The 115343-nt window shown below is 60.3% G+C and carries 108 protein-coding genes and 1 pseudogene (2 of these 109 only partly in view); 78 read left to right on the forward strand and 31 right to left on the reverse strand.

What is annotated here, in order from left to right; translation table 11 throughout:
- A protein-coding gene (locus tag HPY65_08150; GenBank protein ID NPU84448.1) for a PAS domain S-box protein crosses the window boundary here: on the forward strand, positions 1 to 2841 show its 3' portion. The gene continues 354 nt to the left of window position 1, outside the view; 2841 of the gene's 3195 nt are visible here — the last part of the coding sequence; its start codon lies off the left edge, out of view; its stop codon occupies positions 2839 to 2841.
- Between the two features lie 75 nt (positions 2842 to 2916).
- Here HPY65_08150 and HPY65_08155 read toward each other — a convergent pair whose 3' ends face one another.
- Positions 2917 to 3084 carry a hypothetical protein gene (locus tag HPY65_08155; GenBank protein NPU84449.1) on the reverse strand — a complete coding sequence of 56 codons (168 nt, stop codon included), beginning with the start codon at positions 3082 to 3084 and terminating at the stop codon, positions 2917 to 2919.
- Positions 3085 to 3615: 531 nt separating this feature from the next.
- On the opposite strand from HPY65_08155, the gene HPY65_08160 reads away from it, so the two are divergent.
- The 5 genes from HPY65_08160 to fdhF all read left to right on the forward strand — a co-directional run bounded on the left by HPY65_08160 (position 3616) and on the right by fdhF (position 9120).
- Positions 3616 to 4002, forward strand: a complete 387-nt coding sequence (locus HPY65_08160) for a DUF302 domain-containing protein (GenBank protein ID NPU84450.1) — start codon at positions 3616 to 3618, stop codon at positions 4000 to 4002.
- A gap of 11 nt (positions 4003 to 4013) precedes the next feature.
- Positions 4014 to 4325: an SHOCT domain-containing protein gene (locus HPY65_08165; GenBank protein ID NPU84451.1), complete on the forward strand. Its 312-nt coding sequence runs from the start codon at positions 4014 to 4016 to the stop codon at positions 4323 to 4325.
- Between the two features lie 42 nt (positions 4326 to 4367).
- A complete protein-coding gene (locus HPY65_08170; GenBank protein ID NPU84452.1) occupies positions 4368 to 5042 on the forward strand; it encodes a hypothetical protein in 675 nt (224 codons plus the stop codon).
- Between the two features lie 280 nt (positions 5043 to 5322).
- Entirely contained in the window at positions 5323 to 6237 is a 915-nt protein-coding gene (locus HPY65_08175; protein ID NPU84453.1) for an SAM-dependent methyltransferase, read from the forward strand.
- A gap of 195 nt (positions 6238 to 6432) precedes the next feature.
- Positions 6433 to 9120 (forward strand): formate dehydrogenase subunit alpha, encoded by a 2688-nt coding sequence (gene fdhF, locus HPY65_08180; GenBank protein ID NPU84454.1) that lies wholly within the window; start codon positions 6433 to 6435, stop codon positions 9118 to 9120.
- A 94-nt stretch (positions 9121 to 9214) separates the two neighbouring features.
- Here fdhF and HPY65_08185 read toward each other — a convergent pair whose 3' ends face one another.
- Positions 9215 to 9706 (reverse strand): hypothetical protein, encoded by a 492-nt coding sequence (locus HPY65_08185; protein NPU84455.1) that lies wholly within the window; start codon positions 9704 to 9706, stop codon positions 9215 to 9217.
- 207 nt (positions 9707 to 9913) lie between these two features.
- Positions 9914 to 10540 carry a glycine zipper family protein gene (locus HPY65_08190; GenBank protein ID NPU84456.1) on the reverse strand — a complete coding sequence of 209 codons (627 nt, stop codon included), beginning with the start codon at positions 10538 to 10540 and terminating at the stop codon, positions 9914 to 9916.
- A gap of 445 nt (positions 10541 to 10985) precedes the next feature.
- On the opposite strand from HPY65_08190, the gene HPY65_08195 reads away from it, so the two are divergent.
- From HPY65_08195 to HPY65_08230, 8 genes are all read left to right on the forward strand, one after another.
- Positions 10986 to 11792 carry a crotonase/enoyl-CoA hydratase family protein gene (locus HPY65_08195; protein ID NPU84457.1) on the forward strand — a complete coding sequence of 269 codons (807 nt, stop codon included), beginning with the start codon at positions 10986 to 10988 and terminating at the stop codon, positions 11790 to 11792.
- A gap of 136 nt (positions 11793 to 11928) precedes the next feature.
- Positions 11929 to 12639 (forward strand): MBL fold metallo-hydrolase, encoded by a 711-nt coding sequence (locus HPY65_08200; protein ID NPU84458.1) that lies wholly within the window; start codon positions 11929 to 11931, stop codon positions 12637 to 12639.
- Positions 12640 to 12730: 91 nt separating this feature from the next.
- Entirely contained in the window at positions 12731 to 13270 is a 540-nt protein-coding gene (locus tag HPY65_08205; GenBank protein ID NPU84459.1) for a DUF3124 domain-containing protein, read from the forward strand.
- A 95-nt stretch (positions 13271 to 13365) separates the two neighbouring features.
- Entirely contained in the window at positions 13366 to 14145 is a 780-nt protein-coding gene (locus HPY65_08210) for a YIP1 family protein (protein NPU84460.1), read from the forward strand.
- 126 nt (positions 14146 to 14271) lie between these two features.
- Entirely contained in the window at positions 14272 to 14853 is a 582-nt protein-coding gene (locus HPY65_08215) for a TetR/AcrR family transcriptional regulator (protein NPU84461.1), read from the forward strand.
- Positions 14850 to 15362, forward strand: a complete 513-nt coding sequence (locus tag HPY65_08220) for an SRPBCC family protein (protein ID NPU84462.1) — start codon at positions 14850 to 14852, stop codon at positions 15360 to 15362. The genes HPY65_08215 and HPY65_08220 overlap by 4 nt, the downstream gene beginning before the upstream one ends.
- A gap of 79 nt (positions 15363 to 15441) precedes the next feature.
- Positions 15442 to 15681, forward strand: a complete 240-nt coding sequence (locus HPY65_08225; GenBank protein NPU84463.1) for a hypothetical protein — start codon at positions 15442 to 15444, stop codon at positions 15679 to 15681.
- 128 nt (positions 15682 to 15809) lie between these two features.
- Positions 15810 to 17378, forward strand: coding sequence for a hypothetical protein (locus HPY65_08230; GenBank protein ID NPU84464.1), 1569 nt, complete (start codon positions 15810 to 15812; stop codon positions 17376 to 17378).
- Between the two features lie 77 nt (positions 17379 to 17455).
- Here the strand turns inward: HPY65_08230 and HPY65_08235 are convergent, their stop codons facing one another.
- Positions 17456 to 18298 carry an HDOD domain-containing protein gene (locus HPY65_08235; GenBank protein NPU84465.1) on the reverse strand — a complete coding sequence of 281 codons (843 nt, stop codon included), beginning with the start codon at positions 18296 to 18298 and terminating at the stop codon, positions 17456 to 17458.
- A 268-nt stretch (positions 18299 to 18566) separates the two neighbouring features.
- Here HPY65_08235 and HPY65_08240 point away from each other — a divergent pair, with 268 nt between their 5' ends.
- Positions 18567 to 19715, forward strand: a complete 1149-nt coding sequence (locus HPY65_08240) for a hypothetical protein (protein ID NPU84466.1) — start codon at positions 18567 to 18569, stop codon at positions 19713 to 19715.
- 22 nt (positions 19716 to 19737) lie between these two features.
- Here HPY65_08240 and HPY65_08245 read toward each other — a convergent pair whose 3' ends face one another.
- Genes HPY65_08245 through HPY65_08255 form a run of 3 tightly spaced genes read right to left on the reverse strand, consistent with a single transcriptional unit; the run spans position 19738 to position 23113 of the window.
- Positions 19738 to 20457, reverse strand: coding sequence for an AAA family ATPase (locus tag HPY65_08245; GenBank protein NPU84467.1), 720 nt, complete (start codon positions 20455 to 20457; stop codon positions 19738 to 19740).
- Positions 20448 to 21146, reverse strand: coding sequence for a class I SAM-dependent methyltransferase (locus HPY65_08250; GenBank protein ID NPU84468.1), 699 nt, complete (start codon positions 21144 to 21146; stop codon positions 20448 to 20450). The genes HPY65_08245 and HPY65_08250 overlap by 10 nt, the downstream gene beginning before the upstream one ends.
- 35 nt (positions 21147 to 21181) lie before the next feature.
- Complete coding sequence (locus tag HPY65_08255) at positions 21182 to 23113, reverse strand: FAD-dependent oxidoreductase (protein ID NPU84469.1); 1932 nt, start codon at positions 23111 to 23113, stop codon at positions 21182 to 21184.
- A gap of 480 nt (positions 23114 to 23593) precedes the next feature.
- Here HPY65_08255 and HPY65_08260 point away from each other — a divergent pair, with 480 nt between their 5' ends.
- From HPY65_08260 to HPY65_08340, 17 genes are all read left to right on the forward strand, one after another.
- Positions 23594 to 23791, forward strand: coding sequence for a hypothetical protein (locus HPY65_08260; GenBank protein ID NPU84470.1), 198 nt, complete (start codon positions 23594 to 23596; stop codon positions 23789 to 23791).
- A gap of 123 nt (positions 23792 to 23914) precedes the next feature.
- A complete protein-coding gene (locus HPY65_08265; GenBank protein ID NPU84471.1) occupies positions 23915 to 24658 on the forward strand; it encodes a DUF4388 domain-containing protein in 744 nt (247 codons plus the stop codon).
- Positions 24659 to 24787: 129 nt separating this feature from the next.
- The gene (locus HPY65_08270; GenBank protein ID NPU84472.1) at positions 24788 to 25159 is read left to right on the forward strand and encodes a hypothetical protein; all 372 of its coding nucleotides are present in this window, start codon (positions 24788 to 24790) and stop codon (positions 25157 to 25159) included.
- Between the two features lie 20 nt (positions 25160 to 25179).
- Entirely contained in the window at positions 25180 to 25380 is a 201-nt protein-coding gene (locus HPY65_08275; GenBank protein NPU84473.1) for a hypothetical protein, read from the forward strand.
- A gap of 205 nt (positions 25381 to 25585) precedes the next feature.
- The gene (locus HPY65_08280; GenBank protein NPU84474.1) at positions 25586 to 26017 is read left to right on the forward strand and encodes a roadblock/LC7 domain-containing protein; all 432 of its coding nucleotides are present in this window, start codon (positions 25586 to 25588) and stop codon (positions 26015 to 26017) included.
- Positions 26018 to 26093: 76 nt separating this feature from the next.
- Entirely contained in the window at positions 26094 to 26714 is a 621-nt protein-coding gene (locus HPY65_08285) for a GTPase domain-containing protein (GenBank protein ID NPU84475.1), read from the forward strand.
- Positions 26711 to 27769: a hypothetical protein gene (locus HPY65_08290; GenBank protein NPU84476.1), complete on the forward strand. Its 1059-nt coding sequence runs from the start codon at positions 26711 to 26713 to the stop codon at positions 27767 to 27769. The genes HPY65_08285 and HPY65_08290 overlap by 4 nt, the downstream gene beginning before the upstream one ends.
- Positions 27770 to 27849: 80 nt before the next feature.
- A complete protein-coding gene (locus HPY65_08295; GenBank protein NPU84477.1) occupies positions 27850 to 28008 on the forward strand; it encodes a hypothetical protein in 159 nt (52 codons plus the stop codon).
- An 81-nt stretch (positions 28009 to 28089) separates the two neighbouring features.
- Positions 28090 to 29421 carry a DUF3426 domain-containing protein gene (locus HPY65_08300; protein ID NPU84478.1) on the forward strand — a complete coding sequence of 444 codons (1332 nt, stop codon included), beginning with the start codon at positions 28090 to 28092 and terminating at the stop codon, positions 29419 to 29421.
- A gap of 219 nt (positions 29422 to 29640) precedes the next feature.
- Complete coding sequence (locus HPY65_08305; protein NPU84479.1) at positions 29641 to 31953, forward strand: GspE/PulE family protein; 2313 nt, start codon at positions 29641 to 29643, stop codon at positions 31951 to 31953.
- 259 nt (positions 31954 to 32212) lie between these two features.
- On the forward strand, positions 32213 to 32995 hold the full coding sequence (locus tag HPY65_08310; protein NPU84480.1) for a J domain-containing protein: 783 nt from the start codon (positions 32213 to 32215) through the stop codon (positions 32993 to 32995).
- Between the two features lie 21 nt (positions 32996 to 33016).
- Positions 33017 to 33718, forward strand: a complete 702-nt coding sequence (locus tag HPY65_08315; protein ID NPU84481.1) for a Crp/Fnr family transcriptional regulator — start codon at positions 33017 to 33019, stop codon at positions 33716 to 33718.
- A 115-nt stretch (positions 33719 to 33833) separates the two neighbouring features.
- Positions 33834 to 34103, forward strand: a complete 270-nt coding sequence (locus HPY65_08320; GenBank protein NPU84482.1) for a hypothetical protein — start codon at positions 33834 to 33836, stop codon at positions 34101 to 34103.
- Positions 34104 to 34278: 175 nt separating this feature from the next.
- On the forward strand, positions 34279 to 35334 hold the full coding sequence (locus HPY65_08325; GenBank protein NPU84483.1) for a dihydrodipicolinate reductase: 1056 nt from the start codon (positions 34279 to 34281) through the stop codon (positions 35332 to 35334).
- Between the two features lie 74 nt (positions 35335 to 35408).
- A complete protein-coding gene (locus HPY65_08330) occupies positions 35409 to 36494 on the forward strand; it encodes a 4Fe-4S binding protein (protein ID NPU84484.1) in 1086 nt (361 codons plus the stop codon).
- A 138-nt stretch (positions 36495 to 36632) separates the two neighbouring features.
- The gene (locus tag HPY65_08335) at positions 36633 to 37283 is read left to right on the forward strand and encodes a lysoplasmalogenase (protein ID NPU84485.1); all 651 of its coding nucleotides are present in this window, start codon (positions 36633 to 36635) and stop codon (positions 37281 to 37283) included.
- Between the two features lie 280 nt (positions 37284 to 37563).
- Positions 37564 to 38646 (forward strand): adenylate/guanylate cyclase domain-containing protein, encoded by a 1083-nt coding sequence (locus HPY65_08340; GenBank protein NPU84486.1) that lies wholly within the window; start codon positions 37564 to 37566, stop codon positions 38644 to 38646.
- A gap of 163 nt (positions 38647 to 38809) precedes the next feature.
- Here HPY65_08340 and HPY65_08345 read toward each other — a convergent pair whose 3' ends face one another.
- Positions 38810 to 39433, reverse strand: a complete 624-nt coding sequence (locus tag HPY65_08345; protein ID NPU84487.1) for a site-2 protease family protein — start codon at positions 39431 to 39433, stop codon at positions 38810 to 38812.
- 179 nt (positions 39434 to 39612) lie between these two features.
- Between HPY65_08345 and HPY65_08350 the strand changes: the two genes are divergently transcribed.
- From HPY65_08350 to HPY65_08460, 23 genes and pseudogenes are all read left to right on the forward strand, one after another.
- Positions 39613 to 41580, forward strand: coding sequence for a PAS domain S-box protein (locus tag HPY65_08350; protein NPU84488.1), 1968 nt, complete (start codon positions 39613 to 39615; stop codon positions 41578 to 41580).
- A gap of 100 nt (positions 41581 to 41680) precedes the next feature.
- Positions 41681 to 43024, forward strand: coding sequence for a hypothetical protein (locus tag HPY65_08355; GenBank protein NPU84489.1), 1344 nt, complete (start codon positions 41681 to 41683; stop codon positions 43022 to 43024).
- A gap of 70 nt (positions 43025 to 43094) precedes the next feature.
- On the forward strand, positions 43095 to 44345 hold the full coding sequence (locus HPY65_08360) for a DEAD/DEAH box helicase (GenBank protein NPU84490.1): 1251 nt from the start codon (positions 43095 to 43097) through the stop codon (positions 44343 to 44345).
- Positions 44346 to 44383: 38 nt separating this feature from the next.
- Positions 44384 to 45397: a hypothetical protein gene (locus HPY65_08365; protein NPU84491.1), complete on the forward strand. Its 1014-nt coding sequence runs from the start codon at positions 44384 to 44386 to the stop codon at positions 45395 to 45397.
- A 156-nt stretch (positions 45398 to 45553) separates the two neighbouring features.
- Positions 45554 to 46498 carry a M48 family metalloprotease gene (locus HPY65_08370; GenBank protein NPU84492.1) on the forward strand — a complete coding sequence of 315 codons (945 nt, stop codon included), beginning with the start codon at positions 45554 to 45556 and terminating at the stop codon, positions 46496 to 46498.
- A gap of 163 nt (positions 46499 to 46661) precedes the next feature.
- A complete protein-coding gene (locus tag HPY65_08375) occupies positions 46662 to 47255 on the forward strand; it encodes a hypothetical protein (protein ID NPU84493.1) in 594 nt (197 codons plus the stop codon).
- Positions 47252 to 47530: pseudogene (locus HPY65_08380) on the forward strand (two pore domain potassium channel family protein). The gene HPY65_08375 and the pseudogene HPY65_08380 overlap by 4 nt, the downstream one beginning before the upstream one ends.
- A 900-nt stretch (positions 47531 to 48430) precedes the next feature.
- Entirely contained in the window at positions 48431 to 49171 is a 741-nt protein-coding gene (locus HPY65_08385) for a PEGA domain-containing protein (GenBank protein ID NPU84494.1), read from the forward strand.
- A gap of 56 nt (positions 49172 to 49227) precedes the next feature.
- A complete protein-coding gene (locus HPY65_08390; protein ID NPU84495.1) occupies positions 49228 to 49701 on the forward strand; it encodes a hypothetical protein in 474 nt (157 codons plus the stop codon).
- Between the two features lie 140 nt (positions 49702 to 49841).
- Positions 49842 to 50351, forward strand: a complete 510-nt coding sequence (locus tag HPY65_08395) for a GNAT family N-acetyltransferase (protein ID NPU84496.1) — start codon at positions 49842 to 49844, stop codon at positions 50349 to 50351.
- A gap of 127 nt (positions 50352 to 50478) precedes the next feature.
- Positions 50479 to 50859, forward strand: a complete 381-nt coding sequence (locus tag HPY65_08400) for a C_GCAxxG_C_C family protein (protein ID NPU84497.1) — start codon at positions 50479 to 50481, stop codon at positions 50857 to 50859.
- A 60-nt stretch (positions 50860 to 50919) separates the two neighbouring features.
- Positions 50920 to 51456 (forward strand): hypothetical protein, encoded by a 537-nt coding sequence (locus tag HPY65_08405; protein ID NPU84498.1) that lies wholly within the window; start codon positions 50920 to 50922, stop codon positions 51454 to 51456.
- A 209-nt stretch (positions 51457 to 51665) separates the two neighbouring features.
- Positions 51666 to 52583: an alpha/beta hydrolase gene (locus HPY65_08410; protein NPU84499.1), complete on the forward strand. Its 918-nt coding sequence runs from the start codon at positions 51666 to 51668 to the stop codon at positions 52581 to 52583.
- Between the two features lie 665 nt (positions 52584 to 53248).
- A complete protein-coding gene (locus HPY65_08415) occupies positions 53249 to 54097 on the forward strand; it encodes an ABC transporter substrate-binding protein (GenBank protein NPU84500.1) in 849 nt (282 codons plus the stop codon).
- A complete protein-coding gene (locus tag HPY65_08420) occupies positions 54094 to 55734 on the forward strand; it encodes a PAS domain-containing protein (protein ID NPU84501.1) in 1641 nt (546 codons plus the stop codon). The genes HPY65_08415 and HPY65_08420 overlap by 4 nt, the downstream gene beginning before the upstream one ends.
- 53 nt (positions 55735 to 55787) lie before the next feature.
- Positions 55788 to 57029, forward strand: a complete 1242-nt coding sequence (locus tag HPY65_08425; protein NPU84502.1) for a transporter substrate-binding domain-containing protein — start codon at positions 55788 to 55790, stop codon at positions 57027 to 57029.
- Between the two features lie 173 nt (positions 57030 to 57202).
- A complete protein-coding gene (locus HPY65_08430) occupies positions 57203 to 57910 on the forward strand; it encodes a transporter substrate-binding domain-containing protein (protein ID NPU84503.1) in 708 nt (235 codons plus the stop codon).
- A 355-nt stretch (positions 57911 to 58265) separates the two neighbouring features.
- Positions 58266 to 60881: a PAS domain S-box protein gene (locus HPY65_08435; GenBank protein ID NPU84504.1), complete on the forward strand. Its 2616-nt coding sequence runs from the start codon at positions 58266 to 58268 to the stop codon at positions 60879 to 60881.
- A gap of 147 nt (positions 60882 to 61028) precedes the next feature.
- On the forward strand, positions 61029 to 61448 hold the full coding sequence (locus tag HPY65_08440) for a YjbQ family protein (GenBank protein NPU84505.1): 420 nt from the start codon (positions 61029 to 61031) through the stop codon (positions 61446 to 61448).
- 37 nt (positions 61449 to 61485) lie between these two features.
- Complete coding sequence (locus HPY65_08445) at positions 61486 to 62043, forward strand: LemA family protein (protein NPU84506.1); 558 nt, start codon at positions 61486 to 61488, stop codon at positions 62041 to 62043.
- Positions 62040 to 63335: an MFS transporter gene (locus HPY65_08450; protein ID NPU84507.1), complete on the forward strand. Its 1296-nt coding sequence runs from the start codon at positions 62040 to 62042 to the stop codon at positions 63333 to 63335. The genes HPY65_08445 and HPY65_08450 overlap by 4 nt, the downstream gene beginning before the upstream one ends.
- Positions 63332 to 64645, forward strand: coding sequence for a 4Fe-4S dicluster domain-containing protein (locus HPY65_08455; protein ID NPU84508.1), 1314 nt, complete (start codon positions 63332 to 63334; stop codon positions 64643 to 64645). The genes HPY65_08450 and HPY65_08455 overlap by 4 nt, the downstream gene beginning before the upstream one ends.
- Positions 64646 to 64810: 165 nt before the next feature.
- Positions 64811 to 66334: a DUF1846 domain-containing protein gene (locus HPY65_08460; GenBank protein NPU84509.1), complete on the forward strand. Its 1524-nt coding sequence runs from the start codon at positions 64811 to 64813 to the stop codon at positions 66332 to 66334.
- A 14-nt stretch (positions 66335 to 66348) separates the two neighbouring features.
- On the opposite strand, the gene HPY65_08465 is transcribed toward HPY65_08460, so the two are convergent.
- Together HPY65_08465 and HPY65_08470 are read right to left on the reverse strand one after the other, a co-directional pair.
- A complete protein-coding gene (locus HPY65_08465; protein NPU84510.1) occupies positions 66349 to 67467 on the reverse strand; it encodes a DUF2275 domain-containing protein in 1119 nt (372 codons plus the stop codon).
- Complete coding sequence (locus HPY65_08470) at positions 67464 to 68090, reverse strand: sigma-70 family RNA polymerase sigma factor (GenBank protein ID NPU84511.1); 627 nt, start codon at positions 68088 to 68090, stop codon at positions 67464 to 67466. The genes HPY65_08465 and HPY65_08470 overlap by 4 nt, the downstream gene beginning before the upstream one ends.
- A 192-nt stretch (positions 68091 to 68282) precedes the next feature.
- Here HPY65_08470 and HPY65_08475 point away from each other — a divergent pair, with 192 nt between their 5' ends.
- Both HPY65_08475 and HPY65_08480 read left to right on the forward strand, forming a co-directional pair.
- Complete coding sequence (locus tag HPY65_08475) at positions 68283 to 68714, forward strand: hotdog fold thioesterase (GenBank protein NPU84512.1); 432 nt, start codon at positions 68283 to 68285, stop codon at positions 68712 to 68714.
- On the forward strand, positions 68711 to 70030 hold the full coding sequence (locus HPY65_08480; GenBank protein NPU84513.1) for a DUF401 family protein: 1320 nt from the start codon (positions 68711 to 68713) through the stop codon (positions 70028 to 70030). Before HPY65_08475 ends, HPY65_08480 begins: the two co-directional genes overlap by 4 nt.
- Before the next feature lie 141 nt (positions 70031 to 70171).
- Here HPY65_08480 and HPY65_08485 read toward each other — a convergent pair whose 3' ends face one another.
- The 8 genes from HPY65_08485 to HPY65_08520 form a co-directional block, all read right to left on the reverse strand.
- A complete protein-coding gene (locus HPY65_08485; protein ID NPU84514.1) occupies positions 70172 to 71296 on the reverse strand; it encodes a glycosyltransferase family 4 protein in 1125 nt (374 codons plus the stop codon).
- Between the two features lie 8 nt (positions 71297 to 71304).
- A complete protein-coding gene (locus HPY65_08490) occupies positions 71305 to 72531 on the reverse strand; it encodes a glycosyltransferase family 4 protein (protein ID NPU84515.1) in 1227 nt (408 codons plus the stop codon).
- A 34-nt stretch (positions 72532 to 72565) separates the two neighbouring features.
- Complete coding sequence (locus HPY65_08495; GenBank protein ID NPU84516.1) at positions 72566 to 73567, reverse strand: O-antigen ligase family protein; 1002 nt, start codon at positions 73565 to 73567, stop codon at positions 72566 to 72568.
- A gap of 339 nt (positions 73568 to 73906) precedes the next feature.
- A complete protein-coding gene (locus HPY65_08500) occupies positions 73907 to 75040 on the reverse strand; it encodes a hypothetical protein (protein NPU84517.1) in 1134 nt (377 codons plus the stop codon).
- A gap of 98 nt (positions 75041 to 75138) precedes the next feature.
- Positions 75139 to 76071, reverse strand: a complete 933-nt coding sequence (locus HPY65_08505; GenBank protein ID NPU84518.1) for a glycosyltransferase family 2 protein — start codon at positions 76069 to 76071, stop codon at positions 75139 to 75141.
- A 107-nt stretch (positions 76072 to 76178) separates the two neighbouring features.
- Positions 76179 to 77333: a polysaccharide pyruvyl transferase family protein gene (locus HPY65_08510; protein NPU84519.1), complete on the reverse strand. Its 1155-nt coding sequence runs from the start codon at positions 77331 to 77333 to the stop codon at positions 76179 to 76181.
- Complete coding sequence (locus HPY65_08515) at positions 77330 to 78649, reverse strand: oligosaccharide flippase family protein (protein ID NPU84520.1); 1320 nt, start codon at positions 78647 to 78649, stop codon at positions 77330 to 77332. The genes HPY65_08510 and HPY65_08515 overlap by 4 nt, the downstream gene beginning before the upstream one ends.
- A gap of 130 nt (positions 78650 to 78779) precedes the next feature.
- Positions 78780 to 79817: a radical SAM protein gene (locus tag HPY65_08520; protein NPU84521.1), complete on the reverse strand. Its 1038-nt coding sequence runs from the start codon at positions 79815 to 79817 to the stop codon at positions 78780 to 78782.
- Between the two features lie 781 nt (positions 79818 to 80598).
- On the opposite strand from HPY65_08520, the gene HPY65_08525 reads away from it, so the two are divergent.
- Positions 80599 to 81729 carry a diguanylate cyclase gene (locus tag HPY65_08525; GenBank protein NPU84522.1) on the forward strand — a complete coding sequence of 377 codons (1131 nt, stop codon included), beginning with the start codon at positions 80599 to 80601 and terminating at the stop codon, positions 81727 to 81729.
- 81 nt (positions 81730 to 81810) lie between these two features.
- On the opposite strand, the gene HPY65_08530 is transcribed toward HPY65_08525, so the two are convergent.
- From HPY65_08530 to HPY65_08545, 4 genes are read right to left on the reverse strand one after another with little or no spacing between them, the layout of a single operon-like run.
- A complete protein-coding gene (locus tag HPY65_08530; GenBank protein ID NPU84523.1) occupies positions 81811 to 83253 on the reverse strand; it encodes an FAD-dependent oxidoreductase in 1443 nt (480 codons plus the stop codon).
- Entirely contained in the window at positions 83240 to 83917 is a 678-nt protein-coding gene (locus HPY65_08535) for a glycosyltransferase (protein ID NPU84524.1), read from the reverse strand. Before HPY65_08535 ends, HPY65_08530 begins: the two co-directional genes overlap by 14 nt.
- Positions 83907 to 84647, reverse strand: coding sequence for a DUF3047 domain-containing protein (locus tag HPY65_08540; GenBank protein NPU84525.1), 741 nt, complete (start codon positions 84645 to 84647; stop codon positions 83907 to 83909). The genes HPY65_08535 and HPY65_08540 overlap by 11 nt, the downstream gene beginning before the upstream one ends.
- Before the next feature lie 4 nt (positions 84648 to 84651).
- Positions 84652 to 85344: a glycosyltransferase family 2 protein gene (locus tag HPY65_08545; GenBank protein ID NPU84526.1), complete on the reverse strand. Its 693-nt coding sequence runs from the start codon at positions 85342 to 85344 to the stop codon at positions 84652 to 84654.
- A 156-nt stretch (positions 85345 to 85500) separates the two neighbouring features.
- Between HPY65_08545 and HPY65_08550 the strand changes: the two genes are divergently transcribed.
- A complete protein-coding gene (locus HPY65_08550; protein NPU84527.1) occupies positions 85501 to 86466 on the forward strand; it encodes an ExsB family transcriptional regulator in 966 nt (321 codons plus the stop codon).
- A gap of 43 nt (positions 86467 to 86509) precedes the next feature.
- On the opposite strand, the gene HPY65_08555 is transcribed toward HPY65_08550, so the two are convergent.
- The 7 genes from HPY65_08555 to HPY65_08585 all read right to left on the reverse strand — a co-directional run bounded on the left by HPY65_08555 (position 86510) and on the right by HPY65_08585 (position 93170).
- On the reverse strand, positions 86510 to 88261 hold the full coding sequence (locus HPY65_08555) for a HAMP domain-containing protein (protein NPU84528.1): 1752 nt from the start codon (positions 88259 to 88261) through the stop codon (positions 86510 to 86512).
- On the reverse strand, positions 88261 to 88956 hold the full coding sequence (gene phoU, locus HPY65_08560) for a phosphate signaling complex protein PhoU (protein NPU84529.1): 696 nt from the start codon (positions 88954 to 88956) through the stop codon (positions 88261 to 88263). Before phoU ends, HPY65_08555 begins: the two co-directional genes overlap by 1 nt.
- Before the next feature lie 16 nt (positions 88957 to 88972).
- Complete coding sequence (locus HPY65_08565; protein ID NPU84530.1) at positions 88973 to 89743, reverse strand: phosphate ABC transporter ATP-binding protein; 771 nt, start codon at positions 89741 to 89743, stop codon at positions 88973 to 88975.
- 16 nt (positions 89744 to 89759) lie between these two features.
- Positions 89760 to 90629: a phosphate ABC transporter permease PstA gene (gene pstA / locus HPY65_08570; protein NPU84531.1), complete on the reverse strand. Its 870-nt coding sequence runs from the start codon at positions 90627 to 90629 to the stop codon at positions 89760 to 89762.
- Entirely contained in the window at positions 90626 to 91513 is an 888-nt protein-coding gene (gene pstC / locus HPY65_08575; protein NPU84532.1) for a phosphate ABC transporter permease subunit PstC, read from the reverse strand. The genes pstA and pstC overlap by 4 nt, the downstream gene beginning before the upstream one ends.
- Before the next feature lie 15 nt (positions 91514 to 91528).
- Complete coding sequence (locus tag HPY65_08580; GenBank protein NPU84533.1) at positions 91529 to 92374, reverse strand: phosphate ABC transporter substrate-binding protein; 846 nt, start codon at positions 92372 to 92374, stop codon at positions 91529 to 91531.
- 91 nt (positions 92375 to 92465) lie between these two features.
- Complete coding sequence (locus tag HPY65_08585) at positions 92466 to 93170, reverse strand: response regulator (GenBank protein NPU84534.1); 705 nt, start codon at positions 93168 to 93170, stop codon at positions 92466 to 92468.
- A 372-nt stretch (positions 93171 to 93542) separates the two neighbouring features.
- On the opposite strand from HPY65_08585, the gene phnC reads away from it, so the two are divergent.
- From phnC to HPY65_08645, 12 genes are all read left to right on the forward strand, one after another.
- Positions 93543 to 94352, forward strand: coding sequence for a phosphonate ABC transporter ATP-binding protein (gene phnC, locus HPY65_08590; protein NPU84535.1), 810 nt, complete (start codon positions 93543 to 93545; stop codon positions 94350 to 94352).
- 40 nt (positions 94353 to 94392) lie between these two features.
- On the forward strand, positions 94393 to 95262 hold the full coding sequence (gene phnD, locus HPY65_08595; GenBank protein NPU84536.1) for a phosphonate ABC transporter substrate-binding protein: 870 nt from the start codon (positions 94393 to 94395) through the stop codon (positions 95260 to 95262).
- 66 nt (positions 95263 to 95328) lie between these two features.
- Positions 95329 to 96186, forward strand: a complete 858-nt coding sequence (gene phnE / locus HPY65_08600; GenBank protein ID NPU84537.1) for a phosphonate ABC transporter, permease protein PhnE — start codon at positions 95329 to 95331, stop codon at positions 96184 to 96186.
- Between the two features lie 29 nt (positions 96187 to 96215).
- A complete protein-coding gene (locus HPY65_08605; protein NPU84538.1) occupies positions 96216 to 96653 on the forward strand; it encodes a GNAT family N-acetyltransferase in 438 nt (145 codons plus the stop codon).
- Positions 96650 to 97090, forward strand: a complete 441-nt coding sequence (locus tag HPY65_08610; GenBank protein ID NPU84539.1) for a hypothetical protein — start codon at positions 96650 to 96652, stop codon at positions 97088 to 97090. Before HPY65_08605 ends, HPY65_08610 begins: the two co-directional genes overlap by 4 nt.
- Before the next feature lie 22 nt (positions 97091 to 97112).
- Positions 97113 to 97688, forward strand: a complete 576-nt coding sequence (phnH, locus tag HPY65_08615) for a phosphonate C-P lyase system protein PhnH (GenBank protein ID NPU84540.1) — start codon at positions 97113 to 97115, stop codon at positions 97686 to 97688.
- Position 97689: 1 nt separating this feature from the next.
- The gene (locus HPY65_08620; GenBank protein ID NPU84541.1) at positions 97690 to 98796 is read left to right on the forward strand and encodes a carbon-phosphorus lyase complex subunit PhnI; all 1107 of its coding nucleotides are present in this window, start codon (positions 97690 to 97692) and stop codon (positions 98794 to 98796) included.
- Positions 98762 to 99643 (forward strand): alpha-D-ribose 1-methylphosphonate 5-phosphate C-P-lyase PhnJ, encoded by an 882-nt coding sequence (locus HPY65_08625; protein ID NPU84542.1) that lies wholly within the window; start codon positions 98762 to 98764, stop codon positions 99641 to 99643. Before HPY65_08620 ends, HPY65_08625 begins: the two co-directional genes overlap by 35 nt.
- Positions 99640 to 100479 (forward strand): ATP-binding cassette domain-containing protein, encoded by an 840-nt coding sequence (locus tag HPY65_08630; GenBank protein NPU84543.1) that lies wholly within the window; start codon positions 99640 to 99642, stop codon positions 100477 to 100479. Before HPY65_08625 ends, HPY65_08630 begins: the two co-directional genes overlap by 4 nt.
- 11 nt (positions 100480 to 100490) lie before the next feature.
- Positions 100491 to 101183 (forward strand): phosphonate C-P lyase system protein PhnL, encoded by a 693-nt coding sequence (gene phnL, locus HPY65_08635; protein NPU84544.1) that lies wholly within the window; start codon positions 100491 to 100493, stop codon positions 101181 to 101183.
- Positions 101180 to 102343, forward strand: a complete 1164-nt coding sequence (locus HPY65_08640) for an alpha-D-ribose 1-methylphosphonate 5-triphosphate diphosphatase (protein NPU84545.1) — start codon at positions 101180 to 101182, stop codon at positions 102341 to 102343. Before phnL ends, HPY65_08640 begins: the two co-directional genes overlap by 4 nt.
- Entirely contained in the window at positions 102331 to 103254 is a 924-nt protein-coding gene (locus tag HPY65_08645; GenBank protein ID NPU84546.1) for a sugar phosphate isomerase/epimerase, read from the forward strand. The genes HPY65_08640 and HPY65_08645 overlap by 13 nt, the downstream gene beginning before the upstream one ends.
- A gap of 147 nt (positions 103255 to 103401) precedes the next feature.
- Here HPY65_08645 and HPY65_08650 read toward each other — a convergent pair whose 3' ends face one another.
- Positions 103402 to 104706, reverse strand: coding sequence for a PhoH family protein (locus HPY65_08650; protein NPU84547.1), 1305 nt, complete (start codon positions 104704 to 104706; stop codon positions 103402 to 103404).
- A 182-nt stretch (positions 104707 to 104888) separates the two neighbouring features.
- Positions 104889 to 106376 (reverse strand): hypothetical protein, encoded by a 1488-nt coding sequence (locus HPY65_08655; protein ID NPU84548.1) that lies wholly within the window; start codon positions 106374 to 106376, stop codon positions 104889 to 104891.
- Between the two features lie 346 nt (positions 106377 to 106722).
- Here HPY65_08655 and HPY65_08660 point away from each other — a divergent pair, with 346 nt between their 5' ends.
- The 7 genes in view from HPY65_08660 to HPY65_08690 are tightly spaced (at most 38 nt apart) and all read left to right on the forward strand, a layout consistent with a single transcriptional unit that may run on beyond the window.
- Positions 106723 to 109182 carry a hypothetical protein gene (locus tag HPY65_08660; protein NPU84549.1) on the forward strand — a complete coding sequence of 820 codons (2460 nt, stop codon included), beginning with the start codon at positions 106723 to 106725 and terminating at the stop codon, positions 109180 to 109182.
- Positions 109121 to 110164 carry a phosphatidylserine decarboxylase gene (locus HPY65_08665; protein NPU84550.1) on the forward strand — a complete coding sequence of 348 codons (1044 nt, stop codon included), beginning with the start codon at positions 109121 to 109123 and terminating at the stop codon, positions 110162 to 110164. The genes HPY65_08660 and HPY65_08665 overlap by 62 nt, the downstream gene beginning before the upstream one ends.
- Before the next feature lie 21 nt (positions 110165 to 110185).
- Positions 110186 to 110689 carry an RNA polymerase-binding protein DksA gene (locus tag HPY65_08670; protein ID NPU84551.1) on the forward strand — a complete coding sequence of 168 codons (504 nt, stop codon included), beginning with the start codon at positions 110186 to 110188 and terminating at the stop codon, positions 110687 to 110689.
- An 8-nt stretch (positions 110690 to 110697) separates the two neighbouring features.
- Positions 110698 to 111744, forward strand: a complete 1047-nt coding sequence (locus tag HPY65_08675; protein NPU84552.1) for a prolipoprotein diacylglyceryl transferase — start codon at positions 110698 to 110700, stop codon at positions 111742 to 111744.
- A 3-nt stretch (positions 111745 to 111747) separates the two neighbouring features.
- A complete protein-coding gene (locus tag HPY65_08680) occupies positions 111748 to 113625 on the forward strand; it encodes an EAL and GGDEF domain-containing protein (GenBank protein ID NPU84553.1) in 1878 nt (625 codons plus the stop codon).
- Positions 113626 to 113663: 38 nt separating this feature from the next.
- Complete coding sequence (locus HPY65_08685) at positions 113664 to 114395, forward strand: DUF3047 domain-containing protein (GenBank protein ID NPU84554.1); 732 nt, start codon at positions 113664 to 113666, stop codon at positions 114393 to 114395.
- A gap of 12 nt (positions 114396 to 114407) precedes the next feature.
- Positions 114408 to 115343 carry the 5' portion of an alpha/beta fold hydrolase gene (locus HPY65_08690; GenBank protein NPU84555.1) on the forward strand. The gene runs 36 nt beyond the window's last position, so only the first 936 of its 972 coding nucleotides appear in the window; its start codon is at positions 114408 to 114410; its stop codon lies off the right edge, out of view.

A 115343-nucleotide genomic window follows, 5' to 3' on the forward strand; every position in this document is an offset into this window, starting at 1 on the left:
GGCATTCCCGTCGTCACCCCGGCAACCAGGAAGACCTTCCAGTCGGGAAGCATGGTTCCCCTGATCCATGACGGCCGATACGACGGCATGATCTGCACGATCCACGACGTCACCGACCGCCGGAGCGCCGAGGAGGCCCTCCGGGAGAGCGAGTACAAGTACAGGCTCATCACCGAAAAAATGACGGACATCGTCTGGATTGCAGACATGAACCTGCAGACCGTCTACGTGACTCCCTCGGTACAGACGGTGCTGGGATATACCCGGGAAGAGCGGATGTGCCAGAGCATTACGGAGCAATTCACGCCGGATTCCCTGGCCTTCGGACTGGAGGCCATGGCCGGGGAACTTGCCATGGAGGAACAGGGGAAGGGGGACCCCGCCAGGACCGCAACGCTGGTTCTGGAATATCTCCACAAGGACGGCTCGACCCGCTGGATGGAAACCCTCATGAGCGGGATCCGCGACGAGCGGGGCATGCTGATCGGGCTTCACGGCGTTTCCCGGGACGTCACCGGCCACAGGCGGGCCGAGGAGGCGCTGCGCAGGAGCGAGGAGTATTTCCGCGCCATCACCGAGAATGCCTCCGACATCCTGTTCATAACGGATGAATGGGGAGTCATCCGCTATGTGACGCCGTCCGTCGAGCGCATCGCCGGCTATCGGCCGGATGAGCTGCTCGGGACAAGCACGTTCGACCTGTTTGTGCCGGAAGATCTTCCCAGGGCCGTCGCGGATTTTGAAAAGGCCCTCCGGACGAAGGACGTCGCCATACCAAACCGTTTCCGAATCCGGCACAAAGACGGGTCCGAGCGCATCATGGAGGGGGTCGGCAAGAATCTCCTGCACAATCCTGCCATTGCGGGATTTGTGGTGAACGTCCGCGACGTCACCGAGCAGAGACGCGTCGAGGAAGCCCTGCGGGCGACGGAGGAGCGATTCCGGCTGATCACGGAAAACGTGCAGGACACCGTCTGGCTCATGGACAAGAACCTGAAACTCACCTGGATATCCCCGTCGGTGGAACGGATGCAGGGCTATACCGCGGAGGAGCTGCTCGGACTCCCCCTGGAGCGGCAGGTAACCCCGGAATCCCTCCAGGCAGCTTTCGGATTGATCGAAAAAAATCTCGTCCCGGAAAGGATTGCCAATCCCCGGGACGAGATCACGGCATCGATGGACCTGGAGGTCTACCGGAAGGACGGATCCACGTTCTGGGCCGAAGCGGTCATCACGATGCTCCGGGACGGACAGGGTGCCCCGGTCGGTTTCCTCGGCATTTCCCGGGACACGACCGAGCGCCGGGCGATGGAATTGGCGCTGCGGGAAAGCGAGGAAAAGCATCGCCTGCTGTTCGCGAGCGCCGGGGAGGGGATCATGATCATCCAGGATGAAGTGACCCGTCTGGCCAACCCGGCCCTTTCCCAGATCCTGGGCTACCCGATCGAGACAATCACGTCGCGGCGATTCGGGGCCTTCATCCATCCGGATGACCGCGACATGGTCATCGACCGCCACCGGCGACGGATGCGCGGGGAGGCGGTGGAAACGGGCTATCCGTTCCGGATCGTGACGGCGGACGGCAGGGAGAAGTGGGTGGAGATCCATTCCCGCCGGATCGTCTGGGATGATGCTCCGGCTTCCCTGAGCTTTGTCATGGACATTACGGAGCGCAGGCAGATGGAGGAGCGCCTGGCCCGTGTCGAGAAGATGGAGGCCCTGGGCACCCTGGCAGGCGGCGTGGCCCACGACCTGAACAACGTCCTGGGAGTTCTGGTCGGCTACTCGGAGCTGCTGGCGGAAAAGCTGCCGGAGGGCAGCCAGATGAGGCGGCATGCAGAAAACATCCTGCAGTCGGGCATCAAGGGAGCGGCCATCATCCAAGACCTGCTGACCTTGGCCAGGAGGGGGGTCGCCGTCTCGGAAGTCGTCGATCTGAACGGGATCGTCGAGGATTATCTCCGATCGCCGGAATATGAAAAACTGACTTCCTATCACGGGGAAGTCGTCGTCCGCCCGGAGCTTGCCGAAGGGTTGCTGAATATCAAGGGGTCGCCGGTTCACCTGGGAAAGACGGTGATGAACCTGGTGTCGAATGCCATGGAAGCCATATCCGGAAAGGGGATCGTCACGATCCGGACGGAAAACCGCTACCTGGACCACCCTGTCCAAGGCTACGATGAGATGCAGGAGGGGGATTACGTCGTGCTTACCGTCTCCGACTCGGGCCGGGGCATCGCCCCCCGGGACATCGGCAAGATCTTCGAGCCCTTCTACACGAAGAAGGTCATGGGGAGAAGCGGCACGGGCCTGGGGCTGGCCGTCGTCTGGGGAACCGTGAAGGATCACAGCGGCTATATCGACGTCCAGAGCGAAGAGGGCGCCGGGACCACCTTCACCCTTTATTTCCCGGTGACCCGGGACGTCCCGGCGACGGCCGTGGAGCCCCATTCGCAACCTTCCTTCCTGGGCAGGGGGGAATCCATCCTTGTGGTCGACGACGTTCAGGAGCAGCGGGAACTGGCCGCCAGCATGCTGGGGAGGCTCGGGTACCGGGTGGATACGGTTTCCTCCGGGGAGGAGGCGGTTGCCTGGTTGAGCAGGAACAGGGCCGATCTGATCGTGCTGGACATGATCATGGAACCGGGCATGGACGGACTGGAGACCTACCGGCGGATCGTCGAGATCAGCCCGGGCCAGAGGGCAGTCATTGTCAGCGGTTTTTCGGAGACGGAGCGGGTGCGCAAGGCCCTGGACATCGGCGCCGGCGAGTTTGTCAAAAAGCCGTACATCATGGAAATCATAGGGCTTGCCATCAGAAGGGAACTGGACCGGAAATAAAAGCGAAACAGATCAGATCTTTTTTGCCCAGCAGAATCAATCCGACCTGTTTCTTGCCGACCTGTTTTTCTCCTTTTACCACCATGCCTCACCCTGGAGGCCTGCCGTAAAGCCGGAGGTCTCTCCGATGTAGGTAGTTCCTCCCACGCGATCCTGGAGTCCGCTGCCCCAGGCGGCATAGGTCGCAAAGACGCGAAGAACGGGACGGGCAAAGAAGTCCGCGTCCATGCGAAGTTCCGGCATCACGATCCTCCTTCGAACATGCGAGAAGTTCATCCCCGGCAGGTGTCCGTAGCGCGGATCATTCAGAGGTTTGCTTGTCGGTGAAACGGGGACAGCGGGTGGAAAGCGGGAGAGACATAGGGCAGAAACGCAATGAAATCAGTGCATAAAGTGCTTGTATGGAGTGTGTGTCCCCTTTAGGCCTGTCCCAGGCCGGCCCGGGTGCATTGCGATTTGATAAAAATAGCTATATATATCAATAACAAACAGGCATGTTGCAGACAGGAAGGGGACTGAAACCGGATTCCGGTTACGGATAAGGCGTGTTCCTCTTGACCCGGAGAGCCTGAAAAATACGACTTTGCGCAGCCGACCGTATACCACGGAACGGAAAAGACGCCGGCACAAGGGGAAGGATCCGGAAAGCCTGTTCCGGCATCGCGAGGAAACTCGGAGGATCAGCCGTAGCGGCGGACGTCGCAGGCATCGACATCTCCGGAAGGATGATTATCATAGACGGAAGCAACGCTGTGAGGGAGGAGGCGAGCCATGATCAGCTACGGCTTTACGAAGGAGCTGGACCTTTCATTCGACCGGGTCCGGGAATTGGTGACGGAGGAACTGAAGAAAGAAGGCTTCGGGATTCTCACGGAGATCGACATCCGGGAGAAGTTCAGGGAGAAACTGGGAATCGATTTCAGGAAATATGTGATTCTGGGAGCCTGCAATCCGCCGAATGCGCACAAATCCATTCTGGCTGAAGAAAATATCGGGCTGATGCTTCCCTGCAACGTCATTGTTTACGAGAGGGGCGATAAAATGGTTCTCTCGATCGTCAAGCCGACGGTTGCCATGCAGATGATCGACAATGAGGAACTGCGACCGGTTGCCGTGTTCATCGAGGAAAAATTGAAACGGGTTTTTGACGCCGTTCAATAGGGGAGGAGACCATGAAAACGATCCGCTTGCCGGTTCTTTTGCTGTCTCTGGTTTCCCTGGCTGCCTGCGCCCGCGATTATCCCTACGGTCCGGGAGGCGGCTGGGGACACATGATGTATTACGGATATGGAGGAGGGTTTATGTGGATTCTGTTCATCGTCGTCATCGGCGTGCTGATCTATCTGCTGATTCGGAACGCCAAGGCAAAGGGAGGCACAGGGGGCGCCGGAGAACCCCCCCTGGATATCCTGAAAAAACGTTATGCCAGGGGTGAAGTGACCAAGGACGAGTTTGACCGGATGAAAAAGGAGTTGTCCGAGTAAACGACTGAAAACCTTTAAAATGAGATGAACAGGGAGGCCGATATGAAGAGAAATCTGATGCTGATAGGGGTGGTTCTGGTTGTCTTGTTTCTGGCATTGCCGGCGCTGTCCCAGCCCCGTTACGGCTATGGGCCGGGATATGGAGATGAGTACGACTCCGGCGGACCCTGGATGGGACGCGGTATGGGGCCGGGTTACGGAATGGGGCCCGGCGGGATGATGGGGTATGGAACGTGGGGTTATGTGCCCCAGAAACTGCCGGCTCCGAAAAATCCGGAATGGGTGAAAAAACTTCGTGAGATCCTGGTACTGGAAAGACTTTCGTTCGAACAGTACCAGGCGGATGCAGACAAGTACAACACCTACATGCCGTATAGAATGGTCATCCCGCAGGAGCAGGACCACGTCATGACGATCGAGCGGCTCTTTGCCGCCTACGGCCTCCCGGCGGATGGCAAGCCGGCGGCCTTGACGGACACGAAGACACTCACGGAAGCTTATGAGCTGTGCGTGAAAATGGAACGCGACCTGATCCCGCGCTACGAATGGCTGGTCAAGAACGCAGAAGATCGTGATACAGCGGGCGTTCTCAACAATCTCCTCATTCAGACGCGGTATCACCTCGCCATGTTCGAGCACGCCCTGCAGGTCGGCGGCGGCGGAATGGGGAGGTGGGGCTGGCGAGGCCATGGGCCCGGCATGATGCGTGGCTGGTAAATGACTTCTCACGGGGTGCGATCCGCGGAGATTTTCCGGGAGAGCGCTCCGAGGTGTATATGACAGGGCGGTGAAGGCAGGGCCGGACGCGGTCCTGCCTTTTTTGTCGGGGATATCCATGCGGGATCATGTGCCGAGGTCTGCCTCACGGGGAATGGGAGGAGGAATAGGTATTTATTGTGCATCACAATGGTTGTCTGTCTTCCTGTTTCCTTGTAAAGTGCTCTTTATAAATCCCTCTCTGCCGAAATCGTATCATAAGGAGATAGATAAGCGCATCATGTCCAGGCATGCCGAACCCAATCAAATCGTGAAGACCGTGGATCATGAGCCTTCGGAGACCGCGATGGGGGCTGCTTTCCTGCGGGCCATGTCGGCGGTGGACAGGCGGATCGGGATCCGGGGCCCCGATTCCCTCGCGAAACTGTTCCTGCCTGAGAGCCGCAGGATCATCCTCGACGATCCCGCGTTGCGGGGATGGGTGATCCGGAACGCCGTTTCGCCCGGCATGTACGAGTTCATGATCGCGCGGACGGCTTTCTTCGACGATATGTTCAAGCAGGCGCTGGCCGCGGGCGTTCCCCAGATCGTATTCCTGGGAGCCGGATACGACAGCCGGTCCTGCCGCTTCCGGGACTTCCTGGGCGATGTCCGGATCTTCGAACTGGATATGCCGGAGACCCAGCGACACAAGCAGGAATTGCTCAACACGGCGGGCGTTCCCATCCCGGAACAGCTCACCTTTGTTCCCATCGACTTCCGGACCGGAGGCATCGGCAGCAAGCTGCGCAAGGCGGGATTCGATGCAGGCCGGGAAACGCTCTTCGTCTGGGAAGGGGTTACGTATTATCTCCCCCCCAGGGTGGTCGGCGATACGCTCAAGGTCATCAAAACATCCTCATCAGCGGGAAGCTCCGTCTGTTTCGACTATGCCTCCCATTCCATTGAAAAGCTGGAGCAGGACCGGGTGATGCGGTTGAGGGAGACGATGAAGATGAATTACCCCGGCGAGCCGACCTGCTTTTCCCTGCGGGACGGGGAAATCGAAGCCTTTCTTTCGAAGCGGGGTTTCCGGATCCTGGAGCATCTTACGTCGGAGGAGATGGAAGCGAGATACCTGAACCTGCCCGACCGTTCCCTGGCGGGGGTGATTCCCGGCGTATTCTGTTTCGTCCATGCCGCCTTTCCCGGCTAGCCTTGCCATACAGGAGGTCCGTTCTTGAAACCGTGCCTGCTCCATATGCGCCGTTTGGGGATCTCCGCGCCTGCCCCCCGATAACCCCCGACTTTCTTGACTTTACAGCCGACAACCTGTAGAAAACGTCGCGTATTCTGTCGCACATGGCATCGTTTTCGATGGCAGGCGATTTTCCAAGGGGGGAAACTCTGCATGAATTCCTTTGTTCTGAACGGGAAAGAAGCGGCATTCACACCGGGCCAGTCAATCCTGGATGCGGCCCGGGACAACGGGGTCGAGATCCCGACCCTCTGCTTCCTCAAACAGAATGTTCCCACGGGGGCCTGCCGGGTCTGTCTTGTCGAGGTGGCCGGAGCCCGCACCCTCATGGCATCCTGCTCGACGCCGGTGACAAGGGGTATGGAGGTCCGGACGGACAGCGAGCGTGTTCACGGCGCCAGAAAGCTGGTCGTGGAGCTCCTGCTGGCCAGCGGTCGCCATGACTGCCTGGTCTGCGAAGCCAACGGAAACTGCCGCCTTCAGGATCTCGCCTATCGTTACGGGATTGGGGAGCTGAAATTCCCCCGCTCCGAGGAGCAGTATCCCGTGGAGGATGAGAATCCCTTCATCGTGCGGGATTTCAGCAAGTGCATCCTCTGCGGACGCTGCGTCCAGGCCTGCAACGAGGTCGTCGTCAACAGGGCGATCAGCCTCGGCTATCGCGGCGCCAGGAGCAAGATCGTCACCGGCGGCGACCTGCCTTATCACGAGAGCGAGTGCGTGATGTGCGGCCAGTGCGTGCAGGTCTGCCCGGTCGGGGCGCTGACGGAGAAAAAGGCCGCGGGGCTGGGCCGCTCCTGGGAAACGGAGAAGATCCGCACCACCTGCCCCTACTGCGGTGTCGGCTGCCAGATTCATCTGCACGTCCGGGACGGCCGGATCGTCAAGGCTACCGGCGTGGAGGAGGCGGAGCCGAATCACGGGCGCCTCTGCGTCAAGGGTCGCTTCGGTTACGACTTCATCTATTCCAGGGAGCGGCTCACGACGCCCCTGATCCGCGAGGGCGACGGCTTCCGCAAGGCCTCCTGGGACGAGGCACTCGATCTCGTCGCCGCCCGCCTGAAGGAGATCATCGCCAAGCATGGCCCCGACAGCGTTGCCGGCGTCAGTTGCGCCCGCAGCATCAACGAAGACTCCTACCAGATGCAGAAACTCTTCCGGGCGGTCTTCAGGACGAACAATATCGATCACTGCGCCCGAACCTGACACGCCCCCACCGTCGCCGGTCTGGCGACAGCATTCGGTTCCGGGGCCATGACGAACTCCTTCGCCCACTTTGCGAAGGCGAAGATGATCTTCGTCATCGGCTCCAACATGACGGAGGCCCATCCCGTCGCGGCGACCTTCGTCAAGGAGGCCGTCACGGGCGGCGCCCAACTCATCGTCGTCGATCCGAGGAGAACGGGACTCTGCGATTTCGCGCGAATCCACGCACAGATACGGGTCGGCTCGGACGTCGCCTTCCTCAACGGCCTGATGAACGTCCTGATCGGCGAGGACCTGTACGACAAGGACTATGTCGCTTCCTGCACGACCGGCTTCGACGAGCTGAAGGACAAGGTGATGGAGTATCCGCCGGAGCGCGCCGCCGAGATCAGCGGGATCCCCGCCGACCGGATCCGCGAGATCGCCCGCACCCTGGCCTCCGTCAAGCCGGCCATGCTCATGTATACGCTGGGCATCACGGAGCACACCTGCGGGGTGAACAACGTCCTTTCCTGCGCGAACCTGCAGATGCTCCTCGGCAACGTCGGCTTCGAGTGCGGCGGCGTGAATCCGCTGCGGGGCCAGAACAACGTCCAGGGGGCCTGCGACATGGGCGCCCTGCCCAACGTCTTCCCCGGGTACCAGAGGGTCGACAATCCCGAAGCGCGGGCGAAATTTGAGCAGGCCTGGGGCGTGGACGATCTGCCCGCCAAGCCCGGCCTGATGATTCCCCGGATGCTCGACGGACTGACGGACGGAACGGTGAAGGCCTTTTACGTCTTCGGGGAGAACCTCGCCAACACGGAGCCGGACATCCGGCACGTGGAGCACTGCCTGGAATCGGCGGAGTTCCTGGTCTGCCAGGACATCTTTCCCACCGAGACGACCCGGTTCGCCCACGTGATCCTGCCGGCGGCGGCCTGGAGCGAGAACGACGGAACATTCACGAGCAGCGAGCGCCGGGTGAACCGCGTCCGCACCGTGTGCGCCGCCCCCGGGGAGGCCCGGCCCAACTGGTGGATCTTCCGGGAACTGGCCCGGCGGTTCGGCCATTCCTGGGAATCGGACAGCGCCCGGGAGATCTGGGACGCCGAGGTGTCCCGGCTGGCCCCGTCCATGGCCGGCATCCGGTATGCCCGCCTGGAGGGAGACGGCCTCCAGTGGCCGGTCCCGAGCGAAGAAAGCTGCGGGACATCATTCCTGCATCATGACGGATGTTTTACCTGCGGACTCGGTGTTTTCTCGCCCGTCGACTGGACGCCCCCGGCGGAGACGCCGGATCGCGAATACCCCTTCGTACTCAGCACCGGCCGGCGCCTCTACCATTACCATACGCGCACCCAGACGGGACGCTGCGCGGGCCTGAACGACCTTCTCGGGGAAGAGACGGCGGACATCAGTCCGCAGGATGCAGAGAGACTGAACATCGGCCACGGGGAGATGATCCGGGTGCGGTCCAGGCGGGGGGAGGTGACCGTCCGGGCCAATGTGACGGGGCAGGTGCCGTCCGGCATGGTCTGGATGGCCTTTCATTTCCGGGAGGCCTGCGCCAACTGGCTTACGAACCCGGCCTTCGATCCGCTCACGCAGACCGCCGAATACAAGGCCTGTGCGGTGGGAATCGAAAAGATATGAAAAACGGGGGGAAGATTTCAAATCTGCCCCCCGCTCTGTTTGCCTGTTTCCTTATTCGGTGACGGGTGAAAACCTGTCCTCGAATGAGGTTTTTTTATTTTACGGTGTACCCCCGCCCGTCGAGGCAGGCGCTCATCGCCCGCTGATAATCGGCGCGGTCCTTCTGTTTCTGATTCCGGGACACCGCACCCGGGGGCTGCGTCGGATCGAAGCCCGTCTGGCTCACGGCCCAGCGATGGCAGGCATATCGGTCGTCCGCCTGCTGCTTCTCGCTCTGTCCCTGGCGGGGATAGACGAACATCTCCTCCGCGGGCGGCGGGGCCTGGCTGGCTTCTTCCTTCGGCGGCGCCACGACCATGTAGCCGTCGCCCCGGTGCGTGTAATACACCTCGTTGGCATAGTAGTAGGGAACACGGCCCACCCAGACCGTCGTGTAGTACGGGGGCAGGAAGGGAACGACCAGACCGACCGGCGGCGCGACGATCATGAAGCGCGGTCCCGACGGGAGATACCAGGCGCCGTCATAGAAGTAGTAACTCAAGCCGCCATAAACCACGATGCGGTGACGCGGAGGCAGGACCCTGATGTACTGGCCGCGGGCCGGGTACATCCGGTTGTGATGGTAGCGCGAATCCCTGAATTCCCGGTGGCGGGACCAGTCGGGAGGCGGCGGTTGTGCCGCAGCCGTCTGCATGGTCACAGACAACAGGATTCCGGACAGGACGGCCGCCAGAAACCAGAATGCAAATCCACGATATTTAAAGCGAATATTTGACATGGCCATTTCCTCCCCTCATTTCACGGTGTAGCCGCGCCCTTCCAGGCAGGCGGACATGGCGCGCCGGAAGCGAAGCTCCTGCTCCTGCAGCTGTGCATTCCGCGCCTGATCCTGCCGGGCGTATGCCTCCTCCATCTGCCGGGCCGACTCCTGCCTGGCCGCGTCGGACATCGCTCCGGCAATGGCACCGCCGGCCGCGCCGATCAGGGCTCCGCCCCCGGCATGTCGGTGCCCGCCGATCAGGGCGCCCAGAACCGCCCCGGCAATGGCCATCCTGACGGTTTCGAACCCCGGCGGGGGTAACGGGACCACCTGGATGCGCTGCTCCAGGGGGATGGCCGACCGGCCCGGATCGAACCCGGTCTGTTTCACCGCCCAGTTGTAGCACTCGTAGTGGTCGCGGGACTGCTGCTCATCCGTCTGGCCCGCCTTCGGGTAAAAGTAGATCTGGGTAAGAGGAGTCCTTTGGCTCACGGCCGGTTTTTCGGGCGTGGCCGGCGAGACCTCGCGATAAGGCGCCCGGTGGTAGCAGGCGGACAACGCAAAGACGGATAGAAGAGCAAGCACCCCGAGACCGGTCCCGGTGAACCGCCGCCTGGATCCCTGCCCGATAGACGATGCCGCATGGTCTGAAGTCTTCATTTCATCACTCCTTCGTTGTTTCGCGCCGCGGAAGCGTCGATACGGTCCGGCGGCGGATCCACGGCTCCCGGTTCGTTATCCTCTCGGGAAAGCTTGGACCTCTTCCATGGGAAAAGCAATCCCTATGCCAGATCCGTGCTACCATACGGTATTGCATGGATATCATGAAGAATATGGTTAGGTCGATCCGGAGCGGACGATCCGGGATGAAATGAAAAACGGGTAAAAAGTACACAATCTGCATGTCCCGCCCGTGTACAAAGTATACACCCGCAGCCAGGGTCGCGACTGACCTCCGGTCGAAAAAAGATGATTGAGCGCCCCTCCATATTGGCATATGATGCGCGCCACGGAATGGAGGCGCCCGCAATCGGCGGCGTTCTCGATGGATTAACGGCGGCAGGTCTTGGAGGCAAGTCTGCCGGGTTTTCGGGAAGGAGGATGTATGTCGTTTGACGATATTTTCAAAGTGGAGATGGACGGCCATATCGCGTGGCTGGTGCTGAATCGTCCGGAGAAACGGAACGCCATGGGGTTCGCTTTTTATCAGGGGTTGAAAGAGCTTTTCACCCGTTTCGATCAGGATCCGGATGTGCGGGTTGTCGTGATCCGCGCCGAGGGCAAGAGCTTCACCGCCGGGACCGATCTGGCCGAGCTGGGGGGCGCCTGTGCGGATCCCAGTACCGCCACGCGGGAGAAGTTCCGCATGATGATTCTCGAGGCGCAGGACGGCATCAACGCCGTCGAGCTGTGCAAAAAGCCCGTCATCGCCGCCATCCATGGCCATTGCATCGGCGGCGGCGTCGATTTCGTCTGTGCCGCCGATGTCCGGTTCGGGACCCGGGACGCCCTGTTCAGCATCCGGGAGACCCGCGTCGCCTTCATCGCCGACGTGGGCACCCTGCAGCGCATGCCCCACATCATCGGGCACGGCTGGTTCCGGGAACTGGCCCTTTCGGGGCGGGACTTCGGCGCCGAGGAGGCCCTGAAGATGGGATTCCTGACGAGGGTCTGCGAAGACAAGGACGCCCTGTACCGGGAGGCGGGAAAGCTCGCCGCCGAGATCGCAGGCTGCGCTCCCCTGGCCGTGCAGGGAACCAAGGACGTGATCCTCTACAGCCGGGATCACGGGATTTATCCTGGACTCCGGTACGTGGCGCAGAAAAACGCCGCCGTCGTGCCGTCGGACGACCTGTTCGAGGCCGTCACCGCCTTTTTCGAGAAGCGGCCCCCGAATTTCAAGGGGCGTTGAACATATAGAGACTTTTCCCCTGTTTCCGGTCTTTCCATCACGGATTACGCAAACAGCGGGTCGCCGGCCGGCATTCATGGCGGTCCGCCGGGACAAGGAGGTCGTTATGGGAAAAATCTCCATCTTGTGTGCGGGCATGCTGATTTCCATGGCCATGGTCGCCGGTGCGGCGGAAAAAACCTTTGAGACAGACGTGTTTCCAACCTCGGACGGCGATCTGACCATCACGTTCCTGGGCCATGGAACCCTGATGATGGCCGTCGGCGGCAAGGTGATCCACGTGGATCCGGTCGGCCAGTATGCCGATTATGCCAGGCTGCCGAAGGCGGACCTGATCCTGGTCACCCATGAGCACTCCGATCACCTGGACCTCAAGGCCATCGGCCGGATCCGGAAGGCAGGGACGGTCGTTGTAGCCAACGGAACCGCGGGCAGGCAGGTGGAGGGGAGCATCGTCATGAAAAACGGCGATGTCCGGAACGCCGCGGGCTTCGGGATCGAGGCCGTCCCGGCGTACAACCTCGTTCACATGCGCAGCCCCGGTGTGCCGTATCACCCGAAGGGCAACGGGAACGGGTATGTTGTCACCTGCGGCGGCAAGCGGATCTACATCGCCGGCGACACGGAAAACACGCCCGAGATGAAGGCACTCAAGGGAATCGACATCGCCTTCCTGCCCATGAATCTTCCCTACACGATGACGCCGGAAATGGTGACGGACGCCGCAAAGGCGTTCCGGCCGCGCATTCTCTACCCCTACCATTTTGGAGGCACGAAAACGGACAGGCTGAAGGATCTACTCAAAAACGAAAAGGATATCGAGGTGCGAATCCGGAAGATGAGTTGAAACGGAGCGGTGGGAAGGAGAAAGCATCCTGCACCGGTTGCCCGGTTCGGATGATGATCGAGGCACCTGTTGTTGCGGAAAGGGATATGACATGAGAAAGTTCGTTTCGGCAGTCCTGGCGGGTGTGCTGGTGCTTGCCTTCCTGTGCGCCTGCAACCGGGAAGAGACCAGGGGTGCACCTCCCGCGGCCCGGGAGAGTTCATTCGATCCCGACGTGCTGACCGTGAAGGAGGCTGACTTGAGGAAGGTGCGGGGGCAGGTCCTGTACGTCCCGATCTATTCGAATCTTCCCCGCGACGAGAAGCGGATGTTCGATGTCAGCGCCTTCATCGCCATCCACAACACGGACCTGGATCACAAGATCCGGATTCTGAAGGTGCTGTATTTCGACAACGACGGCCGGCTCGTCAAGGATTTCACGCTATCGAACCTTTCCCTCCCTCCCCTCGGGGCGACCAATTTCTTCATCCCCCAGAGCGACCAGAGCGGAACAGGGGCGAACTTCCTCGTGGAGTGGGTCTCGGAAAAGCCGGTGCGCGAGCCCCTGATTGAGTCCGTGATGATCAACCTGGAGACACACCGCTCCTTCGCATTCCAGAGCCGGGGTCACGTCGTCCGGGAGCGGCAATAGAGGCCGTCTCCCCCTGTTCCAGGAGCGCAGGCTCCGGGAGCAGGGGCGGACAGCCCGTAAACGGCAGTCTTGAAATCATTGAAAAGGAGGTTGGAATGGCAGACCAGAACATCAACATAGCGGAGTTTCCCCAGACGGCCATGAGGGTCATCATGTCTCCGGCGGCATTTTTCCGGGACATGCCCAAAAGCGGGGGTTACGTGGAACCCCTGGCATTCATGGTTGCCATGGGGGTCATCAGCGGACTCCTGCAGGCCGTTTTCAGTTTCCTGGGACTGCAGTTCAAAGCAAGCATCGGCATGGCGCTCAGCTCCATCGTAATTTTCCCCATCATGATCGCCATAATGGGTTTCATCGTCGCCGCCATCATGTTTGCCATCTGGAAGCTTATGGGATCCGAGGAATCCTATGAGACCTCCTACCGCTGCGTGGCCTACGTCTCCGCCCTGTCCCCCATCATGACCGTCCTGAACCTGATTCCCTATCTCGGGTCCGTTGTTTCACTCGTTTTCGCCTGCTATTTCTACGTCATTGCCAGCGTGGAGACGCACGGAATCCCCGCGCGCAAGGCATGGATGGTGTTCGGCATCATCGCCGCCGTCCTGGCCGTGATGAGCCTCTCCGGCCAGTTCGCCGCCAAGAAGGCGCTCCGCGAGGCGGAGCGGATGCAGAAGGAAGCGGAGGTCATGCAGCAGAAGTACCTGGAACAGGCGGAAGCCCTGCGGAAACAGGCTGAAGAAGCGGCCAGGGCGGCACAGCAGCAGCAGGGAAGCCAGCCGGGAGAACAGCCGACGATGACTCCGGAGCAGGCCAAAGAAGTTCAGAAGGCCATGGAGGAAATGCGCAAGGCCATGGAAAAGCAGAAGCGGGACTAGCGCTGACGCATTGGGTCAGCTGAAATGCAAAAAGGGGACAGGCTGCAATCTGTCCCCTTTTTGCATTATTATAACCATTTGATTTTATGCTTGACATATTAGAATTTGCATTCTAATAAAGCCTCCATGGGACGCAAACCTCACTTTACGAACGACCAGTTTGCCGACGCCGCCCTGGAACTGATTTCGGAAGGTGGGCCGAAGGCCGTGACCATTTCCGCCATTGCCGCCCGGATTGGAGCGCCCGTAGGGTCCGTGTACCATCGTTTTCAGTCCCGGGAGCGCATCCTGGCCGAGGCATGGCTTCACCTGGCCGAGTCTTTCCAGGAGGGCTTCATCAGCCTGCTGGAGAAAGATGACGCCGTGGAAGCGGCCCTTTACACCCCCCGCTGGGTCCGGCGTTATCCGAAGGAGGCAAGAGTGCTGCTCCTGCACCGGCGGGAAGAGCTGGTTGCGGGACCGTGGCCCCAGGAAATCCGGCGCCGGGCCGAGAAGCTGGAAGGCGATCTCCGGGCGGCCCTGGCCGCCTTCTCCCTTCGCTTCTTCGGTTCGCCGGAGAAGGCCTTGATCCGGCGAACCGTTTTTGCGCTCATCGACGTGCCCCTGGCGGCGGTGCGCCGCCCCCTGGAAGAGGGACGCCTGCCGCCGTCGGCCGTTCATTCCCTGATCCGGGAAAGCTGCAAGTCCATCATGAGGAGGAAGCCATGAAGGTCCTGAACATCCATGAGCGAAGCATGAAGGTGAAGCCCGCGGAGGCCGGAGGAGCCATTGACGGCCTGGCCGGACGGGACGATTTTCTCTGGCCTCGACACCGCTGGCCGGCAATGGAGTTCGACGGCCCCCTGGCCGTGGGCTCCTCGGGCGGGCACGGTCCGGTCCGCTATTCCGTTACGGAGTATGTTCCGGGGCGGCGCGTCGAATTCCGGTTCAGCGGGGCGGGATTGACCGCAGGGCTGGACGGACGCCACTTTTTCGAGGTCATTCCCCGGAACGGCCACGTCGTGCTCCGCCATGTCGTGGACGCCGAGTGCGACTTCAAAAGCTGGCTGAAATGGCAGCTTCTGGTCGGTCCGCTCCATGACGCCCTTTTGGAAGACGCCCTTGCCGGTGCGGATCGAACGCTGGCGGACGGCAATGCGAAGCTCCCGAAGTGGAGCCCCTGGGTCCGCTTTCTCCGCTGGCTGATCGAGAAAAAAAGGCGGGGGGTGCCGGGTTGACGAACCCGAAGGGGCACGGTATGATGGTTCCGTGATTCGGGGATTGCTTCCCGAAGACTCCTTTCCTTCAGGGCCGCCCATGCAGAATGTCGAGGAGCTGACTGCAATCCGCGAAGCCGCCGAGTTCGTCTGCAACGGCCTCCTGTGCGGCTGCATCCAGATGTCCACCGAGGCGAACCGGGCCCACCGGGAGCTGGTCGACCGTTTCTTCATCGAGAATGAGGGTTGCATGGACGGGGACCAGTACGAGGAAGCGCGGCTGAACATCTTTCACTTCATGGAACTGATCGACCGGGCGATCGCCGACCGTAAAAAATAAATTTCACAGTGACGGAAAGTTGGAAAGATTGCCGGCGGCCTGTAGGATGCCAGTCCCCGTTTCTGCGGGATCGGCGTTCCCGGGCGTTCTCTTTCCCGTATTCCCGCTATCCTCCCGCGGATGAAACGATGAAGAAAAGCCCCTCCGAACGGACGGCCTTCCCGGCCTACATGCCGGCATCCAGGACGGTGCCCGTGCCGGAGGGGACGTTCGTCGTCGTTTTCAACCCGCAGGTGGAGAAATGGGTCTCCCGGCGCCTGACGAAGGATGCGGTCCGCGAGATCCGTTCCGAGCTGGAGCCATCCCTGCAAATCCCCCTGACGAAGGAGGGCTTTGCCCGGGCCGCTGACCGGAGAACGGACGGAATGCGCGACGAGCTGCATTACGACACCGTCTGGATCCGCGATGCCATGTGGGTTTTCTTCGATCTCCGGGAGCGTCCCGAACGGCGTCCGGACGCCCGGCGGCTCCTCCTGGCCGTCTGGGATTACTATGCCACACCCGCCCAGCTCCGGCGGTTCGACGAGGTCATCGCCCGTCCCCGCCTCGCCTCCGATATGATGCGGGTTCCCCACATCCGCTTCGACGTTCATCCCCATGGGCCCGACGACGTCCTGGCCGCGGACGGACGGCCCCAGACCTGGAACCACCGGCAGAACGACGCCCACGGCCTGTTTCTGATCGCCCTGGCGGAAGCGGTCCGGGAAGGAATGGTCGATCCCGGGGATCTGGGCGAAGGGCGATGGGAGGTCCTGCTCCGTTTCCCCGCCTTTTTCAGGCGGATCCGCTTCTCGACCTTCGAGGACGCCGGCGCCTGGGAGGAACTGGAGAGACGGAACACGTCGAGCATCGGACTGGTTGCCCGGGCGATGGAGGCATGGCGAGGCCTTCTTTTCTCCGGCGAAGGGGAGCGCGCCCCGGAGCCTTTCCGCAAACGCTTCCGGCAGCTTCTCGATGCCTCCTCCCCTCCATGGAATGGGGAGTGGCGTGTGGAGGCCCTGAACCGTCTGATTGCGCGGGGGGTGAGAACGATCCGCCGCCAGCTCGCACTGGGGGGGGAGTCGCCGGATTACGATCCCCATGACGTCCGGTTCCGGACGGCCGATGCCGCACTTCTCATGCTTCTTGTCCCGTCGCCGCTGGAAGGCCTCCGGGAGAGCGAACTCCGGCAGGCTGTCGCCATCGTGGAAACCCTCCGGGGCCCTGCCGGAATCCTGCGCTACCGGAACGACAGCTACCAGTCGGGGAACTACTGGATCCGGTCGCCTGCGAAGAAAAAGGAGCTCCGGCGGCAGGGCGGGACGGAGGAGTCCTCTTCCCGGGATGCCTTCCTGAGACGGGGGGAGAACCTGATTCCGGGCACCGAGGCCCAGTGGTTCTTCGACAGCCTCCTGTCGCTGGCCAGGCTGCAACTGGCCGCGATGAGCAGGGACGGAAAGAGAAGAGAACGGGACCGCTTCCTGGCGGTCGTACACCTGAAGCGCGCCCTGGGCCAGCTGACGGGGTCCTTCGGCGGGAATCCCGTCCTGGCGGCCAACGGCGAGATCCTGGAGCCGCTGCTCCCCCCGGAGAGCATCAACACCCTGATGATCGGGGGACGGGTACACTGGCTTCCCTCCCCGATCACGCCGCTCAACTGGGCCCGGGCGGCCCTGAGCATGGCCCTGCGCCGCTGCGAGCAGGAGGCGTTTCCGTAAGGAGAAGCGGGAATGAAGGGGGGGCAGGCATCCGATTCCCGGGCGGAAAGGATTGCAGGTCCCTCCTCTTTTCCCGTTCAAAGGTTGGGACTGTCGGGGATCCGGATGATGTGGAGACGGCTCTCCAGGCCGATCGCCCTGAATTTGTCGGTGATGATCGCCTCGAGGGTGCGGCTCGTGTCCGTGGCGGGCCGGGGGATCTTGCACATCAGGACGAGGCGGCCCCCATACCGGTAGAAGCTGGTCCCTACCGTGTCGTGGGCCAGGCGGACAACGGCGGACAGCGACAGATCCCGGTCATCGAGAACCAGGGCGCGGGTGCGGATCATCGACCGGACGTACGGCGGCAGACCGAAAAACGCGGCCAGCCGCTCCCCCAGGTAGGGATGATAGGCATCGATGAATTCTTCGTCCAGGACGCCCTCTTCGTCCCCAACCGTTTTCCGGTATACGATCATTCCTTTTCTGCCCATCTCCAGAAGCATCCCCCCCAGTTCCGCCTTCCTCACCGCCTCATCCCGGAAGCCCATCTGGATGGCCAGGACCTGTGCCATCACCGAAGTGGCATAGGATCGCGCAAACAGCAGCTCCAGTTCCTCGTCGCCGCGACCGTGGTGAAGGATGGCCAGGGTCAGAATCAGGGCCTTCACCTGGTGGAGGCCGAGACGGTTCACGACCTCGAAGAACGTCTTGGCGTCTCCCCGGCGCAGCGTGCCGAGATAGACCGAGTTGGCGATGCTGAAGAGGGAGAGGGAAATGTCGTCGCCGATCTTGCCTCGCAGGGCTTCGATCTCTTCCCGGGCGGCGTCCGGGTTGTCGAGGATCTGAAATATTTCCGGCTTGAGGAAACGATCATGAATCGTTCCCGTCAGCGCCGTCTCGATCTTGTCAATGAGAGCGATCGCGTTGTCGGATACCATGGAACGTTCCTTTCGCGGGAGGCTTTCGAGGCCGAAAGGATCGGGAACGGTCTCTATTTCATTATTTCGGCACGTTTAGCACGAAACTTGACCCGCGGCCACACCCTTTCGACCGGAAGGCCGGCGTCCGGCGGGGGACCGTGTGGCCCGATCCGCCGATCCGAGATTCCTGCGGGCCTTCGCCGGTGCGTGCAAACGCATTTGACAGATCCAATTCACTGACCTATCTTCATCTCTCCAATTCACGATTCGGATCGGAATGCAGAACATGAACAGAAAGCGTGTATTGTTCGTCGCCCTTGTCGTCCTGGCGGGGATCATCCTACTTTATGCAGGCCGGGTGGAACCGGACGCATCGGCGACGGTGGCCGGTCGGACGTCGAATCATTTCAACGGCGAGGTCTTTTTCAATCCCGTCGTCCAGGGACAATCGTTACCGCAGGGCACGGAGCAGAGACGCGGTTTCTCCCGGTGGGTCTGGCGCTGGATTTTCAGCGACGACTGGCCCCGATGGCCTGAGGCCGCGTCCTTCCCTGCCGGTCCGCCCCCGGCGGCCCGCGTTTCCCGGGGTGATCTTCGCGTGACCCCCGTCGGTCATGCGACTTTCCTCATCCAGATGGACGGGATCAACATCCTCACCGATCCGATCTGGTCGGAGCGGTGCAGCCCCGTTTCGTGGGCGGGGCCGCGGCGATACCGGGCACCGGGCATCCGGTTTGACGACCTGCCTTCCATCGACGTTGTCCTGGTATCCCACAATCACTATGACCATCTCGATCTTCCCACCCTGAAGCGCCTGGCCGGAAAAGGCGTGCCGCGGACCGTCACGGCCCTCGGCAACGGGGATCTTATCCGGGAATCGGGCCTGACCACCGTGGAGGTGCTCGACTGGTGGCAGACGGTCCGACTCTCCGCCGACATCACGGTCACGCTGGTGCCCGCTCAGCACTTCTCGTCCCGGACCCTCTGGGACCGCAACCGGACGCTCTGGGGAGGATTTGTCGTTACCGGACCGTCGGGCAGCGTCTACTTCGCCGGGGACACGGGGTACGGACCCCATTTCCGCGAGATCGCCCGCCGTTTCGGTCCCATCCGGATGGCGCTCCTGCCGATCGCACCGTTCAATCCGCAGCGGGCGAAAGAGCCGTCCCGCACCCGTTTCCCGAATGTCCACATGGGCCCCGACGAGGCCGTCCAGGCGCACCTGGACCTGGGTGCCCGGGTGAGTATCGCCGCTCATTTCCAGGTGTTTCAGCTGGGCTGGGATGCCTTTGACGAGGCCCCGAACGGGATCGTCTCGACACTGAAAGAACGGAATCTGGATCCCGCCTCGTTTATCTTGCCCGCCTTCGGACGGGCCGTTTCCGCTCCCCGGGAAACGGAACGCGCGAGCGTGACCTACCGGGAGGCTTCCTGATTCGGGCCGGCGTCCATGGAACTCAGGTCCCGCCGAGGTACTTCTCCCTGTTTTCCAGGAAGTTCCGGTAGAGCCGATAGTTCTCCGTGTCCTCGTACTTTACCGGTGTGATGGGAATGTGGTCGAAGCTGTAGATGACGGCTTCGGGGCAGGCCAGCAGGATCGGGGAATGGGTCGCCATGACGAACTGGGCTTTTCCGGTGCGGCTCATCGTGGAAAGAACCTCCAGCAGCTCGATCTGGGAACGGGGCGAAAGGGCCGTTTCGGGTTCATCCATCAGATACAGGCCGCGGATGGCGTAGCGGGCCCGGAAAAAGGACATCACCGATTGGCCGTGGGACTGGGTCAGGAGAGACCGGCCGCCCAGGAAATCGAGCTGGCCCGGATCCGCCGCCGCCCATTCCTCGATGATCCGTGCAAAGTCCCGGAACACGGAGGAGCCGAAAAACGAACCCGGCACGCGGCCGTCGGTCCATTCCACGGAGATGTACTCGCAGAACCGCTTTTCATGCGGATTGCGCTTGATCCGCCTTCCCTCGACATTCTGCCAGATATGGATGCCGCAGCGCCGGGCGATAGCCTCCAGCAGGGTGGACTTGCCCGTCCCGTTTTCCCCGGTGAAGAGCGTGACGGGGGCATCGATGCGGAGGCTCTGCGTCTGCTGGAAGGCGGGAAGGTGGAAGGGGTACATGTCCCGCACCGGATATCGTTCCGAATGAAAGGTGATGCATTTCAGGTGCATGCGGCCTCCATTTCCTTCCTGGCCGCCAGGACGGCATAGGGACAGGCTGCGGAAGTGGCGGCGGCGATGTCCACGAATCCGACCCCTGCTGCAAAGGCGGCGAGATCCTTTCGGGAGAAGCTCTCACCGAAGATGATGTTCCGGAGACCCCAGAAAAGCAGGGGGTCGAGGGGACGATAGGGGCTCAACCGCTTCATGAAGCTCCGGAGTTCCCCGTCCGATACCTCCCGGTCGGTTTCCGACAGGATGATCCACCCGCCGGGCCGGAGGACACGATGGATTTCCGCAAGTCCCTGGTGCCGGTCCCTCCAGTGTTTGAAGGATCCGACGGTTACAACTCCGGCGAAAGAGGCATCCGCGAAGGGGAGGTTGAGAGCGTCGGCCTGTTGGAAGCGGCAGTTGGCAATGCCGCTCCTCCGGCGCAGGCGCTCGGCGGAGCGAACCTGCGTGGCGGAGTAGTCGATGCCGGTGACGTCCGCGTCCGGGTGGGATGCCGCAAGTTGAAGGGCCATGTACCCCCTGCCGGTGCCGACATCCAGGTAGGAAACCGGCCCCTCGGGGGGGACGCTTCTCGCGAGGTCCTCATAGAGACCGAAGACCGCCCCATAGATGTGGTGGTTGTAGACGGGACCAAGAAGGTTCCACATCCACCGGGCGTCCCGAGCCATCGTGACGAGTTTTTTCAGCATGGCATCTGCAGTGCCGGAGAGGAAGGCACGGGTCTTCAGATCTTCAGGCCGACGGTCAGGCCCTCCTCGACGGCCTCCCGGATCATGCGGGGCCGGACGCAGTCACCGACGGTGTAAACTTCCGGGGCCTTTCCCCGGAAGGCCTCGACAACCGCCGGGTCCAGGCGGAGACCTGCGGCCAGAACCACCGCGTCACCCTCGATGAATTCGGGGGTTCCCTTCCGGTTCACCTTCACGCCCTGCCCGGTGATCTCCTCGACGGTCGTCTGGGTCTCGAGGCGAATACCGAGCATTTTCAGCATCCCCAGGAAAAACGGCCGGTAGCTTGTGGAGATGGTCGGCGCCAGCCGGTCCAGCATCTCCAGGACGGCGACGCTCGTGATGCCCTTGGTCTTCGAAACCAGGAACTCCGCCGTTTCGCACCCTACCAGGCCGCCCCCGAGGATGATGACCCGGCCCTGGACGACTTTTTCCCCCGTCAGGACTTTTTCCGCGGGTACGACGTGGGCCGCCTCGACGCCGGGGATGTTCGGGACGATGGGGGTGGCCCCTATGGCCAGGATCAGGGCGTCCGGCTGCTCCGCCTCCACGGTCCGGGGATCCAGCACGCTTCCCAGGCGGATCTCGACGCCTGCCTTGCGGGCCTGCGTGACCAGGCTCCGGGTGAGGTTCGCGATTTCCTCCTTGTGGGGTGGCAGGCAGCCGATCCGCATCCAGCCGCCCGGTTCCGCCTCCTTCTCGAAGAGCGTGACCCGGTGTCCCCGTTCGGCAGCCGTTATGGCTGCCTGCAGGCCCGCGGGTCCGCAGCCGGCCACGAAGACCCTTTTCACCTTGCCCGCAGGTGCAGAAACATAGAGCAATTCCTTTCCCGTGCGCGGATTGACGGTGCACCCGGCGGACGCGCCGCAGTGGGGATCCTTGTAGACGACCATGATGTCGGAGAGGCAATTCCCGCAGGCGAGGCAGGGCACGATCTCCTCGGCACGCCCCTCCTTCGCCTTGTTCGGGAGGTATGGATCGGCGATGAGGGCCCGCCCCATCCCGACGAAATCCGCCTGCCCCTCCGCGATGATCCGCTCCGCCGTTACCGGATCGTTGATCCGGTTGGAGGCGATGACGGGGATGCCGACGACGGCCCGGATCTGGGCGGACAGGGGGGCGAAGGCCCCTTTCGGAACGAAGGACGCCACGGTGGGAACGCGCGATTCGTGCCACCCCGTGTAGGTGTTGATGAAGTTCACCCCTGCCCGCTCGAGGGCCCGGGCCACGAGTTTCGATTCTTCGACGGTGTGTCCCCCCGGCATCTGCTCCTCGATGTTCAGACGGACCCCCAGCGGGAAGTCGTCTCCCACTTCCCGGCGGATGCTCGCGATGATCTCCAGAACGATGCGCATCCGGTTCTCCAGGCTTCCTCCGTACTCGTCTTCGCGATGGTTCGTGATGGGGGACAGGAAGCGGTTCAGCAGATAACCCGCGCCGACGATGAACTCCAGGGCGTCGAAGCCCCCCTTGCGGGCCCGCCCGGCGGCCCTTCCGTAGTCTTCGACCAACCGGTGGATCTCATCGACCGTGAGGGCCCGGGGGACGCCCCGCATCATCTGGTTCATCACCGGCGAGGGACCGACAAGCTCGGGCACGTCGTCTTTGAAAACCATGTGGTAGGAGGTGATGAGCTGGCAGGCGACCTTCGCCCCGTGAGCCTGGATGGCCTTTGTGAACCGTTGAATTCCCGGCAGGTAGCGGTCGTCGAAGATGCCCGGCGCCATGTGCGAGCCGGCGTACATGGGCGTGAAGGGAATGATGATCATGCCCGCGCCGCCCTTTGCCCGTTCGGCGAAGTAGGCGATGAAGCGGTCTCCGACGGAACCGTCGGGTTCCGAATACCCCATGGTCATGGGCAGCATGACGATTCGATTCCTGATTTCCAGGATTCCGATGCGTCCGGGGGTGAACAGGTGCTGGAACATTTCCTTCTCCTTTCGGGATGATCCCTGGCGGGACGGGCATCCGGCCCGTGAAGCGGCTGCGTCGGCGGAGACGGTTCCCGGGCCGTTGCTGTATCGGTATGAAGTTCATACCTGAATCCGTGCCGGGCTTCAATGCCTGATGACGTTCCCGGGTGTGATTTCCCGGCGGGACGGACAGTCCCTGCCGCACATGTGTTTTTCATATCCAGCGAATGAAAAACGGAGACATCGAATGAAAACTCAAGTTCCGGATGAAACTGTCGATTAAACATAGAGTAAAGATCTTCGTCATCAACACGCGGGATAAGGAAAAACAGTTACCGAAAAACCAACCGCATGTGATCTTTATCACAGAAAAAAGATCATTTTTCCGTAAAGTCCTTCAGCAGCAATGAACAGTGTAATGGAATTCCCGATGCGGAATTCCTTCTTCAATGTCGCCGGCAGTGTGTTTTTTATTTGTCGAATTCGGAGGAGGCCGTGGGAGAAAAACTGGTGTGCATCTATGAACTCGTGACCGAGAAAATCGGGCTGCATGGAAGGCTCGAACTGGCCGTGAAGACTGGAATCTCCATGAGCCAGGCGGCTGAGGTGGATGACACGGAAGAACTCGTCAACAAGTTCAAGGATGCGGCAAGCGACGTCTATGAAGAATTTTGCGGCAAAACGACAGCCTGATGTCTTCGGCAGGAGATGAAGCCTGTGGAAAGTGCTACCAGAAGAGATCTGAAACTGATTGTGGACAATGAAAACTTGACAGAATCTCTGCCGCACGCAGAAAGGCCGGCTTCAAAAGAGGAATTGAATCGCTGGCCCATCTGCGGCCTTCCGGTGGGGAGTTTTCTGCAGGTCATCTCCATGGACCAGCAGACGTGCGTCCTGGAAGTCTATCAAAACGCCGATCGTCAGGGCCGTTTCTGCTTCGTTCAGGGAGCTCTTTTCGACGCTGTCTGCAACGGCCTGGAAGGGGAAGATGCGGCGCTGGAGATGGTCTCCTGGGAGAACGTCAGGCTCAACATCAGGCAGATCATCGATGCCGGTGGTTTTGTAAGGAAGATCGACAAGAGCCTCATGTCGATCCTGATGGAGTATTCGAGGCGACGCGACGAGGCGGAAGAGAAGCGGGCAGGCGAGGAAGCAGAGGAAGCGGAGGCGGAGGATGAAGGCGGCGAGGGACACACATTCAAGAAATGCCTGCGCATTCTTCGGGAGAACATGGGGGATGCACTCGTCTCGGCAAGCATTTCAGACCTTCGTGACGGTAAGGTGCTGGCCTCGCATCACGATCGAAAAACCCTGGAAACGGCACAACTGTTCATAAACCTGACGGGTTCCCTCCGGAAGGCCTTCGAACGGGATCCCGACCGGAAACAGCTCGGCGGCCACTACATCCTGAACCTGAGAGACGAGCGGACCCTGATGGTGCTTCTTTTTGGAGACCATCAGCTGGGTATCCTCTTCAATCATGCCAGATGCTCTCTGGGACTTGTCTGGAAGGCCGTCATTCCCAAGGTATCCGGAATTTTTGAAACAGGAGATTTGTAAGCGGGCTTCGACCGTATCCGCGATCCATCGGACCGACCAATGAAGGGGGGAATGTCGATGATTTCCCGATAGGCAGTCAGTTGATAGGTTACCCGGTATAAATATCATGATTCAGAAAGAGGAGGCGTGATGAACATACAGAAACTGAACGGTTGTCTGGACGGCTTGAGGAAAGATCTGGGGGATGGTCTCCTTGCATCGAGCATCGTTTCCACGGAGGACGGACAGGTACTGGTCGCAACGGAGGGATCCAATACGGCCGGAGCAACCCTGCTGAACGAAATCACGGCGTCCATTCGCGAGGGCCTGAAGACCTATCCCGTGGAGCTGGGGCAGTATTACTACATCGACGTTGCCGGCAAAATGGGCATTCTGGCCATTCCTTTCGGCGATTACCAGTGGGCGATCGTCGTCAACAAAAAGCAGGTCAAGCTTGGGCTGCTTTTGAATATTGTTCTGCCCAAGATCATCAACGCATTCGAGGATGCGGTCGTATCCTAGAAAGGCAGAGAGGAAGGACGATGGGAGAGAAAATGGTCCGGATCTTTGAGATTGTCATGGAGCAGGCAGGTCTCAAAGGGAGAATGGAACTGGCGACCAGGACGGGCATTTCCCAGGCCATGGCTGCTCAGATGAAGGATACGGAGGAGTTGGTGAAGAAGCTAAAGGAAAACGCCAACCTGATCCTTGATCGGAGCAATCTGAATTCAATCGGCCATTGATGTGCGCTTTCCCGCGGCAGGTCATCGTCAGGGAAACGCCCGGCATGGGCCGCCGCGGGGTCTGTTCTTATCGCGATGATCCGGGGTCGGGCAGAGGCGTCCGGCAACCGGCCCCGGCGGGATAAAGCAGCTGAAAAAAACCGGTCGCCTGAAGGGTGTCACACGACGGCCGGGGGCCGAAAGGAAAGAAAATGAATATCGGGCGATGCGTTCGCGATGCGTTCTACCCTTTACGAGAGAAATCACAGTGAGTCTGATCTTAGGCAGGCAACATCTTGACAGGATACAGGACACCCTGAAGAAAAACCTGATCGGGTCGGGTGTGCAAAACACCATGCTGATCGATATGGCCGGCAACGTCATTGTAACGGTCGACAACGGAGGGGAAACCCGCGACATGTATTCCCTGGCGGCCCTCGCGGCCGCCAATTTCGGGGCCATGTGCAGCATGGCAAAGATCGTCGGGGAGGACGAATTTTCCCTTCTGTTCCACAAGGGCCAGAAAGAAAACATCTATTTCAGCAGGGTCAATGACGAACTGCTCCTGATCAACATCTTCAACAACCAGGTGACGTTGGGATTTCTCAGGCTGAAGATGGCCCAGGTCATTGAAGAATTGTGCAAAGTACTGGACTAGGCGGAATCTTCGTTCGGCTGGCGTCCGGGCCGAGCGGGCAAAGCGCGTCAGGCATCCCGGCGAGGAGGAAACGGATTTGGCATTCATCAACCTGAAAGACAGGGTCATTCAAGCCAAGATTGTCTATTACGGCCCTGGAAGGTGCGGCAAAACGACGAACCTGGAATTCATCTACAGCAAGTGCCGCGAGCAGATCAATTCCGAGATGGTAACGGTCAAGACACAGGGCGACCGCACCCTGTTCTTTGATTTCTTTCCTTTCGATATCGGAAAGATTGCCGGATATGACGTGAAAATCCAGCTGTATACCGTTCCCGGCCAGGTGAAATACAACTCGACGAGGCGGCTGGTCCTCAAAGGAGTGGACGGGGTTGTGTTTGTCGCGGATTCGGAAGCGGAGCGTCGAAGCAAAAACGTATCCTCCCTGGCGAATCTTCAGGAAAACCTTGCTCTTTACAACAAGAACATTTTCGAGATTCCGCTGGTCATCCAATACAACAAACGGGATCTCAAAAATCAGGGCATCGAGGTGCTGGATGTCGAGACGATGGAGAGGGATCTCAACGAGACCTTGAAGGCGCCTTCGTTTGAAGCGAGCGCGCTGGATGGAGACAACGTCGTTGCGACCCTGAAGAAAATCATATCGCTGACCATGTCCTCCCTGGAAAAGGAACTGGAGAACGGGGATTGGCAATGAAAGAGTCGTCATTCGTTCGGGAAGTGGAAGATCGCCTGGATGCCCTGTTCGGAATCGATGAAGATTCCACGGGCCGCAGCGGGAAGGTCGGACCGGATCATTCGAACGCCAGGGACATGCTGGAAAGCATCGCCGCCGAACCCGCGGAGCCGGCCGGGCGGGATGCGGACGCCACGGTGGATCCGGATGTCGGCGATCCGCTGAATGGAAAGGATGAATCCGAGTCGCCCGTCCGCGACGGGCGCTATCATATCCTCCTCGAGGAGAACGAACAGGAATCCGCAACGGAATCACCCGTCGCCGATCACCCCAGCCTCGACGAGATTGCATCCGTCGCCGAACCGGACGCGGGAGACAGGGAAGGAGCGGAGCGCTTCGAGCGCATCTTCGGCGACATCGCGTCGTACACGCCGGCCCTGTTTTCTCCGATCAAGAATCTGAAAAGCATCCTCCTGTCCCTCGAATGGGAAATCAACGACACCATTCTGAACAGGCTGGACGCGGAACTGAGCGGATTGCAGGATCTCTATCGCCACGAGCGGACCGTTCTCGGCTTTCTCAGGATTCTTCGATTCCTGGAACGTTACATCCGGGTGAAGCAGGGGGATTCTCACACCGAGTCCATCCGTCTGCTTTTTTCCGTTTACGACGACCTGGAGCGGATCATCCTCTCGAAAACCGTGTCGGAAGATATGAAGCGGGCCATCCTGGTGGCCGATATTGGGAAATACAGGGATTGGGTGGAGAATATCGACCTCTCCGCCCCGCCGGAAGCGGACGCCGGAGAAAACGTCACGCCCGTCGCCGCGGAGCCCGGGAGCCCCGCTCCCGAGTTTCTGCCTGAGGTTCCGGCAGTTGAAGCCCCTGTGGAGCAACCTGTGGAGGCATTCGAACATCCCGCGCCGGATCCCTGCGCGGCCATGCAGAACATGGAGCCGCACGAGGCATTTGCCTATGCACTGGAAGAGATCAAAAAGACGATCCACAGGGAGTTCGAGGAGCTGAGAGCGGAAATTCGAACGCATGGCGCCGGAGGGACGAATCCGCAGGCATGAACGTCGCCGGTGGGGCATGAGACAAGGCGCCCGCTGCTTGTGGCGTTTCAGGAGGGACTGCTGATGAGGACTGTCGAACCATGATCGTTTTCTGCGAAGAGTGCGGGGAAAGAATCATCATCGAACCCGAGGAGATAAAGGGGTCTGTCATTGTCATGGTTTGTACGGCCTGCAGCGACGTCATCAAAATAACGGTTCCGGATGTCGTGATGCAGGGGCTTCGGCTTCTGAAAGCCTGAGTTGCGAATCATGCGGAGAATTCATTCCGACACACATCGGCGTGACGACAGCGCGCCGGGATTCCATGGAATCAAAGGGAAATGATGAACATCCAGAACGAAGCCTTCGATCTGATCCGCGAAAAACAGGAACTCGATCTTTTCCTGTCCACGTTTACGAACATGCATCCGTCCCCGGCTGCGGAAAAAGAGAAGGGGACGGCTACCCTCGCAATTCCCGAGCCGCCACCGCCGGCGGAGGGAGAAAGCAATGGCTCCCGCGCCGAAACGAGCAGGGATATCCATGACTCGACATCGGAGACGGCCCTTTCGGCACAATCCGCCCTCCCCGATGCGGAGGTTCCGAAGGATCGGGCTGAGGAAGAGGTCGCTGCGGCCGCACCGGAAACAGAGCGGGAAAGGCCGCTGTTCCTGGAAATGGAGCCGGACCGGCAGCCGGAACCCCCGGTGGAGGCACCGGAAACGGCGGTTCCTGCGCAAAACTCCCTCTCCCCGGAGGAGGCCGTGAAAGACCCGGAACCGCCCCCCGCAGAGACCGAAGCCGTTGCCCTGGAAACGGAACAGGAAGATTCGTTGTCCCCCGAAGGGGAGTCGGACAGGCAACCGGCGCCGCCCGTAAATCAAGCGCCCCCCGCCTTTTCGGAGTTTCTGCAGATCGGCCGGCCGTCCATTGCAGTGGAAAGCCGCAGCGATGTGCCGGAGATGGACCGGACCCAGAGGATTGAGCGAAAAAAGATCGAGGAAGCCGCCGCCGAGAACAGGGAAGCCCTCGAGTCGGCTGGGGACGGCGGGGCCGGAAGCGTAGAGGCAGGGTATGATTCCGCTCTCCCGGGCATCGGAAGAAAATCCCGGCGCGTCGTCATCCTCTCCGTGCTGCTCTTCTGCCTCGTTCTCGCCTTGGCCGCGCTCGGTTATTCATGGCTCAACCCGGCAAGCGGACACGGGGCCGTTCATTGGCTGTCCATGCATATGCCTTTTGCCAGTCAATATCTGGAAGCAGGGCGGCCGGACCGGAATCCCGCGGGCGAGCAGGTTGGAATCGTCAATCTCAGGCAGCGGCTCGTCAGGAACGCGGCCTCGGGGCGGGACATCCGGATCATCGAGGGAACCGCGTTCAACCGGGGGCAGGAAAACATATCCAAAATCGGGATCAGGGGAGAGCTTTACGATGCCCGGGGCAGGCTCCTGGCCGCGCGGATCTCTTTCTGCGGAAGCGTGATTCCCGTCGATCAGCTGGAGATCCTGGGCGAGGAAGAACTCCGTCCGGTCCTCTCGAATATCCAGGCAAACAATCAGACGAACAGTGTGGTTCCACCCGGAGGTCAGACACCGTTCATGATCGTGTTCCTCCAGGAGCCTGCCGGGGTCGTCCAGGCGATGGTCGAACCCGTCAGCATGGAAAAAGCCCGGTAATCCCGATGTCCGTCGACATGGAACCCTGAAACCTGCGGATGGCTGATGGATCACGAACCGCTGCCGCGCCGCTCGAAAACGATGCCGGCTTTGCATCGCCGGATCAAAGACCGTGCTTTCCCAAAGACGTTCCGCATGGAGATCCGGCTGATGTTTCGATGAATCCCCATCCCTTTCGAACCCATTGTCTTACAGACTCTTCCACTTCCGGTCCCGGTCATGCAAGCAGCAAATCCATCCGCTAGAAACAGCAATTATAGTGAAATCAACGAACTGGAGGAGATACTCCGCCTCCAGAACGAACTTCAGGATATCACCAACGAAATTTACGCCTCACAGGGCATGGCCCAGATATTCACCGATTGCAGCGGGCGGATCATGAATCTCTTCAACGTCGAGGCCGTGAACATCTATGCCGTCGACGCGCAGAGGAAGGAAGTCTACACCATCATCAAAGCGAGGCACCTGTTCAGGGAACAGAGAATGGCCATCAACAGCCGGACGATTCCCGGTTATATCGTCGGAACGGGTGCCGCAATCAACATTGCCGATGTCGAAGACCCGGACGAGATGAAAAGCGGCTGCCCGGGACTGATGCTGGCCAGTGATCGGGACGGCCGGTCGAATGTCCGCCTGAAGCAGGTCATGGCCATGCCCGTGATTCATCAGGGCGAGACCATCGGCGTGATCGAGGTGATCAATAAAAAGGGGCGGGGCGGCAGATTTGTCGATGAAGAGCCCGTTCTGCTCCAGGAAATATCGGAAGTCCTCGCCATTGCGTTCTCCAATCATGCGCGGTTTGCCCGCCGCCGGAAAACGCGCTTCGACTCCCTCATCCTGAAAGGTTTCCTGAAGGAAGAGGAGCTCGACCAGGCCTGGGACGAATCACGGGAGCAGAAAGAAACGATGGAAAGCTTCCTGATGAGAAAATACAGCGTCCCGAAAGAAGAGCTCGGCAGGTCGCTGGAAGAGCATTACCGGTGCAAATTCTTCCAGTTCAGCGATCAACTCCCCATTCCCACAGAACTACTGACCCGTCTGAACAAAGAATATCTTCAACGGGAGTTGTGGGTGCCGATCGAGAAAACAGACGGACAGATCCATATCCTCGTGAGCGACCCCGACAATATCATCAAGCGGGACATGATTGAAAATCTTCTGAAAACGAAGGCCATCCGGTATGATGTCGCCCTTCCGGAGGACATAACCCGGTTCATCGGCCATTTCTATAAGTCTTACGGCGATGAAACGTCGATTTCGGACATCATCGGCAAGCTGGACAACACGGAGGAGGGGGAAGAGGAGGACGAGGGAGAGTCCGTCACGGAATCGGACAGCGCGATCATGCTGCTCGTCAACAAGATCATCAACGATGCCATCATTCGAAGGGCGTCCGACATCCACATAGAACCCAATATCACGCGCAAGAACGTGGAGGTCCGCTTCCGCGTCGACGGCGACTGCGCCGTTTATCAGACCGTTCCCTTCAGCTACCGGGCCGCTTTGGTGTCGCGGATCAAGATCATGTCCAATCTGGACATCACGGTCAAAAGGATCCCCCAGGACGGCAAAATCAAGTTTCGCCGGAGCGGAAGCGACGAGATCGAGCTTCGCGTGGCGACGCTCCCGACCCAGGGGGGAGTGGAAGACGTCGTGATGCGCCTTCTCGCCAAAGGGGAAACGCTGCCCCTGGAGGCCATGGGGATGCTGGAGAGGAATTACAGGGAACTCCTGAATATCTGCGAAAAACCCTATGGCATGGTCCTCGTGGTCGGGCCGACGGGGTCGGGAAAAACAACGACCCTCCATGCGGCCCTCCGCCATATCAACACGCCGGAGAAAAAGATCTGGACGGCTGAGGATCCCGTGGAAATCACCCAGTACGGCCTCCGGCAGGTCCAGGTGCAGCCCAAGATAGGCTTCGATTTTGCCACCGCCATGCGGGCCTTTCTCCGCGCAGACCCGGATGTGATCATGGTGGGGGAGATGCGCGACTTCGAGACGGCCAAAACCGGCGTGGAGGCTTCCCTGACGGGGCATCTCGTTTTCAGCACCCTGCATACGAACAGCGCCCCGGAAACCATCATCCGGCTGCTCGACATGGGCATCGATCCCCTGAACTTCGCCGACGCCCTCCTCGGCATTCTTGCCCAGAGGCTGGTCCGGACATTGTGCAAGAAGTGCCGGGAGCCGTACCATCCAACCGAGAGAGAATACGACGAGATGGCGGCCAGTTACGGGCGGGAAGCGTTTGAAAAACTGGCTGTACCCTACACGGGCGACCTGACCCTATACCGGCCCCGGGGGTGCGATGTCTGCGACCGCTCGGGATACAAGGGACGCGTCGGCATTCACGAACTGCTCATCGCCAGCGACAGTGTGAAACGCCTGATCCAGAGGCACGAGACCGTCGAAGTGCTGCGGGAGAAGGCCACGTCCGAAGGGATGTCCACGCTCCTCCAGGACGGCATTCAGAAGGCCCTGCAGGGCATCACGGACTTCCGGCAGGTCAGGAGGGTCTGCATCAAGTAGGGCTTCCGGGACATATGCCCGCCTCCGTCCCTACCTGCCGGTGTTCACCCCGTATCCCACGGAAATCCGCAATTTCCCCCCGTAACAATCCCTCTCCTCCCCCGTCCCGCAACGATCCGTATCCATGAGTGAAACTGCATTTTGCGTTGACAAGCCCCCCCGGTTCTTCTAATGGCATGGAAAACAGGCCCTCCGCGAACGCCGTCGAAGGAAGCTGACCGAATTCAACATCTGCGCTGAGACAAGAAGAGGGACCGACTTGCAGAAAAGCGAAATCCATGCCTCCGACCTGTTTGAGGCCTGTCACGTCCTATTTGGCAAACAGACCGACGTCTCCGTTCAATTTTTGAACAATTACCTGCAATTATCCGGTTTGAAGGCAGCCTACCGAAAAAGGGCCCGGGAGACCCACCCGGATCTTGCCCTGTCACTCGCCGTCGAATCCCACGTCCTCGAGGAGCAGTTCAAACAGGTCCAATCCGCTTTTGAGCGGCTTCGACTCTATCTGGAGAATCCATCCCGTTTCCGTCTGGTTGAAGGAATTCCGCGCAAGGCGCCGGTTTCCGCCTCCAAGGGAGACGCCCCGATCAAGAGAAGAGCGGCGAGGAAGCGGGATCCCGTGCACGATCATGTCCATACGGGGCCGGTTCCCGGAGGCAAGCTCCTCTTCGGACGATATCTTTATTATTCGGGCGTGATTTCCCACCGGATTCTGGTCGATGCGGTGGTGTGGCAGAAGAAACAGAGGCCCCTCCTCGGTATGATCGCCTGCAAGTGGGGCTGGCTGACCCGGGAAGACGTCATCGTTATTCTGAAACGCTGCCGTCCGGGGGAGCGTTTCGGCGAATGCGCCGTCCGTCTCGGGTATCTGGACGGTAAGCAGCTGCGCCGCCTGACGGTTTGGCAGAATCTGCTGCAGCCCCGGTTCGGCGACTTTTTCGTCTCGAAAGGGATCCTGACGGCCGGGCAGATCGACCGTCTCGCGAAGGATCACCGGCTGCACAACTGGACCTTCCGAAGAACCGCAAGGAAGCGTCCCTGACCCTTTATCAAGTTGAGGACCATGAAACAGCCCGCCATATCGATTCGCACCGATTCTCTCCTCCAGGAGCTGCCCATTTTCCGGGGCCTTCCCGGCGGGGACGTGGCCGAATTGCGGACGGTCATGGGCGAACGGAATTTTCGCCGGAACGAGGTGATCCTCTTCGAAGAGGATACGCCGCGCTGCCTCTATGTCATCTATGAGGGACGGGTGAAGGTTGCGCAGATCGATGAGGAGGGACGGGAGCAGATCCTGGCCGTCCACAAGCGGGGCGATTTCTTCGGCGAGATGGCCCTCCTGGACGGAAAGACTTCCCCGGCGAGGGTCGTGGCCCTGGAAGAGACACGGGTCGGGTTCCTCGGCCGGGCGGATTTCGAGACCCGTTTTCTGAGCAATCCCATCGCCGCAAGACAGATCATGTCCCTGCTGTGCGAGCGGCTCCGGGATGCCTGGTTCATGCTCAAGGTCCTGAACCTGCAGCGGGCGGAAGACCGGGTCCGGGCGGTTCTGAGCCACATGGCGGCCCGCTTCGGGACGAGGGACGCTCGGGGCACCGCGATCCGCCTCCGGATGACCCATAGCGAACTGGCCGATTACGCCTCCCTCTCCCGGGAAACGGTCAGCCGGATTCTCAAGCGCCTGGAGCAGGCCGGGGAGATCTCCGTTCTGGAAAAAAGGCGGATCCTGATCACACCGGGTTTCCAAAAAATCGATTTTGTGTGACGCCCGTCACATTCATTCCTCTCCGTTTCAGGCAATCTCCTCACCGAACTCTCTCGCCGGCCCGCCGGTCCTCTTCCAGGCGCCGGCTCCCTTTTTCGACATTCGGAGGTGGAGCATGGAATCGATCTGGTCGATGGATGTCGTCATCCCCTTTTCCAACATCTTCGCCGTTTTGCTGATCAGCACGGTCGGTCTGATCTTCGGCCGTCTGAAACTGGCCCTGTTCGTCCTGTACGGTTTTCTCCTGTACCGGGGGAGGGTGTGGGATGTCACCATCTTCACGGATTCACCCTCGTGGCTGAGCGGACCGGCATTGCTGACCACCGGCCTGCTTGTCCTCCTGCTGCTCTTTGCCGTGCTGGGCCTCACCCTTCATCGGGAATAGCGCTGCCGCCGGCCGCCGTTCCGGAAGCCGGCCGGCCGGCGATCATCCTGCCCATTGCATCTGCCGGCTCATCCTGCCCGCGTCGCGCGGGACCGGACAACCGGCGGAAGAGCAACTTTGTCTTGCCCGAACCCCCCTCGACAGGCTATCAGAGAAAAACTTTTCGGGGGGACTCATGAAATATCGCGTCATCCAGTGGGCGACCGGTTCGATGGGCAAGACCTGCCTGCGGGCTGTCATCGATCATCCCGACCTGGAGCTGGTGGGCCTGTATGTCTACAGCGACAAAAAGGCCGGCCGGGACGCCGGTGAGATCGCGAGGCGAAATCCGACGGGGGTGATCGCCACCCGGAGCGCCGAGGAGATCATGGCGCTCGATGCCGACGTGGTCATCCACGCACCACGGATCCAGTTCCCATACAGCCACCACAACCGGGACATCTGCCGGATCCTGGCCTCGGGGAAAAACCTGATCACCATCAACGGCCACAGCTTCCCGGCCTGGCACGGTGCCGCCTATGCCGCGGAGTTCACCGAGGCCTGCCGGCAGGGGAATTCGACGTTCTTCAGTACGGGCCTGAATCCGGGCTTCGTGGTGGAGAAGATCGCCGCGGCGGCGACGGGAATCTGCGTGGAGGTGGAATCCGTCCGCGTCGAGGAGGTCTTCGACGTCAGCGGTGCCCCGGATCACGACTATGTGTTCAACGTCTGCGGGATGGGTTCCGATCCGAAGCGGTTCGATGTCGGCACCAGTCCTGTCGTGGAGCTGATCACGGGGATGTACGCCGAGGTGATCGCCCTCCTGGCCCATCGCCTGGGGGTGACGCTGGAGCGGGTGGAGCCGGACCACCGGGTCACGACGGCCCCGGAAGACATCGAGGCCCGGGCCGGGACCGTCCGGGTCGGGACGGTGGCGGCGACGAACTACTGCTGGCACGGGATCGTCGGAGGGCGAAGGTTCATCACGCTGGCGGTGAACTGGGTGATGGGAAACTCGGTTCCGGGATTCGAGAACTTCGACCACTGGAAGATCTCCGTCCGCGGGAAGCCGGGGATCGACATTGTGATGAACCTGGTGGAGCCGGAGGATACGACGGCCAGAACCAGGTCGGAGCAGTACGGCGTGGCGGGATCGGTCATCAACGCCATTCCCGAAGTCTGCGCCGCCCCGGCGGGGATCTTTCATTTCCCGCTCTTTGCACCGTATCGAAGACGATTTTCCGGGGGATGACAAAATCCCCCGGCTGTGCAAAGAAGCGGCCGGAACATGGCAGAACGGATCAAAGACAATCAGGGAGGTTACCTTTGACAAACGATGTGTATGACCAGTTGGCGAAAGTTCTCGACACACTGCCCAATGGTTTTCCCAGGACCGACAGCGGCGTGGAGATCAAGCTCCTCAAGAGGATCTTCACCCCTGCCCAGGCGGAGCTGTTCGGCCGGCTGCGCCTGACCTTCGAGACGGTGGAGGAGATCGCGGCCCGAACGGGAATGCCTGTCGAAGGCCTGAAGGGGGCCCTCATGGATATGGCAAGGCGGGGTCAGCTCTTCACGATCAAGCCGGGCGGGGTCCGGTACTTCCGGATGCTGCCCTGGGTCTTCGGGATCTACGAGTTTCAGCTCGACAGCATGGACAGGGAGTTTGCAGAGTTGAATGAGGCGTATTGGCCCCACTTGGCAAAACAGTTCTTTTCCGAGACGCCCCAGCTGATGCAGACCCTCGCCGTGGAGGAGACCGTTCCTTCGCACCAGGAGGCGCTGCCCTATGAGAAGGTATCGGCGATCATCGAAAAAGGGCACTCGTTCATGGTCAACGAATGCATCTGCAAGAAGGAACAGGGGCTCCTGGGGAAACCCTGCGACCGGCCCGTGCATGTCTGCCTGGGCATCGCCCTGGAGCCCGGGGTGTTCGACAAGACCCCTTCGGCCCGCATCCTGACGAAGGAGGAGGCTTACGAGCTTCTGAAAATGACGGAGGACGCAGGCCTGGTACATCTGACCGGCAATGTGCAGACGGGGCACTACTATATCTGCAACTGTTGCAAATGCTGCTGCGGCGTGCTCCGGGCCGTCAACGAGTTCGGGGTGCCCGCCTCCCGGGCGGTCAATTCCCATCATTATGCCGAAATCGACGGCGATCTCTGCTCGGGCTGCGGGATCTGCGCGGACAGCCGCTGCCAGGTCGGCGCCGTCGTGGAGGAGGGGGACGCCTACCGGGTCGTCAGGGAGCGGTGTATCGGCTGCGGGCTCTGCGTCACGGCGTGCCCGATGGAGGCCGTCCGGCTGGTCCACAGGGATCCGGCGGAGATCGAGACCCCTCCCCTTGCCGAAGACACATGGTTCGAGGAGCGGGGGCGCCGCAGGGGGGTGGATTTCAGTACGTACAGGTAACCAATCTGCCTGAACAGGGTCTGCCGGCCGGTCCCGGCGGCGGGTGAGAGGCAACCGGTCAGGCGGGCCGCGCGTCCCGGAGCGCGGCGGCCCGTCCTATGCTCCTTCCTCTGGAACCGATCCAACGGAGGTGCAGGGATGTTGACCGCCGCCATCCTCCTGTCGGCCGTTCCTCTCCTGGCGGGCCTTCTCTATTTCAGGAAGCGGGATTCGCTGCCGGGGATTGCTCTGACCAAGCCCACCCTGTCGGCGCTCTTTGTCCTGGCCGCCCTGACCGGTCCCCACGGTCACCCGGAATATTTCGCCTTCATCCTTGCCGGTTTGCTGTTCTGCCTGGCCGGCGACGTGTTCCTCATATCCGCCGCGAGAAAGTTTTTCCTGGCGGGCCTGATCGCATTCCTGGCCGGGCATGTTCTCTACAGCATCGCTTTCTTCACCGCGGCGTCGCCGGGCATGCCGACCGTGTTCACCGCGGCGGCGTGCGTCCTGATAAGCGGCGCCTTCTTTCTACGGATCAGGCCGTACCTGGGAACTATGATGCTCCCGGTCTTGGCCTATGTCGCAATCATTACGATCATGGTCATCGGCGCCGCGACCCTCATGGGGGAAAGCGAGCTGCCGGTCGGCGGACGGGCTTTGGCCCTGACCGGCGCCGTTCTGTTTTACCTTTCGGATCTCTTCGTCGCCCGCGAGCGGTTCGTGAAGCATGAATTCCTGAACCGCCTGATCGGCCTGCCCCTGTATTACGCGGGCCAGTTCATGATCGCCTTCTCCATCCGGCTGCTGTGAGCAGTCCGGAGCCGCAGCGATGGCCTGCCTGGCGCTGCCCCGGCTGCTCCCGGCAAATCCGCCTCGTGCGTCGGAGTCCTTCCGCTGTGTCGACCCGGAAAACCGGAAACCTGCCGGGATGGACGGGAGAGCAGTCTCTGCGTTTCGTGACCGGCGGCGATTGACTTTCATTTCGATTGACAGAGGAAGAATCGTTTCCTATCCTGCACGCTGGGCGAAGGGATGGATCGAGCCCGCTGTCCGCAGACAGCTGAACGGTGCTCCATGCAGGGGGCCGCGGATGAAAAGAGTCGTGCTCCCGACTCCCGTCGGTGTTTCGTTCAAATTGCAGACAAGAGAGGACCTTCCCGTGGGAGTGAAGTATTTCCCCGTTGCCATCCTGCATTACGGACTTTCCCTCACCGCCCAGGTCATCAGCCTGGGAATGGCCGTCATCCTGATCTCCACCGCGTATTCGGTGGCGGTTCCCCGCCTTGCTCCGTACGGCCTGTCGATGGGCAAAGACCACCGATACGCCAGGGCCGCCATTGCGCTTGAACAGACGGTGACCAAGCCCGTCCGCGCGGTGTTTCCCATCCGGATCGGCGGCCACGACATGACGCCATGGATTGTCCTGGTCCTGTCGTTTGTCCTCACCTTCTGGTTCAACACCCTGAGCTATCGATATTTTTACGAGGGACAATACTATCGGCACCGGAAGAGGATCGATGACCTGCAGCGCCGGCTTCATATCTCCGATCAAGCGATGAGCGCATCGGCGCTTGGCCGGCAAATGGATCTGCTGAAAACGGCAAAGGGGAAAGACCGCCATCAGATCCTCCGGAATATTGCCGAGACGGAGAAAAAGCTCGACGAGGAGGGGCGCGACCTTGCCTTTCTGTCCATCGACGTCGTGGGCTCCACGGGCATGAAGCAGGACGAGGACAAGGCCGTCGTTCAGAACGATTTCACCCGTTACCGTCAGTTCGTCAGCGGGATCTTCGACGAACACGGGTGCCTGAAGTCGACCTGGACGCCCGACGGGGTCATGGCCTGCTTCCCGACCGTGGACGATGCCGTGCGCGCCGCCCGCGCCGTCATCACCGATCTGGATACGTTCAACCGGGAGGTCAGGCAACTGCGGCGCGAGTTTGCCGTCCGTTGCGGCGTGAACTCGGGATTCGTCATCTACGACGAGAACTTGCCCCTCGAGGAGATCAGCGATCCCGCCATCGACATCGCGGGCCACATGCAGAAGCATGCCGCCCGGAACGCAATCAGCATCCCGAAACCCGTCGTCGAACCGCTCCCCGGGAACGGCGGCTTCACGCCGTCAGGCCAGGTCATCGACGGGTACGAAATTTACGAGTGGAAGAAGGGCTGAAACGGACGTCCCGATTTCTTTCTGAACCGGTTTTCCGATTTCCTTCAGACAATCGTTCGGTCGGTTTCAGGGAATCCTCTGTCCCGGGGGGAGCCCGTGAGACCGGCTGTCTGCATTTGCGATCCGACTCGTCCGTCCCGGATCGGCTTCTCCCTCAGGACTTTCATGGCAGCAGGAATCCTATGATCGCCAGAATCACCGCCTGGAAGAAGCGGATGACCGGGTCCAGGACGCCGAGATACAAAAGGCCGATGATGATGAAAAAGCCGAAGGGCTCGATCCGGGCCAGGGTGTTCTGGAATTTCACGGAGGTGAAGCCCATGAGGATCTTGGACCCGTCCAGCGGCGGAATGGGAATCAGGTTGAAGGCGGCCAGGATGATGTTGATTTTCGCCAGGTAATAGAGAAACGTGGCGATCGTTCCGGCCGGCTGCGGCTCCAGGATCCGGTAGAGGAGAAAGGCGAGGAAGGCCAGGATCATGTTGGCGACGATCCCCGCCGAGGAGACCAGGATGAGTCCCTTGCGGGCGTTCCGGATATAGGCGAGATTGAAGGGCACCGGCCTCGCCCAGCCGAAGCCGAAGAGGAAAAGCATCAGCGTCCCGATCGGGTCGAGGTGGCTGACGGGATTCAGGGTCAGCCTGCCCATCGCTTTCGCGGTGGGATCCCCCATCCTCCATGCGACCCAGCCGTGGGCCAGCTCGTGGATGATGATGGAATAAAGGAGCGGAACGGCCAGAAGGATGAACGTGATCGGATCCTTGACCAGCAGGTTCAGGAGGCCCATGTCTTCTCTTTCCCCATGATTGAATCGTGCACAACGGCTGCATCGTACACGAAACAGCGGCAGCAATACCAGATTGATTTTCAGACGCCGCTGTCGTATTTCACACACGGACGGATTTATCTCCCTTCAGGCAGCCCCGACATTCCGAATCTTCAAAATGCGCACCGACAGGCAGAGATATGAGCATACGCGAGCTGGATCTCAGGACCATCCTGGAAAACATGATCGATGTCGTCGTGATCCTCGATCTGAACGGTGTCTTCCGATCCGTCAGCCCGTCCGTGCGGTGCATGCTCGGTTATGCTCCCGCCGACATGATCGGAACGGTCAGTTTCGACTATCTTTTCCCCGACGATCGGGAGAGGGTTGCCTGGACCTTCCTGAGAACGCTCGAGTCCGAACGGCAGATGGAGTGGTTCCGTTTCCGCCATGCCGACGGCCGCTTCATCTGGCTGGAAACGGTTGCCCGGGCGGTCCGGGACGGAAACCGTCTCCGGGGGATTGTCGTTTCCGCCCGCGATGTCTCGGATCGCATGCGGATGGAGGAGGCCCTGCACGAGCGGGAGAGAAGATACCGGATGATCGTCGAGAATGCGAACGATGCCATCTATCTCCATGATTTTGAAGGAAATATCATTGATGTGAACGATAACGCCTGCCGGATGCTCGATTACAGGCGGGAGGAACTGGTCGGGGCCAATCTCGGAAAGATCGACCCGAAGTGGAGACTTCCGGAGAATCCCGAGCTCGCAAATCTTCTGACACATGAGAGGCATACGTTTGAACGCGAGAATGTCCGCAGGGACGGGTCCGTGGTCCCCGTGGAAGTCAGCGTGAAAATCGTTGGCTGGGAGGGAAGCGGGCTTGTGATGGGATTCGTGAGGGACATCACGGAACGCAAGACGGCCGAGGCCCAGCTGCGCCGAAGCGAGAAGCAGTATCGGCTGCTGGTTGAAAACACGATGGATTACGTCGTGCGTTTTCATCTGGACGGGACCGTGCTGTTTGTGTCGGAGGCCATCGAGACGAATCTCGGTTATCTCCCACAGGAGGTTGTCGGAAGATCCTATCTCGATTTTGTCCATCCGGACGATCGGCCTTCCGCCGGGAGAGTCTTCCGGCTGGCGAGCAAAGAGGGGCAACAGGGAAGCATGGAGTGCCGCCTGCGCAGAAAAGACGGCCGGTATCGGTGGATGGAGATCCGGGGCAAGAGCTTTCGGAATGACGTTACGAACCGGCTGGAAATCATTTCCGTGGCCCGCGACGTCACGAGGCGGGTGGAGATGGAGCAGGCGCTGCGCCGTGCGGAAAAAGGGTACCGGGACATCTTCGACAACGCCCTGGTCGCGATCTACCGGAGCACGCCCGAGGGGCGCGTGGTCATGGCCAATGAGGCGTCCGCCCGGATTCTGGGATATGAATCTGCCGATGACATGGTGCATTCCGACACGGACGTTGCGGAACAGATTTACGTGGACGGAACGGACCGGCAGTGGATCATCGACCGGCTGGAGACAAAGGACAGCTGCGTCGTGGAGATTCCCTACCGGCGCAAGAACGGGGAAATCACCTGGTCGATGCATTATATCCGGGCCATCCGGGATGAAGCCGGCGGACTCCTCTGTTTCGAGGGGGTCGCCCAGGACATCACCGAACAGAAGAAAGCGGAGGAGAACCTCCGGACGACGCTCAACAACCTGGAGGGACTCGTCCAGGAGCGCACGGAAGAACTCGAGGATGTCAACACGGCCCTCCGGGTCCTTCTGAATCGGAGCAAGGAGGACCGGAGGATTCTCGAAGAGAGGCTCCAGCGAAACGTCAACGAACTGCTCATGCCCACAATGAACGAACTCAGGACCTGCGGGCTGAACGAAAAGGGTCTTCTTTTCCTGGATCTGCTGCAGTCGAACCTGCGGGAAATCACATCTCCGTTTCTGTCGAATCTGAGTTCGTTCTACAAGAACCTGACCCCCAGGGAAATCCAAGTGGCCGGCATGATCCGGGAGGGCAAGAGGACGAAGGAAATAGCGGAATTGCTTGGAGTCAGTACGGTTACGGTGGATACGCACCGGATCAATATCCGGACCAAGCTGGGGTTGATCGGAGAAAAAGTGAACCTCCGCTCGCACCTGCTCTCCATGGCCTGACGGCCGGCGGACGGAAAGCAGGTTCAAACCCCGCGGATGGTTCCTCTGATCCTGTCCGCGCTGCGGGACAGGCGGCCGATCCCTGAAGAACGGCGGATTCATGAGCATCTCCCAGTCGAATAAACGGGACCGTGTCCTTTCGCGTCTGGTCCGTCTCTTTTCCGTTTCCGTCTCGCATTCGCGGAGCATCATCGGCGGATTCCACGAAGAGATGGCGCGCGGCCTCGCCGGGGAGCGGAGCTCCCTGCGGATGATTCCCTCCTTTGTGGGCCGCCCGACGGGCAGGGAAAAAGGTCGGTTTCTCGCCCTCGACCTGGGCGGAACGAACTGCCGGGTCCTGGAGGTGGAGCTTGACGGAAGGGGAGGGGCCTCGATTGCGGCGGCGAGCCGTTTTGTCATTCCGCAGGACCGCATGCACGGCGCCGGCGAGCTGCTCTTCGATTTCCTCGCCGGGTGCGTCGACTCCTTTATCCGGGAGCATCCCCGCCGGGACGGGGGGCGGGAAAGGATCCTGGCTTTCACGTTTTCCTTCCCCGTAGAGCAGCACTCCATCGCATCCGGTACGCTCATCGGCTGGACGAAGGCCTTCACCGTCTCCGGCGTGGAAGGCGAGGACGTTGCGGTGCTGCTCTACGAGGCCATGAAGCGAAAAGGACTCGGATCCGTCCGTGTCACGGCCCTGACGAACGACACCGTGGGGACGCTGGTGGCCGGATGTTACGCCGACCGCTGCTGCGACATGGGCGTGATCCTCGGGACGGGAACAAACGCCTGCTACCTCGAGCGGGCGGCCCGGATCGGGAAGTTTCCCGGGCCCTTCCGCTCCGGCGAGATGATCGTCAACATGGAGTGGGGGAATTTCGACCGGCTGAAGGCCAACCGGTATGATGCGATGCTCGATGCGGACTCTCCCAACCCTGGCCGGCAGCGGCTGGAGAAAATGGTTTCCGGCATGTACCTGGGAGAGATCGCCCGGCTCGTGATCCGGGAGATGATGGAGCGGGGCATGCTCTTCGAAGGGAAGCACCATCCTGCCTTTCTGGCGTCCTATGCATTCACGACGGAGCATCTGTCGACCATGGCGGGAGGCGGTGACGAGGCATTCGCCGATCTCGGTCTTGCGGACCTCCCGGGCGAGAGCAGGGCGGCCATCCTTGAGATCGGCCGTCTGGTCGCCCTCCGGTCCGCGCGCATCGCCGGCGCGGCGATCACCGCCGTCATAACCTGGATGGATCCCGGTCTGGAGGCGGATCATGCCGTGGCGATCGACGGGGCTCTGTTTGAAAAATACCCGGGATACCGGGATGGAATTCAGGATGTCCTGATCGAGCTTCTCGGAGGCCGCGCGGAACGGGTCGCGCTCGTACCGGCCAGGGACGGTTCGGGAATCGGTGCCGCCGTTGTCGGTGCCGTGGCGGCTTCGGCCGGCCGCCGGACTGTATGAGGGGGACGCTCCCCGTGTCGAGACGCCCGGTCGTCCATATCCGCCGGAAACGGCTTGCTCAAGGAGGATCATGAAGTTTTCCAGTTACCGCATATCCGGGGAAATCAAGAAAAACCTGGACCATCTCGGCTTCAAGAGGCCTACGGACATCCAGTTCAAGGCCATTCCTTCCATCATGAACGGAGAAGACGTCCTGGCCGTCGCGCAGACGGGAACGGGGAAAACCGCGGCCTTCGCCATTCCCGTCGTCGACCGGATCCACCGGGCCAAAAGCAGCAGGCGCTCCACCGGCATCCGCTGCCTCGTCATGGTTCCGACCCGCGAGCTGGCCTTGCAGATCGGAGACGTGTTCATGAGCATCGCCAGGCATACGAACGCGACGGTTTATTCACTCCACGGGGGTGTGGAGCAGGATTCACAGGTCAAAAGGCTTCAGGACGGCATCGACATCCTGGTTGCAACCCCGGGGCGGATGTTCGATCTCATCCACCAGGGACACCTCCGCCTGGATCGCATCGACACGCTGATCCTCGATGAGGCCGACCGCATGCTGGACCTGGGTTTCATCGAGGACATCCAGTCCGTGAAAAGAAAGCTCACCCGGCCCCACCAGACCCTGTTCTTTTCCGCGACCATCAACCCGGAGATCAAGAAGCTTGCGTTCTCCCAGGTGAAAAGCAACGCCATCCGGATCCAGATATCCCCGGAGGATCCCGTTTCAAAAAATGTTTCCCACGCGGTGATGTTCGTGGAGATGGACGACAAGCGGTTTTTCCTGGAGAAATTCGTCCGGGAGCACCCCGAAAGCAGGCTCATTGTCTTTGTCAGGACCCGCGTCCGCGCCGAGCGGGTCGCGAAAGCAATGGAAAGAGTCCGGATTCCCGTGGTCTCCATTCACGGCGCGAAAGACCAGGATGAAAGAACCGCCGTGATGAAGCGGTTCCGGGACGGAGACTGCAACATCCTGATCGCCACGGACGTCAGCGCGCGCGGGATTGATGTCCCGGACGTCCGCTACGTCATAAACTACGATCTGCCGGAGAAGCCGGAGAACTATGTCCATCGGGTCGGGAGAACCGGACGGGGCGTCAACAAGGGGGTTGCACTCTCGTTCTGCAGCGAGGATGAGAAAGCGCGCCTGGGGGAGATCCAGCAGTTTTTGAACAAAGAGATTGAAGTGATCAAAATCGATAAAAGGGATTATGCCAGGACGCTCGACGTTTCCGGGGAGGAAACCGGCCTGCAGGCGATGATCGAGGAGCACGAGGCATGGCTCAGGGCGAAGAAGAAGAAAAAATCCCCCCGGGGCAAGGCAAAGTAACGGAAACAGCAAATGCAGCAGGTCATGGAGGTCTGGACATGAAAAACGGGGTCCCCGGCGCCGTCGCGAAAAAATCGTTCAAGCATTCGTTGGCTCTTTTGGCAGCAATCGTTTGCCTTTTGGCGGCGACTCCTGCGGATCCTGCCCAGCCGGCGCTGCTCGATGCCGGCATGAGTCCCGATCGGGCCGTGTGGGCATTCGACCGGGATGTGCAGGATGCCGCGAAGGATGTCCGGTTCTGGATGCGCGTCCAGAGGCAGGGAAATCTGAATCAATACGGCACGTTTGATTACTATTTCAGGATACGGGTATTCCGGCCGGACGGTTCGGAGGTGTGGGACACGCAGTACGGCTTCAACGAACAGGGATATTCCGAGCAGACCTTCACCTTCCCGAACTTCTTTTATGACCGGAGCCCGGACAAGCGATCGCCTTCCTACGGCACCTGGAAAGTCAGAACCGCCGTTGTTGAAAAAAATTCAAAAAGGGAAGTCTCGGTGAAGGAATACCCGCTTCAGTTTATCGATGGCAGGAAAACGGCGTCCTCGTCGACCGCGGGTCCCGCCGCGGGAGGCGGCAAACCGTTTCCCGTTCCCCGTTTTCAGCACGGGAAATGGACCTTGAAGGACTGGGGCATCGGCATCTACGACGAGGTTGTCACGGGGAGCAATACGTATGACCGGGAAATCAGGGAGCTTGAATCCCGGGACACCTTCTCGGTCAGGGAGGTTATGAATGCCTGGGCGAAAGGACACAAGTTCGGCGCCCTGCTTGCCGGTCCGCCCGTCCGGACGTACGTCGACAGCAACAGCATGCCCCTGTATCTCTTCGGCTATGTCCTGAAGCGGCCCGGCGGCGAAATCGACGGCCGGAACCCGCAGCACCGGGTCAGCCAGTATTGCAACAACCCGGGTTCGCTGATCTTCCCGTTCGACCTGAGAAAGCCGGGTCGTTACCGCATGGAGTTCCTGCTGAGGGAGCGCGACAGGCCTTCATGGGAAGAATCCTCCTGGGTTCCCATTGGCGGTATCGATTTCACCCTGACCGAATAGAGCGGGAGGTTCCGGAGGTCTTTTTCAGCAGAGGCATCCCGCGGCTTGACAGGACGGCTTCGGTCCCTGATAACCTGTAACCGGTCAAATGGAACGGGAAACGGGTTCAATCGTAAACGGAAACCGGGTGATGTGCCAAATAGGGAGGTGTGAATCATGAAAAAGAATCTCACCCTTTTTGCCGTGTTGTTGCTGTTACTGGTTGTTTCCTGCGCCCCAACGGGCAGCTCGCGCTATCGCGAAGGCAGCAACGTGGGGCAGGAGACCGGCATGACGGTGCAGGACGAGCGGCGTCTGACGGAGGAAGCGCTTCCCAAGATGATGAAAGACTTTCCTCCGGCCCAAAACCAGGAGCTGCAGAGGTACGTTTCCAGTCTGGGCATGAAAATCGTCAGGGCGAACAACCTGGAAGGCAACCCCTACCATTACGATTTCACGGTTGTCGACGTCGTCGATGTCAACGCGTTTGCGATGCCGGCGGGAAAGATCTTTGTGACCGCGCCGCTGATCGCCGCGGCATCCAATGAAGCCGAGCTGGCCGGAGTCATTTCCCACGAGATCGGCCATGTCGTTGCCAGGCACTCGGCGGAGCGTATGTATGCCATGGAAAAGGCCCAGAAGAAGACCTGGCTGTACGCGGCGGGCGGGGCCGTGGTTGGGGCGGCCGCCGGACTCGGCCTGGGAGCGGTTCTATGCGAAAAGGGGGACACGGCATGCCTGGCGAAAGCGGCGGCCTTGGGAGGAGTCGTCGGGGCAGGGGGGGGCCTGCTCGCGCAGAAATACACCTTCCTGGTCAATTCGCGGGAAGACGAGATGGAGGCGGATCGTCTCGGATTCCGATATGCCGTGGGCAGCGGATACGACAAGGACCAGGTCGGGAAATTCTACGAGAAGCTTCTCATCATGGAAAAGAAGTCGCAGCAGGGCGGCGGTCCTGTCTTGAAGAGTCTTGCCGATGCGATGAGCACGCACCCTCCCAGCGAGGAGAGGGTAAGGCAGATGAACGACCTGGCCGCGAAAAGTCCGGAAAGAAAGGCCGTTACGAATACCCCGGCATTCAACCGGGCCAGACAGCTGGCGGCGGGAATGCAGAAGAAATAACGGCGGCGGCAAGGCCTTCCCGGCAATGGGAAGGCTTTCTCTTTTGCCCGGCGACACGGATTGCAGCTTGGGGGCGGAAATCAGACGTTAAATGTGATACAGGACGCGAAACGGCGAGCATTCCGTTCGCGCGGGAATACTTCGAGTCATGCGGGCCGTATCCATGAGAATCAGCCTTCATCACATTTTTGTCGCCGTCGTGGTTGTCCTGTTCGGCGCCTCTCTTTTCTTCACGGTCCAGGTGGTCGCCTTCAAGAAGAGCCTGGCGCCCGGCTCCGCCGCCCCGGGCCTGAAAAGCGGCCAGGCGGCGGTCGTCACGAACATCATCGACGGCGACGAGGTGATCGTCAAGTGGGGCGAAGAGTCGCTCCGGGTCCGGCTTCTCGGGATCTATTCCTATGATCCGACCGCCGACGATCCCCTGGTCAAACCCATGGCCAGGCAGGCGTTTCTCCACCTGGACCGAACCCTGCTCAATCAGAATGTGGAAATTGTCTTCGACGAGCTGAAGTTCGATTCGCGGAAGCGGCTCCTCGCCTATCTCCAGAAGGGCGGCGCCGACGTCGGTCTGGAGATGATCGCCGGGGGCCTGGCCCTGGCCTACACGAAATACCCCTTCTCCAGGATGAATCCCTATCTGCTGGCGCAGGAGAACGCCATGCAGGACAAGGCGGGTCTCTGGGCGGACCGGCAGCTGGCCCTCCGGTCCAGCCAGCTGAAGATCCTCTGGGATGCGGAAAGGACGAGGGGAGACTGACCGTGTACCGGATCCTTCAGTTCTTCCTGCGAAAAAGCCGGGTCCTCACGGCGGCGAACATCAGGGTGAAGGCCTCCGCGTTCTTCGTGCTGCTCCTCTGGTACGCGGCCTCGGGCTTCCTGTATTTCGAGCTTCCGGGAAAGCCCGACCTGAACTGGGCGGACGCACTCTGGTGGGCCCTGGTGACGATGGCGACGGTCGGCTACGGGGATTTGTTTCCCGTCACCCCGGCAGGGCGCTATCTCGTCGGCGTTCCGGCGATGGTCTTCGGAATCGGTTTCCTGGGCTATCTGATCTCCGAGATCGCCGGAACCATCCTTGAAACCCGGTCCAGGAGGCTGAAAGGCATGATCGACATCACGGCGAAAAACCACATCCTGATCGTCAATTTCAACCAGATCGACAAGGTGTTGAAACTGGTCCGGGAGCTGAAATCGGACCCGTCGACAAGGGACAGGGGCATCTGTCTCGTCGACGACACGCTGGAGGAACTCCCGGCGGAGCTCCTCGCAAAGGGCATCCTGTTTTTCAAGGGCGACCCGACCCGGCGGGAGGTCCTGCGGGGGGCGAACATCGCCGAGGCGAGCCATGTCATCATCCTGGCGAAGAACCCCGCCGACGTCCACTCCGACGACCGGAACCTGGCGACGACCCTGGTGATCGAGAGCCTGAACCCCCGGGTCTTTTCCGTGGTGGAGGCGGTCAGCGAGGAGAAAATCGAACAGCTGCGCATGGCCGGCGCCGACAGCGTCGTCTGCGCCTCGGAGCTGGCCGCCGGCCTGATCGTCCAGGAGCTGCAGGATCCCGGCATCCAGGACGTCATCCAGGACTTGGTCAGCGACATCGGGGGACACCAGATCTATTTCGTCCCCATCCGGCAAATGGCGCGGTGGGACTACGGAGAGCTGGTCAACTGGGGGCTTGCCAACGGCCACACGGTCATCGGGCTGGCCCGGGAAGGGGCCCCGATGCTCAACTGCCGGGCGGCGGAGTCCGTCCGGGAGACCGACCGGGCCATCGTCATCAGCGGCACCCGGGCGGACGGGGTCGTCGTTTAGGATGTGATCCTCTTCGGACCGGCACCGTCCCGTGTTTGCCGGCGGGACGTTCAGCCTGCCCGCCCGTGTTCCTTCCGGCGGCGTGGCAGAAAGACAATACAAGGAGCGACAAAACCGATGAAAATCTGCATGCGACTGGCCGTCATGGCCGGACTGGCCGTCTTTCTTGCAAGCGGCTGCAGCAGCCCGGTCCTGAAGCAGGACATCCCCGTATCGACCAATCCGATGGGTGCCAGAATCTATGCCAACGGACAGCCCGTGGGGATGACGCCGGGCACTGTTTCGCTGGAGCGGAACCGCAGTCATATCCTGACCCTGGTCAAGGAGAACTACCGCCAGGAGGACGTGGTGATCGAAAGGCTGTACCAGAAAGACAAGGCCTATCTGAAAGCGATCCAGGCGGGTGTCCGTTCGGGCCTCTTTTTCAAGGATGCCGCCATGGGCGTCGGCAGCAGCATGACGTCGCTCTCCTCGCAGGAAGAGACGGGGGAAGCCTATATTCTTTATCCGCCGGCCGTCAAGGTGGCCCTGACACCGCTGGGCGGCATCGGCGGGAACGATCCGGTCGCGCCGTCCGCACCGTCGTCGCCGGGCGCCGTCTCACCGGACCGGTCGGCAGGGTACGGCGAGGCCCCGCGAATGGCCGATAAGGACTTTGCCCGAGAGGTCGTCAAAATGGGCGCCGGCGCTGCGCTGACCCAGGTCAAACCCATCGGGAAGAAGGTGGAGACCTCTTCCTCGTCCAGGAGCTACGTCACTCCGGGCGGGACCATGGTAACGGAAAAATCGAGCACGTCGGTCGGCGTCGGCATCAACCCCGCGGGGCTGGTCGACGTCATCGATACGCTGTTCAAGTAGGTTGCCGAACGGCGCCGTGCGCATCCTTACAGTGCCGGAGGGAAAAGGAGTAGTATATGAGAAAGAGCGTGCTGATCATTCTGTGGGTCATCCTGATCCTTGTTCCGGCGTCGACGGCCTGCGCGGTGGGTCTCGCCGCCCTTGACCGGGTGAGTGTCCTCATGACGAAAACACAGGTGATTTCCATCCTGGGTGTGCCAGCCGAAGTAACGTCGATGGGCCCCCTGAAGGTCGAGCTGTACCGCGTCACCGGTGCGAGTCCCCTGGTGAGTGCGGGCTGCATCTACGAAAAGGAAGCGACGCTGGCCGGGATCGTCTTCATCTTCCAGGGGGATCTCACGATCGAGACGGCGAAGAGGCTGCGGGAGAACGGATTCACCCTTTCCGGAGGAAGGGGGACCGCCGTTCGCCTGTCGGGGAAAGACGACGATACGGGCCTCCCCGTGATCGTCACGATCGACGTGAACAACGAACTGATGACGGTCATCGCCTTCGAGAAGGGATTTTTCGAACGGAACGTACAGCACTGATCGGGCGGCCGCATGCCGGCACACCCGAACCGGTCACCCGCTTCAGGAGCTTCCGTCCGGGTGTCCGGGGAAGAAAGACGGGAACATTCAATCCGGGCGTTGCATTGCCGGCTCGCGCCCGGAGAAGGACACAGGCCGGCGTGATCACATTCGACATGGAAAACTGGAAGAGGGTGCGCGAAGCGACGCCTGACCATTTCGACGGCTGGCTTGAACTGGCAAGGGAGGTCGAACCTCTGTTCGGCCCCATGGTGGACGATGCGGCTTTCCGGGAGGGCTTGAAGCGGGCGATTGAAGAGAAAATCGCCTGGTGTATCGAGGAGCCGGAAGAGCAGGACCGCTCCGCGTTTCGCGGCGGTATCGTCGCTTCGAGGGAGGCAAACGAGATTCTCTGGCTCGCGGTGTCCGGGGACCACCGGGGACGGGGAACGGGGGCGGCCCTGCTGTCCGAGGCAATCGGACGCCTGGATCGGAGCCGGCCGATCACCGTGACGACATTCGACGACACGATCCCGGACGGACTTCCCGCAAGGAGGCTTTACCAGCGATTCGGATTCGAGGATTCGGCTGCCGCGGGCTTGAATCCAGCCGGAATCCCAACGGTCACGATGACCCTGATGGAAAAGGGGGCACGGGGAGGGGAGGGCTGACCCGTTTTCTCCCAATAGGAAAAAGGAGGGTGCCATGACGCCGGACGAAATGAAGGACAGGGCAATCCAGATTATGTTGAAGAGGTTCCATTGAAGCCAGGCGGTTCTTGCGGTTGCGCAGGAAAAACTGGGGCAGGAAGCAAACGAGGGGCTGATCCGGGCCATGGGACCGTTCGGTGCGGGCCTGGCGGCTACCGGCGAGGTATGCGGGAACGTTATCGGCGCTCTCGCCGCGTTCGGCCTGATGTTCAGCCGCAGCAGGGAGGAGGAGCGGGAAAGTCCCCTGATGTGGTCGTATTCTCAGCAGTTTCAGCGACGCTTCCGGGAGGAGATCGGCCGGGGAAGCATTCTCTGCCGCGACCTGATCGGCGTGGACTGGCAGGACAAGGCCCAGGCGAAAGATTTCCATGCCGGTGAAAAGTACCGGGAGTGCCTGCGGATCACCGGTGAAACCGCGAAAATCTTGGGTGGGATGATCGAGCAGTATCTCTTGTCTCAGCGGGCTTGAGTCTTCCACCGTCCCGGTAGGAAAACGGTGCCGGACGTCTTGATTCGGGAGGGATGTAAGATGAATACCATCGATCGGATGACCAGGGACGAGATCGTCGAGTTCTTGAACCGCTCCTGGATGACCCATGACGGGATGTGGTTCTACAACTGCTTCAAGGAATGCGGCATCGAGACGGCCAACCGGCTCAACAAGGCGGCGATCCGGTCCATGGCGCCCATGGAGATGGCCAGGATGAAAAAAGCCCTGGGCATCGTGGCGGAGAGGATCGAATCCTTCGCGGAATTCAAGGATTTCTTCACGGGCGCCGCCCGCTTCTGCATCCCGCCGTTCATGAACGGGAAGTTCGATACGTCCCGTGAAAACACCCTGCACTGGGAATTTGCGCCCAAGAACTGCTTTGCCTACAAGGGGATGGTCAGAATCGGGGCCATCGACGGGTACGAGTGCGGGGTCATCTACCGGCTTGCCTGCTGGTTCGACGCCCTGGGTCTCAAGTACAGGGCAACGCCGGAAATCACGGGCTGCCGGATGCGGTCGGGGGACACCTGCGAGGGCGAATTTGTCTTCGACTTCGGCACGTTTGCCGCGTCCTGATCCGCCGTTCCGGGAAAAGGGAGCAGACCCCTTTTCGGCAAAAGCATGAGGAAGTAGAAGAGAGATCTGATACCGCTCATCCAGTCATAACGGGTATTCCGGGAGGAGGACCTGTCGCCGAAGGTCCGGCTGGTGTCCCTGGAAAAAATCAACGATGGCCGCCCGCGGGCGGAGGGAGGGACAGGAGAATGATCGTACATGACACCGCGATGATGGCGGAAGGCCGCCGCCGATCGACCCCGAAGCATTTCATGTTCCTGGCAGTCTGCCTGGTGTTCCTGGTCATGACGATCGGGACGGTGTCTGCCGCCCCGGCGGACTGGCCCCATGTCGCCCTGTCCGGTGACGGCACGCCGGTTTCCTACGAGGTCTATGGCACGGGAGAGCCGGCCCTGGTGTTCGTCCATGGCTGGAGCTGCGACGCCCGCTACTGGCGCGAGCAGGTGCCGTTCTTTTCCCGGACGAACCGCGTGGTGGTTCTCGACCTGGCGGGACACGGCCACTCGGGAATGGGGCGAACGAAGTACACCATGGGGGCCTTCGGGGAGGACGTGCGGGCCGTGGTCGAGGCCACGGGCAGCCGCCGAGTCATTCTGATCGGCCACTCCATGGGCGGCTCGGTGATCGCGGAGGCCGCCCGTCTGCTGCCCGGCCGAGTCGTCGGCCTGATCGGTGTCGACACGCTCGAAAATGTCGAGTACCCCATGACCCGCGAAGTGCTCGAAAAGATGACCGCTCCCCTGAAAAAAGATTTCCGGGCCGGGAGCCGGCAGTTCGTCGGGCAGATGATCTCGCCCCGGACCGATCAGCGGCTTCGCGAGTGGATTCTCGCGGACATGTCGGCGGCGCCGCCGGCCGTGGGCCTGAGCGCCATGGACGAGTTGATGATGCAGTACGTCACGGGGGAGGCGGCCAGGGTCTTCGATCAGGTCCGCGTTCCCGTCGTCAGCGTGAACGGGGATCTCTGGCCCGTCAACTTCGAGGCGAACCGGAGGCACATGCTGTCCTTCGATGCCATTGTCCTCAAGAACGCGGATCATTTCCTGATGATGAACCGCCCGGAGGAGTTCAACCCCGCCCTGGAGAAGGCGATCCGGATGCTTCGGGAGAAAGCGGCCGGGAAGTGAAGCCGGGCACATGGATCCATTGGACGGCCGGCAGCAGCCGCCGCCGACCGATGTCCGGCGGAGGGAACGCAAGTTGGAGGTTTCGGTCGATGCAGCCTGTCCGCTGTCGAGGGCGTGGCGGTCTCGAATCGTCCGATAAAGAAGCAAGGCAGGGCCGATTCCGACAAGCCCGAGAAGTCCCGATCCGAGGAGCCACACAGCCAGGATCCCCGCCAGCGTCGCCGTCCCGGTGACGTTCAGGATGTCGCAGGACATAAGGCTCGCCAGCCTTTACCCGTCTGCCGGTTTATACATTCATGATTTTGGGAACACCCTGTAGCCAGCCATATATTTATCTATGTCTTTGGATCGAAAAGAGCGGGGATCCTACCGAAATGATTGGCGGTCCTGAAGAGGGACGTTTGCACAGGTCTTTTCATCCGGCGGAATGGCTTTATTCTGCTGCCGATCGCGGCGCAGGGCCGCGCGTTCCCTGTCGGATTGTCCGCATCGTGCACAATTCCGTTTGACATGAAACCGGAATTCATGTTCGCTGCATGAAAGATAAGGATCCGCCCGGTTGCGTTATGGGGATGCACTGCCGGGACGCGCATCGTTCCCGTCCTCACAATATCCGGGTGTGAGACACATCGCGAGCACTCACACCGTTTCACCAGAAGGAAACCATGCTTCGCTGGACTCGCATCCTGCCCGGCCTGTCTTATCTCCTCTTCACGGCTTTGCTGCTGTTTTGTGAGGGCGCACCGGACGCGCTGGCGGGAGATACGATTCGAATCAACGGATCCGGAGCCGCCCTGGAGATGATGAAGCCCCTCGTGAAGGCCTACGGCAAAACGGCGAGGGGCATCTCGTTCGTCATGGTCAAACCGCTGGGCAGCTCGGGCTCGATCAAGGCGCTTCTTGCCGGGGCGATCGATATCGCGGTCGTCAGCCGCCCGCTGAGGCCGGAAGAGATTGACCGGGGGGGGAGAGCGAGGCCTTTCGGCAAAACCCCCCTGGCCATCGTGGTGGAGAAATCGAACCGGCTGAAAACCATTTCGACGACCGAGCTGGAAGACATCTATGCCGGCAGAATGACAAAATGGCCTGACGGAGAGACGATCCGGATCATCCTTCGTCCCAGGGAGGATACCGATACGAAGATCTTGAGGAGTCTTTCGCCTCGCATGGACGAAGCTGTCGCCGCGGCGCACCGGCGGCAGGGACTCCGGATCATGATTACAGATCCGGAGTCGAATCAGGCAGTTGCCAGAACGATCGGGGGTGTCGGCGCATCCGCGCTGACCGGTGTTCCGGTCGACGGACCGCCGCTCAACGTTCTTGCTCTCAACGGCGTCAAACCGGGCCGAAAAACCCTTGCCGATGGAACCTACCCGCTTGCCAAGGAGATAAGCTTCGTCACGACCGATCGTCTTTCCGATGCCGCTGCAAAATTCCTGGATTTTGTCTACTCGAGAAAAGGGCGCGCCATTGCGGAGAAACATGGAGTCCTTTTTACCGCTGACACAAAATGAAGCCACGTGGCGAGTCCGTAACCCGCATCTCATCCGTTCTGGTGGCCATCATCAGCCTCATGGTTGCCATCATTATCCCTGCAGGCTACTTCCTCATTTCATACGAATACATGGGAGGAGGCACCAACGCCGAACTCGCGTTTTGCGCGCGAACCGTTGAAAGTCTGGTCGCCAACAATCCCAAGACCTGGCAGTTTGAGGAAGTCCGTCTACGGGAGATCCTGGAGTACCGGCTCGATTATGGAATTCAGGAGAAGCGTGCAATCAGAAACAGGAAAGGACAGATCATCGCCGAGACGGCGGAATCCCTCACGGGTCCCGTACTGACGTTCAGCGCGCCCATTTACGATGCCGGCATTCGAATCGCAAGCATCGAGGTCACCCGTTCCATAGCTCCTCTCATGCTGAAGACGGTCATCGTCGGTGCCGGTTCCGTCATGACGGGAATATTGATTTTCCTTTTCTTTCGGTATTATCCGCTGCGGGCGGTGCGGGAAGCCTATCAGAGACTGGAGGAGAACGAGCGACGCCTCGCCCTCGCCCTGGAGGCGGGTTCTTTCGGCGTCTGGGATTGTGACATCGGGAAAGACGTCGTGACCTGCAATGACAGGATGTACAAAATATTCGGCGTATCGAGAGATTCCTGCGTCACGAGAGATGACTGGCTGAATTGCCTTCATCCGGATGACCGCGACAGGGCCCTGAGAGATTACATTCCCAAAACGATAGAAGAAAAGGGATTCAACACCGAGTACCGCATCGTACATTCCGATGGCGCGGTCAGGCATATACAGGCCAACGGCATCGTGTTGCGGGATGACGGAGGCAGTCCGCTGGGACTGATCGTCCTGAACCAGGATATCACCGATCGCAAACGGGCGGAGGATGAGCAGCTGAAAACCCAAAAGCTGGAGTCGGTCGGCACCCTGGCTGGGGGAATCGCCCACGACTTCAATAATCTTCTGGCGGTGATTCACGGGAACATAGAGCTGCTGATGATGGACATACCCTCGGGGGACAGGGCCCATAAAAGGCTTGTGGCCGCGGAAAAGGCCGTCATCCAGGCAATGGATTTGACAGGTCTTCTGATCACGTTTGCAAAGGGGGGGGAACCGGCCAAGGCAGTCGTCGACATCGGCGACATGCTCAAAAATACCGTGTTAAGAAGCGTCGCTGAATGGCCCGTGGAAACGAGATTCTTCATGGACGGCGATCTCTGGGCGCTTGAAGTCGATGAAAGGCAGATGAGCCAGGTTATCAGGAACCTGGCGATCAATGCCGTGGAAGCGATGCCGAAGGGAGGGATCCTCACGATCCGGGCCGGGAATATGAGAGCCACGAAAGAGGACGGACTGCCGATCGAAGAGGGGCCTTATATCCGGGTATCCGTTGAAGATACGGGAACCGGCATCCCGAAAGACGATCTGCCGCTCATCTTCGATCCCTATTTTTCCACCAAGCAGAGAGGAGCGGAAAAGGGCATGGGGCTCGGCCTGTCGGTCTGCCAGTCCGTGGTCAGAAAGCACAAAGGCTGTATAACCGTGATATCACAGGAGGGAAAAGGGACCACGTTCCATGTTTACCTTCCCGCAGGCGTCAACCTGAGCGTTTCCGCTCCGCCAACTGTCTCCGGCTGAAACGGGGAGCGGCGGAAACGGCTCCATTCGATTCAATAACCAGGGAGGACAGGATGATCAAAACGAGCGGCCGCATCAATGTTTCATGCCTTCTGGCTTTTTTATTTCTGACAACGTTTCCCGCATTCCTGCCGATGGATGTCCTGGCGGCACCTCCGATCGGCTCCGGCATGGTTTACATGACCGAACAGTACCCGCCCTTCAACTATAAGGAAAAGGGGCGGCTGGAGGGCATAGCGGTCTACCTGCTCGAAGAAATGACGAAAAAGGCGAACATCGATTTCAGCCGCGACCGGATACGGCTGACGAGCTGGACGGCGGGCTACCGGGAGGCCCTGAAAAAGAAGAATACGGTTCTTTTTTCCACGACCCGAACGCCGGAGCGGGAAACGCTCTTCCAGTGGGTCGGTCCCATCGCCCCGACGAAGATCGTCCTGATCGCCCGGAAGGACCGGGCGCTAAAGATCAATGCCTTTGACGATTTGAAAGGGCTGAAGATCGCCGCACTGCGGGACGACATCGGGGAAGCGCTCCTGGCCCGGGGGGGGATCAAGGGCAAGGCCGTCACGGTCGGGAAAAAAGCGGAAGACGCGATCCGCATGCTCGAGGCGGGAACCGTCGACGCCTGGGCCTACGAGGAAACGGCGGGGCTCTGGCTGATCAAGCATATCGCGGGCGATCCGGGAAATTACGAAAGCGTTTACCGGCTCTATGAAGGGGAGCTCTACTACGCCGTGAACCGGAACACCCCGAAGATCGTCGTACAAAAGATGCAGGATGCGCTGGACGATCTCAAGCGGGAAAAAACGAGAGAAGGATTCACCGTCTATGAAGACATTTTTGAACACTACCTGAAGCCCCGTTACGTGAAAGACCGGATTACCGACGAGCAGGCGATGCAGCTGGTCGACCGTACGGCAAACGACCTGGCCGGGGACGCGGCCGCGACGATCCGCAGGATCAACGCCGGCGAGCATCCCTACCGGGACGCGAAAAATCAGGCTTTTTATGTCTTTATTTACGATTCGGGCGTGACGATGATCGCCCATGCCGCAAATATCAAAACGGTGGGCAGAAACTTCAAGGGCAAAACGGACGTCGACGGGAAAGCCTTCCGGGACGAAATCGTCGGCAAGGCGCTGAAGAACGGGAGCGGATGGGAGGATTACGTCTACACCAATCCCGGCGAAAGCGGGCTTTACTTCAAGACGACCTACTTCAAGGCGGCAAAGGGGAGCGACGGCAGAACGTATGTCGTCTGTGCGGGCAAATTCAAGGAAAAGCCGGGACCGTAGAGGAAGCGCGGCAATTCCCCGATCGTTCGGGAACGGATCGATCACGCCGCCAGCATACCATGTTTAGGCAATCTTATTTCGAGGAAAGGATTATTATGAAAAAATACGGTTGGTTCTGTCTGCTGCTGAGCTTGCTGGTTCTTTCCGGGTGTACATGTCCGTTGCAGAAGAACATGAAAGGCTCTTCCAACCTTCAGATGCTGACGGAGGAATACCCGCCGGTCACCTTCATGAAAGAAGGGAAGGTCGCCGGTTTCGTCACGGACGTGGTGCGGGAGATCGCCGCCCGCCAGGGGATCCGGGACGACATCCGGCTGACCTCCTGGGATGAGGCCTACAAGACGGCCCTGAACAGGCCGAACGTCGTGCTTTTCAGCACGGAGCGAACGGAAAAGCGGGAGCAGCTCTTTCGCTGGGTGGGGCCGGTCGGAAAAAACAGCGCGATCTTCTATGCGAAGAAAGGCTCCGGTATCCGGATCGACAGCCTGGATGACGCCAGAAAGATTGCCGCCATCGCCACGACGACCGACTGGTTCACGGAACAGAACCTGAAGAATAAAGGATTCACGAATCTCAAAAGCTCGCCCCTTCCCGTCACCAATGTCAGGCAGCTCATGAAGGGCGAGGTGCAGCTTGCCGTCTTCACCGATATCACCGTCCCGGAGATCGTGAAAAATGCGGGATACGCCATGAGTGACCTGGAGCCGGTCTTTACCGTGAGCAGCACATATTTCTATATCGCCATATCGCGCGGCACGCCTGAAGAAACGGTCAGGATATGGCAGACAACCCTGGCCGGCCTGAAGGCGGACGGAACCTTTGAAAAGATATACCGGCGCTACCTGCCCAATGCCGATCTCGCCGACCTGCTGAAAAAGTAGGGAACAAGTTTTTGCCGGCGGCACGCCGTTTCCATGTTTCCCATCGAGATCAGGAGGAACTCATGGCTGTCCGTCCTGCCGGGAGACGCGATACATGTCTCCCGACAGGACCGGCGGCATAATCCGCCTCATTCACACCGATTGCCCGAGCCTCTCGGCACCATGAAACTTTCTTCATCATTTTCTCCAAATAATTAAAATATTCGGCTTTGTATCAAAATCTGGTATAAAAAAACCGGCCGTATCCGGGGCAAAGAAGCGGGAGCCGGAAAATCGGCTGCGGGTCCGTTCGTCCGCCTGACACATCTTGGAGCTGGCCGGTTGTGAATATTTCCCTTTCGTGCTGGCAAGAAAAATGAACGTTTCAGCAAAGAACCGAAATTTTCTCTTTCGTCCGGACAGTGACAGGCCGGAAGTCGAGGAGTTCCGCCGGACCGTCCTGAATAGGATCCTCTTCGTCATTTCGCTGCTCGGCCTGCCCGCCGCCGGCATCGGCGCGGTCCAGTCCTGGATGCAGGGCCGGTGGGTGTTCTCCGTGCTCTACCTGGGCCTGTACGGTATCTTCCTGTCAGGGACCTTCGCCTCCCGGAGGCTGCCCTACCGGGTCCGGGCGCTGATCCTGGTGTCCGCGCTGTTCCTGGTCTCCTTTTCAATCCTCCTGCGCATCGGCATGAGCGGCGTCGGCATGCAGCTCCTGCTCGGCGTCTGCTTCCTTTCGGCCCTGCTCTACGGCATGCGGACGGGGATCCTCGTCCTCCTCATCTGCATCGCCGCCATCAGTTTTGTAGCCGTCGGGATGACGACCGGCTTCATCGCAATCTACCCGGAGCACATGCTGACCTCCAGGTCTGCCATGGCCTGGATCACCGGCCTGTTCATCTTTACCATGCTGGTCGCCGTCATGGTGATCGCGCCGGAAATGCTCAGGCGGCGGATCGAGGAATCCCTGGACGTCCTCGAGGAGCAGAAGAAGGAAGCAGAGGAAGCAAACCTTAAGCTCCAGCAGGAGATCCAGGCTCGAAAACAGACCGAGGAGGGGCTGCGGGAGAGCGAAGAGCTGTACCGGAACCTGTTCGACAACCACGCCGCCGTCAAGCTGCTGATCGATCCGGAAACGGCCGGCATCTTCGATGCAAACCGGGCGGCCGTGGAGTACTACGGCTGGCCGCTGGAGCAACTCCGGCGGATGAAGGTGAGCGAGATCAACATGCTCTCCCCGGAGGAAGTGAAAGGGGCCATCGAACGGGCCAAGACCGGCCGGCAGTTCCGGTTCGAGTTCCGCCACCGCCGCGCGGACGGTACGGTCCGGGACATCGAGGGGTTCAGCAGCCGGATCCGGGTGAAGGGGAAGGACCTGCTTCACTCCATCATTCACGACATCACGGCGCGAAAGGAGGCGGAGAGCGCCCTTCGGGACAGCGAGGAGCGGTTTCGCCGGCTGGCGGAGAATGCGCGGGACGGCATCTGGACGACGGACCTGGACCTCCGGTTCACCTATGTGAGTCCCTACATCGAGGAGATGCTCGGATATACCGCGGAAGAGTTCCTGGGCATGTCGCCGGGCGACATACTGACCCCTGCCTCCCTGGAGAGGTGCATGCAGATCTTCGCCGATGAGCAGGCCGCCGAGAAGAGCACAAACCGGGCTCCCCTGCGGTCGAGAATCATCGAGGTGGAACACGTTCATAAAAACGGCGGCTTCGTTTGGGGCGAAATCAAGGTGACCTTCCTGCGCGATCAGGCCGGACGGGCAACGGGAATCCTGGGCTTTACCCGGGACATCACCGAGCGAAAGCGGGTGGAGGAGGAGCAGGAGAGGCTGAAGGAGGAGCTCAACCGCTCCCGGAAACTGGAGTCCATCGGCACGCTTGCCGGCGGCATCGCCCACGACTTCAACAACCTGCTGACGGGAATCCAGGGCCACGCCTCCCTGATGATGCTCGGTCTCCCGGAAAACCACCCCCACCGCGTCCGGCTTCAGTACATCCAGGAGCAGGTCGTCAGCGCCTCCAGCCTGGCCGGCCAGCTTCTGGGATTTGCCCGCGGAGGCCGCTACGAGGTCAAGCCCACCGACATGAACGACATCGTCGGGAAAACCGCCGACATGTTCGGGAGGACCAAGAAGGAGATCGTCATCCGCAGATCGCTTCGGCCGGATCTCTGGACCGTGGAGGTGGACCGCTCCCAGATGGAGCAGGTCTTCATGAACCTCTACGTGAATGCCGGGCATGCCATGCCGGGGGGCGGCGAACTTGGCCTCGAGACGGACAATGTCGTCCTTGAGGATGGAAGAACGCTTTCCCTCGCTCCCGGGCATTACGTGAAGATTACCGTCAGCGACACGGGCATAGGCATGGACGACCAGACCCGGGAACGGATCTTCGACCCGTTTTTCACGACCAAGGGAATGGGACGGGGTACCGGCCTGGGGCTGGCCACGGTGTACGGGATCGTCAAGGGGCACGGGGGCGCGATCAATGTAGCCAGCCGGCCCGGCCGGGGGACGACCTTTGTAATCCATCTGCCGGCGTCGCAGAAGGCCGTAGTCCGGGAAGCGGCCCCACAGGCGACCGCCACGGGGGGAGCTGAGACGATCCTCCTGGTGGACGACGAGACGCTGGTCCTGAATGTAGCCAGGGAAATGCTGCAGGTCCTGGGGTACCGGGTACTGCGCGCGGGAAGCGGCCAGGAGGCGGTCGCTGTCTACCACGAGAGAAAGGACGGGATCGACATGGTGATCCTCGACATGATCATGCCGGGCATGTCGGGGGGGGAAACATTCGATCGCCTGCGGGAGATCGACCCGCAGGTCCGGGTTCTGCTTTCCAGCGGCTACAGCATTGACGGGGCGGCCCGGGAGATCCTCGACCGGGGCTGCAACGGCTTTCTTCAGAAACCCTTTCAACTGGAGCAGATGGCCCGGAGCGTACGGTCCGTCCTGGATGGAAAAAACGAGGGCCGGACCGGATAGGGCGGATTGACTGCGGCGGGCAATCGTCGTGCCCGCAAAGAAAGCCGTTGGCTTCAAGGGGAAAGTGGAATAAAGTCGCGCGTCGGTCACGGCGCGAAGGCCGTTCATCCGGCAGGGCCTGCAAATCACCGGAGGAAACCGCAATTCATGAAATCATACAGAGAAGAGCTCTGGTTCAACGTCCCTGCCCGGCGGGGCTTTGTCAACATCACCGCCGCGGTGGAGGAGTGCCTGCGGAAAAGCGGCGTCCGGGAGGGGATGGTCCTGGTCAACGCCATGCACATCACCGCCTCGGTCTTCATCAACGACGACGAGCCGGGGCTCCACCAGGACTACGAGGAGTGGCTGGAGAAGCTGGCCCCCCACGAGCCGGTGTCCCGCTACCGCCACAACCGGACGGGGGAAGACAACGGGGACGCCCATCTGAAACGGCAGGTCATGGGCCGGGAGGTGGTCGTGGCCGTCACCGCCGGGAAGCTGGACTTCGGTCCCTGGGAGCAGATCTTCTACGGCGAGTTCGACGGGCGCAGGAGGAAGCGGGTTCTCGTCAAGATCATCGGCGAGTGAGGCAGGACAGGAAATCAATCATTTTCAGGAGGAAACCATGTTCATGTTCGTTGTGTTTGTCGGGCTGGTCGCCATTTTCATCGTTTCCGTTTCGATTTACAACGGCCTGGTCCGGGGCCGGAACACCATGGAGTCCACCTGGGCGGATGTCGATGTCCTCCTGAAAAAACGCTACGACCTGGTGCCCAACCTGGCCGAGGCGGTCCGCGCCTATGCGGCCCATGAAAGGGCCCTCTTCGACAAGCTGTCGGAGGCCCGGTTCGCCGCCGCCGGCGCGCCGACCCCGGCAGCGAAGACGAAGGCCGAGAATGCGCTGACGGAGGCCGTCCGCGGCCTCTTCGCCGTCGCGGAGGCCTACCCGGACCTGAAGGCCAGCGAGGAGTTCATGAAGCTGCAGCAGCAGCTCCGGGAACTGGAGGACAGCATCGAGGGGGCACGGAGGACCTACAACGCCGTCGTCCGCGAGTTCAATATCCGGATCGAGGCGTTCCCCTCCAACGTCATCGCCACCTGGTTCGATTTCAAGAAGGCTGATTTCTTCGAGCTCGAGGCGCCCGAGGTCGAGAAGAAGCCGGTCAAAGTCACCTTTTCATGAACCCGGCCGGCGACCGTCCGGGAAGGCTTCTCCACTGGGCCTGGTTCATTCTCGGGGCCGGCTTCCTGGATCTCTTCGTCAATTACTCGGTCCGTCTGGGCTACGGCGTCGTCCTGCCGGAGATGATCCGGGACCTGGGCCTCAGCCGCACCGCCGGCGGGACGATCTACAACGCCTACCTGTTCACGTACATCGCCCTGACGCCCCTGACCGGCTGGCTCACAGACCGGATCGGGGCCCGGCGGGTGATCCCCGCTTGCCTTGCCGTGTTGGGCCTTGGCGTCCTCCTGATGGCGAAAGCGTCGAGCCTGGAGGGCGCCTGCCTGGCCTACGCGGTGGTGGGCGTGGGGGCCACGGGAATCTGGACGCCCGTCCTTGCCGTCGTCCAGCGCTGGTTCGCCCCGCAGCGGCGCGGACTGGCCCTCGGCATCCTCTCGACGGGATATGGCCTCGGATTCGCGGCAGTCGGGGCCTTCTTCCCCCTGGTGGCGCTCCACTACGGCTGGCGCCACACCTGGACGATCCTGGGGACGGCCGCCCTTCTCCTCGTGGCGGTCAACGGCCTGCTGCTCAGGAACGATCCCGAATCCTCGGGAACCGCCGCTTGGGGAGGTGAGGGCCGTGGCCCGGGGACGGCCGGAAGCGGTCCTGAAGCGGCGCCGGGCGGAGTGGGGGCGGTGATCCTCCGGAATCGCCTGTTCTGGCTGATCGGGTTCTCCTACTTCTGCATCTCCTATTCGCTTTACGGGATCACCACGTTCATGGTGGATTATGCACGGGACCAGGCGGGGCTGTCCCTCGGTGCGGCGAGCTTCCTGGCGACGATCCACGGCTCCTTCCAGGTCCTGGGCGTCCTGACGCTCCTTCCCCTGTCGGACCGCCTGGGACGGAAGCGGACGATCCTGTTCTCGAACGTCTGCATCGCGCTGTCAGTCCTGGGAATCGTGGCAGCGGGGTCGGGCCAGGCCGCGCTTTCGGCTCTGGTCGCGGTCTTCGCCGTCTTCTACGGCGTCACGTTTCCCATTTACGGCGCCTGCGCCGGTGATTATTTCCCCCGCCCGATGATCGGAACCGTCATCGGGGCGTGGACGCCCCTGTACGGCGCCGGGGCCATTCTCTCCCACTGGGTCGGGGGAATGCTTCGCGACGCGCTGGGAACCTACGACGCCGCCTTCCTGCTGGATGCCGGGATGGCCGCCGTCGCCGTCGCGCTCTTCTGGTTCGTTGGCGAAAGGCCGGCGCAACGGCCGGAAATGACGGTCCGTCCGGAGGCGGAGAAAGAAATGCCATGAGCCACCACCTGCAGAAATCGGGATACACGGCCCTGGTGGACCGGCTGAACCGCTTTCCCCAGGGGGCGCCCCCGTCGGAGTTGCTCTACAAGATTTTGAAGATCCTCTTCCGGGAGAAGGAGGCAGCGCTGGTCTCCCTGCTCCCGATCCGCCCTTTCACGGCGGCCCAGGCGGCCCGGCGCTGGAAGATGGGCCTGACGGAGGCGCGCAGGATCCTGGACGAGCTGGCGGGGCGGGCGATCCTCCTCGACACGGAGGACGAAAGCGGTGCGCAGACCTACGTCCTCCCGCCGCCCATGGCGGGCTTCTTCGAGTTCTCCCTGATGCGGACCCGCGGGGATATCGACCAGAAGGTCCTGAGTGAGCTCTTCTACCAGTACCTCAATGTGGAGGAGGACTTCGTCCGGGAGCTTTTTGCGGACGGGGAGACCCGGCTCGGCCGGGCCTTCGTCCACGAGCCGGCCCTGCCGGAGGAACCGGGCCTCGTCATCCTCGACTATGAGCGGGCCACGGAGGTCATCCGGACCGCCACGGTCCGGGGCGTCGGCACCTGCTACTGCCGCCACAAGATGGGGCACCTGGGACGCGCCTGCGACGCGCCGCTGAATATCTGCATGACTTTCAACGGCTCCGCGGAATCCCTGGTGAAGCACGGCCACGCCCGGGCCGTGGGCCCGGAGGAGGGCCTGGACCTGCTCCGGGAGGCCTGGGAGCGGAACCTCGTTCAGTTCGGCTCCAATGTTCGGGAGCAGGTCAACTTCATCTGCAACTGCTGCGGCTGCTGCTGCGAGGCCATGATCGCCGCCCGCCGTTTTTCCCTCCTGCAGCCGGTCCACACGACGAATTTCCTGCCGGAGGTTTCGGAGGAGGGCTGCACAGGGTGTGGACGGTGTGCCAACGTCTGCCCCGTGGAGGCCATGACCCTGGTCTCGGCAAACGATCCCCGCCGACCGAAGAAGCGAAAGGCCCGGCTTCGGGAGGAGATCTGCCTGGGCTGCGGTCTCTGTGTCCGGGCCTGCCCGGAAAAGCGGATCCGGCTCGTGAGCCGGCCCGAGCGGGTCATCACCCCCCTGAACACAGCGCACCTGGCCGTCGTCATGGCCGTCGAGCGGGGAAAGCTCCAGAACCTGATCTTCGACAACAGGGCGCTTTTCAGCCACCGGGCCATGGCGGCGATCCTGGGTGTCATTCTCCGGATGCCGCCGGTGCAGCAGGCCATGGCAAGCCGGCAGATGAAGTCGCGCTACCTGGAGGTCCTGATCCGGCGCATGAGAGGCGACGGGGGGATCGCGCCCTCGTCCCGCGAGTAATTTGCCCGGCCTCGGAATTTTCCCGCCCCCGGCCCCTTCTGTTCCCTTCCATTTCCCGTAAAAATAGGGTATCTCGTGTCGGCGGTCCGGTACAAAAATGTTCCGTATGGGGACCAAAATTGTTCCGGCGTGCACCCATCAAGCGACGATCCAAAGGAGGAAGGGATGACGGGGCGGGAGAGAATGGGCTTCGACAACGAGCAGTACCTCCGGGAGCAGACCGGGGAGATCCTCGAGCGGGTGAAGCGGTTCGACAACAAGCTCTACCTGGAATTCGGCGGGAAGCTCCTGTACGACTACCACGCCGCCCGCGTCCTGCCGGGGTACGACCCCAACGTCAAGATGCGCCTGATTCAGGAGTTGAAGAGCAGTGCCGACATCCTGCTGTGCATCTATGCCGGCGACATCGAACGGAAGAAAATCCGGGCCGACTTCGGCATCACCTACGATTCGGATGCCCTGAAGTTGATCGACGACCTCCGGGGATGGGGCATCGACGTCCTGGGCGTGGTCATCACCCGCTACGACAGCCAGCCGGCGGCGGCGCTCTTCAAGAACAAGCTGGAGCGACGCGGCGTCCGGGTCTTCACCCACCGGTTCACGAAGGGCTACCCGACGGACGTCGAGTCCATCGTCAGTGACGAAGGATACGGTGCCAACGAATACATTCCCACGGAGAAGCCCCTGGTCATCGTCACCGGGCCCGGGCCGGGGAGCGGGAAGCTGGCCACGTGCCTGTCCCAGCTCTACCATGAGTACCGGCGCGGCGTGAAGGCGGGGTACGCCAAGTTCGAGACGTTCCCCATCTGGAGCATCCCCCTGAAGCACCCGGTAAACGTGGCCTACGAAGCGGCCACGGCGGACATCCGGGACTTCAACCTCATCGACCCCTTCCACCTGGAGGCCTACGGGAAAAGCTCCGTCAACTACAACCGCGACGTGGCGGTCTTTCCCGTCCTGAGGCGGATCCTCGAGAAGATCACCGGGACGGAATCCTTCTACCAGTCCCCCACCGACATGGGTGTAAACCGCGCCGGCTTCGCCATCATCGACGACGGCGTGACTCGAGAGGCGGCGAAGCAGGAGATCCTGCGGCGCTATTTCCGGTACCGCTGCGAGTACGTCATGGGCTTCGCCGACCGGGAGACGGTACAGCGGGTCGAGCTGTTCATGAAGGATTTTCGCCTGAAGCCGGAGAACCGGCGGGTGGTGGCACCCTCCTGGGAGGCCGCCCGGGAGGCGCAGGAGCAGCAGAAGGGCAACGAGGGGATCTACTGCGGTGCGGCGATCGAGCTGGTGGACGGGACGATCGTGACGGGGAACAATTCACCCCTCATGCACGCCGCATCCAGCCTGGTTCTCCACGCCATCAAGCATCTGGCGGACATTCCCGACAAGATCAAGCTGCTGCCCGCGTACATCACGAACGCGGTGTGCAACCTCAAGACAGAGGCCCTGGGAGAGAAGACCGTGAGCATGGACCTGGAGGAGACGCTGGTGGCCCTGGCGATCAGCGCGGCCACCAACCCGGCGGCCCAGCTCGCCGTGGAGAAGCTCCACGAACTCCGAAACTGCGAAATCCACATGACCCACATGCCCACGCCGGGCGACGAGGCAGGCCTGCGGCGGCTCGGCGTCAACCTGACGAGCGAACCCAACTTCGCCACGAAGAACCTGTTCCTCTTCTGATCCATTCGGCGGGCTCAGTTTTCCTCTTCCACGATCCGGATGCGGACGGTCACCGTGCCGGTGCTGGTGTCGCTGGACGATCCGGCCGTCTGCAGCTCTCCCAAAGCCCGGAGGCGCTCGGACAGACCGGGCAGGGCGGCCGCGGGGAGGTCCGCCGTGATCGTGACCACTCCCTGCCGGGCCCGGCGGCGTATATTCCCGACGCTCAGTGCGCGCAGCTCCAGCTCGACGGCGGAGGCTGCGGAGAGGACGTCCTGCACGCGGAGCGAGAGATCCCAGGCGGGTTTCGGCGCCCGGGCTTGTTTCCTCATTGTTGCCGCATCGGACCGGTCTTCCTTCGCCGCCATGACGGCGGATTCCGATTGATCCTTCCGCTTGGATTCGTAGACGGCACCTGATCGGGCCTTCCCGGCTTCCCGCAGGGGTGTGAATCCGGTGTCATGGGGGGATTCCGCCGCCGGGGCCCGGGCGGCGCTCCTGCCGACAGGGGCGGGGGCACCGCCGGTTTCCGGCTTCAGCCGGCGCTCCGCTTCCGGCGGGACAGCCGATTTCGCCCGGTCCGGCGGGGGCGCGAAGCCGAACCCTTTTTCCTCCATCGCCTGCGGGCGAGACCGGGCCGGCTCCGCCTTGGACGGGGCCGCGCCGCGCATTGCACGCTCCGCCTTCGATTCCTCCTTCCTCAGATCCGGAGCGGGGGCGGGCTCCGGGATCCCCGGGGCCGCGCCGGGAGCAGCCGCCTTCTGCTCGACCCGGGCGGGGGGAAGCGGCAGGTCCAGGGCCTGCCGCTCCGGCTCGCTTGTCTTATAGACCTGGAAGGCCAGGACGGCGATGAGGACCATGGCGAAGGCCTGGATGGGGACCTTGATGTGAAGCGGGAAGAAAAGGGTCCGGAAGATCCCCCGTTTCGGCGCCGCCTCCTCGCGGACCCGGGTCATGATCTTCTGCTTGAGCCACGGCGGAGGCTCGACTTCCTCGAGATCCCGAACGAGGCCGACGGTTTTCCGTAGGTCCTCGACGGCCCGGCTGCAGGACGCGCAGGAGGAAAGATGCTCTTCGATCTGTCTCCGCTCCTCGGGCGGGAGGGCGTCGTCAAGAAAGGCCGACAGTCTGTCTTCAATCTCTTTGCAGGTCATCGCCGTTCACCCAGAAGCCGGGAGAGGCAGTCTTTCATGGCGCTCCGCGCCCGGAACAGCCGGGAGCGCACCGTGCCGCCGGGGACCTTGAGCATGTCGCCGATCTCCTCGTACGAGAAGCCCTGGATGTCCCGCAAAACCAGGACCTCGCGGTATTCGCCCTCCAGCGTTCCGATACACTCCTGAACCTTTTCCTCCCGCTCTTTCCGCTCCAGCATTTCACTCGGATTCTCCAGGGGCGAAACGGCCCGGCAGGGGAGGCAATTCCCGTCCTCCGACGGAAAGCCTTCCGGCGCGGGCGCTTCATGCCGGAAGCGGGCCTGAATCTGTTTCATCCGGTTCCTCGTCACGTTCAGGACGATTTCATGAAGCCAGGTGGAAAAACGCGCTTCCCGTCTGAATTTCGGCAGTCCCCGCCAGGCGGACAGAAAGGCCTCCTGGACGACGTCGCAGGCCTCGTCGTAGTCTCCGAGCATCCGGTACGCCAGGTTCAGCATCCGCTTCTGGTGCCGCTCCACGAGCGCCTCGAAGGCGTCCACATGGCCGTCCTGGCAGCGGGCGACGGCTTGGGCGTCCGGATCATCGACCGGTCGGTTTGCAGGGACATCCGCGGGATCAGCCATTCGGATCGGAAAACATCGCTCCTTTGAAAATGCGATCCCATGGCAGCGGATGCACCGCTTCTTGTCAAGTCCTTTTAGCCCTCTACCGGTAAGACAGGCGGCAGCCTGGAAAAGTTCCTCCCGCGAAAAATAAATCTGACCAATTTTTTCTTTGATGATACGATCCGCGCCATCCGGCACGAGGTGTGACGAATGGACGAAAAGGTGAGAGAAGCGATCTTCCGGAGGGTGGAGAAGGAGCCCTTCGCCCGGAAATTCGACCTGAAGCTCCTGGATCTGGCGGAGGGCTACTCCAAAGTTGGAATGACCTTTACTCAGGACATGGAGAACATCTTCGGCATGGCCCACGGCGGCGCGATCTTCGCGCTCATCGACGAGGCCTTTGAAACGGCCTCCAACTCGCACGGCACGATGGCCGTGGCCCTGAACATGGGCATCAGCTTCCTGGCCACGCCCGGCCCGGGAGCGGTGATGACCGCGGAGGCCCGCGAAATCAACCGGACCGCGAGGACCGCCGTCTATGACATCAAGGTCACCGACGACGGGGGGCGCCTCCTCGCCTCCTGCCAGGCCCTCGTATACCGGAAGGGAACGTTGCTCCCCTTCCTGGAAGAAGGGGCGTGACGGGCGCCATGGACTGGCTCTTCGCCCTGCCCGCCTACGCCAAGATCCTCGGCTCCTTCCTGGGGATCCTGCTCCTGAACCGCTTCGGGGCGCCCCTCGGCGTGGCGATCCTGTCCTTCGCGCTCCTGCTCACGGCCTGGACGGGAACGGGCCTCCAGGGATTCATCTACCAGGTCGAGACATTCATCCTGCCCCATAACGCGCTCTTGCCCCCGATCATCCTGCTCCTTCTCTTTTTCAGCGATTCCCTGAAGCAGACGGGACGGATGGAGCGGACCATCGCCGGCCTCAAGGCCTGGCTCCGGAAGAAGCAGCTGATCATCGCGGGGCTGCCGGCGCTGGTGGGACTGCTGCCCATGCCGGCGGGGGCTCTCTTCTCGGCGCCCTTCGTGGCCGCCATGGACGAGGAAAAGGAACTGGCGCCGGCCCGCAAGGTGGCGATCAACTACTGGTTCCGCCACATCTGGGAGTACTGGTGGCCCCTGTATCCCGGCGTCATCCTGGCCATGCAGTATGCGGGCCTGTCGGTCCTCACATATTTCCTCATCCAGGTTCCCTTTACCGCCGCGGCGATCCTGGGGGGCTATCTCTTCATCCTGCGCGGCATCGGGAGAAGAGGGAAGGGGGCCGGGCGGGAAAACGGCTCCTGGAATGCGGAGGCCGTGTTTTCGGCCATCCTTCCCATCGGGATTCTGGTGCTGGTCTCCATCCTGGGCTCGGCCGTCCTGCCGCCCCTCGGGGTGAAGGGAACGCTGGCCAACCTCTTGGCCATGCTGGCGGGACTGCTCCTGGCCCTGGCGGCGTCCTTCGCGGGCCATGGATCTACCTTCCGGCCGGCCCTCTCCCTGTTCCGGAAACGGGAGACATGGCTCATGGTCGTCCTCGTCCTGGGCATCCAGGCCTTTTCGGCGGCGCTCGTCTGCCCGCTGGACGGTACGGGAGGAAACCTTGTCACGGGCATGCGGGACGAACTGGTCCGGACGGGCATCCCCCTCGTCACGATCATCATGGTGATCCCCTTTATCTCCGGGGCGGTCACGGGGGTGGCTTTCGGATTCGTCGGGGCCAGCTTCCCCATCGTCTTCGCCCTCCTGGGGCCCGATCCCTCCCTGGGCGTGGCGGCGGCGACGACGAGCTTCGCCTACACCTTCGGCTACATGGGCATGATGCTCTCCCCCATGCACGCCTGTTTCGTCGTCACGGCGGAATACTTCCGCACGCCCATCTACGGGGCCTACCGGTACCTCCTGGGGCCGGCGGCGATCATGCTGGCAACGGCGGGGATGCTGTCGGCGGCGTGGTATTTTCTGCTGTAACCTCACACACAAACGGGGGCAGATTTTTAATCTGTCCCCGTTTTCCTTTATGGTCGCCCGTCAAGAGCAGGTTGTATCACCTTAGCCTGAATGCTTCTTTCCTCCCGAACTGAAATGCTCATGGAGGTATCGCATATGGTCTCATCTGTGTGCCCCGGCCGCCCGCCTGTTCCTGATCAGCTCGACATAGAGCGCTTCCATCTGCTCGGTTACGCGGTCCCAGGAGTAATTCTTCCGGACATGGGCCAGGGCGGCCGCTTTCTTCTCCTCCACTTTTCCCGGGTGTTCAAGAAGCTCGGCAAGCACCCGGCGCAGATCCTCGGGGCTGCGGTTGCGGAAGACATAGCCGTGATCTTCGATGGCCTCCAGGTTCTCCGGGATGTCGCTGGACACGCAGCAGTTGCCGTAATTCATGGCATCGAGCAGGGCAACAGGCAGTCCTTCCACCGTGGACGGCAGGCAGAACAGATAAGCATTGCTGAGCAGCTCCTGCATCGGCTCGCCGGTGACGAAGCCGAGGAAGAGAATTCGCGGATCATTCCCGGCCAGGCTCCATAGCTCTGCCTTGTACTTCTCCATGTGGGTTGCATCTCCCGCGATGACGAGCTTCATGTCCGTCTCCAGCTTGCGATAGGCCTCGATCAGGAAATGAGCGCCCTTTTCCTGCACCAGCCGGGCGGCAAAGAGGATATACCGGTCGGGTTCGAGGCGCTGCTCCAGGATCCATTTCGCCGGTCGTTTCTCCATAGGGGAAACGCCGTTGGGGATATAAACCACTTCACGCTTGAACCGGTCTTCGTAGTACTTTTTCTGCACTTTCGAGACCGACGTTGTCTTGTCCGGGAAATAGACGACGGAATAGTCCGAGAGCTTGAAGAAAGTCTTGCCGATGATCCCCCATTTATCCCGCTTCCACTCCAGGCCGTGGGTCTGTACGACTGTCGGAATGCCCTTCATCCGGGGAAAGATGGAGAACACGGACGGCCCGACGGCGTGGACGTGGACGATGTCGGCATTCCTGCTATGCACGATGTCGCGCGTCGCATGGTAGCAGATGGAAAGCTTGTGAAGGGCCCTGGTGTTGATAGAAGGGACCGTTACAATCCGCATACCCTGATGGAAACCGTCGACCGTTCCATAATCCCGGCTTGAATACACGGTCACTGCGTGACCCTTCTTAACCATACGTGCGCCGATCTCTTCCGTAACCTTTTCGATACCCCCGCCGATGGGCATGCCTTTAACGGCAACGTAGGCAATATGCATTTGATCTCTTATTCCTTCAAAGCTTTCCGATATATCTCCATGAGGCTCTGATAATGCGATTCTGTGCCGTATTCTCTCTCCGCTTTCTTTCGGGCCGCCCTGCCCATGTTTTCAATCTCCGTTGCATCCATCTCTGCAAGACGAGCCAAGGCAATCGCCAGTGCATTGCTATTCCCGGATTTGAAGAGAAAACCGTTCACTCCGTCCTCGATCATTTCCGGTATTCCTCCGATTGTTGCCCCGATAACCGGTTTGCCGCATGCCAGCGCTTCAAGAATGGAAATAGGCGCATTTTCATACCATTCAGAGGGTACTACGACAGCGAGAGCGTTGCGGGTTGCGTCCAGAAGGGAATTCCCCGACAGGTACCCCGCAAAACGGACTCTCTGATTATTTTCTGCCTGATTTTCCAATTCTTTTCGAATCGGGCCATCGCCGACAACAAGCAGTTCCGCATTCCGGTTCTGCAGTTTTGAAAAAGCTTTAATCAATGTTCTGATTCCTTTTTCTTCAGACAGTCTGCCAAGATAGAGAAAGTATTTACCGGGAGTGTAATTTGGATTAAAGTCAGACAAATTCAAGAAATTTGGGACAAATTCAATTTGATTTTCGGACCAGCCGAAGTCGATTAATTTATGTTTTAAAAAGTGGCTTGGCGATATTAAGTATTTGATGCTTTTCCTGTATTTGTTCAACCGCTCATTAACGTACGATTCCATGGCAATGACGGCCGATGCCCAATAGCTTTCCTTATGACAGCGATTTTTGACGGCTTTATAATATCGTGCCCGCTTGCAATCCTCACAAATGTGACCATTAAACATAAATTTATAGCTTGGGCATACCAGTTTATAGTCGTGCAGTGTCATGACCGCCGGTATTTTTTTCTCCGAAAGAAGGTCAAGGATCGAAGTAGTCAAACGTCCATACATATTATGGACGTGAGCAATATCGGGCTTGAATTCGTCGACCAACTTCTTCAACCTGTCTTTTGCACGGATAGAATAGAATATCTCTTTGATAGTCTTGACTGCCTCCCATGACAGGCTGATCTTGTTTGTCGTAATATCCGGCGGGAAAAAGCGTTCGTATTCCGATGGCATGTCTAGCGAATGCCTGCGGGCAAATCCGGCAACCGGATGGCCATGCCTTTTCATCATGTCCATCTCGCCGAAAAACACTCTCTCTGACCCGCCGCGCATGTAATAGTAATTATTCAGAAAAATGATTTTCATGAAATATCTTTTTATGGTTATGGGTTAGATGGAATCAACTCACGGAAGCGGAAACACGCTCCATAACCTGCGGACGCTTTTTCTCACCCTTTCCCTGTTTCGACTCATCGACAATATTCGGCTTTCCGGCACTGATCATGTAAAGTGCCAGAAGGCTCATCGCCGGAAAATGGTCATAGTTGTTTTCTGTGAAACAGAAGACGGCTATCGCGATAACGATCCAGCGATATTTTATGGCCATGCGGCGATAAAGAACGCCCCAGACGATGAGATTGAGGATCAGGCCGATGAGGCCCGTCTCGAAGAGGATCCTTATGTAATCATTGTGTGCCTTCTGCTTGAAAAGGATGTCCGTCGTCCCGATACCGTATCCAAACATGATCTTGTCCAGTGAAGAACTGAAAAAAAGTGTGAGGATGCGGTGCCATTGATATAGCCGCCAAAGGCCCGATGTATTGTCGACGCCTTGTCTCTCAACAATCGAATAAAAGTTGATTTCTTTGCCCGAAAGAACACGGCTGTAGTTTTTCTCTATAACTGCGATTTTTCCCCTCGTCATATCAATAGCCTCGAATCTGTCATTCGGCATGGCGGTGAACAATATAATGATCAAGGATATGGAGACAGCAAGGATAACGCTTCTTTTTATAAGATTTCCTTTTTTGGCAAAGAGGTTCAAATGGATAAACCCGGCAACGTATCCGATTAATGCACCACTTGTTCGAGCGAGGAATAAAAGTGTTATTGCGACTAAGTGGCTGGCACGTATGGCAGAAGAACGAGAGGATTCGCCATTGGTCAGAAGCAAAAGCATCATGGCAGTTAAGGCAAATGTATTTGGATTTGGTAAAAATCCTTTCATTCGAGGGTCTTTGTATCCATGGGCAATACTCCAGAAGCATCCGATTACAAGAAAAAGCAGGATCGCGGTATAGAGAATCCATGCTTTTTTTGTACGGCTGAGGGGGGTGAGGGGCAATGAGATACCGAATAGAATGACGATGTGTAACGCCAGGTATTTCGTCAGCTCTTGCATTGAAGAGATCAGGGTTTTCCCATCATACGACATCATCGGTATGAAGGGTATGAAAAGACAGAGAAATATGCAGAATGTCAAAAAGTTTAACCTTATCTTCAAGAGGTAACGCCAATAACGGACGTACAGGAACAGCAGGAACAGGGAGGCTCCATATATCGTTGTCTGCGTGCCTGTGATTCCTCCCACAAAGATTATACAAATATAAATGGTATAATAATAAAGAATCGAATCCCACCTGAAATCGTTGGTTGATACTGGATTCGGTTTTTGCAGAACATCTCTTTTGATGGTTTTTTTAGACATATATTTGCAGATGCGCGATAAACTTGTGGCATCCTATTCTAAAATATTATCCTTTGTTTCGGCGCCTTTGTTATTAAGAATGCGCACAGGTGCATTGCGGCACCTGTTATGTTTAATGATCATCTTATGATCACCGTCTGCCAATATGCCCGGTTTTGCATCCATGATCTCGTTGCCGGTTACACGAACAGAACCATGGATATATACGCCGCTGCCCTTCGTATTCGATATCCTGTTTTTTTCTATTCTAATTTCGGATCCGGCGGCAAAAATTCCATGCCGTCCGATATCACGAATTTCGTTATTTCTTATAAAAACGCCTCTTACCATCGGCAATCCGGATCCTCCCGCATGAATAAAAATGCCGTCTCCGGCAGTATGAATGATTTTATTGTCAGACGCCGTGATGCTTGTGGCGCCGCCCTTGATACCGATGGCGCCGCGCGTACCGCCGGCGATAATATTTTTATGAATGGTGACGTCACTCAGTTTGCCGGTATGACCCAGGGTATCTATCCCAAAAGCGCTGATGCCAAACGACGATCCTTCACATTCAATGTTATTCGCTTGTATTGTTACGTTTCTGACGGATGCCATCCAGCCGAAGACGGCCAATGGTTCGTCGCAGTGAGATTTCAGCGCGTTGTTTCTTATGATGATATTCCTGGATTCCATATTGGTTTGTTGAATTCCGTTACGGACCATTACGGCGCCACCCTGTCCTCTGTTCTCGATCATGTTGTTCTCTATTACGGCATTTTGTATATTGGCGGACAAATCGATTCCATAATACTTTGTATCCAATGTCATCGATATATTATTAATTTGAAGATCGTTGACATTTTCAAAACGCAATATGCCTGACGAATCACCCTTTTGAATTGGAATATTGAAAATTACCCTGAAGGAGCGGAGAAGAATGTTCTTGCCACCATTTCTTTCATTCAAACTCGTTATGAACCGCTGACCGAAGAAAGGGGACGCTGCTTTCAGGATCGTGTTCGGCCCTGCTCCTTCCAGTATTGTGTTCGATGGTAATACAATTGTCTCGGATATATGATAAAGTCCGGACGGTAAACGGATAATATGCTTTCCATTTACAAGCTTGGTTAACTTGGTTAAATCGAATTTTCCCTTTACTTCATCCGTATGTGCAATGGCCGGCATAAACAGAATTGCATGTATTAAGGAAATGATTATGAAGTAATTGATGAAATAACTATGATGGCTTGAACTGAGAAACGAGGGTATGCAAGAGGCGTTTATCAAAATGGTTTATCCTTCAAGCGCCAGGCGTAATACGTAAGCCTGTTCATGCGCGATCCCCATAAGAATTTTCGAATTCTGGAGGGAGTGCAAACGCCGCAGGACAGCATTTGACGGGCTATTTGGTAATTTCCGCTAAGTACATGCTGTCTTGCATTTTCAAGCTTCAATCGTCCGATATATAAATTAATATCATTTTCATTGAGAGCCGTTGGTTGTTTGTTGCAGAATGTTTTATAGGATTCGACAAATGGATGTTCGTCAGCTTCAGTGAATTTTACATTACATGCTCTATTTTCTGCTTCCTCATGATAAATGGCCCCGATCATCGTTGAATATGCGATTGGGTAGCACAATGCAATTCTGGCCCACAGATCCAGGTCCTCCCCCATTCTTCTTCCAATGCGGAACATGCCAACTTTATTGAGAACACTTCTTGGTATGCAGACTGCAGACGAACATACCGGCGGGGTTCCAAAGGCTGCTGCCCTGAAGTAATTCGGCATGATGCCTTCCCAAGGTGGTGGAGGTATGAATTTGAAATTCACAGCTTCTATGTTTCCATTTGAGTGCATCTTTTCATATGCTGCCGCATAAAGACCGGCTTGCGGGTATTTATTGACAAGCATCATGATTCTTCTCAGGAAATCCGGCTTCCATTCGTCGTCGGCGTCAAGAAACGCGATGATCCTGCCCATTGAGTGCCTGATCCCCGCATTCCGGGCTTCAGACACGCCTTTGTTTTCCTGCCGGATCAGTTTCAATTGTAAATCGTGAATGCTCCTTACGATGTCTGGACCATTGTCCGTTGATCCGTCATCGACGACAATCAGTTCCATGCCCTGCATTGCCTGAATGGAAACGGAATGTATTGCCCGTAATATATAGGGTGCTTTATTATGGAGAGGTATGACAACGGAAATATCAATCATATGTTCTTGGCAACTGCTTTATTCGGATCTGTCATCATAAATCAATGCCTGTTTTTGTCGTACGCATAATTATATATTTATAGCCGGCATGATTGCTTTCATGTACCTCAAGCGAACGAGAAATTAAGCATGGAGAGCTTTTCCGCTTCCGGGTAACTCAATCGGGGATAGTTGTAATGCCCATCCGAGATCTCAAGAATGAGATCCCTCAGGTAGTCGACGTCCAACGCGGTACTGTCGATCATGTAACGCTCCGCCAATCCGATCTGCGACGCCCAGCCCCGGCATTTGGGGTGATAGGTTATCATCATGGTAGGAGTATTCGTAATGAAACCGAAGACGGCCCCATGCAGCCTCATCGCAAGAAGTAAGCGAAGGTTTCCGATTTCTTTTAACGTCTGGAGAGGATCCGCAAGGTATGGGATGTGCCTGACTTTAACATCGTGTGAAATTTCTTGCTCTATGTCTCGATGAATGGATGCATCTCCAAAGTATCGATGACCATTGAAGTCTATGAAAACAACCTCATCCATGATTTCTTTCGAAATTTTTTTAATTACATTGATAATGACTTTTCGCCTTGCCATTTCATTTGCTCGGTCGCCTCCTGTGTATCTTTCGTAATCACATAGAGCAATTCCGATCCCTTTGCGCTCCCTGCTGCTTTGCAGGAATGGCTCAATGGCGGTATTGCATGACCTTGGCAGTAATGGCGCCAAGTCAAATGTCTTTTTATAATAAATATTTTTCGACATGGATTGGGCAATATCGACACTTTCTTGATCTCTTAATCCTACAAAAGACAACCGCTTCAGTAATTCTTCACAGCACACTTCCGATGCCTTGTCGCGAAAAGGACCAAGGGAGACACCGATCGCATAGTGAGGCCCCCTTCCCGATAACTTTAGTAACTCCATCTTGTGCTTTATGTCCCGGGCCGTATGGAAAATTGATCCTCCGCCAAATACAATGGTTTTTACCCCAAGTGCAGTGATACACTCCGTCAGCCTGTGTTGTCCCGGTAAAAATTGCTTATATCTTAGAATTGGAGTGGCCAGCTTGCAATTCACAATACTTGGAACCTTCACGGCAGATGCCAGAAGCTTGTGAGGTTTGATGAATGTTCTGGTGCCCCAGCTGGCAACCGCAAGAAGACAGTCGTCCCCTGTATTATCCATTCCATAGTATCCCGATATTAAAGCCATTTTCTTTTCACGGTGATTAATATTATGATTCAAAACGATGCGGTTGAATATTTTCATTTATAGAGACTTCGTTGTTTCAATAAATGCCTTGATATACCGAGACTGTAAATTATAATTGCGGTTCCATGGGATATCAGTAACGCCCAGGCTGCACCGATTGTGCCGTTTGCAGGGATTAGTACATGGCAAAGAAGTATGCTCAGTATGCTGCCTGTAATTACAGCATGGAAATACATTTTTTCCAGTCTCGCCGACAATGCATATTGCGAAGAAACGATTCCAACGGCAAAAAGAAATAAATAAATACCCATAACAGGAAGTGTGTCTGCTGCCGCATGATATTCAGGCCTGAAAAGTAATTTAAAAACAACTTCGGGGGAAAAAATCATGAAAAGCACCACCGGGGTGACCACAACAATCATCACTGAAAAATATTTGATCAGAAATTGTATCTGATCGGACTTTGATCTTCCGGATTTTGTGATCCTCGCCACAGCAGGACGCCCAACTCGCGAAACCTGATCCAGGAGGAGGGTGCCCGCGATTACAAACTGCCATGCCGCCGCATAGCCACCAAGTTCCGCATAGCCGCAGTATTCTTTTAAGATAACCTGGTTTATCATTGCGGTTACCAGACCAGCGATTGCCGAAAACCAAATGAAAGTGTTGTTCCGAAATAGCCAAACAATGCCGTTTGCCAGCTCGGAATAGCTTTCTTTTCTACTTTTCATTCGTCTCATTACAAAATTATGCTGTAAAGCAAGGTATAGAACCACACTGATCAGTAACGATGAGCCTATGAATAAAATTGAAAAAGAATCTTTTAATATAAAAATGCCGATCCATATAAGTATGAGGTAAAAGAATTTTTGAAAAAGAAAGAATATGGCATGCAACTTTATGTTTTGTCGAACATCATATACTGGTTGCAGATCGAGTGATAATATTGCTGTCGCTGTAATAATGAGGAATACGCCCCAAGAGATGTAATACTGCAGAAATAGAAGCTTCAAGGTCAGCAAAGCGGAAATAGTAATGATAGTTAATATATAGCGCAAAAACAGGCTTGCCCGTACTAATGCTGAAAAACGATCGGGATAATGAATAAGGTCGCGCACAAGTGTGCGATCCAGACCAAAACGAATGAACACCTGCAGGAATGTGCCGATAACTACTGCAAAGGCAAATTGCCCGAATGCATCTTTACCGAGGGTATTTGCAATTTTAATTTGCGTCAGCCAACCCGCGGCGGCAATAATAATATTTACAAAAACAAGAAAAGATACGTTCTCTATGCTGGATCTGTAAAAAGTTATCAGTTCATTGACCTGATCATTCATCGAACCGACATCAAAATACTGTTTGAGTGACATAAAAAACGGCAAGAGATCCTAAATAAAGTTAAGTTATTGTTTGCTTCCAACCACCAATTGTATGGGGCATGCACAAGTCAATGATTGGAGAAAGAGACAATGATCGATATTCGCGAGTTGCATATACGAATTACTTTTGCCGGCGTGATTCATGAATCAGATAGTTACGCAAATTCGGAATATGATTTGAACAAGCCCGCTTTCCCGTCATGGATCTGAGCTTATTTGTGACGATCCAAGGCAGCAGATGAAAAGCATATTTCTTCATCACCGGGGAAGCGGAACCAATCATCCAGCAGTTCTTGGGACACGTTCTGACTTGTTCCCTTACTTTTTTTGCCTGATCGCTCTCCCAGATTTCCATGAAGTTCTTTGCATTGTTAAGGTTCCCCATGGTGGCATACCAGCATTTGACTTCCATGCCGTTGCATGGAAGTACCTCGCCATAGGGATCGATGAAGAAGTTTTCCGAGCCTGCCTCGCAGGGCAGAAGTCTCGGACAACCCCTGATGTAATGAATCAGGCCGAGGTTGAACAGGGCCCTGAACCATGACTTCGGGTGGTTTTCCTTCAGAAGCCGATTGATGAGTTCTTCCAAGTCGGCGATGACTTCATCCAGGTTGGTGATGACGTTGTCGTCCTTGTAAAAGTAGAAGGAATTATGAAAGGCCGCCGTGGCGAATTCCAGCTTCAGGTTTCGAGACAGTTCGTAAAGATGCAGCATGTCGGCGGAATTGCCATTCGAGACGGTAATGCCGAAACCGATGTCCTTAACGCCCATTCTGCGCAGCTCCAGGAGGGTTCTAAGGCCGCGATCAAAGCCACCTTCCCGGCCCCTGAGCTCATCGTTCTTCTGCGACAGTCCCTCCATGCTTACCCGGAACCCAAGATTGGGATACTTTTCGGCCATCCGGATGATCCGGTCTTCAAACCAGCCGCTGGTGCTGATAACAACACGATCGGTCTTCGTGAAGATGATCCGGACGATCTCTTCCAGGTCCCCCCTCACAAAAGGCTCGCCTCCGGTGAGGTTGACCAGGGCCAGTTTCGGGAGCTTGTGCATGAGATCGGGCTTGAATTCATTTTGGGGATCTGACGGATTGTCCCAGATGTTGCACATCCTGCAGCGCATGGGGCAGCGATATGTGGTGATCACGGAGGCTTCCATGAATGTTTCCCTATTGAGCCATCATTCAAGAATTGATTTTCTGATGCATTGGGGGCTTTGCGCCCGCATTTTTCTGGTATCGTGTTTCAGTTTATCGAGGTCGAGAGCGGCGGGCGGCATTGTCTCCCGACCGCTGCCGTCTTCCCTCGAGCTCATTGCGTGAGAAACGTCTTCTTATCATTTCAACATGCATCGATTGACGATGCATTCCATGCCATGCAGGGATGCAGATATGGCTCGGCCCCGTTGGTTGCGCGAGGACATTCGTCCTTGTGACCATGCAGATGAATGTCAGGCTATGGGAGTGTCTTCAATGGCAGGGGTGATCTTTATTTCTGGGGAATGCTGTGCTACCATTGCACAAAAGAACATCAATTGCCAGAGGTGAACGGCAGAAAAGTGGAATCCATCTTCAACGGCCACCGAACAATCCGTGATTCCCGGCGCAGACAGACTGTTGTGCTCCCTGTTCGTCAAATGTGGGCCGGTCCTTGCGTGAATTCCTGTTGATTCCAGATAAAGGCCAACCGGCTCTTCACGACGTCAGGCAGGAGGGCAATAAACGGAAATCCCGTCCCGGGACCCGGAGGGAGGTGGTGCGGTGGGATCGGGTCCACCGATTGACGCGTCCTTGTAAGAGCGACTTGAGCGGAGCGGGGCAACCGGGACAACAAGGCCCGTCGCGATTCGTGTCGCGACGGGCCTTGTTTTGTGATATCCAGATGCTGTCTCTGTGCCGGCAGAGCCCCGCCGGTGCCCTCTCTTCCGGAGGCTGGTCCTCATGAAAGACGAAGCGAAGACAAAGACGCAGCTCATTGAAGAACTGGACGCTCTCCGCCGCCAGATCGAGGAAGATCGGCGGCGGGCCGGAGAGGCGTCGGCCGCCCGGATGGCGGAAAAGGCGGGATGGGAGCGCCGGGAAAAACTTCTGCGGGAGATGGGGAGGCTGTTGAGGTCCTGCGGCGTTGCGCGCGAAGGGCTGGCGGTGATTCAGCTCTTCGGACCGCAGCTGTTTCCCGGTTCGGCGGGAGCGTTTTTCCTCCATGGCAATGCGGTCGGGGACATGGAAGCCGCCGTGGCCTGGGGGCCGGACCTTCAGAGCGAGTCGGTGTTTCCCCGGGAGGATTGCTGGGCGCTGCGGAGCGGAAGGACGCACCGGGTCGATTTCGGTCCCTCGGCCCTGCGCTGCCGTCACATGAAGGCGAACAGCATGGCCCTCTATTTCGACGTCCCGGTTGTGGACGAGGCGGAAGGGCCGTTCCTGCTGCATCTCGAGTATCCCGGCGATCCTTCCGCGGTGGAACCGGATCTCCATGAGCTGGCTGCGTCGGTGGCGGAGCGCATGGCCCTTTCCCTGTCGGGCCTGAAGATGCGCGAGAAGCTCAAAGCCCTGTTCATCCGCGATCCGCTCACTGGGCTTTTCAACCGGGGGTATGGGGAAGAGGCGCTCGGCCTGGAGATTTTCCGCGCCGCGCGAAGGAAGGGTCCTGTCGGGCTCGTGGCTGCAAATCTCGATCACTTCGAGAAATTCAACCATATGTATGGATACGAGGAAGGGGACGCCCTGCTCCGGGAGCTGGGGGAGGTGATCCGGCACCAGGTGCGCGGCGGAGACATCCCCTGCCGGTGGGAAGGGGATTCGTTCATCGTCATCATGCCGGAGGCCCCGCTGGAAACGGCGAGGAATCGGGCCGAGCGGATTCGCGAGGCCATCGGATCGCTGGTCGTCGTGACGGGCCAGAAGAAGAAGCCCTTCGACGCGGTGACAGCGTCCTTCGGCATTGCGGCGTATCCGGACTACGGGAAAAGCGCCGACGATCTCCTGCGGATGGCCGACAAGGCGGTCTTTCAGGCAAAGCGGGAAGGCGGCAACCGCGTGGCCGTCGCCCGGATGATCCCCCCGCCGGAGTGAGGGGCGGGTCTGGTTTTCTCAAGGGAGCCAAGCGGAAACGGCGGGGGCGGATTTCAAATCCGCCCCCGCCGTTTGTTTTTGCTATTCCTGCTTCCCGAAGGAGACGACGGCTCGCAGGATCTTCAGGAAGGGGCTCCGTTCCAGCTTCGTCCGGTAGGCCAGCCTGGAGGGTGCCTTGATCGCGTCGTTGTAGGTCGGATACAGGTGGATCATGGACTCCGCCCGGTGGAACGGCACGTCCAGGAACCGCAGGAGCTGGATCTCGTGGATCAGCTCCCCCGCCCGCTCGCCCAGGATGTGGGCGCCGACGACGCGGCCGCGCCGGTCGCAGATCACCTTGACCATCCCCTCCTCGGTGCCGTCCGTCCTGCCGCGGTCGATGGCGCCGTAGCTCCAGCGGTACACGTCGATACCGTCTCCGAGGGCCTCCCGGGCCTCCTCCTCCGTCAGCCCCAGGTGGGCCAGCTCCGGGTCCGTGTAGGTGCACCACCCGGCCAGCCGGTAATCGGCCTTGCGCCGGAAGGGGAGCAGGGCGTTGAGTGTGGCAATGCGGGCCTGGTATTCCGCCATGTGGCTGAACTGGAAGGGGCCGACCACATCTCCGCAGGCGTAGATGCCGGGGGCCGTCGTCCGGAGTGCTCCGTTCGTCTCGATGCCCTTCGGCCCGAAGGCGACGCCGGCCCGGTCGAGATCCAGGCCCTCCACGTTCGGACGTCTGCCCACGGCGACGAGGACCGCCTCCGCCTCCAGGTCCGACCGCTGTCCGGCGGCGTCCTCCACGGTGAGGACGATCCCGCCGTCCCGGGAGGCGGCGGCGACCGCCTTCCGGCCCGTCAGGATCCGCACACCTTCGGCCTCCAGCATTCCCGCCAGCCTGTCCGCGAGCTCCCGATCCTCCCGCATCAGCACCCGAGGCAGCATCTCCACGACCGTCGTTTCCACCCCCAGCCGGTTCAGGGCAGCCGACAGCTCGATGCCGACGGCGCCGCCTCCGAGGACAAGAAGCGAGGCCGGCAGCCGCTCCAGCGCAAATACGTTCCGGTTGGTGAGAAAAGGGACGGATTCGAGGCCCGGAACCGGCGGGACCAGGGGGCCGGAACCGGTGGCGATGACGAAGCGCCGGGCCGAGAGAACCGTCCCGTCCAGATCGATCCTGTGCGGATCCAAAAATCGCGGGCTGCCGAACCGGACATCGATCCCCAGGCCTCGGAAACTCTCCGGGGGGTGCCCTTCGTAAACCTTGTTCACCACTGCCCGGACATGGTCCAGGACGCCCGAGGGATCGATCCGGAGGGGACCCTCCACCCGGAGGCCGAACCGCTCCCCGTCCCGGATCTGCCGGCAGGCCCGGGCCGACCGGATCAGGGTCTTGCTGGGGACGCATCCGTTCCAGGTGCACTCGCCGCCCAGGCGGTCCCTTTCCACCAGGGCCACTTTCTTGCCGAGGCCCGCGGCCAGCTTCGAGGAGACGAAGCCCGCCGCCCCCCCGCCGATGACGATCAGGTCGAATTCATTCCCGTCCATGATCCCGCCTCCTTTTCAAAAGCCACTCCCGGAACGCCGGGCCGAGGCCGGCCGGCGGATCCGCGGCGATGCGCTCCAGGTCCTCCGCCGTGTCGATGTCGCTGCGGGATGGCATGACGAAGACCCTGCGCCCGTTCTTTTCCAGGATCTCCAGGGTTTTTGAAAATACCTCCCCGGTGCTCCAGGGGATTCCCGCAAACGCCTCCGGCGGAAAGGTCTCCCGACGGAAGCCGATCAGGTAATAGCCGCCGTCACGGGCCGGGCCGAGGACGGCGTCGTGGCCGTCGAGACCTGTGAGTGCCTGCCGCACAAGGTCTCCGCCCAGGCCCGGGACGTCGCTGCCGACGAGGACCGCCTTCCGGAATCCCCCGGAGAACGCCTCCCGGAACCCGGCGACCATCCGCACCCCAAGGTCCGCTCCCCGCTGGGGCCGGTAGCCCGGCCCTTGTCCGAGCCAGCTGGCCGTGGCCTCCCTAGCCTCCGGAGGATCGTAGAGGACGGTCAGGGCATGATCTCCCGATGCCAGGGACCGAACGGCATCGGCCGCCAGGGCCTCGTAGAGGGAGCGGGCCGCCTCCGGGCCGAGGGCGGCGGCGAGCCGCGATTTGACGGGGACGAAGCCGGGGTGCTTGACCATCAAAAGAACGCAGCGCTCAGGGGCCATCCCGGAACACCTCGATGAAATCAACCCAGGAGACGGCGGCCTCTCCCGTGTTGTCCGAGTCGTTCATGATCCCCAGGCTCGCGGCGGCCGGCGGGTCCGTTCCGAAGGCTCGCCGGTAGTCCCGGAGGATGTCCGCGCTTTCGTCCCGCCACCGGCCGACGAAACGGGGGCCCTTCTCCAGGGCGAGGAGCTTCGCCCGGTCCGTGAAGGGGCTGGTGAAGAGGGAGGGCGCATCCTCGCGGCCGGCCCAGACGTAGTTCAGGGTGCTGTGGGGCGGGTACTCGCCGTATAGCGCTTTTGCGATCCCGTAGACCGCCCGGTCAAGGGCGGAGGCCTTCTCCGGATCATACCGGAATACCACGTAGATCCGGATGGGGTAGTCATCACCGGCCTTACCGCCCGTGTCGCCACGGGCGTACACGTTGGAGATCTTCCAGCGCCAGCGAAGCTTGGGGTAGTCGTAGACGTTGAATTCCCGGCGGTATACGAGGCCGGAGGCGGAGCCGCGGCTCTCGGCCCGAAGGACCGTTTCGCCGTCCCGGTTCTCGACGGCGTAACGGGAATGGGCCTTCACTTTCGGGAAGGCGACGGGCCGCCAGGCGTCGAGGCTCCGGAAATCTTCCCGGAACAGGACGGACCGCTCCGCCGCGAAGACAACCGCGGCCAGGAGGAGGCAGGCGGCCAGGCAGAGGATCGGGACCGGCATGGTGCGGAAGGGCGGCGTTCTCATGGCGTCAGGGATAAAACCGGGCGAGCCGCCCGGGGGAGACGCCCAGGAGGTAAAGGCCGATGAGCGTCCAGTTTCGGAGGGTGCAGCGGAGGATCCCCTCCCTCTCCCAGCGCCGTGCCGAGGTGGACACCCGCGCCTCCAGGAAGACAACCCGGTCTCCGCGCCGCTTGATCCGCCGCATCAGGTCCACGTCTTCCATGAGGGGGATCTCCCGGTAGCCGCCGATCGCTTGGAAATAGGATCGGCGGAGGAAAATGGCCTGGTCCCCGTAGGGAATCCGGGTGATCCGGGACCGGCGGGAAGCGGTCCGCTCGATCACCCGGAAGGCCATCCGGGGCGAGCGGATGGACAGGTCGAAGGCCCCCGCCGCGGCCGTTTCGTCCGCCATGGCCCGCCGGATCATGGAGAAGGCCCTGTCCGGAAGGTCCGTGTCGGCATGGAGAAACAGGAGAATCTCCCCCGAGGCCTGTGCGGCGCCCCGGTTCATCTGGACCGCCCGGCCCTGCGGCGCCGTCAGGCCGATCACGTCCGGATCCGCGAGGGCCTTCAGGGTGTTTCCTTCGGGGGCGCCGTCCACGATGAGGATCTCCGGAGTCGCCCCGGCCTCGACGGCCCGGATCCGGCGGATCCGCTCGCCGATGCCCGCCTCTTCTCCGAAAACAGGAACAATGACGGATATGTCAGGCCTTGTCTTCATGGGATGCCCTGCATTGTAATAGACCCGGACAGGCAATGCAACGCAGAAGGGACGTCGGGCTCCGGAACAATTTTGTCCTTTTCGCCTTGAATCAAACCTTCAAAAACACTATAAGGGGTCGCTCCATCATCAATGCGAAAAGGGAGGGATGAGACCATGAAGGGGAAGGAAATCAAAGCGGAAAAGCTGAATACGGACCAGTTCATTCAGGAACAGGTGAAGGAGATCCGCAAGGCCGTCGGAAAGGGGTATGCCGTCAACGCGCTGTCCGGCGGGGTCGATTCCTCCGTTGTCACGGCCCTGGCCCACCGCGCCCTGGGCGACCGGCTCAAGACATACTTCATCGAGAACGGCCTCATGCGCCAGGGCGAAGCGAAGCGGGTGCAGGCGCTCTTCGCGGCACTGGACATCCCCGTGGAAATAGTCCCCGCCCAGAAGGCCTTCTTCAAGGCCCTGAACGGACTCACCGATCCCGAAGAGAAGCGGGAGGCCATTACCCAGACGTTCTACAAGGACATTTTCCGCACCCTCGTCGACCGGAGCGGGGCCAAGGTCCTCCTGCAGGGGACGATCCTGACGGACGTCGACGAGACGGTGGCGGGGATCAAGAGGCAGCACAACGTCTTCGAGCAGCTCGGCATCGACCCGAAGAAGGCCTTCGGCTACAAGATCCTGGAGCCCCTCGTCCAGCTCCGCAAGGACGGCGTCCGCAAGCTCGGCCGGGCCCTCGGACTCCCCGAGTCCCTCTTCAACCGCATTCCATTCCCGGGGCCGGCCCTGGCGGCGCGGGTCATCGGCGAGGTGACGCCCGAGAAGATCCGCCTCGTCCGCAAGGCGACGGTCATCGTGGAGAAATTCCTGGGAGACACGGATGCCTTCCAGTACATGGCCATTCTTCACGACGACCGGGTGACGGGCATGCGCGAGGGAAAGCGGGAATTCGGGCGGCAGATCGAAGTCCGCTGCTGGGACAGCCTCGACGCCAGGACTGCGAAGCCGACCCGCCTGTCCTACGAAACGCTGGAGAAAATGGCCGATAAAATCATCCGGGACATCCCGGAGGTTGTCAGTATCACCTACAACATCGCCACCAAGCCGCCTTCCACGATCGAGGCGATCTGAGCGAAAGGATGACAAAAGCGACAGGAGGGGTCTGCCCCCTTTTTCAGATCTGGAGCGCGGGCGGAAAGCGGAGGGAGACCGTCGTGCCCCGGCCCAGGCGGCTGTCGATGAGCATGAAGCCGCCGTGGGCGGCCAGGATGTGCTTGACGATGGACAGCCCCAGGCCGGTGCCGCCCATCTCCCGGGAGCGGGTCCGGTCCACCCGGTAGAACCGCTCGCCGATCCGGTTGATCTCACCCTCGGGGATGCCGATCCCGGTGTCGCTGATCCGGATGATGGACCATCCGGCGGCGTCGGTCTCCGCGACAATGCCGATTTTCCCGTCTTCGGGCGTGAATTTGACGGCGTTGTCGAGGACGTTGAGAAGGGCCTGGACAAGCCGGTCCCGGTCGGCACGCAGGGGGGACAGGTCCGGCGGGATTTCCCGCTCCAGGGCGATCCGCTTTTGCCGGATCCGCTCCTCCAGGACGGGCAGCACCTGATCGAGGGCTTCGTCGAGGGGAACCTCTTCGAAGGAAAACCGCGTTTCACCCAGCTCGATGTTGGACAGCGTCAGGAGGTCGTCCAGGAGGCGGCTCAGGCGCCGGGCCTGCTCCTCGATGATCGCCAGGAAGCGATCCGACTGCTCCGGCTCTTCCACCGCTCCGCTCCGGAGCGTCTCCACGAACCCCAGGATGGCCGTCAGGGGGGTGCGGATCTCGTGGGCCATGTTGGCGACGAAGTCGATCCGCATCTGCTCCAGCCTCTTCATCCGCGTCACGTCATGAAAGACGAAGACCGCCTTTTCCTCCCCGGGGTCTCCCGACACGGGGTCGATGCTGACGTCCAGGACAAGGGAACGGGGCTGCCCCAGCATCAGCTCCCCCGTCATGGGCTTGTTCGTCTTCCGGAATTCGTCGAACAGGTTTTGGAGGTCGACATTCCGGAAGGCTTCCATCAGGGACTGGCCGGTCACGTCTCCGTAGCGGTCCGAGATCATGGAACGGAATGCCCGGTTGTATCCTTCGATCCGGCCGGCTGCGTCCAGGAGCATGACCCCCTCGCTCATGCCGGCGAAGGTGGCGATGAGCTTCGCCCGTTCCTCCCGGAGCTCGGCCACCTGGCCCCGCAACTCCTCCACCAGATGGTTGATGTTTTCACCGAGGAGTCTTACCTCGTCGGGACCCCGGACAATGAGGGTTCCTGTCGTTTCCCCCCGGCGCAGCCGTTCGGTGAAGATCTCCATCTCCCGGATCGGTGAGGCGAAGCGCCAGGAGAAGACCGCCGCGAACAGCAGAGACGCCGACAGGGCCAGGAGGCCCGTGATGAGCAGGGATTCCTGGAGGTTCTTCAGGGACGTGCGGACCTCCGTGAGGGGAAGCGCGAGGCGGACGAAGCCGGACTCCCCGTCGGTGCCCCGAATCGGAAAAGCCACGTAGAGCATGTCCACGCCGAGGGTCTGGCTGTAGCGAACGGCCCGGCCCTTGCCGCGCAGCCTCGCTTCCTGAAACTCGGGACGGTGGAGGTGGGTCTCCCGGATTTCGGACTGGGTCGCCGATTCCGCGAGCACTTTACCGGCGGCATCCACGACGGTGACCCGGGCGCCGGTGATTTCGGCGAGCATGCCGACCCGTCGGATGACCTGTTCCCGGGATTCGAGATCGATGATGCGGGCATAGGCCGTCAGCGTCGCCTCGTTCCGCTCGACGGCGATCTCCCGAATCTGCCGGCTCAGGATCAGGTACACCATCCCGAAGGTCAACAGGACGATGACGAGGTAGGTCGCGAGAATTCGGAGGAAAAGCCTGTTTTTCATCAGCCGTTCGGGTCCGGGCAGGCGTGGAACTGGTGGCGGACGCTCTCGCCGGTCACCATGTAGATGACCATGTCGGCGACGCCCTTGGCGTGGTCGGCGATCCGCTCCAGGTTCTTGGATATCTGCATGATCAGGAGCGCCCGGTGGATCGTCCGGGGGTCCTCCATCATGAAGGTCAGGAGCTCCCGGAAGATCTGGTCGTTGAGGCAGTCTACCGTGTTTTCCTCCTGGCGGACTTCGTCGGCCAGCGGGCAGTCTTCCCGGACGAGGGCGTCCAGGCTCTTCCGGATCATCCCCCGGGTGATTTCGGCCATTCGGGGCAGATCGATGTACGGCTTGAGCTGGGGCTCGTCGTTGAGAGCGATGGCCTTCTGGGCGATGTTGACGGCCATGTCGCCGATCCTCTCCAGGTGCCCGTTGATCTTGATGGCCGTCGTGATGAACCGCAGGTCCCGGGCGGCGGGCTGGCGGAGGGCCAGGAGACGGATGCACCTCTCCTCCAGCTCCATGTCCAGGGCGTCGATCCGGTCGTCTTCGGCAACGACGCGGCGGGCCAGCAACGAATCGCGGTCCAGGAGCGATGCCATGGCCTGCTCGATGGCCTTTTCCGTGAGAGCCCCGATGTACAGCAGACCTTCCTTGACTTCCTGGAGCTCCCGTTCGTAGTGGCTGCTGGTGTGCCTCTTTTCTTCCATGGCCGTGCTCCTTTTTTCAGCCGAATCGGCCTGTGATGTAGTCTTCCGTCTGCTTCACGTCGGGTTTCGTGAAGATCTTTTCCGTCGCGTTGAATTCGATCAGCTTCCCCAGGTAGAAAAACCCCGTGAAGTCCGAGATGCGGGCCGCCTGTTGCATGTTGTGGGTGACGATGATGATGGTATACGTCTTTTTCAGCTCTTCGATCAACTCCTCGATTCTCGCCGTCGAGATGGGATCCAGGGCCGAGGTCGGCTCGTCCATGAGGAGGATGTCCGGCTTCATTGCCAGGGCCCGGGCGATGCACAGGCGCTGCTGCTGCCCGCCGGAGAGCATCATGGCCGACTGGCCGAGGATGTCCTTCACCTCGTCCCAAAGGACCGCCTGCCGGAGGCTCCGCTCCACCAGGGCCTCCAGATCCCCCTTGCCGCTGACCCCTGCCAGGCGGGGTCCGTAGGTGATGTTGTTGAAGATCGACTTCGGGAAAGGGTTGGGCTTCTGGAAGACCATGCCGATCCGGCGGCGGACCTCCACGGGATCCACGTCGGGGTCGTAGATGTTCCGGCCCTCGAAGAGGATCCGGCCTTCCACCCGGGACCCGTCGATCAGGTCGTTCATCCGGTTGAGGAGCCGGAGCAGGGTGGACTTGCCGCATCCCGAGGGGCCGATGAGGGCCGTCACCCGGTTCGTTTCGAAGGCCATGCTGACGTCCGTCAGGGCCCGGAAGGACCCGTAGTAAAAGTTGACGTCTTCCGCCCGGATGATGATCCGGTCTTCCTGATTCACCATTTCCATCTCCTGTGCGCTACCATTTCTTTCTCCTGCGGATCGTCGAGCGGATCAGGATGGCCACAAGGTCGATCCCGAGGACGAGGAGGATGAGCACGAGCACCGTCCCGTACTGGAGGGGCCGCGTTTCCTCGATGTGGGTTCCCGCCGTCGCCAGCACGTAGATGTGGTAGGGAAGCGCCATGACCTCGTCGAAGACGGACGTGGGGAGCTTGGCGGTGAAGAATGCCGCCGCCGTGAACATGATGGGCGCCGTCTCTCCGGCTGCCCGGCCGAGGCCGAGGATCGACCCCGTCAGGATTCCCGGCAGGGCCGTCGGCAGGACGATGCGCAGGATCGTCTGCCACTTCGACACGCCCAGTGCCAGTGACGCTTCCCGAAACGTCTGGGGGACCGACTTGAGGGCCTCCTCCGAGGCGCCGATGATGGTCGGCAGGATCAGGAATCCCAGCGTCAGGGCTCCCGCCAGGATGGAAGAGCCGAACTTCAGGAGAACGACGAAGAAGCCGAGGCCGAAGAGGCCGAAGACTACCGACGGCACCCCCGCCAGGCAGTTGATGCCGATCCGGATGACCCGGATGACCGGTCCCTGTTTTGCGTATTCGGTCAGATACACCGCCGAGACGATTCCCAGCGGCAGACCCACCGCGATGGCGCCGACGGTCAGATAGAGAGTCCCTACGATGGCCGGCATGATCCCACCCTTCGTCATGGCCTCCCTCGGCGGCTGGGTGATGAATTCCCAGCTCAGCGCTCCGATTCCATGGATGATGATGTAGGCCAGGATGCCCCCCAGGGCGAGGGCGAGGACGAAGGCCGACAGGCGCACGAGGCCGAAAAAGGCGTGCTGCTTGACGTATCGATAACGGAGGGAGGACGTGGTCATAGCGTTCCCGATCCGACCTCCTTGAATTTGTTGGAAATATAGTCTGCAACCAGGTTGAAGGCCAGGGTGATGAAAAAGAGCACCATGCCGGTCGCGAACAGGGCCTGGTAATGGAGGCTCCGGAACGGCGCCTCGCCCATCTCCGCGGCGATGCTGGCGGGCATGGGCCGGACCGAGTCGAAGAGGCTCTCGGGAATGGCGGCGGCGCCGCCGGCCACCATCAGCACGACCATGGTCTCCCCGATGGCCCGCGACATCCCGAGGATGACCGCTGTCGAGATTCCCGAGAGTGCCGACGGGATGACCACCCGGAGGATGGTCTCGTGGGTCGTCGCCCCCAGGGCGTAGGACGCCTCCTTGTATTCCCGGGGGACGGCGTAGAGGGCGTCCTCGGATATGCTGGCGATGGTGGGAACCGCCATCAGGGCGAGGATCGAGGAGGCGTTGACGATGTTCAGGCCCGTGGGCAGGTCGAAGGTATCCTGGAGCCAGGGGGCCACGACGACCATGCCGAAGAAGCCGAGGACCACCGAGGGAAGCCCCGCCAGAAGCTCGATGACGGACTTGAAGACGTCCTTGACGGCGCCGGGCGCCACCTCGGCGATGTAGACGGCCGTCAGGACGCCGACGGGGATGGCGATCAGCGTCGCCAGGACCGTCACAATGACGGACCCCACGATCAGGGGCCAGATCCCGAACGATGGCGGATCATACGTCGGATACCACTCCATTCCGAAGAGGAAGTCCTTTACGGACACATGACGGAAGAGGGGCAGTCCCTCCCGGAAGAGGGACACGACGATCAGGCCCAGGATCAGGATCGAAACGAGGGCAAAGGAAAAGAAGACCGCCCGGATGGCGGTCTCCTTCTGTCTCCGGTTCATGATTCGCTCCCTGAGTTACTTCTTGCCCTTCCCGCCGGGGGCGTCGGCCTTGAGGGGCACGAAACCCTCTTTGGCGACGATCTTCTGGCCTGCCGGTCCCTTCACGAAGGCGAGGAACTTCGCCGTCTCTCCCTTGGGCTCGCCGTTGGTGTACATGTAGAGCTCCCGGGACATGGGGTACTGCCGGGAGAGGGCCGTCTCCGGGGTTGCCTGGACGCCGGCCACCGCAAGGCCCTTCACGCCCTTCTTCACGTAGCCCATTCCGAGGTAGCCGATGCTGTAGCGGTTCTTCGAAACGGCGGTGTAGACGGCGCCGTTGGAGGCCAGCATCTGGGCCCGGGGGGAGACCTTGGTCTTCTTCATTACGAAATGGTCCCAGGATTCGAAGGTTCCCGACGAGGAGTCGCGGGAGATGGCGACGATCTTCATGTCCTTGCCGCCCACTTCCTTCCAGTTGGTGATCTTTCCCTGGTAGATCAGGCTGAGCTGCTCGACGGTCAGGCCCTGGACCGGATTCGAGGGGTGGACGACGGGCACGAGTGCGTCGAAGGCCACGATGTGGGCCACGGGCTTGACTCCCTTCTTCTGTGCCAGGGAAATCTCGTCCTTCTTGATCTCCCGGGAGGAATTCCCGATGTCGGCGGTCCCGTCGACGATGGCCTTGATGCCTTCGCCGGAGCCGCCGCCGGACAGGGAGATCTGGACCCCCTTGTGGGCCTTCATGTAAGCCTCCAGGGCCCCCTGGGCGATGGGCAGGACCGTGGTGGATCCCTTGATGACGATGCTCTCAGCCGCAATCGCGGGCGCTACGGTCAGCATGCAGCACAGAAGCGCCAGGATCGCCTTCTTCCAGATGTTCATAATGTCCTCCTTCGAGTTTGATGGGGGCAGTCTAGGAAAACATTGTTACAGGAGGATGACAGCGCGGTGAAAGATAGGTTACGTCTGGACGCTATTCCGGCGTGCCGTCGGCAAGCCGGTATCCGATTCCCCGGACGGTCTGGATTAGTCGCGGTTTTTCCGGATTTTCCTCGACACGGGCGCGAAGGCGCTTGATGTGGACGTCCACGGTGCGCGGCTCGACGTAGACCTCGTCGCCCCAGACCTGCTCCAGGATCTGGTCCCGGGTGTAGACCCGGCCGGGCCGGCGGGCCAGGAAGGCGAGAAGCCGAAGTTCCTTGGCGCTCAGCTCCACCCGGCGGTCGCCCACGGAAACCTCGCACGTGGAGAGGTTGATCCTGATTGGGCCTCCATCGATGATCTCTTCCGGCGGCGTTTTCTGCTCCATCCGCCGGCGGAGGACGGCCCGGACCCGGGCGACGAGCTCCCGGACGCTGAAGGGTTTTGTCACGTAGTCGTCGGCCCCCATCTCGAGACCGAGGACGCGGTCCACTTCATCCCCCCGGGCCGTGACCATGATGATGGGGAGGGACGTCGTCCGGAGGTCACGACGCAGCATCCGGCATAGATCGAGCCCAGGAATGCCCGGCAGCATCAGGTCCAGGAGCAGCAGGTCGGGGTTGCCGCTCCGGGCCAGTTCCAGGGCGGCCTCTCCGTCATAGGCCTTGATGACGTCGAACCCCTCCTTCGCCAGGTTGAAGGCGATCAGTTCCACGATGTCTTTCTCGTCGTCGGCTACGAGGATGCGGGACGCCATCGGGCCCGTCCTCCTTTTCAGAGAGATTCGAATGTTATTCGAAATGCATTATACAGAAGAGAAAGCATTCCCTCAATCATGTCCTGCTCCCCCAAATGGATCGGAAGCGAACTGCCGGATAACCGTCAAATACAGCAGATCGGCGGGATGGGATAAGGTCCGGCTCCCGACCGGGCGTGTCGCAGATCAAAATATTTCATGGATCTGACACCCGGCTTTCATCGAATTGTCACAATCGATGATCCTTTCACAAAACTTTCACAAGTCCATCATCGTCCCGTAACATGAATGCCCTACAAGGGGACCCGCAACAGACCGGACGGAACCTGCCCCGGCCGCAAATTCTCCTGAAGGAGGTCCTCCGTGGTTCAGATCGAAGCGCAAGCCCTTGCCCTGGGTTACGGGAAACACGTGGTCCTGCCCGATGTCGACCTGCAGATCCGCAAGGGAGAGTTCATCAGCATCATCGGGCCCTCCGGAGCGGGCAAGTCGACCTTGCTCATGTCCTTCAATGCCGGCGTCGCCATTTACGGGGGAGAGCTGCACGTCCTGGGCGAACCCGTTCACCGGATTGCCAATTCCTCCCTGAAGCGTCTCCGCTCGCGGGTCGGGATCATTTTCCAGGGATTCAACCTGGTCAAGCGCCTGACAGTCGTGGACAACATTGCCGGCGGAATGCTTGGGCGGATGTGCCTGCTGCCCGCGATGATCAAGTACTACACATCGAGCCAGTACGACCGGATCTGGGAATGCATGCGTGTTGTCGGCATCCAGGACGCGGCACTGCAGCGTTGCGACCGGCTGTCGGGAGGGCAGATGCAGCGGGTGGCCATCGCCCGGGCGCTGGCCCAGGAGCCGGAGATCATTCTCGCGGACGAGCCCATCTCCTCCCTCGATCCCGTGAGCGCCCGTCGGGTCATGGATACCCTGCGTATCGTCAATGAAACGTACGGCATCACCGTGATCTCCAACCTGCACCAGCTCGATTATGTCCGCGACTTCTGCACGCGGATCCTCGGAGTCCGGGACGGCCGGATTGTATTCGACGGTTCCCCTTCGTCCCTGACGGACGAAATCGTGCGGGCCATCTACAGCGGGTCCGACCGGAACGAGGCGTCAGACCCTGGCGAAAGGATGGCTCCCTTCCGGCCCTTTGTCACCGAGGCGGCGCTGAACGCCTGAGTCCAAAACCGAAAAAAAATCCATGAAAAAGGAGAACCCCATGAAGAGAATGCTCACAATCCTGACCGCCACGACCCTTGTCCTGCTTTTCCTCAACGGACCCGCTCTCGCCGCGCCGGCCGGCTGGCCGAAGAAGCTCGTCTTCGGCATCATCCCGACGGACTCGTCGGCCAACATCACGGAGCGCTTCGACAGCCTTGTGAAGCACCTGGAGAAGCAGCTCGGCCTGCCCATCGAGGTCAAGGTGGCCACGGACTATGCCGGCGTGATCACGGGAATGCAGTTCAAGCATGTCGATTTCGCCTACTTCGGGCCCAAGTCTTACGTGGAGGCGTCCAAGCGGGCCGGCGCCGAGGCATTCGTCATCGAAGTCAGCAAGGACGGGTCGAATGGATACCACGGTCTCATCATCACGAAGAAAGGATCGGGGCTCTTGACCGTGGCCGCGCTGAAGGGGAAGGTCTGGGCCTTCGTGGATCCGAATTCCACGAGCGGGACCCTCGTTCCGATGGTCCACTTCCTCAACGACCTGAAAATCGATCCGGCGACGTATTTCTCCAAGGTCATCTACTCCGGCAGCCACGAGGCCTCCATGATTTCCGTGAAGACAGGGAAGATCGACGCCGCCTCGACCAACGATCTCGACATGGCCCGCGGCAACGGCAAGCAGTGGAACTCGGAGAAGGACTTCGAGATCATCTGGAAGTCGCAGTTGATCCCCGGCTCGCCCATGGCCTACCGGAAGGACCTGCCGGATTCCCTGAAGAAGGCCCTGGCGAAGGCTTTTCTGTCCTACGGCGACCCGAAGGGCCTTGAGATGCTGAAGATCAAGGGTTACGCCCCCGTTGCGGACGGAACTTATGATCCGGTCCGGGCGCTGATGGATGTGAAGAACAGGATCAAGAAATAGCGGTTCTCCTGTCCGCTTCCCTTAAGGGGGTGGGCTCCTGCGTCCGCCCCCTGTTCGGAACAAATCATGCCGCTGGCAACCATCAAGAAAAAAACGAATCCGTTCAGCCCCTTCAACCTGGCCATGGTGCTCCTGACCCTGATTGTCGTCGCCTGGAGCTGGCAGTCGACGCTGATGAGCGTCACCGCCCTGCTCGACGGCTGGCACAACATGGTCGTCTACCTCCGGGGGAATCCCGAAATCGCCGAGAGCGGTTTCTTCCCGCCGAGCCTGAAGAGCGCGGGCCTGAACCGGTATCTCCTGTCCATGCTGGAAACCGTGCAGATGGCCGTCCTGGCACTCATCCTCTCGGTGGTGATCGCCTTTCCCCTGGCCTTTGCAGCCTCGCGCAATACGCTGGAGATCCTGTTTCCCGGCGGGCGCATCGCCCCGCTCCTGTTCCGGAAGGTCCTGTACACGACGATCCGTTTTTTCGCGAACCTCTCTCGCTCCATCAACGAGCTGGTCTGGGCGCTGATCTTCGTTGCGGCCGTCGGGCTCGGTCCCATGCCGGGGATCCTGGCGCTGGGAATCCACACCTCGGGGGTGCTCATCAAGCTTTTTTCCGAGGGCATCGAAAACGTGCAGCCCGAGCCGGTCACGGCGCTTATGGCCACGGGGGCCGGCCCCCTCAAGGTGATCCGCTATGCCGTCATCCCGCAGATCACGCCCTACTTCGTCTCCATGACCCTCTACCGGTTCGAGTCGGACGTGCGCTCGGCGACGATCCTGGGATTCACCGGCGCCGGGGGGATCGGCGTCTACCTTTACGACAAGCTGAGGAGCTACGAAAACCAGGACGTGACCACGATCCTGATCGTCATCGTCGCCACCGTGGCGCTCGTGGACCGGTTGAGCGCCGTGATCCGCAGGAGGTACACCTGACCGTGGACGAAGGACTCATCCGGAATCTCATGATCCGGGAGGCCGGGGCGGCCGATCTTCCCCGCGTACTGCCGCTCTTCGGCCAGCTCGGCATGGACGACGGGCGGGTGCTCGACGGCACTGCCGCGCACCAGCTGTTCTTGAAGATGCGAAGCTATCCCGACTATCGGCTGTATGCGGCCGTTCGCGACGGGCAGGTCCTGGGCGCCTTCACCCTGCTCACCATGGACAACTTCGCCCACCTCGGGGCGCCCTCGGGCGTCGTGGAGGACGTCGTGGTCCTCCACGGATGGAGGGGACGGGGGATCGGAGCGGCGATGATGCGCTTTGCCATGGCCCTCTGCAGGGAAAAGGGCTGTTATAAGATGGTGCTTTCGAGCAACCGCAACCGCAAAGACGCCCACCGGTTCTACCGTTCGCTGGGATTCCGCGAACACGGATACAGCTTTGAAGTGGACATGACATGAAACAGATGCCGGTTGCACCGGGAAAACCTCTCCCGGAGTACATCATGCAGATGCCCGAGCGGGCCGTCCGGAAGCTGCTCGGTCTGGTTCCGGCCGAGGAAATCTCCATCGTGCACGGTCCCCAGACGGGTCTGGTGATGATGTCGGCCCTGGACTCCTTCGAGGAGGAGTTTTACCTGGGCGAGGTCCTCGTTACCGAGGTCGAAGTGGAATATGCGGGCTGCCGCGGTTACGGAATGGTGGTCGGCGACGACGCGATACGGGCGATGGCCCGGGCTTCGGTGGAGGCAGTCGGGGCCTCTTCGAACCGGATCCTCCGGGAACGGATGAACCGTTTCCTGAACGCGGAGGCGAAGAAGCTGGAGGCCCGACGAAGAAAGGAAGACTCCCTTATCGCCCGGACGCGGGTGGATTTCGAGACGATGAAAAGGACCTGACATGCGGATTTCGAATGCCGAAATGACGGCACAGCGGGTGTTCCGGCAACTTCTGCTGGCCATGAGCCGCCCGGGCCGGGTCTGCACGCTGCCACCGGCTCCGTCGGCGATGCGCAAGCCCTGGGGAGCGCTGCTGCTGCTTCTGGATGGCCTGCTCGATCATGAGGTGAGCGTTTCCGTCATCGGGGGCGGAGGGATGGAGGATCTGCCGTCGCAGATTGCCGGCCGGACGAGGTGCCGTGTGGCGGACGTCAGGCAGGCGGATTTCGTCATCGTCGCTGAAGGGGACAGTGCCGGGGAGGTTCTCCGGGCGAAACGGGGGACGCTGCAATACCCGGATGCGTCGGCCACCATCGTCTTCCAGGTGCGCTCGCTGCTATGCGGTGTTGAAGTCCGGCCCCGGGCGGCCCTGAAAGGGCCGGGCATCCGGGAGGAGATCCTGCTGGGTGCCTTCCAGGGTCTGGAAAAACGGGAACTGCAGTATCTCCGGGAGGCGAACACCGAGTTTCCCCTGGGGGTGGACGCCGTCTTTGTCGACGATGCCGGCCACATCCTGTGCATCCCCCGCTCGACGGACATCCGGATCATGGAGGGATAGCATGGGATATGTTGCGGTCAAGGGCGGTACCGAGGCCATCGAAAACGCCTGCCGCGCCTTTCTCTTCGAGGGCATGAAGGGGGATGCGGCACCTCTGGGCATCGACCAGATCCGGGACCAGCTCTTCCTGCTCGTCGACCGTGTCATGGGAGAGGGATCCCTCTATGCGCCGGATCTGGCCGCCATGGCTGTACGGCAGGCCGCGGGGGATACCCTGGAGGCGGCCTTCCTGCTCAGGGCCTACCGGACAACGAGGCCTCGCCTGGGTTATTCGATCGCCCAGCCCTCCACCCGGATGCGGGTTGTCCGAAGGATTTCAGCTGCCTTCAAGGACGTCCCGGGTGGGCAGATTCTGGGCTCCACGAACGACTACACCCTGAGGCTGCTGAATTTTGAAACGGGCAACAGCTCCAAGATCCGCAGGATGAAACTCGTAAATGAAATCCTGCGCGGCGCGAAATCGGCGGACCCCCTGCCGGAGGAGTTTCCGAAGGTGGTCGACATCCTGCGCCGGGAAAATCTGATCGTCGAAACAAAGAGGTCCAACCGGGACGGTGCGGCCTGTGACGTCACGAAAGAGTCCCTTCTTTTTCCCGCCCCCCGGAGCGCCGCCCTGCAGTCCATGGCCCGCGGGGAAACGGGAGGCCTGCTTTTGCTGGCCTACTCCAACATGCGTGGCTACGGAAACATCCACCCCACCATCGGGGAGTTGCGCGTGGGGTACATGCCGGTCTGTGTCCGCCATCCCTTGAGCGGGGAGCTGTACACGGCGGGGGAAGTCAGGGTCACGGAGGCGGAGATCCTGGCCAAATTCACGGAAAAGACGGACGGTCCGCGCTTCACCGTCGGATACGGGCTCTGCTTCGGCCACAACGAGGTCAAGGCCATTTCCATGGCTATCCTGGACAGGTCCATCCAGACCGGGGGCGGCGCGACTCCGTCGGAAGACGGCGAGTTCGTATTGTCCCATATCGACGGGATCGAATCGATGGGCTTCTGCAATCACTGGAAGCTTCCCCACTACGTGGACTTCCAGTCGGACCTCGACCGCCTACGGAGAGCGAAGGAAATCCATGAATCTCAACGAGTGGATCAGCGGAAAAAATAGGAACGGCCGCCGGAGCCGGATCGACTACAATTTCGCCTTTCTCGACGAGGTGTCGAAACGGGAGGTCCGGCGGAAGATCCTGAAGGCCGTCGCCATTCCGGGCTACCAGGTACCCTTCGGGTCGAGGGAGCTGCCCGTAGCCCGCGGCTGGGGAACCGGCGGCATCCAGGTGACGCTGTCCATCATTGTCCCCGATGACGTCCTCAAGGTCATCGACCAGGGCTGCGACGGAAGCGTGAACGCCGTCAACATCAAGCGCTTCATGCGGGAGGTGACGGGCGTCCGGACGACGACGGACACCTGCGAGGCAACGCTCATCCAGACGCGCCACCGCATCCCCGAGGAACCCATGACGGATGCGCAGATCCTGGTTCTTCAGGTTCCCTATCCCGAGGCGCTGCGCGAGGTGGAGCCGTCGGAACGGGTCACGCGGCGCATGCATGCCGAGGCGGACTACAGCCGCATGTGGCTCTTCCTTTACGAGGACATTGTGAAGTTCGACGAGATCACGATCGGCTACCGCTACCCCGTCACGGTGAACGGCCGCTACATCATGGATCCGAGCCCGATCCCGCGCTGGGACATCCCAAAGCTCCACATGGCCGAGACGCTGTTTCTCTTCGGTGCGGGGCGCGAGAAGCGGATCTACGCCGTTCCTCCCCACACGCCCGTCGAGCCGCTGGAATTCGAGGATTACCGGTTCCGGGTCGAGGACTTCCGGGGCAGGGCCTGCGAGCGGTGCGGCGCCACGGACGTTTACCTGGACGAGATCATTGACGATATCTCGGGGAGCCGGCTGTATTTCTGCTCCGATACGGGCTACTGCGACAAGAGGTGCGGGCGATGAAGCCGCTGCTCGAGGTCCGGGGGATTACGAAGCTGTTCGGAGACGGATGCGAACATTGCCTTCCCGGCGGTGTCTCCCCGGAGGAAGGGAACCGATGTACCCGCTGCGGAACCGTCGTGGGCTGCGGGGACGTTTCCCTGGAGATCCATCCCGGGGAGGTTCTGGGAGTCGTTGGCGAAAGCGGCTCGGGCAAGAGCACCCTCGTCCGGCTCATCCATTTCGAACACGAGGCGACGGCGGGAGAGATCTATCTCCACAACGGGGAGGAAATCTCCGCACCGCGGGATCTCCTGCGGCAGAGTTCCTTCCGGCAGCGACAGGTAAGGAGCCGATTCATGGGCATCGTCTACCAGAATCCCTATCTGGGCCTGCGGATGCAGGTGAGCTCCGGCGGCAACATTGCCGAAAAGCTTCTGGCCGCGGGCTGGCGGAACGTTTCGGAGATCCGCAGGCGCGCTTCCGATCTGCTGGAGCGTACGGAAATTCCCCTGGAGCGGATGGACGAGCCCCCGGCCAATTTCAGCGGCGGGATGCAGCAGCGTGTGCAGATCGCCAAGGCGCTGTCGAACAACCCCCAGGTGCTGTTGCTGGACGAAGTGACGACGGGCCTCGACCTCTCGGTGCAGGCCCGCGTGCTGGACCTCATCCGGAGCCTCCAGCGGGAGCTCGGCATCGCGATGATCGTGGTGTCCCATGATCTGGGGGTGATCCGCCTCCTTTGCCAGCGGACCCTGGTGATGCGCTATGGGCGGGTCGTCGAATCGGGGCTGACGGACCAGATCTTCGAGGATCCGCAGCACGGGTACACGCAGCTGCTTGTCAGCTCCCAGCTTTAGGCGGTGCAAGGATGCTTGAAGTCGACAATCTGTCCAAGACGTTTACCGTCCATATCCTCGGCGGGAAAGTCATCGAGGGATTCGGCGGCGTGTCCTTCCGGCTTTCGCCGGGAGAATTTCTCGGACTGGCGGGGCGGAGCGGCTCGGGGAAGAGCTCCGTTCTCAAGTGTATCTACGGGACCTATCTGCCCACGACGGGCGCAGTCTGGTTTGCCTCCAACCGCCACGGGAAGGTCAATCTGGCCGATGGAAGCGAGCAGACGCTGCTCCGAATCCGCAACCGGGAAATGGGATACGTTTCCCAGTTTCTCCGGGTCGTCCCGCGCGTCGCTGCCGTGGACGTGGTCGCTGAGCCCCTGCTCCGGCAGGGGGAGGACTCCGATGAGGCCAGGCGCCGGGCCTCTGTGCTCCTGGAGCGGCTGGCCATCCCCGCCGGGCTGCACGACGCCTATCCGGCCACGTTCAGCGGGGGGGAGCAGCAGCGGATCAACATCGCCAGGGCTGTCATCTGGGAGCCCCGGCTTCTCCTTCTCGACGAACCCACGGCGTCGCTGGACCGGCGCTCCCGGCGGATCGTCATCGAGTTGCTGAAGGAACTCAAGCGAAAGGGAACCGCCCTGATCGGCGTTTTCCATGACCGGTCCTCCATGAAGGCCGTTGCCGATCGGGTTCTCGACCTCGGCAACGGGAACGGCTGTCCATGAAAGAACATAGAGACTTCATCATCGAAAACGCCCGCATCGTAACGCCGGAAGGAACCCTGGACGGTGCCTCCGCTTCCATCCGCCAGGGACGCCTCTACAAGATCCGCGACGGATCCATCGGCAACGGCGGGATGCGCATCGACGCGGGAGGCGGCTGGCTGTTGCCGGGTTTCATCGATATGCACAGCGACGCCCTGGAAAAGGACCTCGAACCCCGGCCCAATGCGCTCTTCCCCCTGGACATCGTCCTGTACGAGCTCGACAAGAAGCTTGCCGCCTGTGGGGTGACGACGATTTACCACTCGATCTCCTTTGCGGAGGATGAAATCGGGGTCCGGTCCAACCGCATGGCCGCCGGCATCATCTCGAAGATCCGGGACACGGCGGAACGGCTCCATGTGCGGACCCGGGTGCACGCGCGGTTCGAGATCAGCGACGGCGCCGCGATCCCGCAACTGGAGTCGCTGCTGGAGGAAGGGAAGATCCAGCTCCTGTCCATCATGGATCACTCGCCGGGACAGGGGCAGTTTCGCGAAGTCGTGTCCTTCCGGAATTACTATCAGGCCGTCTACCGGAAAACGGACGAGGAGCTCCGCGCCATCATCGATCGGAAGCGGAAGGCCCGCAGGCACATGAAGTCCAACCTTGAACGGATCATTCAGTCCTGTCGCCGGTCCGGCGTTCCGATGGCCTCCCACGACGACGACTGCCGGGAGAAAATCGAGTGGCTCTGCGAGCAGGGCATCGGGATTACGGAGTTTCCCGTCAACATGGAGGCCGTCCGCACCGCCAGCGAAAGAGGATTGTTCGTCTGTCTGGGTGCGCCCAACATCGTCCGGGGCAATTCCCAGGCACGGAACCTGAGCGCCCGGGACGCCATCGCGGCGGGCTGCGGCGACATCATCTGCTCCGACTACGCCCCCATGAGCATGCTGCACGCCGTCTTCACGCTGGACGGGCTGGGCATCCTGCCACTGCACCGGGCCGTGAACATGGCGAGCCTCTTTCCGGCAAGGGCCCTCGGGATCGAGGACGAAACGGGTTCCCTCGAGGAAGGCAAGGCGGCGGACCTGGTCATGGTCCGGAACGGAGGCGGGGTTCACCGGATCTGCAAAACATGCATCGAGGGAAGGGAGATCTTTGCGACATGGTTGAAATAGGCAGTAAAATTGACGAGGTCCGGATCGACGGGCGGCTGGACCCGCTCCGCCGGGACCTGAATGAATTTAACGGCCTGGAACTGGAGGCGGTGGAACTGCCCGTCCACGGGCTCGACGCTGTCGTTCACGGCCGCCTTCATCACCGACGGCTCGAGGAGTTGAAGACGCTTCTCTGGGATTACGGATTTGCGTACACCGTTCATGCGCCGAACCCGCTTAACCTGATGGACGACGACAACCGGACCCTACACGAAAGCGTGTTCCGGGCCAGCCTGGAGTTTGCCTCCGAGATCGGCGCAGGCGTAGTAGTCTATCATGCCGGCCGTTACGTCTCCGAGGAGCGGTTCGCCGTTCCCGGTTACCTGATGCTGTCGGAGGAGGAGCGGCGAGACCTGCTCGACCGGGAGGCCCGGGCTGTCCGCGACCTCGCCGACGAGTATCCCGCCGTCTGCATCTGTATCGAGAACGCGCGTCCCTATCTATACCATTCCCCCTATTGCTATGCCGAAAATCCCCGGGAGCTGCTGGAGCAGGTCGTCCGCATTGCCAGGCCCAACGTCCGCATCAACCTGGACGTCGGCCATCTCTACCTGGCGGCGGGGCATTACGGCTTCGATCCCGTGGAAGCGGCCGCGGAGATTCGGGAATTTGTCGCCCACGTGCACGTCCACGATAATTTCGGCCTTCCGGTCTATTACACGGAAAAGCAGCAGACCCACCTCGTCCCCTTCGGGCGAGGCGACGCCCACATGCCCGTGGGCTGGGGGGAAGTTCCCATCGGGGCGATTCTGAAGACCTTTGCCGGCTCCTACGATGGCCTGATGATCACGGAACTGCGAAGCCGCTATTTTGATTACACAAAGGAGTCCGTAGAGAATCTGAAGGCGATCCTGCGAAACCTGCAGGCATGACCGGGCCTCCGCCCGGTATCGTCGATCTGCCGAGCGGGGAAGGGCCGGGGTTCCGCCATCCTGTTCCGGTCCGCCGGCCGGGGAAGGCTGTGGGATTCATTGCCCTCCGGACGGATGAATCCCGTCGCCGTTACCCAGTCCCACCCTTTACAGGAGCCTCGCCCCCATTTCCGCCACCTGGGACCGTTCGCCCTTGAGGAGGGTGACGTGGCCGGCGATCTCCTCGTCCTTCAGGTGCTCCACAAGATAACTCAGGCCGTTGCTGCTGGAGTCGAGATAGGGGTGGTCGATCTGCTCCGGATCGCCCGTGAAGACGATCTTCGTGCCCTCGCCCACGCGGGTGATCAGCGTTTTGATCATGTGCGGGGTCAGGTTCTGCGCCTCGTCGCAGATGATGAACTGTCTGGGGATGCTCCTCCCCCGGATATAGGCCAGGGCCTCCATCTCGAGGATGCCGCGGTCCATGATGTGCTCGATGATCCGGTGCGGCTCCTGGTTGTTACTGAAGATGAACTCCAGGTTGTCATAGATGGGCTGCATCCAGGGCCTGAGCTTCTCTTCCTTGGACCCCGGGAGAAAGCCCAGGTCGTTGCCGAGCGGAATGACGGGACGGGTGATGAGCAGGCGCGAGTAGGCCTTTTGTTCCATGACTTTTTCCAGACCCACGGCAATGGCCAGAAGCGTCTTGCCCGTTCCGGCGCGGCCCACGAGGGTCGCCACCCGCACCTGATCGTTGAGCAGCAGCTCCAGAGCAAACCGCTGTTCCTTGTTGCGCGCCTTGATGCCCTGATTCGTGCTTTCCCCGTGGACCAGCGGCCTCAGCTCCCCGCGGAAAAAGCGCGACAGCGCCGACCGGGAGGGCAGGGCGCGATTTTTCATCACGAAAAACTGGTGGGGCCGGCCGGGGCCGCGGCCGTTCATTTCGAGATGTCCATCCCGGAAGAAAGCGTCTAATTCTTCAGATGTTACGTCTACATTCCCCCATCCCGTATAGAGCTCGTGGTAGTTGATCCTGTCGCTGAAGAAATCCTGGGCGGGGATGCCCAGCACGTCGGATTTGACGCGCAGGTTGAGATCCTTCGAGACCAGGAAGACCCGTCCCGGGAAGTCCCGGTTCAGGCTCCAGGCCAGGGAAAGTATCCGGTTGTCCGTCTTGCGGGGATCGAAACCGGGAGGGAATTCGTCGCAGCATTCCTGATGGTTGAGTTCGATACGCAGCCGCCCTCCCCCGGGAAGAGGCACCCCCGCGGACAGGCATCCCGACTCGCGCATTTTGTCGAGTTCCTGCGAAACGACGCGGGCGTTCCGCCCAATTTCGTCCTGCCTGCGTTTCTGATTGTCGATCTCCTCGATGACCGCAATGGGAATCACCACATCGTTATCCTCAAAGGAGAAAATGGCTCCCGGGTTGTGGAGCAGCACATTCGTGTCGAGAACAAACAATTTTACCATGGGATCATGTTCCTCCGTGGTTGAAGCAATGGGACGGACTTTCCCCCGGGACCGATACGCCGACTGATTGTCCCGGGCGGACAAAGGCGGTGTGTATCCTCTGAAGTAGCTCGAGTGACGGCCGCAGCCGGGCCGGTAGGAAGGGTTCGCTGGACGGATCCGCTTTCAGGATGGACATCATGTTACAATGCGGGGCCTTCCGGTACGTGGGTGATGGAATATTCGAAATGTCTCTGCCCGAGTCCGGGACCCCGCCCGTAGTAATGCCACTTCGGGAAGTTGAAATCCGACGTGACGGACCGGGGGAGCAGCACGACCGCCTTGAGGAAGGCTTCGAGGTCGGGCACGTTGTAGATGTTCAATTCGTATCCCCACTTCTCCAGTTTATTGATGATATCGTGCTTTTCGGACGCCCTCCAGTTGACGGAGAAGCGGTTGATGCCCCACCCGTGAAGGGTATCCAGGACGGCCAGCGCCCGGGTCGGGGCGCCGATGATGACGGGGACGAGAAAATCGACGGGACACTGGATGATGGCCCCCGGGAACGCCTCCGTGAGTTTGCGGAAACCTTCCCTCTGCAATACCTCGACGGTCCCGTTGAACCAGAGGCGGCGCTCCGGCATGCCCGCGTTTCTCAAGATCGTAAGAATGCGGTCGAGCAGGTGCCCGTTTTCCTTCAGATCCAGCTTGAGGGACTTTCCCCCTTCCTGATAAATTACAAGAGCATCCTCGATCCGGACGAACGGCTCGTCGGGGTCCGGCGGCGTTTCCCGGAAGGAGTCGTTGCGCAGAATGACATGTTCGCCATCCGGATCGAAACGGACATCACATTCGGCCCACTCGATGCTGGAGGCCATGAACTGCCTCAGGTTGGCCTCGTCGTTCACGCCGTGCCAGACGAACTGAACGTGTCGCGGCAGCGATTTTTCCGGCACCAGTTCCGTGATGTCGTAGTCCCGGCCCGCCACCGTCCGCACCGGCAACTGCGTACGCTTGGAGCGGAAGATCGTGTGGGCATGCAACAGAAGGATATCGTCGGCGTCGTCCATTTCCGCGATGGCCTGCAGATTTTCAGGCTCGTTGTCCACAAAAGCGATTACGTGGTAGCCCATGCGGCGGAAATGGCGAATCCCCTCCGCCTTCTCCTCGAGGATCCCCTCGTTCCAGCCGCGCCGGTTCATGAAGAGATGTTCGCTCAGGAAACTCACTTTGTATTCCCTGCCGATGTTGTTGAGCGAGAGCAGCGTTTCCCTGCGGATCGGTTCGGGGCGGCCGGTGTTGAGACCCACGTGGGTACGGGGCTGGATCTCGAACCAGCGGATGACGTCCATGACCCCTGCAAAGGGCCGATGGGAGCGCAGGATATTCTCCTGCGACCAGCACCGCTCCTCGTACCAGGCCAGGACGTCCTCCTGCGGAGCACCGTGGATACCCATCGATTCCAGAACCTGTTCCACATGGCTCTCGCAGGACGTAACATCCTTGATGGCAAGCTCCGCAAACCAGTCCGTGCCGTGCGCCCGGTCATAGGACTGCAGGGTGTAATGGATCATGTAACGGGAATCGAGGATCGTGCCGTCGATGTCGAACAGGATCATGAGTTCGTCATCGGGATAACGGCGACGCATCCGGTCATAGTGCTGAGACAATCTCTGCATCCAGGAACTCATTTTTGCCTTGTCTCCTTTTCACTGTTTGGTCTGTGCATGGTCCGGCAGCCCGGGTGCCGTCGGATATTTCCTTTACGGAACTCCCAGGCGGCACTGCGGGCGCCTCAGCTGCAAGAGAGCCTGGCAGCGCCGGTCCCCGCTTCCCGGACGTCCATGGTGTCCTGCAGCGAATTGACCGGACCCAGTCTATGGAAGGATTGTCTCGGGAGGATGACAAGGGGATGAAAGGTTCGTGACGTGTGCGGCCGCGCGGCAACTCATAGATTTCACAGGAAAGACGCCTGGCCTTCATCGGCCTGTCACATTCCCCCTGTAGGGTGGCCGCAACCGATGCAGGGGAGGAGCCATGAGCCGCTTTCAGGAAAGCACAAGCAGCAGGATTTTTCAGATTGAGCACACGGCGGACACTCTCCCGTCGCAGGGCCGGATGATGGCCATGCTGGGCGTCCGCGCCGGCGCAACCGGCACGGACATCGAAACGCTTCCCTTTGCAATGCGCGATACGACGGCGGGAAGCGAGACGGAGCTCCAGGCCGCCGTGCTCGGCCAGAGAAGCAATGTGGATCTGCCGCTGACTATCGAAGCCTCCAACTACTTCGCCAACATCATCCGCCGCGCCGCTGCCGGGGACACGAAAAAGAGAGTCATCACGGACCTGGAGAGTTATCTGGATTCCGGAACGGAGCAGTTGTGGGAAAACAGCTGGGTCCGCTTCCCCCGGTCCTCCCTCGGACCGTTTGCCTGGGAGGTATGGCAGCGGGACCTGCTGGCGGACAAGAATAATCCCGCCCTGGGGAATCGAAGCGACGCGGACAGGTTCGTCTGTTCGCGCGGGAACCAACTGGAGCTTCGGGTGCCCGTAAGCTATCTGCTGAAGCTGTCGCTGGCGGAGGCCCTGGATGCCGGAAGGGGCTTGCCCGATCCGATCCGGGAGACCGGCCTGAAGCTCCTGGAGCATTTTCTGAACGACAATACGTCACCGGAGACCTTTTCCTTTTCCATCACCGGCCTGTGCCCGGAAGAGGGCATGGGGCGGGCCGTTGCCGGAGAGATGTCCGAACGGTACCTCTTCACGCAGCTTCTCATTCAGTATGCCAACGAGAAGTTCGGCCTGACCTCCGGCGGCCAGAGGGCCCTGGTGTTCCACTCCCCTCATCCGCCGATCCGCCAGAAAATGCTGAATGACTGCATCTCCGATGCCTTCTATCGGGAGTTGTTCATGAGCCCCTGCCTGTCCGGATGGAACCGGGGGGAAGAAAAATACGAGTACATGCACCTGTGCCACCGGGTGCTCAGCCGCAGCCAGCTCAATGCGGTGGGAAAACTCCGGGAGGCGGGCATCGTGACCAGCAACCTCGTGACGCTTCCCAATACGTCGAACATCAGCCTCGCCAACAACGGGACCCATGTCAGCTTGGGGAGCCGCCGGATCGGCGCCGCCATGGCGGACCCGTCCTCCAGGTTCAACGCGGCCTGCGAAAAATATCTGGGAGACCTGGCGGTCAAGATCGTGGAGCATTTTCTGCCTCTGTTTGTCGGGACGTACAGCGCCGCTCCGTACCGGCTCGATTTTCTCGATTTTCACGCCGAAAAGGCCCTGGGGTTCCTTCCCCACGAACTCGACTATACCCATCTGCGGATGCTCTGGCGGCGCTGGCAGAAGAAGGCCGGCATCCGGGTGTTCGGCCGCCCCGTCACCCCCTTCGGCCCCCTGTGGCTGGACCGTTTTCTCCGCGGGCTGTTCTCCCTGAAGGGAGATTACCTCCCGGATTACCGGCTGATCGATTACCTGGTGGCCATTCTGAGCACCGAGCGGAGCCCGGCCCTGGACGGCCGCCTGCACAACGGCGACCGCCTGAAGCACGACCTCCAGGACCTCGGCGTCTTCGACGCCAAGATGTCCCTCTACCTCCTTGAGAAGCTCCGGGAATACGACGTGATGGGGTTCTCCGGGTTCGAGGCCCGCCATTACAGCCTGTTCGAGAGCTTCGAGGAGGACGCCGCCCGGGCGGTCAATCTCCAGAACCTGCTGTACTGTCTTGCGTTCAAGTACATCGCCCAGGGTACCGTCACCCATGACCGGATTCCCGATTCGCCCGTCATCGAAAGCGAGCGCCGGCAGATCCTGTTCGGGGCCGCCATCGGCATTCCGACGTTCTACGTCCGCCAGGACAGCGCCAACCGGTTTCTGAAGAGGATTCTGTCCCGTACCGGGAGAACCCGCTCCAGCCGCCGGTATCCCGGATACGTCCGGGTCCATAATCTGGAATACCGTCGGGCCCTGGTGAAAATTCTCCGGGAAGAGGCGGCGGACCTGATCGAAATGCTCGGCTTCGCGGAAACAATCGAGGATCTGGAAAAACGCCTGGAGGATCCGGAGAGCCTGAGCGCGGCGGGGAAAATCACCCGAGCCGTCCTGCGCGGGAAGAAGTCCCCCCATCCGCTGGCTTTGCCGGCGGGCGAGTTCAACCGGGCCGCGGAAGCCTATTACCGGCAGGACCTGCGGATCCTCCATATGAAAGAGGCCTTCCGGTTTCTGGAGGAGAAAGTTGCGATGCTGGGTGCAGCAAATCGGCGGCTGCGGCCCGGATCCGGGCAGGCCCTGCGGGTTGTGCTGGGAGACCGGGATCCGCTGGAGTTCCTGGATCTGGCGCGGCGGGGCGTTCTCGAAGAAACGGCAGCCGAGCCCGTTCTGTTGAACCTTCTATTGCTGATGGTGATCGTGATCCATGAAAACAAACTGCATGACCAGCCCCTGGTGGACCCTTTCGACCCCGAGTCCGTCCGCGTCGCATCAGTATATTGACCGCGGGAGCCGCGCCGTTCACGAAGAGCATCTCTACGGAGACCGGGTCGTCCGCTTTCTCTATTCGCCCCTGCGGGAGCATGCCCCCCTCCTGTTCCGCGCCCTGACGGGCCGGCGCATATCGTCACTCCTGGGATTCTTTAACTACGAGGGATTCCTGAGCGGGAGGCTGGCCGATCCGGAGGAATTTATGAAAAAGGCCGGAATTGACCCCCGGGAATGCCTTGATCCGCCTATCCGGCTCGACACGCCGAAAAAAATCTTCGAGCGGAAGATCCGCTACTGGGAGTGCCGCCCGATGCCGAATGATCCCGCCGCCGTCGTGTCCCCAGCCGATTCGAGAATGCTGGTGGGATCCCTCGACGAGACGTCCAGTCTCTTCATCAAGGGAAAATTCTTCGACCTGGGGGAACTGCTGGGAAAGCGGCGATGGCGGGAGGCCTTCGAGGGGGGATCCTTCGCCGTTTTTCGGCTCACGCCGGACAAGTATCATTACAATCATGTCCCGGCGGCGGGAAAAGTCGCCGATTTTTATCCAATCGACGGGCATTACCACGCCTGCCATCCGGAGGCGGTTGTCTCTCTGGCGCGTCCCTTCTCGAAAAACAAGCGGGTCGTCACCGTCGTCGACACGGACGTTCCGGGAGGGACCGGGGCGGGCATCGTGGCCATGATCGAGGTCGTCGCCCTGATGATCGGAGACATCGTCCAGTGTTACAGCAGGAAACGGTATGATGAATCCCTCGCCGTCGGTAAGAACCTGTTCCTGAAAAGGGGTTCTCCGAAAAGCCTTTTCCGTCCGGGCAGCAGCACCGTCGTTCTCCTCTTCGAGAGGAACCGGGTTCGCTTCGCCGAGGATATCGTCTGGAACATGCGCCGCTCCGGCGTTAAAAGCATCTATACACGGGGATTCGGACAGCCCCTCGCGGAAACGGAGGTTTTTACCCGAAGCAGCATCGGGACGTCGTTGGGCAAAACGTGAAGTCCGGAAAGGAGAAAACAGGTGAATACCGATTTCAGGAACAGGATCCGTCAGACGCTGGCCAGCCGACTCGAGGCGCTTCAGGGAACCGCCTGCCGCACCGTCTCCGCCATGAAGGACGGCGCGGAACCATGCGCCGATCCGATGGACCATGCAATCCTTGAACACGACCGCCAGGTCGAGTTGACGATCCGCGGACACGAGCGGAGCGTGATCCGGAACATCCAGGAGGCGCTTCGTAGAATCGACCGGGGATTGTTCGGGATTTGTGTCGTCTGCGGATCGTCCATCGGAGAGAGGAGGCTGCTCGCCGAGCCGACGACCCGCCTCTGCAGGAGCTGCCGGGAGTTGGAAGAGTCCGGGGAGCGGGATGGCCGGAATGGGTCCCGGGGCACGCCCGTCGTCGATGCCTCAAAGGGGTTTCAAAAGGGAGAAGCGGGAGAGGCTCTCCCGTCTCACGAGAAGAGGCGCAAGGGGCCCCATTCGCATCAGCGCCGCGCCGTTGAGGGAGGAACCGGGCGATGATCGCCAACATGCTGTTTGTCGTGGTTCTGGGAGGAGCGCTTTATACGCTGCTGTTCTGGGGATTCCGGACGCTTCCCGGGGAATCCTGGCAGATCGCCGCCTGCATCCCCAGGATTCGAAACGCCGACGGCCGCTGGGACGGCCTGAACCTGACCTGGTACGGGTTTTTCACGGCGACAGCCTATGTCCTGGCCGTGGCCGTCCTGCTGGTCCTTCTGTCCTCCATCGGCGTACCGCCACTGCTGACGCTCCTGATGGTCCTGGCCGTGCTGGTTCTCTGCGTCCCCGCGTCCCGCCTCATTGCGGGGTGGGTCGAAGGAAAGCGGCACACTCTCACCGTCGGCGGCGCTTCCTTCGTCGGCCTGCTGGCTGCGCCCTGGGTCGTCCTGCTCGCCGGGGCCGGATCGGAGCGCTTTCTGGGGCGACCGGTCGAAATCATGGCGGTCCTGGCGGCCATGTCGATTTCCTACGCCCTGGGGGAAGGAATCGGACGGCTCGCCTGTATCAGCTTCGGCTGCTGCTACGGGAAGCCCCTCTCCGACGCATCCCCGTTTGTCCGGAAGATCCTCGGGCCTTTCCACTTCATCTTCCGGGGGGAGACGAAGAAAATCGCCTACGCCCACGGCTTGGAGGGATGTCCGGTGATCCCCGTCCAGGGGATGACGGCCCTGCTGTACACCACGGCGGGCCTTATCGGGATCGTTCTTTTCCTGGAGGGCTGCCGGACCGCCGCGTTCATCCTGACCCTTGCGATTACCCAGGCCTGGCGGGTTCTGTCCGAGTTTCTGCGAGCCGATTATCGGGGAGAGCAGCCCTTTTCCGCATACCAGGCCATGGCCCTTGCGAGCGTATGTTACGGCCTGTGCCTGACGTTTCTCTTCCCCGAAGCTTTACCCGTAGGTGGAGCTGACATCAAAGCGGGCCTGGCATCCCTGTTGCAGCAGTCCGTGATCATCTTCCTGCAGGTCCTCTGGACGGCCCTGGCGTTTCATACGGGCCGAAGCAGCGTGACAGCCTCCCGCATTTCCATTCATGTCCTGAAGGAGAAAACCTGAATCATGGAACCCGTTGTGCGCACCCGCCGGCGTTTCCGGCGCGGCAACTCCCTGGAGTCGCCCGAAGAGAGCTCGATCGATGTATTTGTCGATCACGTCGATCCCCGCCCTCATTTCCATCCCATTCTCGATCTCCTGACGGGAACCGTCCTGGGCTATGAGGTGCTGTCCCGGGGGAATCCCCCTTTTGTAAGTCCATGCGCCATGTTCGGCGAGGCAGGAAAACGGGGGTGCACCTGGGAAATGGAGCGGGCCTGCCGGGTAGCCGCCCTGAAAAAGATCACCTCCCTTCCGGACGGTTTTCGCACCGCCATCTATTTCATCAACGTGAGCCCCGATATTTTCAGCGACCCCCGCTTCCTCGAGCGTTTCACCCAGACCCGGCTGGGCGAATACGGACTCGACCAGGGGCAGATCGTTCTCGAGATCACGGAGGAGAAGGCCTTTGCGGACGTCGAGCACTTTTCCAGCCTCATCAGGCACTATGTGAACCAGGGGTTCCGGATTTCCCTGGACGATTTCGGCTCCGGCTACTCCGGCTTGATCTCCCTTGTCGCCTCGACGCCCCATTACCTCAAACTGGACATGGCCATCGTGCGGGACGTCCATCTTCATGAATACAAACAGAAACTCCTGAAATCCATCGCTTCCATCGCTACCAGTGTGAATGCCAAACTCATCGCCGAGGGGGTCGAGTCATGGGAGGAACTGGACGTGCTCCTGAAATACGGCGTCCGTTATGCCCAGGGATTCCTGTTCGGCCGGCCCATGGCGGACCCATACCTTCCCGCGGAGGAAATGAAGCGAAAGATCGCCTCCCTGGTCAAGCGGTACGACTCAGCCAAGGTGGAGCTGGATGAAGTGATCGGCAGCCTCGCGATCCGGCCGATGACCATTGCGCAACGAACGGTGGACTGCCGGGCGATGGACGACCTGTTCAAGAATTCCCTTCACCTGGACCATCTGGTGATCCTCGACGGAGAGGAAATCAGCGGGCTCGTCACCCGGCAGCATTTCTACACCCAGACGGGAGGGGCCTTCGGCTACCAGCTCTTTCAGAAGAAACCGATTGATGCGGTCTGCAAGCGAAATCCCCTGGTGGTGGAGGACCGGATCACCGTGACCACCCTGGCTAAACTGGCCATGGACCGTTTTCAGGAGGATCTCTACGACCCGGTGCTGGTGGTGGACCGCAACCGGCGTTTCCTGGGCAGCGTGACGATGAAGCAGATCATCACGAAGGCCGTGGAGCTTGAGGTCCGCTGCGCCATGGGGGCGAATCCCCTGACAAACCTGCCCGGGAACGAGCTGATCCGGAACTGGATTCACGACGCCCTGTTGCTTCACGCCTACTCCATCCTGTACGCCGATCTGGACAACTTCAAGGGGTTCAACGATGTTTACGGATTTCTCATGGGCGACGAGATGCTGCGTCTCACCGCGAAGGTCCTGTCGGAGGTGCTCCCCTCCCTCCCGGCAGGGTCCAGGCTCGGGCACATCGGCGGGGACGATTTCGTCATCGTCTGCCCCGGGATCGTGGAAGACGGGGCGGTACAAAGCCTGTGCGAGGCATTCGACAGGGAAAAGATCGCGTTGTTTCGGGACGATCACATCCGGCAGGGATACATGGACATCCGGGATCGCCAGGGGGACTCCGTCCGGGTTCCCCTCGTGACGATCAGCATCGCCATCGTCGACAGCCGGCGCGTCTGGGTGGATCCCCATCCGGCCCTGTTTTCCGTGGTTGCGGCGTCCCTGAAGAAGAAGGTGAAACAGATGACCCGCGAAACCGGCCGGAGCGGATTCCTCTTTGAACAGCGGACCTACGGCGGTTCGGATTCCCTGCACTTTGAAGGGTATGGTGGGAGTGAGGCGGGATGAAGCGGAGCCCCCCGTATCGGAAGCTCCCGGGAAGGTACATGAGACGGGCGCCCGGGAGGGCCTTCTTGATCGCCCTTGCCATCTTTACCCTGGCCATTCCCCGTTCGAGTTCCGCACCGGCCCTGGCGCAGACACCCCTGGAGGCGAATAGACTGGAGGTCCCATTCGATCCGAATCCGGCCACACCGAAAGGTCTTCCGGCAGGCTGGCGGATGCAGCGCCATCGGGGAGAACCGGAGCCTGTCCTGGAAAAGCGGGGCGGACGTTTCTATCTACGATTGGTGAGCCGGGGCGACAAGGCTTACGGGATCCGCAAGGAAATGCGGGTCGATCTCCGGGAGTTTCCCTACCTGCAATGGACCTGGAAGGCTGTTCGCCTCCCGCTGGGAGGAGACGTCCGACGCCGTGATGCCGACGATCAGGCTTTGCAAATGTACGTCATTTTCCCCGGAAGTGGCGTCACCGCGAGGCTTTCTCCGACCGCCCTGGCCTATGTGTGGGACAACCGGGCGCCCAAAGGCTTTGTAGCGCCGAGTCCGCAGCCTTCCATGCGGCGGGTCCGGTACGTCGTCCTGCGCAATGGAACGGACCCGCTTGGAACCTGGGTGACGGAAAGGCGGAACATCCGGCAGGACGCATCGGCGCTTTTCCGGGATCTGGGCCTCGGCGAGCCGCCGCCAGCGGAGGGAATCCTCCTCTTCATCAATACCCATAAGACCGGGACCGAGGCGGAGGGACTCATCGGCGACATTCATTTTTCGTCCCGCTGAACGGAAATCCGCATGCGCGTGTCCTTTCGCATTCTCCTGACGGCGGTTGCCCTGCTTACGATTGTTTCCGCCTTGATTTTATGCCGGGAACCGTCACGCGACGGATTGACCGGGCGGATCGCCCCCTCGACCTCGCGGCAGGCATCCGATCAGGACCATGCCTTTTCCTGGTTTCCGAAGAAGCGATTTACGACGCGCAAAGGGGTCGCCCTTGTCATTCACGGCCTTAACCTGAAGCCGGAGCGCATGGGGTCCATCATCGCGGCTCTCAACCGCGCCGGCGTCGACGTCCTGAACGTCTCCCTCCTCGGCCACGGAGACAATTACCGGCCCTTTGAAAGCCTGACGCCCGAGGCTGCGCGTCTGGAAACCTTTCGCAACGTAACATACCCGATCTGGCGGCAGGAGGTCCGGAACGCCTGTGAAAAGGCGAAGCGACGGGCTGCCCGGGAAAAGGTTCCCCTTTTTTTCGTCGGTTATTCCCTCGGCGGGCTTCTGGGGTGCGACCTCGTCCTGACGGACCCGGAGACGGCCTTCCGCCGGATGGTTCTCTTTGCCCCCGCTTTGAATGTCAAGGTCGAGGCCCACCTCCTGAAGGTACTGTCCCCGTTTCCGAATCTGGTCATAGACAGCCTTTCCCCCCGCTGGTACCGGGCGAATGACGGCACCCCCATGGCCGCCTACAGGGCCCTGTTCGATGCCATCGGGCATGTGGAGGGCAATGCCGGTCCGGGACTGAATGTTCCGACCGTTGTCCTGATCGACAAGGAGGACGAGTTCATCTCGATGGAACGGATCCGGGAGTTCATGACCGAAACCGGACTCAGCCGCTGGCGCATTCTCCCCGTCAGGAAAGATGAGAATGTTGCGGCATCGACGTCCCATCACCTGGTCATCGACGAGGCGGCCGTGGGAAGGGAGCCCTGGAAAGGGATTGAGAAAGCCATT

The organism is Syntrophaceae bacterium, assembly GCA_013177825.1.
Classification (GTDB): Bacteria; Desulfobacterota; Syntrophia; order Syntrophales; family PHBD01; genus PHBD01.

Excerpts from the sequence above, each read along its gene's own strand:
- HPY65_08155 (NPU84449.1), bottom strand. The coding sequence starts at position 3,084 with ATGCCGGAACTTCGCATGGACGCGGACTTCTTTGCCCGTCCCGTTCTT.
- HPY65_08165 (NPU84451.1), top strand. The coding sequence starts at position 4,014 with ATGAAAACGATCCGCTTGCCGGTTCTTTTGCTGTCTCTGGTTTCCCTG.
- HPY65_08170 (NPU84452.1), top strand. The coding sequence starts at position 4,368 with ATGAAGAGAAATCTGATGCTGATAGGGGTGGTTCTGGTTGTCTTGTTT.
- HPY65_08175 (NPU84453.1), top strand. The coding sequence starts at position 5,323 with ATGTCCAGGCATGCCGAACCCAATCAAATCGTGAAGACCGTGGATCAT.
- HPY65_08190 (NPU84456.1), bottom strand. The coding sequence starts at position 10,540 with ATGAAGACTTCAGACCATGCGGCATCGTCTATCGGGCAGGGATCCAGG.
- HPY65_08195 (NPU84457.1), top strand. The coding sequence starts at position 10,986 with ATGTCGTTTGACGATATTTTCAAAGTGGAGATGGACGGCCATATCGCG.
- HPY65_08200 (NPU84458.1), top strand. The coding sequence starts at position 11,929 with ATGCTGATTTCCATGGCCATGGTCGCCGGTGCGGCGGAAAAAACCTTT.
- HPY65_08205 (NPU84459.1), top strand. The coding sequence starts at position 12,731 with ATGAGAAAGTTCGTTTCGGCAGTCCTGGCGGGTGTGCTGGTGCTTGCC.
- HPY65_08210 (NPU84460.1), top strand. The coding sequence starts at position 13,366 with ATGGCAGACCAGAACATCAACATAGCGGAGTTTCCCCAGACGGCCATG.
- HPY65_08215 (NPU84461.1), top strand. The coding sequence starts at position 14,272 with ATGGGACGCAAACCTCACTTTACGAACGACCAGTTTGCCGACGCCGCC.
- HPY65_08220 (NPU84462.1), top strand. The coding sequence starts at position 14,850 with ATGAAGGTCCTGAACATCCATGAGCGAAGCATGAAGGTGAAGCCCGCG.
- HPY65_08225 (NPU84463.1), top strand. The coding sequence starts at position 15,442 with ATGCAGAATGTCGAGGAGCTGACTGCAATCCGCGAAGCCGCCGAGTTC.
- HPY65_08230 (NPU84464.1), top strand. The coding sequence starts at position 15,810 with ATGAAGAAAAGCCCCTCCGAACGGACGGCCTTCCCGGCCTACATGCCG.
- HPY65_08235 (NPU84465.1), bottom strand. The coding sequence starts at position 18,298 with ATGGTATCCGACAACGCGATCGCTCTCATTGACAAGATCGAGACGGCG.
- HPY65_08240 (NPU84466.1), top strand. The coding sequence starts at position 18,567 with ATGAACAGAAAGCGTGTATTGTTCGTCGCCCTTGTCGTCCTGGCGGGG.
- HPY65_08245 (NPU84467.1), bottom strand. The coding sequence starts at position 20,457 with ATGCACCTGAAATGCATCACCTTTCATTCGGAACGATATCCGGTGCGG.
- HPY65_08250 (NPU84468.1), bottom strand. The coding sequence starts at position 21,146 with ATGCTGAAAAAACTCGTCACGATGGCTCGGGACGCCCGGTGGATGTGG.
- HPY65_08255 (NPU84469.1), bottom strand. The coding sequence starts at position 23,113 with ATGTTCCAGCACCTGTTCACCCCCGGACGCATCGGAATCCTGGAAATC.
- HPY65_08270 (NPU84472.1), top strand. The coding sequence starts at position 24,788 with ATGAACATACAGAAACTGAACGGTTGTCTGGACGGCTTGAGGAAAGAT.
- HPY65_08275 (NPU84473.1), top strand. The coding sequence starts at position 25,180 with ATGGGAGAGAAAATGGTCCGGATCTTTGAGATTGTCATGGAGCAGGCA.
- HPY65_08280 (NPU84474.1), top strand. The coding sequence starts at position 25,586 with ATGCGTTCGCGATGCGTTCTACCCTTTACGAGAGAAATCACAGTGAGT.
- HPY65_08290 (NPU84476.1), top strand. The coding sequence starts at position 26,711 with ATGAAAGAGTCGTCATTCGTTCGGGAAGTGGAAGATCGCCTGGATGCC.
- HPY65_08295 (NPU84477.1), top strand. The coding sequence starts at position 27,850 with ATGATCGTTTTCTGCGAAGAGTGCGGGGAAAGAATCATCATCGAACCC.
- HPY65_08300 (NPU84478.1), top strand. The coding sequence starts at position 28,090 with ATGATGAACATCCAGAACGAAGCCTTCGATCTGATCCGCGAAAAACAG.
- HPY65_08305 (NPU84479.1), top strand. The coding sequence starts at position 29,641 with ATGCAAGCAGCAAATCCATCCGCTAGAAACAGCAATTATAGTGAAATC.
- HPY65_08315 (NPU84481.1), top strand. The coding sequence starts at position 33,017 with ATGAAACAGCCCGCCATATCGATTCGCACCGATTCTCTCCTCCAGGAG.
- HPY65_08320 (NPU84482.1), top strand. The coding sequence starts at position 33,834 with ATGGAATCGATCTGGTCGATGGATGTCGTCATCCCCTTTTCCAACATC.
- HPY65_08325 (NPU84483.1), top strand. The coding sequence starts at position 34,279 with ATGAAATATCGCGTCATCCAGTGGGCGACCGGTTCGATGGGCAAGACC.
- HPY65_08335 (NPU84485.1), top strand. The coding sequence starts at position 36,633 with ATGTTGACCGCCGCCATCCTCCTGTCGGCCGTTCCTCTCCTGGCGGGC.
- HPY65_08340 (NPU84486.1), top strand. The coding sequence starts at position 37,564 with ATGAAAAGAGTCGTGCTCCCGACTCCCGTCGGTGTTTCGTTCAAATTG.
- HPY65_08345 (NPU84487.1), bottom strand. The coding sequence starts at position 39,433 with ATGGGCCTCCTGAACCTGCTGGTCAAGGATCCGATCACGTTCATCCTT.
- HPY65_08350 (NPU84488.1), top strand. The coding sequence starts at position 39,613 with ATGAGCATACGCGAGCTGGATCTCAGGACCATCCTGGAAAACATGATC.
- HPY65_08355 (NPU84489.1), top strand. The coding sequence starts at position 41,681 with ATGAGCATCTCCCAGTCGAATAAACGGGACCGTGTCCTTTCGCGTCTG.
- HPY65_08360 (NPU84490.1), top strand. The coding sequence starts at position 43,095 with ATGAAGTTTTCCAGTTACCGCATATCCGGGGAAATCAAGAAAAACCTG.
- HPY65_08365 (NPU84491.1), top strand. The coding sequence starts at position 44,384 with ATGAAAAACGGGGTCCCCGGCGCCGTCGCGAAAAAATCGTTCAAGCAT.
- HPY65_08370 (NPU84492.1), top strand. The coding sequence starts at position 45,554 with ATGAAAAAGAATCTCACCCTTTTTGCCGTGTTGTTGCTGTTACTGGTT.
- HPY65_08375 (NPU84493.1), top strand. The coding sequence starts at position 46,662 with ATGAGAATCAGCCTTCATCACATTTTTGTCGCCGTCGTGGTTGTCCTG.
- HPY65_08385 (NPU84494.1), top strand. The coding sequence starts at position 48,431 with ATGAAAATCTGCATGCGACTGGCCGTCATGGCCGGACTGGCCGTCTTT.
- HPY65_08390 (NPU84495.1), top strand. The coding sequence starts at position 49,228 with ATGAGAAAGAGCGTGCTGATCATTCTGTGGGTCATCCTGATCCTTGTT.
- HPY65_08405 (NPU84498.1), top strand. The coding sequence starts at position 50,920 with ATGAATACCATCGATCGGATGACCAGGGACGAGATCGTCGAGTTCTTG.
- HPY65_08410 (NPU84499.1), top strand. The coding sequence starts at position 51,666 with ATGATGGCGGAAGGCCGCCGCCGATCGACCCCGAAGCATTTCATGTTC.
- HPY65_08415 (NPU84500.1), top strand. The coding sequence starts at position 53,249 with ATGCTTCGCTGGACTCGCATCCTGCCCGGCCTGTCTTATCTCCTCTTC.
- HPY65_08420 (NPU84501.1), top strand. The coding sequence starts at position 54,094 with ATGAAGCCACGTGGCGAGTCCGTAACCCGCATCTCATCCGTTCTGGTG.
- HPY65_08425 (NPU84502.1), top strand. The coding sequence starts at position 55,788 with ATGATCAAAACGAGCGGCCGCATCAATGTTTCATGCCTTCTGGCTTTT.
- HPY65_08430 (NPU84503.1), top strand. The coding sequence starts at position 57,203 with ATGAAAGGCTCTTCCAACCTTCAGATGCTGACGGAGGAATACCCGCCG.
- HPY65_08435 (NPU84504.1), top strand. The coding sequence starts at position 58,266 with ATGAACGTTTCAGCAAAGAACCGAAATTTTCTCTTTCGTCCGGACAGT.
- HPY65_08440 (NPU84505.1), top strand. The coding sequence starts at position 61,029 with ATGAAATCATACAGAGAAGAGCTCTGGTTCAACGTCCCTGCCCGGCGG.
- HPY65_08445 (NPU84506.1), top strand. The coding sequence starts at position 61,486 with ATGTTCATGTTCGTTGTGTTTGTCGGGCTGGTCGCCATTTTCATCGTT.
- HPY65_08450 (NPU84507.1), top strand. The coding sequence starts at position 62,040 with ATGAACCCGGCCGGCGACCGTCCGGGAAGGCTTCTCCACTGGGCCTGG.
- HPY65_08455 (NPU84508.1), top strand. The coding sequence starts at position 63,332 with ATGAGCCACCACCTGCAGAAATCGGGATACACGGCCCTGGTGGACCGG.
- HPY65_08460 (NPU84509.1), top strand. The coding sequence starts at position 64,811 with ATGACGGGGCGGGAGAGAATGGGCTTCGACAACGAGCAGTACCTCCGG.
- HPY65_08465 (NPU84510.1), bottom strand. The coding sequence starts at position 67,467 with ATGACCTGCAAAGAGATTGAAGACAGACTGTCGGCCTTTCTTGACGAC.
- HPY65_08470 (NPU84511.1), bottom strand. The coding sequence starts at position 68,090 with ATGGCTGATCCCGCGGATGTCCCTGCAAACCGACCGGTCGATGATCCG.
- HPY65_08475 (NPU84512.1), top strand. The coding sequence starts at position 68,283 with ATGGACGAAAAGGTGAGAGAAGCGATCTTCCGGAGGGTGGAGAAGGAG.
- HPY65_08485 (NPU84514.1), bottom strand. The coding sequence starts at position 71,296 with ATGCATATTGCCTACGTTGCCGTTAAAGGCATGCCCATCGGCGGGGGT.
- HPY65_08490 (NPU84515.1), bottom strand. The coding sequence starts at position 72,531 with ATGAAAATCATTTTTCTGAATAATTACTATTACATGCGCGGCGGGTCA.
- HPY65_08495 (NPU84516.1), bottom strand. The coding sequence starts at position 73,567 with ATGCAAGAGCTGACGAAATACCTGGCGTTACACATCGTCATTCTATTC.
- HPY65_08500 (NPU84517.1), bottom strand. The coding sequence starts at position 75,040 with ATGCCGGCCATTGCACATACGGATGAAGTAAAGGGAAAATTCGATTTA.
- HPY65_08505 (NPU84518.1), bottom strand. The coding sequence starts at position 76,071 with ATGATTGATATTTCCGTTGTCATACCTCTCCATAATAAAGCACCCTAT.
- HPY65_08510 (NPU84519.1), bottom strand. The coding sequence starts at position 77,333 with ATGAAAATATTCAACCGCATCGTTTTGAATCATAATATTAATCACCGT.
- HPY65_08515 (NPU84520.1), bottom strand. The coding sequence starts at position 78,649 with ATGTCACTCAAACAGTATTTTGATGTCGGTTCGATGAATGATCAGGTC.
- HPY65_08520 (NPU84521.1), bottom strand. The coding sequence starts at position 79,817 with ATGGAAGCCTCCGTGATCACCACATATCGCTGCCCCATGCGCTGCAGG.
- HPY65_08525 (NPU84522.1), top strand. The coding sequence starts at position 80,599 with ATGAAAGACGAAGCGAAGACAAAGACGCAGCTCATTGAAGAACTGGAC.
- HPY65_08530 (NPU84523.1), bottom strand. The coding sequence starts at position 83,253 with ATGGACGGGAATGAATTCGACCTGATCGTCATCGGCGGGGGGGCGGCG.
- HPY65_08535 (NPU84524.1), bottom strand. The coding sequence starts at position 83,917 with ATGGCCCCTGAGCGCTGCGTTCTTTTGATGGTCAAGCACCCCGGCTTC.
- HPY65_08540 (NPU84525.1), bottom strand. The coding sequence starts at position 84,647 with ATGAGAACGCCGCCCTTCCGCACCATGCCGGTCCCGATCCTCTGCCTG.
- HPY65_08545 (NPU84526.1), bottom strand. The coding sequence starts at position 85,344 with ATGAAGACAAGGCCTGACATATCCGTCATTGTTCCTGTTTTCGGAGAA.
- HPY65_08550 (NPU84527.1), top strand. The coding sequence starts at position 85,501 with ATGAAGGGGAAGGAAATCAAAGCGGAAAAGCTGAATACGGACCAGTTC.
- HPY65_08555 (NPU84528.1), bottom strand. The coding sequence starts at position 88,261 with ATGAAAAACAGGCTTTTCCTCCGAATTCTCGCGACCTACCTCGTCATC.
- phoU (NPU84529.1), bottom strand. The coding sequence starts at position 88,956 with ATGGAAGAAAAGAGGCACACCAGCAGCCACTACGAACGGGAGCTCCAG.
- HPY65_08565 (NPU84530.1), bottom strand. The coding sequence starts at position 89,743 with ATGGTGAATCAGGAAGACCGGATCATCATCCGGGCGGAAGACGTCAAC.
- pstA (NPU84531.1), bottom strand. The coding sequence starts at position 90,629 with ATGACCACGTCCTCCCTCCGTTATCGATACGTCAAGCAGCACGCCTTT.
- pstC (NPU84532.1), bottom strand. The coding sequence starts at position 91,513 with ATGAACCGGAGACAGAAGGAGACCGCCATCCGGGCGGTCTTCTTTTCC.
- HPY65_08580 (NPU84533.1), bottom strand. The coding sequence starts at position 92,374 with ATGAACATCTGGAAGAAGGCGATCCTGGCGCTTCTGTGCTGCATGCTG.
- HPY65_08585 (NPU84534.1), bottom strand. The coding sequence starts at position 93,170 with ATGGCGTCCCGCATCCTCGTAGCCGACGACGAGAAAGACATCGTGGAA.
- phnD (NPU84536.1), top strand. The coding sequence starts at position 94,393 with ATGAAGAGAATGCTCACAATCCTGACCGCCACGACCCTTGTCCTGCTT.
- phnE (NPU84537.1), top strand. The coding sequence starts at position 95,329 with ATGCCGCTGGCAACCATCAAGAAAAAAACGAATCCGTTCAGCCCCTTC.
- HPY65_08605 (NPU84538.1), top strand. The coding sequence starts at position 96,216 with ATGATCCGGGAGGCCGGGGCGGCCGATCTTCCCCGCGTACTGCCGCTC.
- HPY65_08610 (NPU84539.1), top strand. The coding sequence starts at position 96,650 with ATGAAACAGATGCCGGTTGCACCGGGAAAACCTCTCCCGGAGTACATC.
- phnH (NPU84540.1), top strand. The coding sequence starts at position 97,113 with ATGACGGCACAGCGGGTGTTCCGGCAACTTCTGCTGGCCATGAGCCGC.
- HPY65_08620 (NPU84541.1), top strand. The coding sequence starts at position 97,690 with ATGGGATATGTTGCGGTCAAGGGCGGTACCGAGGCCATCGAAAACGCC.
- HPY65_08625 (NPU84542.1), top strand. The coding sequence starts at position 98,762 with ATGAATCTCAACGAGTGGATCAGCGGAAAAAATAGGAACGGCCGCCGG.
- HPY65_08630 (NPU84543.1), top strand. The coding sequence starts at position 99,640 with ATGAAGCCGCTGCTCGAGGTCCGGGGGATTACGAAGCTGTTCGGAGAC.
- phnL (NPU84544.1), top strand. The coding sequence starts at position 100,491 with ATGCTTGAAGTCGACAATCTGTCCAAGACGTTTACCGTCCATATCCTC.
- HPY65_08640 (NPU84545.1), top strand. The coding sequence starts at position 101,180 with ATGAAAGAACATAGAGACTTCATCATCGAAAACGCCCGCATCGTAACG.
- HPY65_08645 (NPU84546.1), top strand. The coding sequence starts at position 102,331 with ATGGTTGAAATAGGCAGTAAAATTGACGAGGTCCGGATCGACGGGCGG.
- HPY65_08650 (NPU84547.1), bottom strand. The coding sequence starts at position 104,706 with ATGGTAAAATTGTTTGTTCTCGACACGAATGTGCTGCTCCACAACCCG.
- HPY65_08655 (NPU84548.1), bottom strand. The coding sequence starts at position 106,376 with ATGAGTTCCTGGATGCAGAGATTGTCTCAGCACTATGACCGGATGCGT.
- HPY65_08660 (NPU84549.1), top strand. The coding sequence starts at position 106,723 with ATGAGCCGCTTTCAGGAAAGCACAAGCAGCAGGATTTTTCAGATTGAG.
- HPY65_08665 (NPU84550.1), top strand. The coding sequence starts at position 109,121 with ATGACCAGCCCCTGGTGGACCCTTTCGACCCCGAGTCCGTCCGCGTCG.
- HPY65_08675 (NPU84552.1), top strand. The coding sequence starts at position 110,698 with ATGCTGTTTGTCGTGGTTCTGGGAGGAGCGCTTTATACGCTGCTGTTC.
- HPY65_08680 (NPU84553.1), top strand. The coding sequence starts at position 111,748 with ATGGAACCCGTTGTGCGCACCCGCCGGCGTTTCCGGCGCGGCAACTCC.
- HPY65_08685 (NPU84554.1), top strand. The coding sequence starts at position 113,664 with ATGAGACGGGCGCCCGGGAGGGCCTTCTTGATCGCCCTTGCCATCTTT.